Raw genomic sequence first — 115343 nt, forward strand, 5'->3', positions numbered from 1 at the left:
CAGGTTTTCATATAGTCTGGAGAGGCGGGTTTTTTGTGGTGGAAATGATGTGACGAGACATCGGCACCCCTTGCTTGAAATGTCACCTAAAGTGGACTTTACTAGCGCTAACCTATTTTAAGTCCGATATGGGTGACATTTTGCTTCTCGATAACCCAGCAACGTTCGCCGAGCGTATTCGCCAATTGCGCAAAGCCAAGGGCTACAGTCAGGCGCTGCTTGCGCATAGGGCTCACTGCAGCCGCAAAACCATCATCGATCTCGAAGCAGGCGAAAACGTCGCTTTTTATACGGTGTTTAGAGTTATTGCCGCGTTAGGCATGGCGTTGGAGATTGTCGATAACCGAATAGATCTCAAATCACTCGCCGAATTGGTGGAGCATGATGAGTAAGGTGAAACGACTGAATGTCATTACGCCTCAGGGCCATTCGGGCAAGTTGTCCGAAGGTTCGCAGTTTTCTTTCGCTTACCAGTCAGCGTCGCCACTCCGGGAAGTTTCCCTGGTCATGCCCTATGACCCGACACCGTCGGTGAGCAGCGTATTGCAGCCCATCTTCGATATGAATGTGCCTGAAGGATATCTGGCCGACCAAATCAAGCGGCGCATGGCCAAGCATATGCAAGTGGATGAAATGCGCCTGTTGTCCGTGATTGGCGGTAATCAGATCGGTCGCCTCACGTATGAGAATCCGATAGAACCTTCAGGCTCTGTTCGTGCGCAGGTCGGCCTGCGGGAGATTCTGTCGGCGGAGACCTCTCAGCATGTTTTCGGTTTTCTGGTCGAAACCTACTTCGAGTCGGGCATTTCAGGTGTTCAGCCCAAGGTTCTGGTGCCCGATCTGGACAAACTGACTGGTAGTCGAAAAACCATGATCAGCTCCGACCTTATTGTCAAATCAGGAGCGGAAGAGTATGAGCACCTGGCTCAAAACGAGTTTCTTTGTCTGGAAGCAGCGCGGCTGGCTGGACTGGACACGCCGCCTTTCTGGCTTTCCGATAACGGTGAGCTGTTTGTCATGGAGCGTTTTGATCTGACGGCGTCTGATCGCCTTGGCTTTGAAGACATGGCGGTACTGCTGGGGTTAAACAAGGATCCCCACGATAACTATAAATATTCGCAGAGCTACGAAACCCTTGCTGCAGTGATCCGTCAGGTATGCAGGCATGCCGACCCGATACGAGAACTGGAGCGATTTTTTTCATCCGTTTGTCTTTCAGTCATGGTGCGCAACGGCGATGCGCATTTGAAAAACTTCGGAGTGACCTACACGCACCCTGCGGCCACTGAAACGGTGCAGTTGGCGCCGGTATACGATGTCACGACCACCACCGTATACGAGAACTACAACCCCAGGACCGGGCGATCGCTGGTTGACCGTACTCTCGCCATCAAGATGAACAAGGCCAAAGCTTATCCGGATCGTCAGCAATTGATTGAGTTTGGTCGTAAACACTGCGCTGTGGATAAGCCAGCACTGATCGTCGAACGGATAGCCGAGGCAATGAGTCAGGCGCTTTTGATTCACCGACCACGGATAGACGTTGAATTGTTTGCAGGGATGCAACGCGAATGGGACACCGGGCGCATGGTTGCGTTGAATGACTCGGTCGGTTCAGGTTTGAAGCGTCATCCTTTATCAGGCGGCAGAAAAGAAAAGTCTGATAAATGATAAGCGGTGTACCGCTGCCGTGACATTTGCTCCTCAAAGTCGCGTATACGCGACATTTCCCCAAGGCAGCGGCCCGCATGTTTAAAAGCTCGTCCTACAGACGCAGCGTCTGAGGTGGAGATTTCCGACATGTTGCGTCGGTTGTTCGTCGGAAGCGCGGTGGATAGGCTTTGAGTGTCGCTGATGCATCAGCGGCCGGGCCTGGAAAACCCGATTTATACCAACCCTGCCCATGGCATACTGCGGCCGCTTTGCGATTGCTATGTTATGGCGGCTGTGCGCGGGAGGCCTTTGGGCCTGCCGGTTTGGGTTGGTTGACCGGTTTTTCCAGTCCGCGCTCAGCTGCCACCCCTTCGCCTGGAAAACGGAGATGGCAGCGTCACTTCAACCAGCCATCGAGTATGTTTCCCATGATCAAACCCACCCCCAATCCGCCTGAAACCGAAACCTCTCCCTACGAATCCCTCGACTCCAGAAAGCTGCACGACGCCGCCGAACGTGCGCTCGATCATTACCTGAAACCGAACGGCAGCGGGCAAAAGCCGCGCACCCCCAGTGCGATGTTCCAGATCGTCGGTGATATGGACAACGAGAGCCTGCTGGCCCACGCCTGTGAATCCCTTGCATCGGCGAGCGTCATGACCAGTGACATCGCCGCGCATGTCGAGAGCCCGCAGCGCCATACGATTCTGGCGATTGCGCAGATCATCATGTTGGCGGAGCTGGCGGTGAACCGGGTGCTGGATAACGTCGAAGTGGCACAGTCTGCGGCGCCCAGCTGAGTTTGCCGGACTGGGCATGCTGGCGATCGCAGTGAGTCAGTCGGCAAACAGGCTCAATATCCTCCGTCATCGCGAGCGGGCGCACTCCCGTAATGAGTGTGCCCGCAGCAATTCGACCCCCATCACTCGTCAGGTTGCAGAGCCGGATGGCCACGCTTGCGGCAGATTCTGTGTCAGCCCCAGCCGGTTGACGCGCTCTGCCACCGTCGGAACCGCCATCCTGAATTCGCCTTTGGCGTTGACGTACTTCATCCAGGATTGAGCATGGATATTGTTATCGAGTGCGAACTTGACGGTGGCGTATCGGTTCCGGTTTTCCGATTGCAGAGAAAGCTGGTACCAGTCGCGAAAGTGCTGGTCCGTGATGTTCGTGTATTTACCCTCGGGACCTTTTTGCAGCTTTATAGCCCGAATACTACCTGGGACGGTCAGCTCGCCTTTTTTTGTAACGAACTTGCTCCACATCAACGGGTGAAGGCGGTGAGTACTGGCGAACGTCTCCGCAGCCTCCCTGGTGGGTTGATTCATGGAAAGCCATATTTGAAAAAGCTCGTCCGTCAGCCTCTCGTATTGTCCGGGCCTGAGCATCGAGTAGCCGAGCGTATTGATTTCTCCAGTGTTTTTTTTCACGAATTTGTTCCAGCTCCGTGCCGGAATGTTGCGCTCGGTGAAAAAGGGTACGGGGTCGAGAGTATGCAAGGGATTTGCGGATTGAGCATTGGCAGTGATTCGTGCATCCCATTCCCTGAGCGCCTTGACGACCCTGCTATCGGCCTTGGGTGCGCCTCCAGGTAGCCGATTCAACGTATCGAGTGTCCAGAGCTGATTGGTCATCCTGCGTAGCCGAAAAGAGGTGAGGGCTCCACTCGGTGTCAGCACGGGGGCAACCAACCCATTGGGATCATAGAGATTGAATGAGTTCTGAATGCGGAATACCTGATCTTCACCTTTTGCACCGGTGCTGCGTACCAGCAAGGTATTGGATGGGGTGCGATAGATGCCCGAACCTTCGGCCAGAGACGAACCGGCGGGAATACCGCCCGCGACTGCCAGACGGGAGTTTTCCTGGAGAAAGGCTTTCTGGTAGCCCGTCAGGTCCGCCAATGTTGTGCTTTTGGCCGGTCTGATCAGCAACTGCAGCGGTTTGATGCCGATACCTGTGGCGCGAGCAGCGCCGGTGAGCTGAGTGGTGGCCGTTGCGACTTCGATCAATGTTCGATTTGCCGCCCCGCGACGGACAATCAGCCCGGCGACGTTTTGTCCCAGGCTACGCAGGGCGCTGACGGTGCTGCGACCCACTCCGCCCAGCCATTTCATCGCGGATGAAGCCATCGGTCCGCTCCAGGGCAAAGCGCCCAGTACCGTGGTCACCACCTCGATTCCAAACATCACTTGGTTGAACCGGGACTGGTCAAGCAGTTCTTCATTGGTCACGCTTTCAGCGTTTGTCCTGGCTAGCAGGTGAAGATAGTTTTGCCGATAAAGCCCGGCAAACACATCGCCTCTGCAAGCGACAAGGCGGTGATTGAGCAGGCGGGTTTTGGGCGGTAATCGTGCCTGGAGCCAGGTCTGCCAGGCGCCACGCATCAGTCGGGGCAAGTCGGTTTCGCTGGCGAGTTCGCGCAGGTCCATGCCATCAGGCGCGCTCGGGGTATACAGCACTCGCAAGCCGGTGTTGGCTGCGGACAGAATCAACACGCCGTTCACGTTTTGCCCGCCGCGGCCATCCGGAGCATTACCGGTGGGATTGAACACCAGAGCGTTGGCGATGACTGCCTGTCCATCGACCAGGGCGCGTTTATCGGGATCTGGCGAAGACAGAACTGCCGACACCCATGCGGCGGCAGTCTTTTGCGAATTGTCGCTGGGTAGCACCGTGCTGTATGCGTCCGGGCTCAACCGTGCGGACAAGGCTGCGTAGCCAAGTGTTGCTGCCTGAGTTGCGATCCAGGCTTTTTGCAAGGCTTGGCCATCAATGTTGGTGGCTTGCGGAGCGAGATATCTATCGAGCACTTCCTGCGCATACCGATGACCGATGTTCAGTTCCTTGACCCATTGTTCAAGGCATTGTTTGTCCAGAGTGACGGCTTTTCCACCGGAGTCACGCACCCAAAGACCCTTCGATGTGGTCAGTGTGGCCTCCAACAGGTGTTCTTCACTCCAGGAAAGACTCTTCTGCCAGGGTTGGTTATTTTTCAGCAGCAGATTGGTCAGACTCATGCGTGTGCTCGCGACGCTTTCATGCACCGATGCAAATCCTGATTGCATGCCGGCTCCGACGCGGGTTCGCGTAGTGCGGATCACCAGGGTTTGATCCGGATCGATGCCGTCTACAGGATAGGCAGCACGGATCTGGCCATCCGGGTTTTTTTCTGCGAGGAAGGCACGAATTTTCAGCAATACCTGTGCCTTGGCATACTCGGCGATAGTCGGCACAAGCGCCTTCCATTGCTGGCTCAGTTGCAGCTGTTTTTCCTCTGCGTCCCGGGCCAGATTCTGCAGCGCCGTACGATCGGCCTGACTGAGGCGCTTTTCCCAGTCCTCCTGCCAGTGATCCAGCAAGAGGCGGTTACGCGCCATGAACGCTCCGGCCATATCCAGCAGTTCGAGCATCTGCGGGCGGGCGTTGCCTTCGCGGTCCGACTCGCTATGGGCCAGACCCATGAGGGTATCGATGTCGGACTGCTGTTTGTCCAGCAGCGTCTGGATGCCGTCGGCAACAAAGTCGTCCTCTATCGGCGCAAAGGTAGAGCGCAGATCACTGCCCCACAGGCCGCTTTTCATGTGCTGCGCCGCCAGCGGCAAGCCGGCGGCAAATAATTTCCCGACTTCGTCGCCGGCATTGATGCGCGCTACGAGCCTGTCTCGTAATGCTTGCAGATTCGGCAGTTCTTCAAAGCCTTGCTGCGGCGTATACAGCACGACAAGGCTGGCGCCGCTGCTGCCACTCAGGCCTTGCGTGCTCAGGCTCTTGTGGCCATAGGGCCAATGCGGCAAGACCGGGCTGGAGCCGTCGTTCGAGGTCAGGACGAAACTGCCGGCCAGACGCGCGCCTTCGGCGCTGGCGGTATTCACTGTCACTCGATAGACACCGGGGCGCGCGCCAGGCTTGAAGTGCGCCTCCCGGCGACCAAGGGTCGGAAAACGCAGGGCGCGGTCGATCAGCAGTCTGGCCTGGGGGCTCAGCGTCTGGTCGGCTGAGCGCAGGCAAGCCTGGACGTTCAGCGCCTGGCGGTGCAGGTCGATCAGTCGCGCCTGTGGGCACGCCAGCTCTGCCGCTAACGGCGTTTGCCAGTAGTCGCGGACTTGCTCGGTCAAACGGGCTTGCAGAGCGTCAGCCAATTGCGTCAGCGAACCGTTTTGCACAATTTGCTCAGCTTCGTCGCAGACGGTGGAGCTACTGAATACGCCCTCACTCACAGGGTCGGCCTCTGCTTGCGGCCCTGCTTCGCCATCCTCGGCTGGCACCTTGGCATTTTCCCAAAGCAATAAGGTGCGCAAGGCCTCAAGCAAGGGGCGCGACGACTCGAACTGACGAAGCCCGTCTGCGCCGGTGCGATAGCGGGTCACGTACAAAGAGGCTGCTTCGGTATCGGCAGGCAGCTGAGGGAAGGTCTCGTTGAGCAGGGAGGAAAGCGCGTTCTTCAAACAAGGATGTTTCTGCTCTTCAAGTACATCGCCGATTTGCTGATTGAGTGCGTTCCACTGCTGAATCAGGCGCGTCTGCTGTTCAGCGTCGGGCAAAGTGTGGGCGAGAGCGGTGACTTTAGTCGGCTCGGCGCTTACGGGCAGCCGTGCGATCAAGTCAGGACTGCCTTTGAGTGGTAGCGCCAACGCCGTCTGTAAATGCTTGGCCAAGGCGTCGAAGGTGGCAAGAGAACCGCTTAAAGCGTGATCGACTTCGACATCCTGCTGCTGCCGTCGCTTTTTCAGGCAGGTTTTGAATACATCGCCGGTAACCGCGGTGTAGCGCAAACGCTGCCCCTGCTTCATTTCTTCGCCGGCCCGGGTTCGGTTATTGAACGCAACGTTGCCGAGCAGCAACGTTTTTTCCGGATCAGCCACCAGACGCCGCCGCAGAAAACTCTCCATGGCGTTGAAGTGCTCGAAGACTTCGACGCCGAATTGCGGGGAGTACAGCACGGTCGGACGAGTCCCATGCAATCGCTCGGTGATGATGAAGCAGCCGCTCAGCAGTGCCGACCATTCGGGCTCGGCACTGTTGTGGAGAGTAATGCTGACCACCTGCGCGGGCGTGGCGGTTCGCGTGGTCTCGTGGAGTACGAGGTTTTCGATCAGTTGCCTGCCTTCGGTCATCACCTGCAGGTGCGTCCGGATGTTGTCGGCCGTCGTTTGCAGCGACTTGTCTCCAGGCTTTTTCTGCAATGCCTGCTCAGCCTGGATAAGTTGTTGCCGGGCATCGTGCAGTTTGAGATCCGCTTCGAGCCTGAACATCACACGTTGCTTTTGGCTCACGGCCTCAAGGACTGTCAGGGCACCAGTGGTGGCATGTGGCGAAGACCAGAAAACATCGAGCGCGCGCCAGTACAGCATCGGCGTGTCTTCTTGCAAATCGCGGATCAGCGTATTCACGGCTGCGACTTGCAGCGCAGCGATGTCGTTGTCGCGGCCGGTATCGTACGCATGTGGGTAAAAGCCCACGGCCTTGTCGACCTGGCCGGTTGGCGGCTCTTTCTCGAGGGCGGTAGGTATTTTCTGACTGACAATAGCTTCGTGAAGGACCTGTGTCAGGTTGCGCGTTCGCGTCAGACGCCGCACTCGCGCAGCGCCATCTGGAGCATCGGGCGAGGGCGTGTCATAGACATATTCGTTGAGAAAAACCGCGTCAGGGTCCGGCGGGTTTTCAGGCACGAGCGCCGCCAGGCCCTTACGCAAATGAGAGGCCATTACCGTAGCGAGAGTCGGCTGCGCATCCAGAAGATGCTCGATGGCGAGGGTGCAGGGCGCCAACTGACGCAGCGCGTCTTCGGCAGAATCGGGAGGGGAAGCGTTCATCACCCAGGTTCCTTCTAGGTTGGTTGCGGTGCAGCCACCACCACTACGGGCGGCGCCGCACACGAATCGATTGTTCGATTCGCCCTAACCTAAAGACTCCCGGGAACGGACCCGGCATACATAACTACTACGTCGCGCCTGTTGCTGTTGCCGCTTGTGTCGGCACGCTTTGCCGGGTCCGCTGCCTGTCGTGTCACTTGTTGTGATCAATATCCAGCTTCGAAAACATCACCTGTCCACCCTCACTCGTATACCCGGTGTTGTCCTGCACATACACCCCGGCCTTGAAGTACAGTGGCTTGTCACGCCACGTCGCGCTGATCTGGGAATCCCACTGATACCCCGCCGCACTCACGCCCAGCGCACCGCCGGGGCTCAAGTGGATGAGGTAGTTGAATTCGCGATCGAGCTTGATGCCTGTAGCGAGGGTGATGACGCGGCTTTCGGCGTCGTCCGGACGCATGCGCACTTTGATCACCAGATTGCCGGTCTGGGTTTTTTCCTTGTACTGGTATTCGAGCTTGACCATCGGCCGCTGGCTTTCGTACGCGTGGATCTGGCCGATGACGATCTTGCCCGAGCTCGGCACCTTGTTCACCGCGAGGGTGGCGCGCAGCAGGTTGTCGGCGTCCGGGTAATACCAGTTGCGCAGGGTGCCGTTGCTGTAGGTTTCGCGCAGTTCGGTACGCGGGTAGATGGCGTTTTCGGTTTTCGAGCCAGTCACCGGGGACCAGAAGAACAGGGTGCCGGTGTCGGAATGGAAGTACTGATCCTTGAAGCCATCCACCAGTTTTGAGGTTTCGACGGTGTACGGCGGGCTGCCAACAGGAACGCTGAGGTTCCAGGTTGCGAGGTCGATCATGACGGTTCTTCCAATCTATTCATCCGGAACGCCGGTGCCAGAAGCTCTAGCCCGCGCGTTTTCGGGCGTCTTTATAAGCGTAGCGGCATTTTTTGTTAATGCCCGTCCGGCGATTACTTGACGTCAAAGTCCTGTCGAAATGCCATCCCGCCCGGTTTTCGGGGGCTGTAGCGGTGACCGTTAGTCGGCTGGGTTGAGCATTGTCTAAATGATGGCGGGATGACAGCTTCTGCTTTCACCGATCCGCGTCTAGAGTGAAGGCTCAGTACGTCTATGGTTTTGCCGGCAACCGGTCCCGATAAGAGAAGCAGCATGGAATGCGCGCAACCCCAGCCAGGTGAAGGCAGCTCGGTCCTTTTGATCGTCGATGATTACCCCGAAAATCTGATCAGCATGCGCGCGTTGCTGCAGCGTCAGGATTGGCACGTGATGACCGCCGCCTCTGGTTTCGAGGCGCTGAACCTATTGCTCGAACACGACATCGATCTGGTTCTGCTCGATGTGCAGATGCCCGGCATGGACGGTTTCGAAGTCGCACGGCTGATGCGCGGCAGCCAGCGCACGCGGCTGACGCCGATCATTTTCCTTACCGCCAACGAGCAATCTCAGGACGCCGTGATCAAGGGCTATGCCAGCGGCGCGGTGGATTACCTGTTCAAGCCGTTCGATCCGCAAATCCTCAAGCCCAAGGTCCAGGCGCTGCTCGAGCACCAGCGCAATCGTCGTGCCTTGCAACGCCTCAGTCATGACCTGGAAGTGGCGCGCGCCTTCAATGCCTCGGTGCTGGACAACGCAGCCGAAGGCATTCTGGTGCTGAGCGAGGACGGCGTGATTCGCTTTGCCAACCCGGCGATTTCGCGACTGCTCAACGCGCCGGTCAAGGAGCTTGAGGGCAAGGAGTTTCTCGATTTCCTGCAGAAGCCACACATTCCCCTGTGGGCCGATTCCGAGTTCTACGCCGGCTACCAACGCGGTGAAACCCTGCGCCTGCATGATGCGTTGCTGCGCACGGCGCCGGGACAGCAAGTGCCGGTGGCCTTGTCCTGCGCGCCGCTGCCCTCGGAGCAGCATGCGATGGTGGTGACGGTGCTGGACATGTCGGTGGTGCGTCACTTGCACCAGCAACTGGAGTTCCAGGCGGTGACCGATCCGCTGACCGGGCTGCTCAATCGGCGCGGGTTCTACCAGACCGTGGAAAACCTGCTGTTGCGCGGCGAACGCAGCGACAGCAGTTGGGTGTTGCTCTACCTTGATCTTGATGGCTTCAAACGGGTCAACGATTCCCTCGGCCACGATGCCGGCGATCGCGTGTTGCGCTGGGTTTCCGAGCAACTGAAGGCGTGCCTGCGGCCGTTCGATATTCTCGCGCGCATGGGCGGCGATGAATTCACCGCGCTGCTGGATCTGGAGTTTCCCGAGCAAGCGGCGAAGATTGCCGAAAAACTCATCGAACGGGTATCGGTCTGTCAGCAGATCGAAGGTCTGGATATCGTCCTTGGCGCCAGTATCGGCATCGCTACTTATCCAGACTGCGGGCGCAATCTCGACGGTTTGCTGCGCGCTTCGGACATTGCCATGTACGAAGCCAAGCGTGCCGGCCGTCAGCAATATCGCTTCTATGATCATGAAATGAACGGTCGCGCACGCTCGCGTCTGATGCTTGAAGACAGTGTGCGCGAGGCCATCGAGAATCGTGATTTCAATCTGGTCTACCAGCCGCAGGTAGCGATCGGCAGCGGACAGATCCGCGGGTTCGAAGCGTTGCTGCGCTGGCAGCATCCGAGCGTCGGCGATGTGCCGCCGGGGTTGTTTCTGCCATTGCTGGAAGAGGCGCGCTTGATCAGTCGCCTCGGCAGCTGGATCTATCACCGTGGCGCCGGTCAGCGTAAAGCCTGGGAAACCTTGTTCGCTGAAGATCTGGTGCTTGGCGTGAGCCTGAGCAATACCCAGTTCGGCCTGCCGAATCTGGTCACTGAATTGCGTCAAGTCATGGAACGCCATGCGCTGCAACCGCAGCAACTGGAAGTCGAGGTCACCGAAGAAGCGTTGATGCAAAACCCGGACGAAACCCGTAAGCAACTGCGGCTGCTACGTCATCTCGGGGTGCGCGTGGCGCTGGATGATTTTGGTTCGGGGCCGTGCTCGCTGGCACATCTGCGCGATCTGGAACTGGACACACTGAAGCTCGACCGCCACTTGATCGCGCGCCTGCCGGACTCGCCACGTGATGCGGCGCTGGTGCGCATGGTCATCGACCTGTGCAAGCAATACGGTCTGCTGGTGATTGCCGAAGGAGTGGAAACCCTCGAGCAATATCAGTGGCTGCAAGCCCATGGCTGCGAGTATGTGCAGGGCTTCCTCGTCGCGCGGCCATTGATCGCCGAAGACGCGGTCAGCTTCGTCGAACCGTTTGACTGGAGCGCGTTGCCCGGTTGAATTCGCTACACTGGCGGACCTTTTTCGAACCGCGTCGCTCGTCCATGACTGTGTTGAAGTACCTCCAGGCCTACCCCGCGCAATTGCAGGATCAGGTGCGCCAACTGATTGCCGAAGGGCGGCTGGGTGATTACCTCGATCAACGCTATTCGGGGCGGCATGACGTGCAAAGCGACAAGGCCTTGTACAGCTACGCGCTGGATCTCAAGCAGCAGTACATGCGCAATGCGCCGGCCATCGACAAAGTGCTGTTCGACAACCGCCTCGACCTGACCCACCGCGCGCTCGGTCTGCACAGCACGGTGTCGCGGGTGCAGGGCGGCAAGCTCAAGGCCAACAAGGAAATTCGCATCGCCGCGCTGTTCAAGGATGCCGCGCCGGATTTTCTGAAGATGATCGTGGTGCACGAGCTGGCGCACTTCAAGGAATCGGATCACAACAAGGCGTTCTATAAACTGTGCGAGCACATGCTGCCGGGGTATCACCAGATCGAGTTCGATCTGCGTGTGTACCTGACGTGGCGGGATATGCAGGCTTGACCAATCAGGAAGGTGTGGATGGACGTCAGCAAGACCAAGAGCAGTTTCTATCGCCGTTTGTACGTGGCTTATCTGATCGATAGCGGCCTGGCGCCGAGTGTGCCGACGCTGACCGAAGTCACCGGCATGCCGCGACGCACGGCGCAGGACACGATTGCCGCGCTGGCCGATCTGGACATCATCTGCGAGTTCGAACAGGAAGAGGGCGCACGCAATCATGCCGGGCGCTATCGGATTCGTGAATGGGGAGCGATTGATCGCGGCTGGATCGAGCGCAATTTGCGGCAGATAAAAGCGGTGCTGGAATACCCCTGATTCCTGCGCGGACGGTTCTGACGCCTTCGCGAGCAGGCTCGCTCCCACAATGGATATGCATTCCCTGTGGGAGCGAGCCTGCTCGCGAAAGGGCCTTCAGGACCGACGCATGCCGATGTGCGGAATGTCATCCTCCAGATATTCCTCGCCGACTGCGACAAACCCGTACTTGCCGTAATACCCCTGCAGATGTGCCTGCGCCGACAGATAGATCGGTACCTGCGGCCAGTGCTTTTCGGCCTGCTTCAGCGCCTGTTCCATCATCGCGTGGCCCAACCCTTTGCCACGGCCGGCGGGCGCGGTCACCACGCGGCCAATCACCACGTCGCCGCCTTGGGACTCCGGGTCGAGCAGGCGCAGATAAGCCATCAGCTGATCATCCTCCCAGCCCATCAGGTGATGGGTATCGCCCTCCAGATCCTGGCCGTCGAGGTCTGGATAAGCACATTTCTGTTCGACCACGAATACATCAGAGCGCAGCTTCAACAGGGCGTACAACTGCTCTTTGCCCAGATCACGATGATGTTTGCAGATCCACTCGATTGTCATTTTCCGATTCCTTGACCATGTCGCCCGATACTAAGCGCAGCAGCGCCGTATGTCTGTATGGCGCAACAGTCTGTGATAAAGGTCAAAATGCCACTATTCCTTTCTCGCGCTGGCTGCGACTTTGTGTAATCTGCTCAAGAGCACTGTCCACTGGCTCCCATGAGCTAATGTTCAATGCTTGGGTTTTGCCGGTAAGGGGCCTTGGGTTTTGACGTGAAACCACGTCGGGCGGTTGCCCGCTGAGGATGTTCAAGCATGCTGCGATTGCTTCAAGCCGTTGCTTTGATCGGACTGCTGGTGCTCGGCCAGGATGCTGCGGCGCAGAAGCTGCGGCTGGCGTTCGATAACTGGCCGCCGTTTACCGACGATGCACTGGTCAACGGTGGCCTGGCCACCGACATTGTCAGCACCGCACTGGCTCGCGCCGGTTATGCCAGCGGTTACGAGCAAGTGCCATGGGCGCGCGCATTGCTGGGGATCGGCGAGGGGCGTTACGACGTTCTGGTCAACGCCTGGTACAACGACGAGCGCACGCAGATCGGCCAGTTTTCCGGCGAGTACCTGATCAACCGCATCCGCTTCCTCAAGCGTAAAGACGCGCCCATTGAATACAACAGCCTCGAGCAACTGCACACCTATCCGATTGCGGTGGTGCGCGGCTATGCCTATTCCGCCCCGTTCGATGCCGACACGGCGATGCAGAAAGTCCCTGTGCACAACTTCGCCATGGGCGTGCGCATGCTCGCGGCGGATCGGGTCAAGCTGACGCTTGAGGATGAGTACGTAGCGAAGTATTACCTGGCGCGGGAATCGGCCAAGGTGCGCAATTCGGTGGAGTTCCTACCCAAGCCGTTGAGTGAGAACAGCCTGCATATTCTGGTCAGCCTGAAGAATCCGCAGCATGAGCAGATCGTTGCCGGGTTTGACCGGGCGATTGCAGCGATGAAGGCTGACGGGACTTATGAGAAGTTATTGCGGCGGCACGGAATGTAGTTGGGAGCTACAAGCTTCAAGCGGCAAGCTGCAAGTTAGAAGCCGGGTAGCGTTTGGCTTGTAGCTTGTAGCTTGTAGCTTGTAGCTTGCAACTTGCAGCTAGACCTCTTTGATCAGATGCGCCGCCAATGTCCGAAGCGGTCCCAACTGGCGGCAAATCAGCGCCAGCTGCGTTTGCACCAGTCGCTGCCCTTCATCAATCTCCTCCGGCATCTGTTCAAGCTCATTGGCCAGCGCCTCCTCTTCATCACTCTGGATCGCGATCGGCTGCTTGCTCGCGAGGCCTTGGGCGATTTCGTCGATGCTGGTCGCCAGTTTCACCCCGGCGCCTTCGATCAGATGCTCGCGCACATCCGCCGGCAGTTGCGTTTCACGGTGCGCACCGAGCCCGGACAGGTAACTGAGCAACGTGTGCGACAGCACCAGGAAGCGGAAGCCGACATCCGCCTCCTTACGGAAATGCCCCGGCTCCATGAGCATGTTCGCCAGTGTCGTCGACAGCGCCGCGTCGGCGTTGTGCGCGTTGCGGCGCGCCAGGCGATAGGCGAGGTCGTCACTTTTGCCGGCGGCGTATTGCTGCATGATCTGGCGCAGGTAGATGCTGTTGCAGGTCAGGGTGTTCGCCAGCACTTTGTTCAGGCGCCGACCCTGCCAGTCCGGCAGGAACAGGAACACCGCCAGCCCGGCAATCAAACTGCCCAGCAAGGTATCGAACAACCGTGGCAGGAACAGCCCGTAGCCATCGCCGACCTGATTGAAGCAGAACAGCACCATGATCGTGATTGCCGCCGTCGCCAGGGTGTAGCGGGTGGTGCGATTGGTGAAGAACACCACGCCGGCAGCAATGGCGAAGCACGATTGCACTACCGGGTTGGGGAACAGATCGAACAGCGCCCAGGCCACCGTCAGGCCAATGGCCGTGCCGATGATCCGCTGGCCGAGCTTACGCCGGGTGGCGCCGTAGTTCGGCTGGCAGACGAACAGCGTGGTGAGGATGATCCAGTAGCCTTGCGACGGGTGGATCAGGTGCACCATGCCGTAGCCGATGCTCAGTGCCAGCGGCAAGCGCAGGGCATGGCGGAACAGCAGCGAGGTCGGCGTCAGTTGTGTACGCAGGCGAATCCACACGTCCTTGAGATTGCGCGGTGAGCGGTCGAGCAGGCTGCTGTCGGTGGCGTCCGCCAGGGCATCGGGGTTGCTGGCATCGCTGAGCAGGCGGTCGAGGGTGCCGAGGTTGGCCGCCAGGGCGCGTAGCGAGCGCAGCAGGCCGCGCCATGCCGGGTTGCTCTGGATGCGTAAATGTTCGAGGGAGGCATGCAGGTCATTCAGGGCTTCGGCGAAACTGGCGTCGTAGATGAACGGCTGGCGCATCTGGATTGACTCGGCCAAGGCCCGGCAGGCCTTGCCTTGCTGGCGCAGCAGGCGCTGGCAGCGGAACAGCACGTCGCTATGGAAAAACGCCTCGGCCAGCGCGTTGTATGGGTAGTGCGAAGAGCTCGCGCGTTCGTGGATGTCCTGCGCGAGGAAATACAACTTCAGATACCGGCTGACTTTCGAGCCCGGTCGGCCGTTGCCGACACGGTGCAGGATGATTTCCTTGGCAGTGTTCAGTGCGGCGACCACCCGGCCATTCTGCTGCGCCAGTTCGAGGCGGCGGGCTTCGACGTCCATCTGCCGGACCGGCTCGAACAGCGAGGATTTCAGCTTCAGGTACAGGCCCAGTTCACGGAACAGCCGCGCCAGACTCTGCTGCACCGGTTGGTTGGAAAACAGCGCCTGCCACAGCACCGACAGCAGGCCATACCACGCCGCGCCGGCGACCAGCAGCATCGGTTCATGCCAGAAATCGGTAACCGCGCCGCCGCGCTGATCGACGCCGATCATCGTGTACACCGACAGAATCAGCGTCGCCGAGGCGATCGCACCGTAACGCTCGCCCAGCGCGCCGAGCATGGTCAGGCCGAAACTGGCCAGCGCCAGGGCCACGGCGAAAATGATCGGGTAGGGAAAGAGCAACTCCACCGACAGCGCGGCGATGCTGAAACACACCAGCGTCACCGCCAGAGCGTTGAGGCGACCCTGCCAACTGTCGTCGGTTTCGGCCAGGGCGCTGGCAATGATGCCGAGGAACAACGGGATTAGCAGGCCCATTTCATCCTGATACCAGCACAGCGCCATGCTGCCGGTCAGGGCGATGAATACCCGCACGCTGTAGCTGAATTTATCCAGCGCCCACAGGCGCCGCAAAGACTGACGAAACGAGGTCGAGGACATGAAGTGCGAAGGCCTTCCGAGGCGATGCCGCTAAATTGAGCCAGTAATGACGCCGACGCAATGGCGCCGAGCACATCTGACAGCAAAAAGTGTTCCTTTTACTTACACCACAAACCAATGTGGGAGCGAGCCTGCTCGCGAAAGCGGAGTGTCATTCAACATTGATGTCGGCTGGTACACCGCATTCGCGAGCAGGCTCGCTCCCACAGGGTTTTGTATGTGGCCTTGAGTTAAGCGTACTGCGCGGCGGCGTAACCAGAGGCCCAGGCCCACTGGAAATTGAAGCCGCCCAGATGCCCGGTGACGTCGAGGACTTCCCCAATAAAGTACAGGCCCGGGCTTTTCAGCGACTCCATGGTCTTCGACGACACCTCGCGGGTGTCGACGCCACCCAGTGTCACCTCAGCCGTGCGATAGCCTTCAGTTCCCGCCGGCACGACCTTCCAGCTGCCAAGCTTCTCGGCAATCTCCGCCAGTTCAGCGTGGGTGTACTGCTTCATCGGTTTGGAGACAAACCAGTTGTCCGCCAGCAGGTTGGCCATCTTCTTGGTGAAGATCTCGCCAAGCAAAGTTTTCAACTCGCTGTTCGGGCGTTCAGCGAGTTGCTGTTGCAACCAGCTCGCCGCGTCGTGATCCGGCAGCAGGTTGATCTCCACCGTGTCGCCGGGCTCCCAGAACGAACTGATCTGCAAGATCGCCGGGCCACTGAGGCCACGATGGGTGAACAGGATGTTCTCGCGAAAGCTCTGGTCATTGCAGCTGACCAGACAATCCACCGAGGTGCCGGACAGCTCTGTGCACAACTCCTTGAGCTGGTCGGTAATGGTGAACGGCACCAGCCCGGCGCGGGTCGGCAGCAGCTCATGGCCGAACTGTTTGGCGACCTGATAACCAAAACCGGTAGCGCCCAGGGTCGGAATCGATAGCCCGCCGGTGGCGATCACCAGCGATTGGCACTGGACCTGGCCGAGGGTGGTGTCGAGCAGATAACCACTGTCGGTTTTTTCGATGGTCTGGATCGAGGTGTCCAGGTGCAGCTCGACGCCGGCCTGATCGCATTCATCAAGGAGCATGCCGAGAATGTCGCTGGATTTGTTATCGCAGAACAACTGGCCGAGTTTCTTCTCGTGGTACGGCACGCCATGTTTGCCGACCAGGCCGATGAAATCCCACTGGGTGTAACGCGCCAGCGCCGATTTGCAGAAATGCGGGTTCTGCGAAAGGAAATTGCTCGGTTCGGTGTACATGTTGGTGAAATTGCAGCGGCCACCGCCGGACATGAGGATTTTCTTGCCGGCCTTGTTCGCGTGGTCGAGCAGCAACACCTGACGCCCGCGCCCGGCGGCGGTCAGGGCACACATCAAGCCGGCCGCGCCAGCGCCAATGATCACGACTTCGGTAGAGCGCAAAACGGTGTCCTCTTGGTGGGTCGCTACAAAACAAACTGTGGGAGCGAGCCTGCTCGCGAAAGCGTTGTGTCATTCAACAATGATGTCGACTGACAGTTTGCATTCGCGAGCAGGCTCGCTCCCACAGGGGATCTCCTATGGATGGAAGATCGCTTACAGAATACGCACGCGCAACGAGCGGCCCTTGATCTTGCCGTCGTTCAGGCGCTGCAAGGCCTGCATGGCCACGGTGCGTTCAACGGCGACGTAGGCCTGGAAATCGAAGATCGCGATCTTGCCGACCTGCGCACCGGGAATGCCCGCTTCGCCGGTCAGTGCGCCAAGAATGTCGCCCGGGCGCACTTTGTCTTTGCGGCCAGCGCCGATGCACAGGGTGGTCATCGGCGGTTGCAGCGGCGCCAGTCCCTGGGACTTGAGGTTGTCGATCTGATCCCAGTTCAGCGGCGCTTTCTGCAGTTGTTCGATGGCTTGCGCACGATGAGCTTCGGACGGCGCGACCAGGCTGATGGCGATGCCTTTCTCGCCCGCGCGACCGGTACGGCCGACGCGGTGGATGTGGATTTCCGAATCGCGCGCCAGCTCGACGTTGATCACCATGTCCAGCGCATCGATATCCAGACCACGGGCCGCGACGTCGGTGGCAACCAGTACCGAGGTGCTGCGGTTGGCGAACATCGCCAGCACCTGATCGCGGTCACGCTGTTCCAGATCGCCGTGCAGGCCTACAGCGGAAATGCCTTTGGCGGTCAGGTGATCGACGGTTTCCTGAACCTGCTGCTTGGTGAAGCAGAACGCCACACAGGACGCCGGACGGAAGTGGTGCAGGACTTTGGTCACCGCGCTCATGCGCTCTTCCGGGGAAATCTCGTAGAAGCGCTGCTCGATCTGCGTGTCGTCGTGGAAGGCTTCAGCCTTGACGGTCTGCGGATCGCGCATGAATTTCGAAGCCAGTTGCTTGATGCCCACAGGGTAGGTCGCGGAGAACAGCAGAGTCTGCCGGCGCTCCGGGGTCTTGATGATGATGTCTTCGATGGCGTCGTAGAAACCCATGTCGAGCATGCGGTCGGCTTCGTCGAGGATCAGCGTGTTCAGGCCATCGAGCACCAGCGAACCCTTGCGCAAGTGCTGCTGAATGCGCCCCGGGGTGCCGACGATGATGTGCGCGCCGTGTTCCAGCGAAGCGATCTGCGGGCCGAACGACACGCCGCCGCACAGGGTCAGGACCTTGATGTTGTCTTCGGCGCGGGCCAGACGGCGGACTTCCTTGGCCACCTGGTCGGCCAGCTCGCGGGTCGGGCAGATCACCAGCGCCTGGCAACCGAAGTAGCGCGGGTTGATCGGGTTGAGCAGGCCGATGCCGAATGCGGCGGTCTTGCCGCTGCCGGTCTTGGCCTGGGCGATCAGGTCCATCCCCTTGAGGATCACCGGCAAGCTCTGCGCCTGGATCGGCGTCATCTGGGCATAACCGAGTGATTCGAGGTTAGCCAGCATGGCGGCGGACAGCGGCAGAGTATTAAAAGCGGTGGCGATGGTGGTCACGGGACTGGCCTGCAAAACAAAATGTCGCGCAGTGTAGCAGCCCCGTGCCGGTTTCCTCGACAGTTCTGGACGAACAGCGATTGAACCCGAGGCAGGGATTACCTGTGGCGAGGGGATTTATCTGTGGCGAGGGGATTTATCCCCGATGGGGTGCGCAGCACCCCCAATACCTGCCACCTCGATTCATCCGGCTGACCGCATCCAACCGTTTTGGGGCTGCTGCGCACCCCAGCGGGGATAAATCCCCTCGCCACAGAAGTTCTTCAGCAGCCACAGATGTCCTCCAGCACAATCAGTGCTCGATGTGCTCCTGTGGCCGTTTCGCCCGTCGGCCGTCTTCCTTGGACAGCTGCGAGAAGATCGTCGCCGCCAGCATCGCCATCACACCGACCGTGACGAAGGTCAGCTGGAACGCACCGAGTACGGTTTCCACGCCATCGTTGCCGACCTTCGCAGTGAAGCCGCCGAGCAGCGCACCGGCGCAAGCCACGCCGAGGCTCAGCGACAACTGCGCGACCACCGACAGCAGACTGTTGCCGCTGCTGGCACTGGCATCGTCGAGGTCGATCAGCGTCACCGTGTTCATCGCGGTGAATTGCAGCGAGTTGATTGCACCCAGCACGGCTAGCAGGCACAGCAGCAGCCAGTACGGCGTCTGCTCGCTGACCAGACCCATGCTCGCCAGCATGATCCCCAGCGCCAGCGTGTTGCCGGTGAGCACGATGCGATAGCCGAGGCGTTCGATCAGCGGCCGCGCGACCCACTTGGCGATCATCGCCGCAGCGGCCAGCGGCAACATGCTCATCCCGGCTTGCGACGGCGAGTAACCCAAGGCCACTTGCAGCAGTAGCGGCACCAGAAACGGCAAAGCGCCGCTGCCCAGTCGCGCGAACAGGTTGCCGAGAATGCCGACGGCAAACGTGCGGGTCTTGAACAATGACGGCGCGAACAACGGGTTTTCGATGTGCCCGGCGCGCAGCCAATACGCCGCCAGACAGGCCATGCCGGCGAACAGCAGCAACATCACCCGCAGGTGCGGCAGGTGCAGTTCGCCAAGGCCTTCCATGGCGATGGTGATGAGGATCATCGCCGCGCCGAACAGCAGAAAGCCGAGGCTATCGAAGCGCGTGCGCTCCGTGCCGCGCAGGTCGGGAATGAACTTCCACACCGCATAACAGCCGATCACCCCGACCGGCAGATTGATCAGGAAGATCCAATGCCACGTCACGTATTCCACCATCCAGCCGCCCATGGTCGGGCCGATCAGCGGGCCGAGCAGGCCGGGAATGGTGATGAAACCCATGATCCGCACCAGTTCCGAGCGCGGATAGGCGCGCAGCACCACCAGCCGCCCGACCGGCAGCATCAGCGCACCGCCGAGGCCCTGAATCACCCGCGCACCGATGAGCATGCTCAGGCTGCTGGACAAAGCGCAGAGCAGCGAGCCGAAGCTGAACAGCAGAATGGCGCCGAAGAAGATTTTCTTGGTGCCGAAGCGGTCGGCGATCCAGCCGGAGGCCGGGATCAGCAGGGCCACGGTGAGCATGTAGGCGATGATCACACCCTGCATGCGCAACGGGTCTTCGGCCAGATCGCTGGCCATGGCCGGCAGCGCGGTGTTGAGGATGGTCCCGTCGAGGGACTGCATGAAGAAGGCGATGGCGACGACCCACGGCAACCAGCGGGCGGTGATGGCGTCGAGAGGCGGGCGGTTGGGCATGGAACCTCGTGTGGGTGGTTAATCCAGAGTTTTGTTCAAACATGAAACCCTGTGGCGAGGGGATTTATCCCCGCTGGGTCGCGCAGCGGCCCCAAAAAAGCGGGACTGCTGCGCAGTCCATCGGGGATAAATCCCCTCGCCACAGTTTCTATTCCAACAGGTGATCCCCTGTGTGCCGGGGATCTTTGTTTTACAGCGTTAGGGTCAACCGGCTGACCAGTGCCCCCGGCAATAGCGCTGACGAGGTATTGCGCTGGCTGTAGGTACTGGCCGACAGCAGCAATTCGCGTTCGGTGGTCAACGCTTCCAGCTGCGAACCGAGCAGGTTATAGGCGCTGTCGTCGAAACGCATGGTGCTGACCGGCGCCTGGATTTCGCCGTTCTCGACCCAGAAGGTCGCGAAGCGGGTCATGCCGGTCATGCGCGCCGCCGGTTGATCCGAGTAGTTCAGGTACCACAGGTTGCTGATGTACAGGCCGGTGCCCAACTGCTTGAGGATCTCTGCTTGCGACAGATCACCGGCGGCCATGTTCAATGCGCTGGGCATCTCGCCGCCACCCGCACCGTTCGCCGCCAGACCATATTCGGCGGCGCTGCGCGAGCCGACCAGTTGATCGCCGGCCCGGCCTTCGATGATCAGACGCAGATCGCTGCGCGGATAACCCTCGGCGGAAAACGCCGGGCTAAGGGATTCGCTGACTTTCTCATCCAGCGACACCAGCGGACTGAACGCCTGATCGCCGACGTAGAGTTTCTGCAACGGACTGCTCTTGCTGGCGATCGACTGCGCCGAGAACCCGCCCCAACTGAGCATGCCCATGATTTCTTCCAGCGCTGCCGGTGCCAGATAGGCGCGGTACTGTCCCGGTGCCAAAGTGCGTAACGGTCGGCCGAGAAACTCCAGCTGTTCGCGGGCCTGGGCGAAACGCCGGGCAAACCCTTCGTCGCTCCAGTCATGCCCGGCGTAGCTGGCCTTCACCGCTTCGCCGTTTTCATGGAACAGGCTGAAGTCGAAGTTGAAACTGTTGGCTTCATGCCAGCCGAACGCGCCGGCGGAACTGGCGAAACCGCGGCTGATCGGGCCGGCAGCATAGAAGCCGACCAGATCGAGACCTTCAGCGGCAGCGCAGATTTGCCCAACGACATCTTCGGTGTCCGGCAGCGGATGCGCTTGTACGTGCGTGCTCTGCCAGCTGTTGTGATTGAGCAGCAGGTACGGATCCTGCGGCAGCAGCGGCAGGGTTTCGCGCAGTTGTTGCAGGCCCTCGGCGAGGCGTTGCAGATCGGCTTCCTGATCCCCGGACAAGGTGATCTGCAGGTCGGCGTGGCGACCGTCGTTGATCAGTTTCAGGCCGACGTTGGCCTGTTGCACTTGCCCGGCCTGGCGCACCTTGGCGTGATTGAAGCGCACGAACGCCGAGGTTTCGGCGGCGTAGCTGAGCGTGAACTGTTCCGGCTCGCGCACGCTGTCGCGCAGCCAGTTGACCATGACGTTGAAGGCGTCGGACTGACGCTTCGAAATGCTCATCAGGCGTCTCCCCCAAACACATCGATGTTGCTGAATACGCAGGCCGGCGAAGCGTGGCCGACGCGAATCACCTGGTTCGGTTCGCCCTTGCCGCAGTTCGGCGTGCCCAGCACCTTGACGGTGTTGGCATCGCCGACGGCGCGCAGGCTCTTCCAGAAGTGCGCGGAAATGGCCCGGTAGTTGGGATTTTTCACCACGCCTTTAAGTTCACCATGCTCGATCAACTGGCCCCATTCGCAGCCGAACTGGAATTTGTTGCGCGCATCGTCGATCGACCACGAGCGATTGGTGCTCATCAGGATGCCGTGCTCGATACCACCGATCATCTGCTCCAGCGTCTGATCGCCCGGCTCGATGTTGAGGTTGGCCATGCGGTCGATCGGTGGCCGGTTCCAGCCGCAGGCGCGGCTGTTGGCAACGCCTTCGAGGCCGGCACGATACTGCGACAGTGCCCCACCCAATGGCCGCAGCAACAGGCCGTCGCGGATCAGGAATTGTTTGCTCGCCGCAGTGCCGTCGTCGTCATGGCCGTAGCTGGCGAGTTCTTCCGGGATGCCCGGGTCGAAGGTTACGTTGAGCAGGTTGGAGCCGTATTGCAGGCTGCCGAAATCGCTGGTCTTGACGAAACTGGTGCCGGCGTAATTGCGCTCATCGCCGAGGATGCGGTCGAGCTCCAGCGGGTGACCGATGGATTCATGGATCTGCAGCATCATCTGATCAGGCATCAGCAGCAGGTCGCGCGGGCCTTGCGGGGTGTTCGGCGCGAGCAGCAGTTGCAGGGCCTGGTCGGCGACTTGCGGACCTGCACCGACCAGACCGCAGCGGCTGATGACATCGGCGCCACCCTGCTGGCCGAAGTTCTCGCGGCCGAGGCTGCGGGTCTGGCTGTCGTTGCCGTCGTAGGCGGTGACGTCGAGGCTCGGATAAACGAAGCGCTGGGCCTGGCGCAATTCGGCGCCGGCGCTGCTCAGGTAGATCTGCTCGACGTTAGTGATGCCGATGCTCACCTGCCAATTGACCAGGCGCTCATCCTTTGGCACCGAGGCGGATTCCGCACCGAGCAGATCGAAGCATTCGCTCAAGGACGGGAAGGGCTGTTCGAGGTTGGGTGAAAAATAATCAGCGCGGTCACTGGAAAGCGTCTGCTCGCGCAGATCGAGCAAGGCGTGCGGCTTGAGCCGGCGGGCCTGTTGCTCGGCGCGCTCGAGAGCGGCTTGCAGGCCTTGTTGCGAGAGGTCATTGGTCGCCGCGTAGGCTTCGACGCCATTAACGCGCACGGTGAGCATTGCGCCTTCATCGCGGCTCAGGCTCGGCGGTTCGGCGACGTTCTTGCGCACCGACAGAAACTGCCCGGACTCGCGCACATACCGCAGGGAAAAAAATTCAGCGCCCGTGCGCAAGGCAGCAAAGCGCTGCTTGAGCTGGGGGTGGAAATCGAACATTCGAGAACCTCCTTGTAATGGAGTAGCGGCATGGCGACAGCGGGGAGGGGTGAAACGGTTACGCGAGGTCTAGAGTAGGCCTGCGTGGGGGTAGGATCAAGTGAAGAGGGGGTGTAGGGGGATTTACTGTGCAGCGGGGGAATTTGTGCTGAATTTGAGGGCCCCTTCGCGAGCAGGCTCGCTCCCACAGTTGAAATGCATTCCAATGTGGGAGCGAGCCTGCTCGCGAAGGTCGCGCCTCGGTCTTACGACTTACTGCGTAACCGGTGTGATATCCCGCATCGGCTTGCCCTTGACCGGGGCGCCGTTCGCCACGTAATAAGCAGCGTTGCTGCGCGGCAGCGGCTTGCGGCCACGGATCTTGTCGGCGATTTTCTCGGCCATCATGATCGTCGGCGCGTTGAGGTTGCCGGTGGTGATGATCGGCATGATCGAGGCATCGACCACGCGCAGGCTCTGCATGCCGTGCACACGACCTTCGCCATCGACCACGGCCATCTCGTCGGTGCCCATCTTGCACGAGCAGGACGGGTGGAACGCGGTTTCGGCGTGCTCGCGGATGAACTTGTCGAGCTGCTCATCGGTTTGCACGTCGATGCCCGGGCTGATTTCGCGACCACGGAACGCGTCGAGGGCCGGCTGCTGCATGATTTCGCGGGTCAGGCGGATGCCGTCGCGAAATTCCTGCCAGTCCTGCTCGGTGGCCATGTAGTTGAAGAGGATGCTCGGGTGCTGGCGCGGGTCCTTGGATTTGACCTGGATGCGACCACGGCTCGGCGAGCGCATGGAACCCATGTGCGCCTGGAAACCGTGTTCTTTCACACCGTTGCTGCCGTTGTAGTTAATCGCCACCGGCAGGAAGTGGTACTGGATGTTCGGCCATTCGAATTCCGGACGCGAACGAATGAAACCGCCGGCCTCGAACTGGTTGCTGGCGCCGATACCGGTGCCGTTGAACAGCCACTCGGCACCGATCGCCGGCTGGTTGTACCAGAGCAGCGATGGATACAGCGAAACCGGTTGGGTGCAGGCGTATTGCAGGTACAGCTCGAGGTGATCCTGCAGGTTTTCACCGACGCCCGGCAGATCGTGGACCACCGGGATGTCGAGGCTTTCCAGCAGTTTCGCCGGGCCGACACCGGAGCGCTGCAGAATCTGCGGCGAAGCGATGGCGCCGGAGCACAGCAGGACTTCCTTGCGCGCCTTGGCTTCAACGCGTTCTTCAGCGTCGCCGATCAGGTAACGCACGCCGACCGCACGCTTGCCTTCAAAGAGAATCTTGTCGGTCAGGGCGTGGGTGACGATGGTCAGGGTCGAACGCTTCTTGGCGATGTCGAGGTAGCCACGGGCGGTGGAAGCACGGCGGCCGTTCGGCGTCACGGTGCGGTCCATCGGGCCGAAGCCTTCCTGCTGGTAACCGTTCAGGTCTTCGGTGCGCGGGTAACCGGCCTGCACGCCGGCTTCAACCATGGCGTGAAACAGCGGGTTGTTGCCGGCTTTCGGCGTGGTCACGCTGACCGGGCCGTCGCCACCGTGGTAATCGTTCGGGCCGATGTCACGGGTTTCGGCTTTGCGGAAGTACGGCAGGCAATCGAGGTACGACCAGTCTTCCAGGCCCGGCAGTTTCGCCCAGCCGTCATAGTCCATGGCGTTGCCACGGATGTAGCACATGCCGTTGATCAGCGAAGAGCCGCCGAGGCCTTTGCCGCGACCGCATTCCATCCGGCGACCGTCCATGTGTGGCTCTGGATCGGTTTCGTAGGCCCAGTTGTAACGACGACCCTGCAGCGGGAACGCCAGCGCAGCGGGCATCTGGGTACGAAAGTCGAGGCGGTAGTCCGGCCCCCCGGCTTCGAGCAGCAGAACGGTGACGCCTTCGTCTTCAGTCAGACGGGTCGCCAGAGTGTTACCGGCCGAGCCGGCGCCGATGATGATGTAATCGAATTCTTGGGACATTGAATGCACCCTCTTTGAAGTTGGTCAGGTCAACTGTGACCGCGCACCTGTGGCGAGGGGATTTATCCCCGTCCGGCTGCGCAGCAGTCGCAGAGTCAGCGACTGGTTCTGTCTGGAGAATTGCAGTGTCTGGAGGGGGGCCGCTTCGCAGCCCGACGGGGATGAATCCCCTCGCCACAAGGGCCCCACCCGGACTCTGAGTCAGATCAGAACACCGAGACGTAATCGCCCAACTCGACCTGTACCGATTTGATGCGCGTGAAGTTGTTCAGCGAGCTGATACCGTTTTCACGGCCAACACCCGACTGCTTGTAGCCACCGACCGGCATTTTTGCGTCGGACTCGCCCCAGGCGTTGATCCAGCAGATACCGGCTTCCAGTTGATGGATCACGCGGTGTGCGCGGTTCAGGTCTTTGGTGACGATACCGGCGGCCAGGCCGAAGTCGGTGTCGTTGGCGCGGCGGATCACTTCTTCTTCGGTTTCGTAGGAGAGGATCGCCATCACCGGGCCGAAGATTTCTTCGCGCACGATGGTCATGTCGTCGGTGCAGTCGGTGAACACGGTTGGCGCTACGAACGCGCCCTTGGCGAATTCGCCGTCGGTCAGGCGACCGCCACCACACAGCACGCGTGCGCCTTCTTCTTTACCCTTGGCGATGTAAGCCAACACGCTTTCCATGTGCGGGAAGCTGACCAGCGGGCCGAAGTTAGTGTTCTCGTCTTCCGGGTTGCCAACGCGGATGCGGGCAACGCGCTCAACGATCTTGGCTTCAAAAGCGGCTTTCAGATGCGCCGGTACGAACACGCGGGTGCCGTTGGTGCAGACCTGACCGGAGCTGTAGAAGTTGGCCATCATTGCCGTGTCGGCGGCGCGATCGAGGTCGGCGTCGTCGAAGATGATCAGCGGCGACTTGCCGCCCAGTTCCATGGTCACGTCCTTGAGCGACGAAGCCGAAGCGCTGGCCATGACTTTCTTGCCAGTGTCGGTGCCACCGGTGAAGGAGATTTTCTCGATGCGCGGGTGCTCGGTCAGCCAGGTGCCGACTTCGCGGCCGCTGCCGGTCAGGACGTTGAACACGCCGTTCGGCACGCCGGCTTCGGTGTAGATCTCGGCCAGTTTCAGAGTAGTCAGCGAAGTGACTTCACTTGGCTTGAAGATCATCGCGTTACCGGCCGCCAGGGCTGGAGCGGATTTCCACAAAGCGATCTGGATCGGGTAGTTCCACGCGCCGATACCGGCGACCACGCCCAGTGGTTCGCGACGGGTGTAAACGAAAGAGGTGTCACGCAGCGGGATCTGCTCGCCTTCGATGGCGGGCACCAGGCCTGCGTAGTATTCCAGCACGTCAGCGCCGGTGACGATGTCGACATACTTGGTTTCGGAGAAGGATTTGCCGGTGTCCAGGGTTTCCAGCGCGGCCAGCTCATCGTTGCGCTCGCGCAGGATGTCGACGGCGCGGCGCAGGATGCGCGAACGCTCCATGGCGGTCATCGCGGCCCAGATTTTCTGGCCCTTTTCGGCGCTGACCACAGCGCGCTCGACGTCGTCTTTGGTCGCACGTTGCACCAGTGCGAGGACTTCACCGTTCGCCGGGTTGATGGCTTCGAAGGTGGCGTCGCTGCCGGCGTCGGTGTACGCGCCATCGATGTAGAGTTTTTGCAGTTCGAAACGGGCCATAGTGTCCTCGCAAGTGCATTGGTGGTTGGCGTTGACCACCGCGATGACGCTGCGGTGGAGTTCAGGGGCCGAGCATTTTCTGTGTGCTCTAGCTCACCTTCTTGGCCAATTGGAAATCCATGTATTCGTAAGCGATCTGTTGCGCCTGCGCCGTGTCGAAAGCGTCTCCCGACAGCGCGCCGCGCAACCACAAACCGTCGATCAAAGCTGCCAGGCCTCGGGCGGCATTGCGCGCATCTTCGAGCGGCAACACACGGCGGAACTGGCAGCACAGGTTGGAATACAGACGGTGATCGTTGATCCGCTGCAACCTGTGCAAAGACGGCTGGTGCATGCTGGTGGCCCAGAAGGCCAGCCAGGTTTTCATTGCCGGGCCATTGACCTGGCTGGCGTCGAAGTTGCCTTCGATGATCACCTGCAGATGCGCCCGTGGGCTGTCATCTGCCAGCGCCTGACGGCGCGCGGTGACGCTCTCGCTGAGGGCGGTCATCAGGTACCGCATCGTGGCGGCGATCAGGCCGTTCTTGTCCTGAAAGTAATGACTGATGATGCCATTCGAGACACCGGCCAAACGGGCGATCAGCGCAATGCTGGCGTCCCCCATTCCGACCTGATCGACCGCTTGCAAAGTGGCTTCGATCAATTGTTGGCGGCGGATGGGTTGCATACCGACCTTGGGCATCTTGCACATCTCCTTAGGCCTTCCGAGGGGCGAATGACGCCGATCGGATTGAGGGCCAGTCTATTTTGTTTTGATTGAACGTTCAATCAACAAAGAATAAGATCTGCGACAATTCGTCGCTGCCTACAGAAAATTCCTACGCGTAATGACGATAAAAACCGACACCTGAAACGGCTCGAAACCTGCGCGGGGCATGGCGCGGTTCGCGATTCGATGGACGTGTTGAAAGGGCAAGACGCTCGGGGCCAGGTTTCGGATGAACGTCCGTCGCCTCTGGCCACGAAAGCGAATACGCAACGCCATTTCGGCAGGTTCGGGCTTTTTTCGGAGTGTCTTTATATCACCCGCCGGTCGGCTGCCAACTAACCGATTGGTCGGGTTCCGTGATGCCTTGTGTTCTTCTCTCGCACTGCCTGGAGCATTTGTGCCATGAGTTCTGCCTCGCTAATAAAGACCCCGCCCGAGAAGGTGACGGTCAACGGTTGGGTGTTCTACACCTCGACCGCGCTGATTCTGTTGTTGACCGCCATTCTGATCATCGCCCCGCAAGAGGCCGGCAGAATGTTGGGCATGGCCCAGGCCTGGTTGTCGCGCAGCTTCGGCTGGTACTACATGGTGGTGATCGCCGCCTACCTGGTGTTCGTGGTCGGTCTGGCGTTTTCCTCGTACGGCAAACTCAAACTGGGCAGCAAGGACGACACCCCGGATTTCAGTTACGGCGCCTGGGCGGGGATGCTGTTCTCGTCGGGCATCGGCATTTCGCTGTTGTACTTCGGCGCGTCCGAGCCGCTGGATCACTATTTCAATCCGCCGGAAGGCACCTCGGCCACGAATATGGCCGCGCGGCAGGCGGTGCAACTGACTTTCCTGCACTGGGGCCTGCACGGCTGGGCGATCTATGCACTGGTCGGCCTGGCCGTGGCGTATTTCGCCTATCGGCATAACCAGCCGCTGGCGCTGCGTTCGGCGCTGTATCCGCTGGTCGGCGAGCGCTGGGTCAAAGGCGCGGCCGGGCACGCGGTGGACGGCTTCGGCATGTTCGTGACCCTGCTGGGTCTGGTGACCAACCTGGGGATTGGCTCGCTGCAAGTGTCGTCCGGGCTGGAAAACCTGTTCGGCATGGAGCACAGCAACACCAACCTGCTGATCGTCATCATCGTCATGAGCACCGTGGCGACCATCGCTGCCGTGTCGGGCGTGGAAAACGGCATTCGGCGTCTGTCCAACCTGAACATCGTGCTGTTCAGCGGCCTGCTGATTTTCGTCCTGCTGTTCGGCCCGACCCTGCACCTGCTCAACGGCTTCGTGCAGAACATCGGTGACTACCTCAACGGCGTGGTGCTGAAGACCTTCGACCTGTACGTCTATGAAGGCGACAGCGCCAAGTCCGATCGCTGGCTGGGCCTGTGGACGCTGTTCTACTGGGCCTGGTGGATTTCCTGGGCGCCATTCGTGGGCATGTTCATCGCACGGATTTCCCGTGGCCGCAGCGTGCGTGAACTGGTCGCTGGCGTGCTGCTGATTCCGCTGGGCTTCACCTTGGCGTGGCTGTCGATCTTCGGCAACTCGGCGCTGGATCTGGTGATGAATCAGGGCGCGGTGGAGCTGGGCAAGACGGCGCTGGAACAGCCGTCGATGGCGATCTATCAGTTGCTTGAGCATTACCCGGCGTCGAAAGTCGTCATCGGTGTGTCGATCTTCGTCGGCTTCGTGCTGTTCCTGACCCCGGCCGATTCCGGCGCGGTGATGATGGCGAATCTTTCCTGCAAGGGCGGCAACGTCGACGAAGACGCGCCGCACTGGCTGCGGATCTTCTGGTCGGTGGTGATCACCCTGGTGACCATCGGCCTGCTGTTCGCCGGCAACTTCGAAGCCATGCAGACCATGGTCGTGCTGGCCGGCCTGCCGTTCTCGGTGGTGCTGATCTGCTTCATGTTCGGCCTGCACAAGGCGATGCGCCAGGACGTGCAGATCGAACAGGAGCAAGCGCAACTGGCCGAGCGCGGACGCCGTGGTTTCAGCGAGCGCCTGACGCAACTTGATCTGCAGCCGAGCCAATCGGTGGTGCAGCGCTTCATGGACAAGCATGTCACCCCGGCGCTGGAAGATGCAGCGGCGCAATTGCGCAATCAGGGCATTGAAGTGCAAACGCTGCTGGGCAAGGCCAAGCGTTGCATGGGCGTGCGGGTCGAGATGGAAGAGGGCAACCCTTTCGTTTACGAAGTGAGCCTGGACGGTTATCTGGCGACCCCGACCGAATCGGCGCAATCAGATGAAGCGCGTCAGCGTTACTACCGTGCCGAGGTGTATCTGCACAATGGCAGTCAGGACTACGACTTGATGGGCTTCACTCCTGAGCAGATTACGCGGGATGTGCTGGATCAGTTTGAAAGCCATCGGCAGTTGTTGGGGCGGGTTTATAGCTAAAGTCAAAAGCCTGCCCTCACCCCAGCCCTCTCCCGGAGGGAGAGGGAGCTGACCGAGGTGTCTTGCGCTATACGCCGACCTGGAAGACCGAGTCGATTATGGGTTTGGAACCCGACCGGAAGCTTCTCCAAGCCTGAGTTCGACTCGATTTCTCAGGTCGATGTAGCTCGAAAGTTCAACTGGGTCAGTCCCCTCTCCCTCTGGGAGAGGGCTAGGGTGAGGGGCTTTTCCCTGACCCAATAAAAAGGGATCGCTCACCGCGATCCCTTTTTTTATCCCACCTGGCGCATTACCCCAGATTCTTGCCCAACAACGCGTGATACAACTCGCTGTCGCCCAGAATCCCCACCACATGATTGTTATCGTGCAGCACCAGCTTGTTGCCGGTCTGATAACGAATCTGCAGCGCATCACGCATGCCGATGTTCGACTCCACCAGCGTTGGCTTGCGCTCCAGGCCTTCCACTGCTTGCCCCGGTACCCAGTTCTGCAGGTTCAGCACCGAGCCGTTCTGGCGTGCGCCTTTGATGGTGTTGCCTTCGGCCAGGTCCAGCCACGAGTCGCCGCCCGGATCCAGGCACACCGAGCCGTTGATGCGTTTGCACTTGTCCAGCGTGCGCATCAGGCTGCGGCCGCAGAGCACGTTGAGCGGATTGGTGTGGGCGACGAAGGTGCGCACATAGTCGTCCGCCGGGTTGAGGACGATCTCTTCCGGCACGCTGTACTGGATGATCCGACCGTCCTTCATGATCGCGATGCGGCTACCCAGTTTGAGCGCTTCATCGAGGTCGTGGCTGACGAACACGATGGTCTTACTCAGCTTGCGTTGCAGCTCCAGCAGTTCATCCTGCAGGCCTTGGCGGATCAGCGGGTCGAGAGCCGAGAACGGTTCGTCCATCAGCAGAATATCGGCGTCCATGGCCAGCGCGCGGGCGAGGCCGACGCGCTGCTGCATGCCGCCGGAGAGTTCGTCCGGCTTCTTGTTGCGCCACTGGGTCAGGCCGACCAGTTCGAGCTTCTCGTCGACCAGTTTCTTGCGTTCCTTCTCCGGTCGACCCTGCATTTCCAGACCGAAACTGATGTTCTCGCGCACTGTCAGCCAAGGCATCAGGGCGAACTTCTGGAACACCATGGCAATGCGCTTGGTGCGCATCATTTTCAGCTCGGCGGGCGTGCAGGACGCGATGTCGATCTGGCGGTTTTCATGCTCGACAAACAGCTTGCCGCGGCTCACGGTGTTGAGGCCGTTGATGCAGCGCAGCAGGCTCGACTTGCCCGAGCCGGACAGGCCCATCAGCACGCAGATCTCGCCCTTGTTGATGTCCAGCGTGGCTTTTTCCACGCCGACGATCTGACCGGTCTTCTTCAGGATCTCGTTGCGGGTCATGCCCTGATCGAGCAGCTTGAGTGCCTCGCGCGGATCCTTGGAGAAGATTACGTCGACGTCTTCGAAGCGAATTATGCTCATGCGTCACCCCCTACTTTGGCGTCGGGTTGTTTGCAGATACGGTCGAGCATGATCGCCAGCAGTACGATTGCCAGGCCTGCTTCGAAGCCCAGCGCAATATCAGCAGTGTTCAGTGCGTTGACCACCGGTTTGCCGAGTCCGTCGGCGCCGACCAGTGCCGCGATCACCACCATCGACAGCGACAGCATGATGCACTGGGTGATGCCGGCCGCGATGCTCGGCATGGCGTGCGGCAGTTCGATCCTTGAGAGCAATTGGCGACGCGAGCAGCCGAAGGCCTTGCCGGCGTCCATCAGTTCTTGCGGGACATCGCGGATGCCCAGGTAGGTCAGGCGGATCGGCGCCGCGATGGCGAAGACCACCGTGGAGATCAGGCCCGGAACCACACCCAGCCCGAAGAGGGTCAGGGTAGGAATGAGGTAAACGAAGGTCGGTACGGTCTGCATCAGATCGAGCACCGGCCGCATCATGGTGTAGAACATCGGTTTGTGCGCGGCGACGATGCCCAGCGGCACGCCGATCAACACGCAGACCAGGGTGGCGAACAGCACCTGGGCGAGGGTTTCCATGGTTTCCTGCCAGTAACCCAGGTTGAGGATCAGCAGGAACGAGGCGACCACGAACGCGGTCAGGCCCCACTTGCGTTGAATCAGATGAGCGATGATGGCAATCAGGCCAATCAGCACCAACGGGTTGAACCAGGTCAGCGCAAACGTCACGCCGTGGATCATCGTTTCCAGTGTCACGGCGATTGCGTCGAAGGTGTTGGCGCCGTGTTGCGTCAACCATTCGACGAAGCCCGCGATGTACTGGCCTAAAGGTATTTTCTGATCAATCAGCATGGTAGTGAACGTCCGCATGCAAGGAAATTAACAGCCCGGGCAGGCACGCCTGCCCGGCATAAGCGGTGCCTTTCAAATCAAGGCGCGAGCTTGGCTTTCACGGCCTCCAGGCCTGGTTTACCGTCAATGGTGGTCACGCCAGCGAGCCAGGTATCGAGCACCTGTGGATTCTTTTTCAGCCAGGCCTTGGCGGCCGCGTCAGGCTTCATCTTGTCGTCGAGGATGTTGCCCATCAGTTCACTTTCCATGTCGACGGTGAACTCCAGGTTTTTCAACAGCTGACCGACATTGCTGCATTCTTCGGCGTAACCCTTGCGGGTGTTGGTCGCCACGGTGGCTGCGCCGAAATCGGGGCCGAAGAAATCGTCGCCGCCGGTCAGGTATTGAATCTTGAAGCGCTTGTTCATCGGGTGCGGTGCCCAGCCGAGAAAGACCACGGCGGTGTCGCGCTTCTGCGCCCGGTCGACTTGCGAGAGCATGCCGGCCTCGGAGGATTCGACGATCTTGAAGCCAGCGGTTTTCAGGCCGAAGGCATCCTTGTCGATCATGCTCTGGATCAGCCGGTTGCCGTCGTTGCCCGGCTCGATGCCGTAGATCTTGCCGTCGAGCTCTTTCTTGAATTTGGCAATGTCGGCGAAGTCATGCAGGCCTTTGTCATACAGGGCTTGCGGCACGGCGAGGGTGTATTTGGCGCCCTTGAGGTTGGTGCGCACGGTGTCGACGGTGCCGGCATCGCGATACGGCTTGATGTCGTTCTCCATGGTCGGCATCCAGTTACCGAGAAACACGTCCATGTTCTTGCCGTCGGCCAGCGACTTGTAGGTCACGGGCACGGAGATCATGGTGGTCTTGGTCTTGTAGCCGAGGGCGTTGAGAACAACGGAAGTGGTAGCGGTGGTGGCGGTGATGTCGGTCCAGCCGACATCGGAGAAGTTAACGAGGCTGCACTGTGCCGGTTCTGCGGCTTGCGCCAGTAACGGCAGACTCAGCAGGGCGGCCAACAACAACGACGGGGAACCTTTCATGGATGGACTCCTTGGTGTTTTTTTTGGCAGTGTTCCGACTGTGGACCACCGCACTTATGGGTTGCGGTTGGTGGCGTTCTGACGACAGCTCTACCGCAGCGCCTTGCAATCGAGTCATCCCGATCATGTACCAGTGAAAATCTGACGCCTACAGGGAGGGTCGTATCCAGTACAGGGATGGTCGCTTCCAGTGTCGGTGACGTCGCTTACAGCTTTTTTCCGCCCCCGATGACCTGCTCGACGGCATAAAAACGGCGTATTTGCGGGGCGAAAACGTAACGACGCTGCTGGACATGACTGCGTCGGTGTCAGACGCCGAGCGCGCCGACAAAAGCCCGATGATGCCGGCATTCGGCGGATCGCAGCTTGAGCGTAGCAGCTCCGCCAGCGGGCGCTTTTGCCGCCCGGACCGGTATTCTCAGGAGCTTCGCAGCAATGGCTATCAGCGTTTTCGACCTGTTCAAAATCGGCATCGGCCCTTCCAGTTCCCACACCGTCGGGCCAATGCGCGCCGCCGCACTGTTCGTCGAGTCGCTGCGCGGCAAGCATCAGCTGGAACAGGTGCGGCGCATCGAGGTGCAGTTGTTCGGATCGCTTTCCGCCACCGGCATCGGTCACGGCAGCGACAACGCAGTGATCATGGGCCTGATGGGCGAGTGGCCGGACGCAATCGACCCGGCGCAGATCGGCCCGCGCATTCAGGCGCTGCGTGAAACCCATACGCTTTTACTGGATGGTCGCCTGTCGGTGCCGTTTGTGTGGGCGCGGGACATGCGCCTGATCGATGAAAACCTGCCATTCCATCCCAACGCCATGACGCTGGTGGCCGAAGGCGAGTTCGGTGAGCTGCACCGTGACACCTACTATTCGGTCGGCGGCGGATTCGTCGTTGATGAGGCGCAGGCCAGCAGCGGTGTGGTCGATCTGGATCGCACCGAATTACCCTACGATTTCTCCAGTGCGGTCGAGCTGCTGGAGTTGTGCAAAACGCACAACCTGCGTGTTGCCGAACTGATGATGGCCAACGAAAAGGTCTGGCGCAGCGAAGAAGAGATCCGTGCCGGGCTGATGAAACTGTGGCGGGCGATGCAGGATTGCGTCGAGCAAGGCCTCAAGCACGAAGGCATTCTGCCCGGCGGCCTGAACGTGCGGCGGCGTGCGGCGAAGTTGCACCGCAGCCTGCAAGAGCTGAACAAACCGAACGTCATCGGCTCGACCCTGAGCGCCATGGAGTGGGTCAACCTGTTCGCCCTGGCCGTCAATGAAGAGAATGCCGCCGGCGGGCGCATGGTTACCGCGCCGACCAACGGCGCGGCGGGGATCATCCCGGCGGTGCTGCACTACTTCATGAAATTCAGCGAAGCGGTCACCGACGCCAACGTCGTCGACTATTTCCTCGGCGCGGCGGCGGTCGGCATTCTGTGCAAGAAGAACGCTTCGATCTCTGGGGCCGAGGTCGGCTGCCAGGGCGAGGTCGGTTCGGCTTGCGCGATGGCGGCGGCGGGGCTGGCGGAGATTCTCGGCGCCACGCCCGAGCAATTGTGCAACGCGGCGGAAATCGGCCTGGAGCACAATCTGGGCCTGACCTGCGACCCGGTCGGTGGCCTGGTGCAGGTGCCGTGCATCGAGCGCAATGCAATCGCGGCAGTGAAAGCGATCAACGCGGCGCAAATGGCCCTGCGCGGCGACGGGCAGCACTTTATCTCGCTGGACCGGGTGATCCGCACCATGCGCGATACCGGCGCCGATATGCATGACAAATATAAAGAAACTTCGCGCGGTGGCTTGGCGGTCAGTGCGGTTGAATGCTGAGCCAGCCACACCGAGGTGGATTCTTCGCGAGCAGGCTCGCTCCCACAATAGATCTCCAGTGAACACAATATTTGTGAACCCCAGATTCCAGTGTGGGAGCGAGCCTGCTCGCGAAGGCGCCAGACCAGTCAAAACTGCTCGACAAAAGAACACCCCGATCCAGCCACGCCACCTTTTGGCGCGTCGCAATCAGACAAGCCTCACTGGCAGTCGTGACTCTTCAGTCGTTACCTGACCGTCCGTCGTCCGTGCTTGCGGTGACACTCTGTGCAAATCCGCTGCAGGCCAGTTCCCACAAGTGCTACCGATCTGCTCACAGGCTGCGCGGCAGGGCTCTGGCGGCGCTTGATGGCACTTCGAAATGGCGTGTTCCGAGGTCTCGTATAGACGCGTCGCGAGGTCGTTTTCAGGAGTTATTGAATGGCCGTCCAATTTCAGGCACGGCAATTGCTCTGTCATAACAAAGCCTGCTTTCTCCGTGAGACGCGGGCAATAACAAGAGCCTCCGCCTGAGGCCGCCACCCGCTTTGTGTGAGGAGATACCGCGATGACGTCGTTCAACTCCGGGGCCCAACCCCAGAACCGTGCGCCTCAATCCATCGGCTTTCTGCTGCTGGACAATTTCACGCTGATTTCCCTGGCGTCCGCCGTTGAGCCGCTGCGCATGGCCAACCAGTTGTCCGGTCGCGAGCTGTATCGCTGGAGCACCCTCACCGTCGATGGCGGCCAGGTCTGGGCCAGTGACGGTCTGCAGATCACTCCCGACGCCTCCATGCACAAAGCCCCGCCCCTGGACACGGTGATCGTCTGCGGCGGCATCGGCATTCAACGTACCGTAACCCGTGAACACGTCTCGTGGCTGCAAAGCCAGGCGCGCCAGTCCAAGCGCCTGGGCGCGGTGTGCACCGGCAGTTGGGCGCTGGCCTGTGCCGGTCTGCTCGACGGCTTCGATTGCAGCGTGCACTGGGAATGCCTGGCGGCAATGCAGGAAGCCTTCCCGCGGGTGGCCATGAGCACACGCCTGTTCACCCTCGACCGCAACCGCTTCACCAGCTCCGGCGGCACCGCGCCGCTGGACATGATGCTGCACCTGATCAGCCGCGATCACGGTCGTGAACTGTCGGCAGCGATCTCGGAAATGTTCGTCTACGAGCGCATCCGCAACGAACAGGATCACCAACGTGTGCCGCTCAAGCACATGCTCGGCACCAACCAGCCGAAGTTGCAGGAAATCGTCGCGCTGATGGAAGCCAATCTGGAAGAGCCGATCGATCTGGATGAACTGGCGGTGTATGTCGCGGTGTCGCGTCGACAGCTGGAGCGGTTGTTCCAGAAATACCTGCACTGCTCGCCGTCACGCTATTACCTGAAGCTGCGCCTGATCCGCGCCCGGCAACTGCTCAAGCAGACGCCGATGTCGATCATCGAAGTGGCGTCGGTGTGTGGTTTCGTCTCCACGCCGCACTTCTCCAAGTGCTACCGCGAGTACTTCGGCATCCCGCCGCGTGACGAGCGCGTCGGTTCCAACACCACCCAGCAAGTGGCGATGCTGCCACTGCCGCAGGCCATCGTGATGTCACCGCTGTCGGGGCCGATGTCAGCGCTGAGTCAGGCGCGCAATGAGTCGACGTTTGCCAGCGTAAGGCTGTAGACCGAGTCATCGTTTTTCGCGAGCAGGCTCGCTCCCACAGTCGGAATGCATTCCAGGGTGGGAGCGAGCCTGCTCGCGAAGGGGTTTCTCAGGCGCTGTGGGACTGCTGGTAATCCGAGAGGGCCGGCAACAACTGCTTGTCGATCGCCTGGCGCACCGCCGGCTGAATGCTGGCGCCACTGGTGTACATGTCCTTGACCATCTTGCGCAGTTCGAATGCGCGAACATTATCCAGGCCACGCACCGCGCACTCACAGGCCTGCTCGGCGGTGGTACCGCTCGGCACCTGAATACCCAAGGCCTTGAGCTGGCCCAACAGATCTTCCTGGTCAATCAAATCGGCGTACATCATTACGCAAATCCTTCTGTGGCAACGGAGGTCTTGGCTCGATTCTGGTGGCCCCGACCGGACGCGGCAAGGGCGTTTTGTCGCGGTGGCCGGGACGACTATGAACAGGTCGTTTTCGGCTAACCGACTGGATGGGCGACTAGGCACACTGGCCCCAGCTCGCTTCACGAAGGTTTGGTCACCCTCGCCTGGCAGCTCCTCAACAGTACCCTCCTCAGCTCCGATCCTGTCACGGCTTGATCGGAGTTTTTTTTGCTTGTGAATCAGCCAGAGATTTGTTGTTCCCGCTGATGCTTTCGCGAGCAGGCTCGCTCCCACTTTGCAATGCGTACTCCTGTGGGAGCGAGCCTGCTCGCGAAGAACGATGACGCGGTTCAACGTTGCAACACCAGAACCCGCGACAACAACTCATCCCGGTCGACATAGCAGCCCTGAAAATGCCGCGCCCCGGTCGCTGGATCAAAGGCATTGCGCGCATGCAGCGTGCGGCGGTTGTCAAAGCACCACATCTCGCCCGGCTTGAGCCGCTGCATCAGCCGGAATCGCGGCGCGCGGGTCATCGCAATCAAGCGCCGATAGGCGCGATACAGCAACGGCATCTGCGCCACCGACGTATCGAACGCCCCGCGCAAAAAGTTGGCCATGCGAATCTCCGCCACCCGGCCCAGCGCATCCACAGCGATGATCGGCGCCAGGCAGCGGTAATCGCTGTGCCGGTCCTTGTTGCGAAATTCCACGGGGATTTCACACAGGGCCTCAAACAGCTGTGGCTCCTCCTGACGCAAGGCGTCGGCGATCGCAAAACCATCGACGAAAATACTTTCGCCACCCTCGGCATCATTCACCAGGCAATGCAGAAATTGCAGTCCCGGTTGCAGTTCACGAGTCGGTAGATCGGTGTGCAATGGCAGGTTGAAGGCGGTGTAGGCGTTGCTGTCGGCGTCGGCTTTGGATTGCACATTGAACAGCACGCCGAAGTTGCTTTCGCGGATGAAGGAAATCCGCTGCGCGATGAGCTTCAGCGAGCCTGGCTCGGTGGGCACGCCGCGCACTTGGGTCAGGCCGATGTCGCGCACGGCGAGCAACCATTGCAGCAGCGCGGCGTTGTCGTTCATCAGCGCGGTGTAGTCGAACACCGGCAACTGCAGATCGCTGTGCCACAAATGGGGCTGCGGTTTGCCGGCCAGGCGTTCGGCGCGGGATTCATCGTCGTAGGCATGTGCGCGCAACCAGCCCGGGTCGAAGCGGCTGAGGTGACCGTCCTGCCAGTCGATGCGCAGGCAACCATCGGTGTCGATGCGCGTGGCCAGCGCTTGCAAATCCTCGGCGGCATCGACGCTTTCAAAGACTTGCTCGCGAGTGACGCTGTAGACACATTGATCACACGGGCAATTGTCGCGCAGCCATACGTGGTGAAACGGGCTGACACGTCCGTCAGCCCATTCGATGACAACGCGATCCGCCAGACCCTGCACGCCACCGAGCGCGCTGATCAACGGATAAGTACGAAAATCGGCAACAGCGACGGCGGTATTCATGGCGGCTCCTTGGCAGTGGGGGATTTACCGAGCGGGTGGCAGCGCGATCACGCGGCCGATGTAAGCGGGAGCGGGCAGGTCGGTCTGGTCGGCGACGATGGCTTGCAGGCGATGTAACGTATCAGGGCTGAACGGCGCCGAGCGCGGGCCGGCGAGGTCGACGTGCAGGAGCATCTGTTCGTTGCCGGCCAACTCTTGCTCATCGCCGATTTTGTGCAGGCTGTGGTAGAGGTGCAGGCGCTTGCTGTCGTGGCCGATGATTTGCGTGCGCACTTCCACCTCGGTGTCGAGCTTCACTTCGTGCAGATAATTGAGGTGCAGCTCAAGGGTGAACAGCGAGTGGCCGCTGGCCTCGCGGTTGCTGCTGTCCATGCCGAGGCGGTCCATCAGCGCATCGGTGGCGTAGCTGAAGATCAGCAGGTAAAAGGCGTCGCGCAGGTGGCCGTTGTAGTCGACCCAGTCGGGGATGATGGTGGTCTGGTAGGTGGTGAGGTGGGGCATGGTTTCGGTTCCCGCAGTTGATGGGTGAAGATCAAGAGCAACCCCCTCACCCCAGCCCTCTCCCCCAAGGGGGCGAGGGGGAGAGGGAGCCGATTTTCGAGCCTTTCAAGTCCAGAGTTCGACGCAGTGGTCAAGTCGGCGTAGCTTGCAAAAACACCTCGGTCAGTCCCCTCTCCCTCCGGGAGAGGGTTAGGGTGAGGGCAGCGGTGCCATGTCATACGCATTACTCGCTGAAACTCATTCCATGCTTTTCCTTGGTGGTCTTCACCGCTTCAAGCACCGCCAGCAAACAATCATCACGATAGCGCTCCAGCGCGGAAATGCTGTGCCGACCGAGCTGATCGGTGGTGCCATCGACCACATCATCAATCAGCTTGTCTGTCAGCTCCGGTGCCGGCAGATACGTCCACGGCAACTGCAACGCCGGGCCGAATTGCGACATGAAGTGGCGCATGCCGGCATCGCCGCCGGCCAGGGTGTAAGTCAGGAAAGTGCCCATGAACGACCAGCGCAGACCGGCGCCGAAGCGAATCGCATCGTCGATTTCGCCGGTCGTCGCGACACCGTCGTTGACCAGGTGCAACGCCTCGCGCCACAGCGCTTCGAGCAGGCGATCGGCGATGAAACCCGGCACTTCCTTGCGCACATGCAACGGGCGCATGCCGAGGGATTGGTAGACTTGCATCGCCGCTTGCACCGCCTCTGGCGCGGTATTTTTGCCGCCGACGACTTCGACCAGCGGCAACAGATAAACCGGGTTGAACGGATGCCCGACCACGCAGCGTTCAGGGTGCGTCGAACTCTCATAGAACTCGCTGGGCAAAAGGCCTGAAGTGCTGGAGCCGATCAGCGCATCGGGCTTGGCGGCGGCGCTGATCTTGCTGTGCAGATCGAGCTTCAGTTCCAGCCGTTCCGGGGCGCTTTCCTGAATGAAATCGGCGTCACGCACGCACTCCTCGATGGTTGCGACAAAGCGCAGACGATCCTGCGAAGCGCCGGGCGCCAGGCCGTTCTTCTCCAGCGCACCCCAGGCATTGGCCACACGTTGGCGCAGTGCCGCTTCGGCGCCGGGCGCCGGGTCCCAGGCCACTACATCGAGGCCGTGGGCGAGGGCGCGGGCGACCCAGCCACTGCCGATGACACCGCTGCCGAGGGCGGCGAAGGTTTTGATTTCGGTGATAAAGCGCATGACGATTTCCTGAAGAGTTCGAAGAGCCCTGTAGGAGCTGCCGAAGGCTGCGATCTTTTGATCTTGCTTCTAAAAATCAAAGTCAAAAGATCGCAGCCTTCGGCAGCTCCTACAGGTGAAATGGGTGATGGATCAGCCGCGCGGGGTCAGGCCCATTTTCTGGCGGCCTTCCGCCGGCGTGAGCACCCGGGCACCGAGGCGGCTGAGGATTTCCGTGGCGCGTTCAACCAATTGGGCATTGGTCGCCAGCACACCCTTGTCCAGCCACAGGTTGTCTTCCAGCCCGACCCGCACGTTGCCGCCCAGCAGCACCGCTTGCGCCGCCATCGGCATCTGCATGCGGCCGATGCCGAAGCCGGCCCACACCGCGTCGGCGGGCAGGTTGTCGACCATGGCTTTCATCGTGGTGGTGTCGGCCGGTGCGCCCCACGGGATGCCCAGGCACAGCTGGAAGAGCGGGTTGTCGAGCAAGCCTTCCTTGATCATCTGCTTGGCGAACCACAGATGCCCGGTGTCGAAAATCTCCAGTTCGGCCTTCACGCCCAGCTCGGTGATGCGCTTGGCGCCGGCGCGCAGTTGCGCCGGGGTAGAGACGTAAATGGTGTCGCCGTCGCCGAAGTTCAGCGTGCCGCAATCGAGGGTGCAGATTTCCGGCAGCAGTTCTTCAACATGGGCGAGACGGGTCAGCGGACCGACCAGATCGGTGTTCGGGCCGAACTCCATCGGCTTCTCGCCAGCGCCGATTTCCAGGTCGCCGCCCATCCCGGCGGTGAGGTTGACGATGATGTCGACGTCGGCCTCGCGGATGCGCTCCATCACTTCGCGGTACAGCGCCACGTCACGGCTGAACTTGCCGGTCTGCGGGTCGCGCACATGGCAGTGCACGACGGTGGCGCCGGCCTTGGCCGCTTCCACCGCGGCAGCGGCAATCTGTTTCGGGGTGACCGGCACGTGTGGGCTCTTGGCGGTCGTGTCGCCAGCACCGGTGAGTGCGCAGGTGATGATGACGTCGTGGTTCATGGTGCGTTTCCTTCAGGCGTGATGGGTCTGTCCGCAGCCCGTGGCGGGGCTGCGAAGCGTGGTTCAGTTGCCTCTCCCATCTGGAAGAGGGGGTTTCAATAAAGGGTTATTTGCTGGTCAGCTGGAGGTTTTCAGCAGCCGGTTTGCCATCGAAAGTCGTCACACCTTCAAGCCAGCGCTGTTTGTCTTCGGGGTGATCCTTGAGCCACTGCTTCGCCGACTCGAAGGCGTCCTTGTGATCGAGCAGCGGCTGCATCATCCGGCTCTCGGCTTCGGCGGTGAAAGTCAGGTTGGTCAGCAGGCGGCCGATGTTCGGGCATTGCTCGGCGTATTTCGGCGCGGTGACCGTCCACACCGTGGCCATGCCTTCGTTCGGGCCGAGGGCGTCTTCGCTGCCGGTGAGGTAGGTCATCTGAATGTTGACGTTCATCGGGTGCGGCGCCCAGCCGAAGAACACCACGGCTTCCTTGCGGCGCACGGCGCGGTCGACGGCGGCGAGCATGCCAGCCTCGCTCGATTCGACCAGTTGGAATTTGCCCAGGCCAAACTGGTTTTTGGCGATCATCGCTTTGATCTGTGTGTTGGCGCCCGAGCCTGGCTCGATGCCGTAGATCTTGCCGCCCAGTTCCTTCTCGAACTTGGCGATGTCGGCGAAGGTTTTCAGGCCCTTGTCAGCCAGATAGGTCGGCACGGCGAGGGTGGCGCGGGCGTCTTTCAGGCTCGGTGCTTCGAGCACTTTCACCTGATTGGCCTCGACGAATGGCGTGATGGTCTGCGTCATCAGCGGGTTCCAGTAGCCGAGGAACAGGTCCAGGCGCTGATCGCGGATCCCGGCGAAGATGATCTGCTGCGAAGCGCTGGTCTGTTTGGTGCTGTAGCCGAGGCCGTCGAGCAGGACCTGGGTCATGGCACTGGTGGCGATCACGTCAGTCCAGTTGACCACGCCCATGCGGACGTTCTTGCAGGAGGCCGGTTCGGCCGCCATCACGCCGGTGCTGAAGAAAGCGGTACCGCTGAGTGCAAGAACGCAGCTGCTGATCAGTCGTTTCATGTCGGGTTCCTCGGCAGTTCGATTATTGTGGTTCCCGGCGTCTGCGCGCCGGTGAGGCCAAGTTACGCAGCTATGCACCCGTGAAAGCGCACTGCGGCGACTGGCATTTGCACTGTAGCGACCTGCACGCTTGAACGCCGCCGACAATCGGCGTATCAACAAGCCACGCGTCCGCCAACCGAGTGCGCCCATGTCCCAGGATTTCTACTTTTTGCTGATGCCGGGGTTCTCCGCCATCGGCTTTATTTCCGCGATCGAACCGTTGCGCGTGGCCAACCGCTTTCGCGGCGAGTTGTACCGCTGGCATGTGCTCAGCGCCGATGGCGGCGCGGTATTGGCGAGCAACGGCATGTCGGTCAACGCCGATGCGGCACTGGAGCCGCTGAAGAAAGGCGCGACCTTGCTGGTGGTGGCCGGCTTCGAACCGCTGAAGCTCATCACGCCGACACTGGAGCACTGGTTGCGCAGGCTGGACAAGGACGGCGTAACCCTCGGCGCCATCGACACCGGCAGCTTCGTCCTCGCCGAAGCAGGCCTGCTCGATGGCCATCGCCTGACCCTGCACTGGGAGGCGATCGATGCGTTCAAGGAGTCTTATCCACAGCTCAGCGTGACCCAGGAACTGTTTGAGATCGACCGCCGACGGATCACCTCGGCGGGTGGCACGGCCTCGATTGATCTGATGCTTGACCTGATCGCCCAGGCCCACGGCCCGCAACTGGCGATTCAGGTCAGCGAGCAGTTTGTGCTCGGGCGCATCCGCCCGCGCAAGGATCACCAGCGCATGGAAGTCGCCACGCGTTACGGGATCAACAACAAGAAATTGGTGCAGGTGATCGGCGAAATGGAACAGCACAGCGAACCGCCGCTGACCACGCTGCAACTGGCCGAGTCGATCAAGGTGACCCGGCGGCAACTGGAGCGTTTGTTCCGGCTGCATCTGAACGATACGCCGAGCAACTTCTATCTGCGGTTAAGGCTTGAGAAGGCCCGGCAATTGCTGCGCCAGACAGATATGAGCGTGCTCGAAGTGAGCATTGCCTGCGGTTTTGAATCTCCGTCGTATTTCACCCGCAGTTACCGCGCGCGTTTCGCCCGCTGCCCTAGGGAAGACCGGCGTACCGCACAGGCCTGAATGGATGCACACAAAACCAATGTGGGAGCGAGCCTGCTCGCGAAGACGGCGTGTCAGTCAATACAGGATTGACTGATTCACCGCTTTCGCGAGCAGGCTCGCTCCCACATTTGGATCTTCATTGTCTGAAAAAAAACTTACTTCTTCACCAACGCCGAACACGCCGCTTTGTACGCCTCATGCTGATATTTGTTCAGCGTCTCCGGCAGCTCGAAATTGTGCTTCTTGGCCTGCGCATTGATCGTCTGCGGCGACAACAACATCACCTCGCACCCATCAAGCAACTGAAACACGCCTTCGATCTTGAACGTCGTCGGCCCACCGGCGAACTCGCCCTTTTTGCTGCGCTTCTTGATCGCGATCCGGTCCACCGAGTTCTCCCGCACAAACGACGCCACCTGCGCCGCAAACCGACGCACATTCGCCGCCTCGTCATCGTCGTCGAGGGCGATCTTCCTGGTGGCAAGGGGAACGTGGCTCAAAGCTGAGCCGTCGAGCGCAGCCAAGGCGATGATCGCTTCGCTGCCTTTGATTTCAATGCCGCAGATGTTCATGGGCGAGTGACCTTATGAGCGAATTGGATGGCGGTCATGTTGACGCAGTCGGGCGGTCAAGTCACCTCGCGTCGGTGCGGCAGCGGAGCAGACCGCTGGTCGGAAATCGTTGTCGACCTGTAATTTCTGACAGTAGACGCGCTCCCGACTGGCGCCTAGCTTGATTGTCGGGGGATTGGGACGAATGTCGCCCTTTTCCATACCTGACCTCGCTCAAGGGATTGAAGACATGAAGCTGCGCAAGAACATTCGTTCGTTGACCCCAAGTGAAAAAGACAACTTCGTCGATGCCTGCCTCCAGCTCAAACAGGCAGGTCAATACGATGAGTATGTGCACCTGCATCACCAAGTCATGAAGCCCACGGTTTTGCCACATGAACCAAACGATCCAAACTACCGTAATGGCGCTCATAGGGGGCCTTCGTTCCTGCCCTGGCATCGGGCATTTTTGCTGAAGTTCGAAAATGACCTTCAGGCGATCAACCCCTCCATCACGATTCCTTACTGGAACTGGACTGAAGATGCTGCCGATCCGGTCAATTCTCCGGTATGGGCTGAGGATTTTATGGGTGGTAATGGTGTAGAGCACGAAGGCTGGCGTGTAGCAACGGGGCCGTTCGCTTATGAAAAGGGCAAGTGGCCGGTTCCCTCCTATCCGGATGATGATTTGCCAGGTCTTGGTCTGAAGCGCCAGTTCGGGCTGGTCGTGAATTCACTGCCGACACCGCAAGATCTGCAAGTGGCGTTACGCGAAAGCCTCTACGACACCCCGCCTTATGATTCCGGCCCGACTGTGCGCGGCTTCCGAAACCGTCTGGAAGGCTGGATCACCCAGCGCGGTGATCCGCAGGTAACCACTACGGGTTCGCAACTGCATAACCGCGTCCACCTCTGGGTGGGCGGCAATATGCTGTCGATGACCTCTCCAGATGATCCGGTGTTCTTTCTGCATCACTGTTTTGTCGACAAAGTCTGGGCCGACTGGCAGTCACTGATGCTCCAGAGCAACGAACATTGGGTGCCGCATTACGCGCCGCTGGTCAATGGTCCGAAAGGACATAACTACGATGATTTGCTCGAGCCGTTTGCCCAGACTGCTCGGGACGTGAGCGATATCGCTGACCTGGGGTATGAATATGAGGGGCCACGTCTGATCCTCGATCAGGCGAAACCTCGGTCTCCTTTTCACGACTGATGCGGGCAGCGGGTGGCGGTGTGAATGCCTGGCTATTACAGCAGGCAATCACGCCGTTTAGAGCTCAAGCTGCTCTGAGGTGATTCCAAAGGCCGCCGCAATTTTCTCGCGGGTGGCCTTGCGGGGTTTGGCGACTGTTTCCTGCTGGGCAAACGCCGGTTGCGATATACCCATGCGCTTCGCCACTTCTTCCTGCGTCAGGTTGAGATGTTCGCGTCAGGCGCGGATCGGTGTTGCGCCATCAACCATATGGCTGACCACTTCATGAGGAATCATTGATTTATCCTTTGTATGTTTATTCCTGCCCGATCGACTCCAAAAACTCCGACCGCTCATCACTCATCCGCGCCACGCAGTCATTCTGCGCAATCTTGAACGCCTTGCTGCCTTCAGTTGCCGGGAACGCTTCCACTGCGCAATCCGCATCGCGGGTTTTCAGCCACTGCTGCTGGGCGGTTTTCAGTTTGGCGGTGATGTCGGCCAGTTGCGTCGGGTTCTTGCCGTAGGCGGTCTGCATGCGTTCGTTGAGGCTGGCGTAGTTGTCTTTGAGCAGGTCTTCGGCGGTGCTGCGGCTGTAGGCGGAGCATTCCAGGGTCTGGATGTCGTTTTCCACCGCGTCGCACGGGTTGTTCTCGGATTCTTCGGCGGCGTGGGCGCCGGTCGCAATCAGTGCCAGGGCGAGGAAGATCGATTTCATTGGGGTCGCTCTAATCCGTTGGTAGGTGCAGGCTGCGGCAGATTCTGGCGCAAGCGCGCGGGCTTGAACAGCCAGCCGAGGAGGGCGGCCGACGACCCTTTGTCGCGGATTGACGCTTTCGGCAATTCCCCTGTCGTTTTTGCACCCGGTCGCCCCGGCACCGAGGCATATGCTGGCCCCAAAGCGCCGGCAGACGATTCGGCGCATGAATCGCCAATAAGGGGACGCCTGATGAGCCCAGCCGAATTACACGCCGACAGCATCGTTATCGACGGTCTGATCATTGCCAAATGGAACCGCGAGCTGTTCGAAGACATGCGCAAGGGCGGTCTGACGGCGGCCAACTGCACTGTGTCGGTGTGGGAAGGCTTTCAGGCGACCGTGAACAACATTGCTGCCAGCCAGAAACTGATCCGCGAAAACAGCGACCTGGTGATGCCGGTGCGCACCACCGCCGACATCCGTCGGGCCAAGGAGCAGGGCAAGACCGGTATCCTCTTCGGCTTCCAGAATGCCCACGCTTTCGAAGACCAGATCGGCTACGTCGAGGTGTTCAAGCAGCTCGGCGTCGGCATCGTGCAGATGTGCTACAACACCCAGAATCTGGTCGGCACCGGGTGCTACGAGCGTGATGGCGGCCTGTCAGGTTTCGGTCGCGAGATCGTTGCCGAGATGAACCGCGTCGGCGTCATGTGCGACCTGTCCCACGTCGGTTCCAAGACCTCCGAAGAAGTCATTCTCGAATCGAAAAAACCGGTCTGCTACTCGCACTGCCTGCCATCGGGTCTCAAAGAGCATCCGCGCAACAAATCCGATGCAGAGCTGAAGTTCATTGCCGACCACGGCGGTTTTGTCGGCGTGACCATGTTCGCGCCGTTCCTCGCCAAGGGCATCGATTCGACCATCGACGATTACGCCGAAGCCATTGAATACACCATGAACATCGTCGGCGAAGACGCCATCGGTATCGGCACCGATTTCACTCAGGGTCACGGCCAGGACTTCTTCGAATACCTGACCCACGACAAGGGTTACGCCCGCCGCCTGACCAGCTTCGGCAAGATCATCAACCCCCTGGGCATCCGCACCGTCGGCGAATTCCCCAACCTCACCGAAACCCTGCTCAAGCGCGGCCATTCCGAGCGCGTGGTGCGCAAGATCATGGGCGAGAACTGGGTAAGCGTTCTTAAGAACGTCTGGGGCGAATAACGCTTTCTCAAGACCGCCGCCGATCTGCCCCCTCTCCTGCGGGAGAGGGCTGGGGTGAGGGCCGCGGCCAACACTGAACCATCATTTTTCTGGAGTTAAGTTTCCATGGCCAAGATCGCCCCGCAATTGCCTATCGAAGTCGACAGCGAGACCGGTGTCTGGACCTCCGACGCCCTGCCAATGCTGTATGTGCCGCGTCACTTTTTCGTCAACAACCACATGGGCATCGAGGAAGTGCTCGGCGCTGAAGCCTACGCCGAGATCCTCTACAAGGCCGGCTACAAATCTGCCTGGCACTGGTGTGAGAAAGAAGCCAAATGCCACGGCCTGGAAGGCGTCGCGGTGTTCGAACACTACATGAAGCGCCTGTCGCAGCGCGGCTGGGGCCTGTTCAAGATCCAGGACATCGACCTCGACAAAGGCACCGCCAGCGTCAAGCTCGAGCACTCCGCATTCGTCTATGTCTACGGCAAGGTCGGGCGCAAGGTCGATTACATGTTCACCGGCTGGTTCGCCGGCGCCATGGACCAGATTCTCGAAGCCCGTGGCAGCAAGATCCGTACTGTGGCCGAACAAGTCTACGGAGGCTCCGAAGAGGGCCACGATGACGGCTTGTTTATCGTCAAGCCGTTGTAAGCCGAGGACCGTGCCATGGCTTTCGAAGCAATGTTCCAGCCGATCCAGATCGGCAAACTGACCATCCGCAACCGCGTGCTCAGCACCGCGCACGCCGAGGTCTACGCGACTGACGGTGGCATGACCACCGACCGCTACGTCAAATACTACGAAGAGAAAGCCAAGGGCGGTATCGGCCTGGCCATCTGCGGCGGTTCGTCCGTCGTGGCGATCGACAGCCCACAGGAATGGTGGAGTTCGGTCAATCTGTCCACCGACCGGATCATTCCGCACTTCCAGAATCTGGCCGACGCCATGCACAAGCATGGCGCCAAGATCATGATCCAGATTACCCACATGGGTCGTCGCTCGCGCTGGGACGGTTTCAACTGGCCGACCTTGATGTCGCCCTCGGGCATCCGTGAACCGGTGCACCGCGCCACTTGCAAAACCATCGAGCCTGAAGAGATCTGGCGAGTGATCGGCAACTACGCCCAGGCTGCGCGCCGGGCCAAGGCTGGTGGCCTCGATGGCGTCGAACTGTCGGCCGTGCACCAGCACATGATCGACCAGTTCTGGAGCCCGCGCGTCAACAAGCGTACCGATGAATGGGGCGGCACCTTCGAAGGGCGGATGAAGTTCGGCCTGGAAGTCCTGAAAGCCGTGCGCGCCGAGGTCGGTGACGACTTCTGCGTGGGCATGCGCCTGTGTGGTGACGAGTTCCACCCGGACGGCTTGTCCCACGAGGACATGAAGCAGATCGCCAAGTATTACGACGACACCGGCATGCTCGATTTCATCGGCGTGGTCGGCTCGGGTTGCGATACCCACAACACCCTGGCCAACGTTATTCCGAACATGAGTTATCCACCGGAGCCGTTCCTGCATCTGGCTGCCGGGATCAAGGAAGTGGTCAAGGTGCCGGTGCTGCACGCGCAGAACATCAAGGACCCGAACCAGGCCACGCGCATCCTTGAAGGCGGTTACGTCGACATGGTCGGCATGACCCGCGCGCACATCGCCGACCCGCACCTGATCGCCAAGATCAAGATGGGCCAGATCGATCAGATCAAGCAGTGCGTGGGCGCCAACTATTGCATCGACCGCCAGTATCAGGGGCTGGACGTGCTGTGCATCCAGAACGCCGCGACCTCCCGTGAGTACATGGGCGTGCCCCACATCATCGAAAAATCCACCGGGCCGAAACGCAAGGTGGTCATCGTCGGTGCCGGCCCGGCCGGGATGGAAGCCGCACGCGTAGCGGCCGAGCGTGGCCATGACGTCACGCTGTTCGAGAAAAAAGACTTCATCGGCGGGCAGATCACCACCGCATCGAAAGCACCGCAACGTGACCAGATCGCCGGCATCACTCGCTGGTTCCAGCTGGAACTGGCGCGGCTGAAAGTTGATCTGCGCCTGGGCACGGCGGCGGATGCCGACACCATCATGGACCTGCGTCCGGACGTGGTGGTGCTGGCGGTTGGCGGTCATCCGTACCTTGAGCAGAACGAACACTGGGGCGCGGCCGAGGGGCTGGTGGTCAGCAGCTGGGACGTGCTCGACGGCAAGGTTGCGCCGGGCAAGAACGTGCTGGTCTACGACACCATTTGCGAGTTCACCGGCATGTCGGTCGCCGACTTCCTCGCCGACAAGGGCAGCCAGGTCGAGATCGTCACCGACGACATCAAACCGGGCGTGGCCATCGGCGGCACGTCGTTCCCGACCTACTACCGCAGCATGTACCCGAAAGAAGTGATCATGACCGGCGACATGATGCTGGAGAAGGTCTACCGCGAAGGCGACAAGCTGATCGCGGTGCTGGAGAACGAATACACCGGTGCGAAAGAGGAGCGGGTGGTCGATCAGGTGGTCGTCGAAAACGGCGTACGCCCGGACGAGGAAATCTACTACGCCCTCAAGGACGGCTCGCGCAACAAGGGCCAGATCGACGTCGAAGCGCTGTTCGCGATCCAGCCGCAACCTTCGCTGAGCGAAGCGGGCGACGGCTACTTGCTGTTCCGCATCGGCGACTGCGTGGCGCAGCGTAATACCCATGCCGCAATCTATGACGCACTCAGACTGTGTAAAGACTTTTAAGGCTTGCACATAACCCTGTGGGAGCGAGCCTGCTCGCGAATGCAATCTGCCAGTTGGCGCTGATGTCGACTGACCCAACGCTTTCGCGAGCAGGCTCGCTCCCACAGTAAAGCGGATCGTGTTTCTCCAGGCTGTCTGGTGGGAGCTTCACCATGTTGAACACCCTTCTTCCAATCCTGTTGTTCGCAGCCCTGGGCCTTGCGGTCCTCGGCGCGTTGCGGCGGATGAACATGTGGCGCCGAGGACGGGCGGCGAAGGTCGATCTGCTCGGCGGTCTGCTGGCCATGCCCAAGCGCTACATGGTCGACCTGCACCACGTCGTCGCGCGGGACAAATACATTGCCAACACCCACGTCGCCACGGCGGGCGGTGCGGTGGCGTCGATTGTGCTGGCCATTCTGGTGCACGGTTTCGGCCTGCATAACCGCATCCTCGGCTACGCCTTGCTGCTGATGTCGGCGGTGATGTTTGTCGGCGCGATCTTCATGTATCTGCGCCGGGTCAATCCGCCTGCGCGTCTGTCGAAAGGCCCATGGATGCGCCTGCCGAAAAGCCTGCTGGCCTTCTCCGCGTCGTTTTTCCTGGTGACCCTGCCGGTTGCCGGGATCCTGCCGGAAAACTTCGGCGGTTGGGTGCTCGCCGCCATCCTCGGTGTTGGCGTGCTGTGGGGCGTGTCGGAACTGTTCTTCGGCATGACCTGGGGCGGGCCGATGAAACACGCCTTTGCCGGTGCTCTGCACCTGGCCTGGCACCGCCGTCCGGAACGCTTTGGTGGCGGGCGCTCGACCGGTTTGAAGCCGCTGGACCTGAACAATCCCGATGCGCCGCTGGGCGTGGAAAAACCCAAGGATTTCACCTGGAACCAGTTGCTCGGTTTCGACGCCTGCGTGCAGTGCGGCAAGTGCGAAGCAGCGTGCCCGGCCTTCGCCGCCGGCCAGCCGCTCAATCCCAAGAAACTGATCCAGGACATGGTCGTCGGCCTCGCCGGCGGCACTGACGCGAAGTTCGCCGGCAGCCCGTATCCGGGCAAACCAATCGGCGAGCATGGCGGCAATCCGCACCAACCGATCGTCAACGGTCTGGTCGATGCCGAAACCCTGTGGTCGTGCACCACCTGCCGCGCCTGCGTTGAGGAATGCCCGATGATGATCGAGCACGTCGATGCGATCGTCGACATGCGCCGGCATCTGACCCTGGAAAAAGGCGCGACGCCGAACAAGGGTGCCGAAGTCCTTGAAAACCTGATCGCCACCGACAACCCTGGCGGTTTCGCCCCGGGCGGGCGGATGAACTGGGCGGCGGATCTGAACCTTGATCTGCTCAGCGAAAAGAAATCCACCGACGTGCTGTTCTGGGTCGGCGACGGCGCCTTCGACATGCGCAACCAGCGCACCCTGCGCGCGTTCGTCAAAGTGCTGAAAGCGGCGAAAATCGACTTCGCCGTGCTCGGCCTCGAAGAGCGAGACAGTGGTGATGTGGCACGGCGTCTCGGCGACGAAGCGACGTTCCAGTTGCTGGCCAAGCGCAACATCCAGACGTTGGCCAAATACAGCTTCAACCGCATCGTCACCTGCGATCCGCACAGTTTCCATGTGCTGAAAAACGAGTACGGCGCCTTCGATGGCAACTACCTGGTGCAGCACCACAGCACCTACATGGCCGAGATCATTCAGGCCGGCGCGCTCAACCTCGGTCAGCACAAAGGCAACAGCGTGACCTATCACGATCCGTGCTACCTGGGCCGCTACAACGGCGAGTACGAAGCGCCGCGCGAAGTGCTGCGTGCCCTCGGCATCGAAGTCAAAGAGATGCAACGTTCCGGCTTCCGCTCACGCTGCTGCGGCGGTGGTGGCGGCGCGCCGATCACCGACATTCCGGGCAAGCAACGCATCCCCGACATGCGCATGGAAGACATCCGCGAAACCGGCGCCGAGCTGGTGGCGGTGGGTTGTCCACAGTGCACGGCGATGCTCGAAGGCGTGGTCGAGCCGCGTCCGCTGATCAAGGACATCGCCGAACTGGTGGCCGACGCGTTGCTCGAAGAAGCCACGCCAAGCAAGCCGGCCGCGCCGGCCAAACGTGAACCTGCGGAGGTGCACTGATGAGCGACATTATCCGCCGCGACCCGCGCGCCGAATGGATTGCCCGTAACCGTTTGCATCCGCTGCACGCGGCGATGCAACCGGCGCAACACAGCTGGATGGGGCCCAACGGCGTCATCCGCAAGAATCTGCACGGCATGGGTTTTATCGGCCCTAACGGCATCAAACGCATTGACCGCAGCGGTGCGCAGCAGGGCGGGGCAGTCAAACGCTCGGCTGCTGTTGAAGTGCAGTTGCCGCTGCATCAAGTGCCGACCCCGGCGTTCTACATCAGCGTGGTGCCGGACATGGTCGGCGGTCGCTTGAGCAGCCACGATCGCGACTTGCTTGGGCTCGCCCATCAACTCGCTGGCCAGGACGGCGCCGTATTGGCGGTGGTCTTTGGCGAGCACAAGGAAAACGCTTTCGCCACTGCCGGGGTGGATCGCCTGCTGCTGCTCGAGGGCGATGAATTTAGCGGTTATGCACCGGAACAACGCGCGCAGGGTTTGCGCGCTGTGGATAATCAATTCAACCCGCGTCACTGGTTGCTGCCGGACAGCCGCAGCGGTGGCGGCGAACTCGGCCGGCGCTTTGCTGCAGCACTGGGCGAGCGTCCGGCCACGCGGGTCTGGCAGGTCAAGGATCAGGAATGCATCGGCCGCGCCGGGGCCGGATTGCAAGACCTGGCGCGTCCAGTGGCGCGGTTGATTCTCGCCGCTGCCGAATGCGCCGAGCCGGTCAGCGAAACCCGTCACGAAGCGTTGCCAGTGGAGTTATCCACAAGCGTTGCGCGCAGTCTGTCGCGAATCGAGGATCTCGGTGCAGTGGCGGTTGACCCGGCGGCTATCCCGATGGCCGAAGCCGAGTTCATCTTCTCCGGCGGCAACGGGGTCAAGGATTGGCAGCTGTTTCACGAAACAGCTGCGGCCCTCGGCGCCACCGAAGGCGCTTCGCGGGTTGCGGTGGACGACGGCTTCATGGCCCGGGATCGCCAGGTCGGCGCGTCCGGCACTTGGGTCACTGCGCGGGTTTATGTGGCTGTGGGTATCTCTGGCGCGATCCAGCACCTGCAAGGCATTGGCGCCTGCGACAAGGTGGTGGCGATCAACCTCGATCCGGGTTGCGACATGATCAAGCGTGCCGACCTTTCCGTGATCGGCGAAAGCGCAGAGATTCTGCAAGCGTTGATCGAAGCGGTCGCGGCATACCGCAACGAAGCCAAGCGCGATGCGGCTTAAGGAAACCCTATGAACACGAACGTTATCAGTCTGGTTTCAATCGGCGCTCACCCGACTTCGGGTCGGCCACGGCGCGCCGATCAGGATGCGCGCGCGGTGGAACTGGGCCTGCAACTGGCTGGGGATAACCTGCAAGTGCTGCACGCCGGTGATGTTGCCGAACCGGCCCTGCGTGCCTATCTGGGCATGGGCCTGGAACAGCTGCATGTGCTGGAACAACCCGCTGGCGCCGACGCCTTGCCAGCGCTGACCGCGTACCTGCGCGATGCCGGGGCGCAAGTAGTGCTGACCGGCAGTCAGGCGGAAACCGGCGAAGGTTCGGGGATGTTGCCGTTCCTCCTGGCCGAAGGTCTGGGCTGGCCGTTGGTGGTAGGCCTGGCGCAAGTCGAATCAATCAACGAGGGCTCGGCGCTGGTGTTGCAAGCGCTGCCGCGCGGGCAGCGTCGACGCTTGAAGGTGAAGCTGCCGTTTCTGGCGACTGTGGATAACGCCGCGCCGAAGCCTCGGCAAAGTGCGTATGGCCCGGCGCGACGGGGCGAATTGGCCGCCGATGACGTTGAGGTGGTAGAGGACGAATTGTTGGCCGTCGCCACACTGCAACCGGCCAAGCCAAGGCCCAAGCGCTTGAAGGTGATCAAGGCCAAGAGCGGGGCTGACCGGATGAAGGCGGCGACGGCCAAGGCCAGTGGAGGCGGGGGGCAGGTGCTCAAAGGCGTTACTGCCCAAGCCGGGGCTGAAGCGATTCTGAAGCTGCTGATTGAAGAAGGCGTTGTCCGCTGAAAAGCCCCTCACCCTAGCCTCTCCCAGAGGGAGAAGGGACCTACCGCGGTGAATTGGCCAAGTACACCGACCTGCGACATGGCGGTGGCCTTGGTCTGGCCAAGCCTGAGATCAATACAATGTTTCAGGTCGATGTAACCTCACCAGTCGACGCGGTCGGCCCCCTCTCCCTCTGGGAGAGGGTTGGGGTGAGGGGAAGCGGCTTACCCACATTCCCTGTTGGCGAAGCTGTGGATAACATGTTCGCCCTTCCGCGCACCCCACGCCATTCAAGCCTTCCAGCCTTAAGATCAAAAAACGATCAGCATAACTCACGGATTTCTCGGGCTTTTCCCTCGGTATAAATCGAGAAGTTGCCCCCAATCTCTGTTGGCGCTTCTGTGGATAAGATGTTCGCTATCAGCTGTAGGCCATATGGATCAGGGCTTACAGGTGTTTGATCAATTATTGATCAAATGTGACTCACGGGCGCCGAGAGCTGTTAAGACGAAGGGGTTTTCCCCAGTCATAGGTGTTTTCCACAGAAGATTCAAAGTTGTCCCCGATCTCTGTTGGCGCTTCTGTGGATAACATGTTCGCTACCCGCTGGAGGCCTTTGAAACCGTGCTCTGCATAGCGTTGATCAAAAAACGATCAATCGTTTTGAGAAACTGTGATTCAGCATAAGTCACGGTTTTTCTTTGCAAATCAGCAAGATATTTTTTCACTCATCCACAGTTACCCCCATTTGCTGTGGGCGGGTATGTGGATAACTTGTTTGCGGAAGGCTGGAGGGCTTGATGGGTATGGGGGCGAGGGTGGTTGATCGGAAATTGATCAATCAGACTTGTGATGTAGGTCAGGACGCCTTCGCGAGCAGGCTCGCTCCCACAGGGGAATGCATTCCCCCTGTAGAAGCTGCCGCAGGCTGCGATCTTTTGCTCCTGATCAGCCCTGAACCGGTACACCTTTGAGGTAAGGCGCAGGCTCTGCCCCGAGGTTGTTCAACATCCGCTCGCTGTACCAATCGACGAAGTTGACCACGCCGAATTCATAGGTCTTGGAATAAGGCCCCGGTTGGTAAGCGGTGGAGTTGATCCCGCGCTGGTTTTCCTCAGCCAGACGCCGGTCCTGATCGTTGGTCGCGTCCCACACCTGGCGCATGCGCTCGACGTCGTAATCGACACCTTCCACCGCATCCTTGTGCACCAGCCACTTGGTGGTGACCATGGTTTCCTGAGCGCTGATCGGCCACACGGTGAAGACGATGATGTGATCGCCCATGCAGTGGTTCCACGAATGCGGCAGGTGCAGGATGCGCATCGAGCCCAGGTCCGGGTTCTTGATCCGGCCCATCAGTTTCGCGCAGCCTTGCTTGCCGTCGAGGGTCATCGACACGGTGCCCTTGAGCAGCGGCATGCGCACGATACGGTTGCGCAAGCCGAAACTGGCGTGGGCGTAAGGGATCTTTTCCGCTTCCCAGGCAGCGGCGGAGGCGGTGACGTGATCCTTGAAGGCCTGATCGGCGCGCGGGTCGGTGACGTCGTCCCACTCCAGCAGGGTTTTCAACAGTTCCGGGTGCGATGCGTTGCAGTGGTAGCACTCGCGGTTGTTTTCCAGCACCAGTTTCCAGTTGGCCTTTTCCATCAAGGTGGTGGTGATCGCCACCTTGGTGTTCTCCATGTCGTACGGTTCCATGTAATGGTTGAGCGTCGACAGGAAGTCATCGATGGCCGGCGGGTTCTCCGCCAAGCTGATGAAAATGTAGCCGCCAGCGGTTTTCACGTTCACCGGTTTGAGGCCGTATTGCTTCATGTCGAAGTCGGCGCCCATCTCGGTGCCGGCGAACAGCAGGCGACCGTCCAGTTCGTAAGTCCACTGGTGGTAATGGCAGACCAGTTTGGCGACCTTGCCTTTATCACTGGTGCACAGGCGCGAGCCACGGTGACGGCAGACGTTGTGGAACGCGTGCACCACGCCCTCGGCGCCGCGAATGACGATGATCGGGTTCTTGCCGACCTGCAGGGTCAGATAGTTGCCCTTGGCCGGGATCTCGCAGGTCATGCCGGCGATCAACCATTCCTTCTGGAAGATCTCCTGCATATCGATATCGAACAGACGTTCGTCGCTGTAGAACGGCTGTGGCAGCGAAAAAGTGCGCTCGCGCTCCTGGAGCATTTGTGCGGTGGCCTTGCGTGCGGGTTCCAGCGGATCGCCCAGGCTGATTTTTGCGGTGACGTCCATCGATGTAATCCTCATGGCCCTCTGCGTGGCCGGCGAAAGTGGCTGATCAGGTGTGCTGTAAAACGGTTGCTACGCAAGGTGTAAAGAAGTCGTCTTGTGTTGGGGCGAGTGTGGGGCCGGCGCTGGGGGGAACCTTATCCATGCGCGACATGGCGCAATCTGTTCCCGACGCGCAAGGCCCGGTGTTCAAGGGCTGGTCGCGATAAGTATGTCAATGTCGCGGATAGGTAAACGCGCGGTCTGCGCTATACGCAGAATCGCCGACAAGAGGCCGACAGTCGGCCGTGGAGAACAGCATGTCCAACAGCTTCCTGAATCCGGTCACCACCCAGACCTGGGCCAATGGCCGACACATTGTCCGTTGCGTCAAAGTCATCCAGGAAACCTGGGATGTGCGCACCTTCTGCTTTATGGCCGACCAGCCGATCCTGTTCTTCTTCAAGCCGGGGCAGTTCGTCACCCTGGAGCTTGAAATCGAAGGCCAACCGATCATGCGCTCGTACACGATCTCCAGCTCGCCGTCGGTGCCGTACAGCTTTTCGGTGACGATCAAACGCGTGCCGGGCGGCAAGGTCTCGAACTGGTTGCACGACACTTTGCATGAAGGTCAGGAGCTGGCGGTGCACGGCCCGGTCGGGCTGTTCAACGCGATCGACTTCCCGAGCCCGAAGGTTCTGTATTTGAGCGGCGGCGTCGGCATCACCCCGTGCATGTCGATGGCGCGCTGGTTCTACGACACCAACGCCAACGTCGACATGACCTTCGTGCACAGCGCGCGCTCGCCGAAAGACATCATTTACCACCGCGAACTCGAGCACATGGCGTCGCGGATCGACAACTTCAGCCTGCACCTGATCTGCGAAAAGCACGGCCTCGGTGAGCCATGGGCCGGTTATCGCGGTTACCTGAACCACAAGATGCTCGAACTGATGGTCCCGGACTTCCTCGAACGCGAAGTGTTCTGCTGCGGCCCGACGCCGTACATGACCGCGGTCAAACGCCTGCTGGAAGCGGCCGGCTACGACATGTCGCGCTATCACGAAGAATCCTTCGGCGCCACGCCACCCGAGGCCCGCGCCGACGCGGTGGAACAGGCCGAACAAGCCGCCGATGCGCCGGAAATCGACGCCGCGGATCTGCATCAGGTCGAATTCACCGCGTCCGGCAAGAGCATCCGCGTCGGCCCGGGCGAAACCGTCCACGCAGCCGCCGCCAAACTTGGCCTGATGATCCCTAAAGCCTGCGGCATGGGCATTTGCGGGACATGCAAGGTGATGAAACTGGGCGGCGAAGTGGAGATGGAGCACAACGGTGGGATTACCGAGGAAGACGAGGCTGAAGGGTACATCCTGTCGTGCTGCAGCGTGCCGAAGGGGGATGTGCGGATTGAGTTTTAATGAAGAAAAGTAAAGGCAATTCCTAATTGCCATGACGGATAAGTCATGGCAGTTGTTTATCGATGTTGTATCTGTGTGAAGTTCTACCGCTTTTACGCGCCAGAGCTACCGGACGGGGTGTCCAAAAAACGACGCGCTGAAATAAAGCAGTGGAGTTGTGACGAAGCTGAAAATCAAGACGCGATCAAATGGCTTTGAATTGCAATGTTTGCCTTGGTCTCCAATGATGATTGAAAAAGTCATCATCAAAACCGCAAGCATAAACATTGCTGACAAGGGGGCTGCTATTTCCAATCCGTTAAATTCGTACCACTGGGTTTTTCTCTGAATTCTGTAAGGTAATTGAATGCTCTGTTTGTAAATTGCGCGAGCAGCAACGATAAACAAGCATAGGGTCGTCAGGTCGCATATCAGAAGTCCACGCCTTCTCGGTGTAAGGGCAAACCATTTTCTTGGCTGCGGCAGGCGTTTTTCAAACCTGCTGCCACAAACATGACATTTGGAAAGTGTCTTTTTATTTTTGGCGCTGCATGTTTTGCATATTTTTGTTCGTGGTTTCATAAAGAAAAACGCTATTTAGTTCTGCTTGGAGTGTTCGCTGGTTTTGTCCTGGGCAATGTTTGGTCAGGCGACTCATCGAGTATCTTGGTAAATTATCTCAGCAGCATCTTCGCCCAATGTTTCACCTATTATTACCGCTGCAAGAGATCCGACGCCCACCGCTACTGCACCGCAGACCAAGGTGCCAACTCCTCCTGTCGGAACGCCTATTCCCAGACAAATTTTCGCTGCTAGTGGCGCAGTCAAGAGGCGACTGCTAATTGCTCCTCCAACCATGCCACCCATAAAGCTTCCGGTTTCCGTGAATTTCACCTTTTCACACGCCTCGGTATTCCCATGCAGGCACACATCCTGCACCTTCAAGGCCGAGGCGCCACCGCCTACTGCTGTGCCGATCCAGCCACCATATTTGACGTACTGTGACGCTTGGCTGATAGCCCGAATATGCGTGGCATACCCCGGGTTCTGGCCGGCGCCGCCAGCCTTTCTCCAACGGTGCACTAGGTGAGGATGATCGATGCCGAGAGCGGTCTTGAGGCTCGGGTGATCCGGGAGACCAATGCTTTGCCGCGTGAACTGGTTGAGATTGACGTCCAGTTTTTTCAGCAACTGCGCACGTTGTTTTTTGAACTGCTTCGAGTTCAGGCTGCCTTTTACGTCCAGCGTATGAACATGCAACTTCTCAAGATCTGCGAGAACATTTTTTATGCCATCCAGATGATTGGCTGCCATGGCCGTGACGACCCCGATCACTTTTGATTCATAGGCGAGTGCGGTCTGGATCACGCCATAGTGCTGCGCCATGAAATCCGCTTCTTCCACGGTCAGCGGCTCCAGCGTCGCACTGACGAAACGCGCGGTCTGCATCAGCAATGCTTCTTCGTATGTGCATTGCTGATTGTCAGGGTCGCTCAGCACGATCATCGAACCGGCTTTAATCATGTCCGGGGTCGGATTCAAACTTCTGAATCTGGCGATGACATTCGGGTTGGCGGAGGGGAGCAGTTGTGCCTCAAGCTTCTCGGCGACAATGCTTTTCGGCACGATGTAAAAACCCGGCTCCGATGGGGCCGGACGATCTTGCGGCCAGTGCTCGCTGGGGAAGAACTTCAAGTCGTTGACGGGGTGAGGGCTGCGCGCGGTGCTGCTGTTATTAACGCGCGCCACCCTGAGGTTCTGCTGATGAATCGCGCGCAGCAACCTGTCTGGATCGGAGCGCGAGGCAGGCTGCCTGAGCATCGATAACGGGCGTTTTTTCACCCCTTCAGGAACGGCGCCTTTGGTGCCGCGTACCAGAACTCTGGATTGGTTCAGAAGGTGGCGCTGTTCCTGTGCGAGGGCGTCAAGGCCAATGTCCGCTGGAAGGCGGCCGCTGGCGACATCATCGACAATGCCCTTGGCGAAGCGCGCGACCTCCTGATTGAACTGCACGCGCGCACTGCCGAATGCCAGATGACGTGAGCCGACTGTATGTGCCTGTGCGAGCAGCTTGCCGGCAACGTGTCGAACGTAGCTGAGACCATGGCGCCGATCGCTCAACCTTCTTCGCCCCACGAGGCATGGCCGCTGGTCCCGGCGAGGTGATGCACCCAGCTGATGACACGATAACGAATGGCGACCTGCTCCTGAGGTTCCGCGTCGTTGTGCAGAATGACGTGGGGCATATCCAGGTTCAGTTCGGTGAGCACCGCGCCGTCGATCGAGACAGAAAAGTATTTTTCCTGCTGACCCTGAGGGGAGGTTCGGTAGAAGTTGATCTTGCAGTCGATCTGTTCACGGTTGGCCAGTGCCTGGGCGAGCAGCGGTGAAGATTTGTCGACGACTTTGGTGACAATGACCGGCGCGTGGGTGGCTCGGTGAGAGTTGTCGAGGTTGGCGAGGTTGTGGCTGTACGACAGCACCATGATTTCATCGGTGTGTGCCGCCTGATATCTGTTGCCGACCGAATCAGGCGTTGAGCAGCCTGCCGAAATCAGCCCTTGGGTCTTGCCCGTGATCGTCATGTAGCCGGGAATTGCCATCGCGTGCGCTCCTTGAATCGGGAGCGGGCAGTCTATGGCGGGATTTTTGTGCTTTCTGTAGGCCTTGGTGTAGTCCGATTCTGAAAATGCAGGTCTGCGACGCGCAGCCTCTGGGTTGCATTCCCGTGCTGAGCATGGGAATGCAAGCCGGGAGCGGAATCAGGCCGACATGACCTCGCGAATATCGCGCGCCAGTTCGCGTACGCGTTCTTCTTCGGTGTCCCAGGAGCACATGAAGCGTGCGCCGCCCTTGCCGATGAAGGTGTAGAAGCGCCAGTTCTTTGCAGTCAACGCAGCGATGGCCGGCTCGGACAGTTGCAGGAACACGCCGTTGGCCTGCACCGGGAACATCAGTTCGACGCCGGGAATGTCGCTGACCAGTTCTGCCAGCAGTTGCGCGCAGTGGTTGGCGTGGCGGGCGTATTTGAGCCAGGCGTCGTTTTCCAGAATGCCGACCCACGGTGCCGACAAAAAGCGCATTTTCGACGCCAGTTGCCCGGCCTGCTTGCAGCGGTAATCAAAGTCTTCGGCCAGTTTGTGGTTGAAGAACAGGATCGCTTCACCCACCGCCATGCCGTTTTTCGTGCCGCCGAAGCACAGCACGTCGACGCCGGCTTTCCAGGTCAGGTCGGCGGGCGAGCAGCCGAGGAATGCGCAGGCGTTGGAGAACCGCGCGCCGTCCATGTGCAGGTGCAGGCCCAGTTCCTTGCAGGTGGCGCTGATGGCGCGGACTTCTTCCGGGGTGTAGACACTGCCGACTTCGGTGGCTTGAGTCAGGGTCACCACGCGCGGTTTCGGGTAGTGGATGTCTTGGCGCTTGAGTGCGACTTCGCGGATCGATTGCGGGGTGATCTTGCCGTTTTCAGTGCCGGCGATCAGCAGCTTCGAGCCGTTGGAGAAGAATTCCGGAGCGCCGCATTCGTCGGTTTCGACGTGGGCGGTTTCCGAGCAGATCACGCTGTGGTAACTCTGGCACAGCGACGACAGGGCCAGCGAGTTGGCGGCGGTGCCGTTGAAGGCGAAGAACACTTCGCAGTCGGTTTCGAACAGTTTGCGGAAATGATCGGCCGCGCGGGCGGTCCATTCATCGTCGCCATAAGCGCGCTGGTGGCCGTGGTTGGCCTGTTCCATGGCAGCCCAGGCTTCCGGGCAGATACCGGAATAGTTGTCGCTGGCGAATTGTTGGCTCTTGTCGGTCATGGCCGGCTTCCGTAATCGAGACTCTTGTGAAGGCTCGTGGTCAATGAGGATGCGCACTTTACCGAAGATCTTCCGGGGAGCACATGCGATGTCGGGTGGGGAAAATTACCAGTTTATGGGCCGATTATGCACCTGAGCCAACGCGACGGCGCCCTGGATCTGCTCAAATGGCTGGCGTTGCTGAGCATGTTGCTCGATCACCTGCGATATGTCGGCTTCTCCGCCGATTGGTTGTATGTGCCCGGGCGATTGGCGTTTCCATGGTTTTGCCTGGCGATGGCGGCGAATCTGGCTCGGGAGGGTTCGCGCAAGATGGAATGGCGCTATCTGGGCTGGCTGTTGCTGTTCAGTGCAATCAGCGAAGTCCCTTATCGCTTTTATATCCCCGACCCTGACACGTTCAACGTGATGCCGACGCTGGCGCTGGGCTTGCTGGTGGCGCGCGGCTGGCAGGACTCAGCGTCGGTGCCACGGTTGCTCGCGCTGGCCGCGCTGGTGGTTGCGGCGGTTTTTTCAGAACGACTGATGTTCGGTTTCTTCGGCGTATTGTTGCCATTGGCGATGCTGCTGGTGTTCCGCCGACCCTGCTATTTCAGCCTGTTGCCGGGGCTGGTGTGTCTGGCGGCGAACCAATGGCAGGTGCTGCTCGAATCGGCGCGCTTCGGCAACAGCGTGGCGATTCTAGGGCTGACGACTTGTCTGTTTGCGCCGATGCTCGGAATGTTCTTGTTGCGACATGGGCGACATGTCCGGCCACCACCGATGCGGCGCTGGGCGTATGCGCTGTATCCCGCGCATTTCCTCCTGCTGCTTGCCATCCGCCAAATCATCGCCTGACCCCTGTGAGAGCGAGCCGGCTCCGGGCGGCGTTCCGACGAAAGCGGTCTGCCAGCCAACTTCTATGTCGGATGTGCCGGCCTCTTCGCGAGCAGGCTCGCTCCCACACGGGATCTGCGGCGTTTCGAAGAGAGCATTTCCAGCCATGTCGTAAACGCACCTTTGCGTGGCGTCCGCAGGCATTTGAGCTGTCTGTGCCGGTCATACCATCGCATCAAAGGGCACTGCCATCATTGCCAGTGCCTTACCGAGACGAATGGCGCACAGATGCCGCTGGGAGAGACGCGATGTTCAGCAAGCAAGACCAGATCCAGGGTTACGACGATGCACTGCTGGCGGCGATGAATGCCGAGGAGCAACGTCAGGAAGATCACATCGAGCTGATCGCGTCGGAGAACTACACCAGCAAGCGCGTCATGCAGGCGCAAGGCAGCGGCCTGACCAACAAATACGCCGAGGGCTATCCGGGCAAGCGCTACTACGGCGGCTGCGAGCATGTGGACAAAGTCGAAGCGCTGGCCATCGAACGCGCCAAGCAACTGTTCGGTGCCGACTATGCCAACGTCCAGCCGCACTCCGGCTCCTCGGCCAACAGCGCCGTGTACCTGGCGCTGATCCAGCCGGGTGACACCATCCTCGGCATGAGCCTGGCCCACGGCGGTCACCTGACCCACGGCGCGAAAGTGTCGTCCTCGGGCAAGCTCTACAACGCCGTGCAGTACGGCATCAACACCGACACCGGGCTGATCGACTACGACGAAGTCGAGCGTCTGGCGGTCGAGTGCAAACCGAAAATGATCGTTGCCGGTTTCTCGGCTTACTCGAAAACTCTGGACTTCCCGCGCTTCCGTCAGATCGCCGACAAGGTCGGCGCGCTGCTGTTCGTCGACATGGCTCACGTCGCCGGTCTGGTCGCTGCTGGCCTGTATCCGAACCCGCTGCCGTACGCCGATGTGGTCACCACTACTACGCACAAAACCCTGCGCGGTCCGCGTGGCGGGCTGATCCTGGCCAAGTCCAACGAAGAGATCGAAAAGAAGCTCAACGCCGCCGTTTTCCCCGGTGCTCAGGGCGGCCCGCTTATGCACGTCATCGCCGGTAAGGCGGTGTGCTTCAAGGAAGCGCTGGAGCCTGGCTTCAAGGCTTATCAGCAACAAGTGATCGACAACGCCCAGGCGATGGCGAGCGTGTTCATCAAGCGTGGCTACGATGTGGTCTCCGGCGGCACCGACAACCATCTGTTCCTGGTCAGCCTGATTCGTCAGGGCCTGACCGGCAAGGACGCCGACGCCGCGCTGGGCCGTGCCCACATCACCGTGAACAAGAACGCCGTGCCGAACGATCCGCAGTCGCCGTTCGTGACCTCGGGCCTGCGCATCGGCACCCCGGCGGTGACCACGCGCGGCTTCAAGGTCAGCCAGTGCGAAACTCTCGCCGGCTGGATCTGCGACATCCTCGACAACCTCGGCGACGCCGATGTCGAGGCCAATGTCGCCCAGCAGGTCTCGGCCCTGTGCGCAGACTTCCCGGTTTATCGCTGAGTCGGTTTTGGAGTAATGACTATGCAACGCTATTCCGGCTTCGGCCTGTTCAAACACTCGCTCAGCCACCACGAAAACTGGCAGCGCATGTGGCGCACGCCCACCCCGAAAAAAGTCTACGACGTGGTCATCGTCGGCGGCGGCGGGCACGGCCTGGCGACGGCCTACTATCTGGCCAAGGAGCACGGCATCACCAATGTCGCCGTGGTCGAGAAAGGCTGGCTGGGCGGCGGTAACACCGCGCGCAACACCACCATCGTGCGTTCCAACTACCTGTGGGACGAGTCGGCGCACCTCTACGAACACGCGATGAAATTGTGGGAAGGCCTGTCGCAGGATCTCAACTACAACGTGATGTTCTCCCAGCGCGGCGTCTACAACCTGTGCCACACCCTGCAGGACATCCGTGATTCCGAGCGTCGGGTCAGTGCCAACCGCCTCAACGGCGTCGACGGTGAATTGCTCGACGCCAAGCAGGTTGCGGACGAGATTCCGTACCTGGACTGCTCGAAAAACACCCGCTACCCGATCATGGGCGCGACCGTGCAGCGTCGCGGCGGCGTCGCCCGTCACGATGCCGTGGCCTGGGGCTTTGCCCGTGCCGCCGATGCCTTGGGCGTGGACTTGATCCAGCAGACCGAAGTGATCGGTTTCCGCAAGGAAAACGGTGTGTGCATCGGCGTCGAAACCAACAAGGGTTTCATCGGCGCCAAGCGCGTCGGCGTGGTCACTGCCGGTAACTCCGGGCACATGGCCAAGCTTGCCGGTTTCCGCCTGCCGATCGAATCCCACCCGCTGCAAGCGCTGGTGTCCGAGCCGATCAAACCGATTATCGACAGTGTGATCATGTCCAACGCCGTACACGGTTACATCAGCCAGTCCGACAAGGGCGACCTGGTGATCGGCGCCGGTATCGACGGCTACAACGGCTACGGCCAGCGTGGTTCGTACCCGGTAATCGAACACACCATCCAGGCCATCGTCGAGATGTTCCCGGTGTTGTCCCGCGTACGCATGAACCGCCAGTGGGGCGGCATCGTCGACACCACCCCGGACGCTTGCCCGATCATCTCGAAAACGCCGGTACCAAACATGTTCTTCAACTGCGGTTGGGGCACCGGTGGCTTCAAGGCCACACCGGGTTCGGGCAACGTGTTTGCCGCGAGTCTGGCCAAGGGTGAAATGCACCCATTGGCTGCACCTTTCTCCATCGACCGTTTCCACAACGGTGCGTTGATCGATGAACACGGCGCTGCTGCGGTTGCCCACTAACAGGAGAAATCCCCATGTTGCATATCTTCTGTCCTCACTGCGGCGAACTGCGCTCTGAAGAGGAATTCCACGCATCCGGTCAGGCGCACATCCCGCGTCCGCTGGATCCGAACGCCTGCACCGATGAAGAGTGGGGCGACTACATGTTCTTTCGCGATAACCCGCGCGGTCTGCACCACGAGTTGTGGGACCACGTTGCCGGTTGCCGCCAGTACTTCAACGTCACTCGCGATACGGTGACCTACGAGATTCTCGAGAGCTACAAGATCGGCGAGAAGCCGCAATTCACCGACAAGGCTGGCACTGCGAAAACAGCCACGACGGCGCTGGGAGAGAAGGTATGAGCCAGACCAATCGCCTGTCCAACGGTGGACGGATCGACCGCAACAAAGTGCTGAGCTTCACCTTCAACGGCCAGACCTACAAAGGCTACGAAGGCGACTCGCTGGCCGCCGCACTGATCGCCAACGGCGTCGACATCATCGGCCGCAGCTTCAAGTATTCGCGCCCTCGCGGCATCTTCGCCGCCGGTTCCGAAGAGCCGAACGCCGTGCTGCAGATCGGTGCCACCGAAGCCACGCAGATTCCCAACGTGCGCGCCACGCAACAGGCGTTGTATCAGGGCCTGGTCGCCACCAGCACCAATGGCTGGCCGAGCGTCAACAACGACATGATGGGGATTCTCGGCAAGGTCGGCGGCAAGCTGATGCCGCCGGGTTTCTACTACAAAACCTTCATGTACCCGCAATCGTTCTGGATGACTTACGAGAAGTACATCCGCAAGGCTGCCGGCCTCGGCCGTTCGCCGACCGAGAACGATCCGGACACCTACGACTACATGAACCAGCACTGCGACGTGCTGATCGTCGGCGCTGGCCCGGCCGGTCTCGCTGCTGCCCTGGCTGCTGCGCGCAGCGGTGCCCGCGTGATTCTGGCCGATGAGCAGGAAGAGTTCGGCGGCAGCCTGCTTGATTCCCGCGAAAGCCTCGACGGCAAACCGGCGATGGAATGGGTTGCCAGCGTCATCGCTGAATTGAAGAACACCCCGGACGTGCTGCTGTTGCCGCGCGCCACGGTCAACGGCTACCACGACCACAACTTCCTGACCATTCACGAACGCCTCACCGATCACCTCGGTGACCGCGCGCCGATCGGTCAGGTGCGTCAGCGCATCCACCGTGTCCGCGCCAAGCGCGTGGTGCTGGCGACCGGCGCCCACGAGCGTCCGCTGGTCTACGGCAATAACGACGTGCCGGGCAACATGCTCGCTGGTGCGGTGTCGACCTACGTGCGTCGCTATGGCGTGGCGCCAGGCAAAAAACTGGTGCTGTCGACCAACAACGATCACGCCTATCGTGTCGCTCTCGATTGGCTCGATGCCAGTCTGCAAGTCGTCGCCATCGCTGACGCCCGCAGCAATCCGCGCGGTGCATTGGTCGAAGAAGCGCGCGCCAAAGGCATTCGCATCCTCACCGGCAGCGCCGTCATCGAGGTGCGTGGCAGCAAGCGTGTGACCGCTGCGCGCGTCGCCGCGATTGACGTAAAGGCCCACGCCGTGACCAGTCCGGGCGAATGGCTCGACTGCGATCTGGTTGCCAGCTCCGGCGGTTACAGCCCGGTGGTTCACCTGGCTTCGCATCTCGGCGGCAAACCGGTCTGGCGTGAAGACATTCTCGGTTTCGTACCGGGCGAAGCACCGCAAAAGCGCGTGTGCGTCGGTGGCATCAATGGCGTCTACGCGCTGGGCGATTCGCTGGCCGACGGTTTCGAAGGTGGCGTTCGCGCTGCTGCCGAAGCCGGTTTCCAGACCGTTGAAGGCGTGTTGCCGAAAGCCTTGAGCCGTCTCGAAGAGCCGACCCTGGCGCTGTTCCAGGTGCCGCACGAGAAGAACTCGGCGCGTGCACCGAAGCAATTCGTCGACTTCCAGAACGACGTCACCGCCGGTGGCATCGAACTGGCGACCCGCGAAGGTTTCGAGTCGGTCGAGCACGTCAAACGCTATACCGCGCTGGGCTTCGGCACCGATCAGGGCAAGCTCGGCAACGTCAACGGTCTGGCCATTGCCGCCCGTTCGCTGAACGTGACCATCCCGCAGATGGGCACCACCATGTTCCGTCCGAACTACACGCCGGTGACCTTCGGCGCCGTGGCCGGTCGGCACTGCGGGCACATCTTCGAACCGGTGCGCTACACCGCGCTGCATGCCTGGCACGTGAAGAACGGCGCCGAGTTTGAAGACGTCGGTCAGTGGAAGCGTCCCTGGTACTTCCCGAAAAACGGTGAAGACCTGCACGCGGCGGTCAAGCGCGAATGCAAAGCCGTGCGCGACAGCGTCGGCCTGCTCGATGCTTCGACCCTCGGCAAGATCGACATCCAAGGCCCGGATGCCCGCGAGTTCCTCAACCGCGTGTACACCAACGCCTGGACCAAGCTCGACGTGGGCAAAGCTCGCTACGGTCTGATGTGCAAGGAAGACGGCATGGTCTTCGACGACGGTGTGACCGCGTGTCTGGCCGACAACCATTTCGTCATGACCACCACCACCGGTGGCGCCGCGCGCGTACTGCAGTGGCTGGAGCTGTACCACCAGACCGAATGGCCGGACCTGAAGGTGTACTTCACGTCGGTCACCGACCACTGGGCGACCATGACCCTGTCCGGGCCGAACAGCCGCAAGCTGCTCAGCGCCGTGACCGACATCGATCTGAGCAACGAAGCGTTCCCGTTCATGACCTGGAAAGAAGGTCTGGTCGGCGATGTGCCGGCGCGGGTGTTCCGTATCTCGTTCACCGGTGAGCTGTCGTACGAAGTCAACGTGCAGGCCGATTATGCGATGGGCGTGCTGGAAAAAATCGTCGAGGCCGGCAAGCAGTACAACCTGACGCCGTACGGCACCGAAACCATGCACGTGCTGCGGGCCGAGAAGGGCTTCATCATCGTCGGCCAGGACACCGACGGCTCGATGACCCCGGACGACCTGAACATGGGCTGGTGTGTGGGTCGCACCAAACCGTTCTCGTGGATCGGCCAGCGCGGCATGAACCGGGAAGATTGCGTGAAAGACCAGCGCAAACAACTGGTGGGCCTCAAGCCGATCGATCCGACCAAATGGCTGCCGGAAGGTGCCCAGCTGGTGTTCAACACCAAACAGGCGATCCCGATGACCATGGTCGGCCACGTGACCTCCAGCTACGCGCACAACTCTCTCGGTTATTCGTTTGCCATGGGCGTGGTCAAGGGCGGTCTCAAGCGCATGGGCGAGCGGGTGTTCGCACCGCTGGCCGATGGCAGCGTGATCGAGGCGGAAATCGTGTCTTCGGTGTTCTTCGATCCGAAGGGTGAGCGGCAGAACATCTGACAACCTCGGGAGCGGTGGGCGGGCGGCTATTCGCGAGCAGGCTCGCTCCCACATTCGATCGCGTTCCCCTGTGGGAGCGAGCCTGCTCGCGAAGGCGGCGGCACAGCTACCACAGGAACCAACAGAATTCAGAAGGTGCTTTATGACCACAGCCAATGTTTACCAGCAACGCCCGACCACCGGTGCCCGTGCCGAGTCGTCGCTGCACCATGCCGACCTCGCCAGCCTGGTCGGCAAGGGCCGCAAGAACGCCGGCGTGATCGTGCGTGAGAAAAAACTCCTCGGCCACTTGACCATTCGTGGCGATGGCCACGATGCCGCGTTCGCGGCCGGTGTGCACAAGGCGCTTGGCATTGAATTGCCCGGCGCCCTCAGCGTGATCGTCAAAGGCGAAACCAGCCTGCAATGGATGGGCCCGGACGAGTGGCTGCTGATCGTGCCAAGCGGCGAAGAATTCGCCGCCGAGCAGAAACTGCGTGAAGCGCTGGGCGATCTGCACATTGCCATCGTCAACGTCAGCGGCGGCCAGCAGATCCTCGAACTGAGCGGGCCGAACGTGCGCCAGGTGCTGATGAAATCCACCAGCTATGACGTGCACCCGAACAACTTCCCGGTCGGCAAAGCGGTGGGCACGGTGTTCGCCAAATCGCAACTGATGATTCGTCATACCGCCGAAGACACCTGGGAACTGCTGATCCGTCGCAGCTTCTCGGATTACTGGTGGTTGTGGTTGCAGGATGCTTCGGCCGAGTACGGGTTGAGCGTACAAGCCTAAAAGCTTACCCCCTCACCCCAGCCCTCTCCCCCCAAGGGGGAGAGGGGGAAAGGGAGCCGATCTCGGGTGTTTTTGCGATCTGCATTCACATTCGGTATTTCAGGTCGGCGTAGCTCGAAAGAACACCTCGGTCAGCCCCCTCTCCCTCTGGGAGAGGGCTAGGGTGAGGGAAAAACCTGACACCCCGCACAACGAACAGGAGTCACCGCACCATGAGCCGCGCCCCAGACACATGGATTCTGACCGCCGACTGCCCCAGCGTCCTCGGCACGGTGGACGCGGTCACGCGTTTTCTGTTCGAGCAGGGCTGTTATGTCACCGAGCACCACTCGTTCGATGACCGCCTCTCGGGGCGCTTCTTCATTCGCGTGGAATTCCGTCAGCCCGACGGTTTCGACGAACAATCTTTCCGCGCAGGTTTGGCCGAGCGCGGACAGGCGTTCGGCATGCTCTTCGAGCTGACCGCGCCGAACTACCGGCCGAAAGTGGTGATCATGGTGTCCAAGGCCGATCACTGCCTCAACGACTTGCTCTACCGCCAGCGCATCGGCCAGTTGTCGATGGACGTGGCGGCGGTGGTGTCCAACCATCCGGATCTCAAGCCGTTGGCCGACTGGCACCAGATTCCCTACTACCATTTCCCTCTCGACCCCAACGACAAACCGGCGCAGGAGCGTCAGGTCTGGCAGGTGATCGAAGAGGCCGGTGCCGAACTGGTGATCCTCGCCCGCTACATGCAGGTGCTGTCGCCGGAGCTGTGCCGCAAGCTCGACGGCAAGGCGATCAACATTCATCACTCCCTGCTGCCGGGCTTCAAGGGCGCCAAACCGTATCACCAGGCTTACAACAAGGGCGTGAAACTGGTGGGCGCGACGGCGCATTACATCAACAACGATCTCGATGAAGGGCCGATCATCGCCCAGGGCGTCGAGGCGGTGGATCACAGTCATTACCCCGAAGACCTGATTGCCAAGGGCCGGGATATCGAAGGCCTGACCTTGGCGCGGGCGGTCGGGTATCACATCGAAAGAAGGGTGTTCCTGAACGCCAACAGAACTGTCGTTCTTTAGCGCAAGCTCCAAGCTCCAAGCCGCAAGAACAAGCGGTCAGCACACTTCTTGCGGCTTGTAGCTTGCCGCTTGAAGCTCAATCAACTCTCTACCCAACAACAAATATAGAGGTGATGGCATGTCTGGCAATCGTGGTGTGGTGTATCTCGGCGCTGGCAAGGTCGAAGTACAGAAAATCGACTATCCGAAAATGCAGGACCCGCGCGGTCGCAAGATCGAACACGGGGTCATCCTCAAAGTGGTCTCCACCAACATCTGCGGCTCCGACCAGCACATGGTGCGCGGCCGAACCACGGCGCAGACCGGTCTGGTGCTGGGTCACGAAATCACCGGCGAGGTGATCGAAAAGGGCTCTGACGTCGAAAACCTGAAGATCGGCGATCTGGTCTCCGTTCCGTTCAACGTAGCTTGCGGGCGCTGCCGTTCCTGCAAAGAGCAACACACCGGCGTCTGCCTGACCGTCAACCCGGCTCGTGCCGGCGGCGCATACGGTTACGTCGACATGGGCGACTGGACCGGTGGCCAGGCCGAATACGTGCTGGTGCCGTACGCCGACTTCAACCTGCTGAAACTGCCGGATCGCGACAAGGCCATGGAGAAAATCCGCGACCTGACCTGCCTCTCCGACATCCTCCCGACCGGTTACCACGGCGCCGTCACTGCCGGCGTTGGCCCGGGCAGCTCCGTGTACATCGCTGGCGCCGGTCCGGTCGGCCTCGCCGCTGCCGCTTCCGCACGTTTGCTCGGTGCGGCGGTGGTGATCGTCGGCGACGTCAACACCATCCGCCTGGCCCACGCCAAGGCCCAAGGCTTTGAAGTCGTCGACCTGTCCAAGGACACCCCGCTGCACGAACAGATCGCCGCACTGCTGGGCGAGCCGGAAGTCGACTGCGCAGTGGACTGCGTTGGCTTCGAAGCACGCGGCCACGGCCACGACGGCGTCAAGGCCGAAGCCCCGGCCACGGTGCTCAACTCACTGATGGGTGTAGTGCGCGTTGCCGGCAAGATCGGTATCCCGGGCCTGTACGTCACCGAAGATCCGGGCGCCGTCGACGCCGCGGCAAAAATGGGCAGCCTGAGCATCCGCTTCGGCCTGGGCTGGGCCAAATCCCACAGCTTCCACACCGGCCAGACTCCAGTCATGAAGTACAACCGCCAGTTGATGCAGGCGATCATGTGGGATCGCATCAACATCGCTGAAGTGGTCGGCGTGCAAGTCATCAGCCTCGATCAGGCGCCGGAAGGTTACGGCGAGTTCGACGCCGGCGTGCCGAAGAAGTTTGTGATTGATCCGCACAAGTTGTTCAGTGCGGCGTAAGGTTTTACGCGGTACAAAAACGGCGCCATTCAGGCGCCGTTTTTAATGGTTTTTCTTATACAACCTGAACTTCTTCTGCTTGCATTCCCTTCTGTCCTCTCGCTGCAACGTAGGTCACAGTCTGTCCTTCCTTCAAGCTTTTGAATCCATCCGATTGGATGGCTTTGAAGTGAACGAAAAGATCATCACCGCCATTTTTGGGCGTGATGAAGCCAAAGCCTTTTTCATCGTTAAACCATTTAACCGTACCGGTTTCTCTGCCTGACATATCCGTGCTTCCTGTTTGCTTTGTGTATCGATTTCAGTTCGGCGGGGGCACGACCAGGATTTACCTGTTCCTTCTGTCGCTAACCAATCGAACGTTGATAGCGTATTGCTGCCCTGTATCGCTTTTTGTCACTTCATAACTGACCCTTCGTCCGGCCTTGATTTCTCCAATGATGGGATCGTTCGGATCAACGCAAAAGATGATTGCTGTGGGTTGAGCAATCACTTCCTTTGCAGCGCCTTTGGACGGTCCCTTCACTGGCGCGATGATCGAGTCGTCGCGGTCTGACAATCGCTTCTCCATCGCAGCACCTCCCTCAGAATGATCCGCGGCAAACTTGTCTCGAATTCAAATCTAAACAACTTGAATTCAGCAGGTAACTGTCAGGTTTGACAGATTTTAGAATCGTTTTGGAATAGCCTGAATCTCGATTTGGAATGACCGGAACATGCCGCCGGATCCCCGGTCAAACCGGCAGTTTCGTCGCCGTTGTCCGGTGGCAGCTTTTTCCCAAGAGGATGTCTGAATGAAGATTTCACGCGGTTTTGCCCTGGCATCGCTCCTGACTCTGACCGCCGGGCCGGTGTTTGCCGGGTTCAGTTTGAACGACGTGGCCGGTGCGGTAGCGGGGATGCAGGGTGGCGACAAGGCGGCGGCTGCGGCGCCGACCTCGGAGACCGCTGGTTTGTTGAGTGCGCTGAGTGCGCTGGACGTCACGCCGGAGCAGGCCGTTGGCGGTACCAGTGCGATGCTCGGGCTGGCGAAGAATCAGTTGAGCAGCACCGACTATTCGCAACTGGCCAAGGAGGTGCCGGGTATCGACAAACTGTCCGGTGGCAGCGGCAATCTGGCGGCGCTCGGGGCTTTGCTCGGTTCGTCCGGCAAGTCGGCGGGCCTTGAGAATGCGCTGGGTAATGTCAAAGACAGCAACGACCTGAACAACGCGTTCAGCGCGCTGGGCATGGACAGCGGCATGATCGGCCAGTTTGCCCCGGTGCTCCTGCAATACCTCGGTCAGCAGGGCGTCGGCGGTTCGCTGTTGAGCAGCCTGGGCAGCATCTGGGGCACCGGCACCGGCACCGGCACTTGAGTCAGCGGCGCTCGTTGCGCAGCTCGACGATGCGTTGATCCTTCTCGGTCCAGAGCTGGTTGACCCAGTTCTGGACGTGTTGGCGAAAGGCCGGATCTTTCTCGTAATCGCCCTGCCACAGCGTCGGGTCGAGTTCGCGGGTCCTGATGTCGATGATCACTCGCGGCACGTTGCCGCTGATCAGGTCCCAGAAGCCCGGGATTTTTTCCTGCGGATACACCACCGTCACATCAAGCATCGCGTCGAGCTGTTCACCCATCGCTGCCAGCACGAACGCCACGCCGCCGGCCTTGGGTTTGAGCAAGTGGTTGAACGGCGATTCCTGCTGGGTGCTTTTCGCCAGGGTGTAGCGCGTGCCTTCCAGATAATTCACCACCGTCACCGGCTGGCGCTTGAACAGCTCGCACGCCGCTTTGGTGATTTCCAGATCCTTGCCCGCCAGCTCGGGGTTCTTTGCCAGAAAGGCTTTGGTGTAGCGCTTCATGAACGGGTAATCCAGCGCCCACCACGCCAAGCCGAGGAACGGCACCCAGATCAGCTCTTTCTTCAGAAAGAACTTGAAGAACGGCGTGCGCCGGTTGAGGGTCTGGATCAGTGCCGGAATGTCGACCCACGATTGATGGTTGCTGACCACCAGATAGGACGTGTCGCGGCGCAGATCGTCGCCGCCGCGAATGTCCCACTGCGTCGGGATGCACAGCTGGAAGATCAGTTTGTCGATTTCGGCCCAGGTCTCGGCGATCCACATCACCGCCCCCGATGCGTAATCCCGCCAGCGCCCGGGTGCGACCAGTTTGAGCAGGGCAAACACCATCAATGGCCCGATCAGGATCAGGGTGTTGAGCAACAGCAGCAGGGTGACGAAACAGCCGGTGAGCAGGCGGCGCATAAGCAACTCTATGAAGTGGCAGGGGCGAGCCATGATAAGCAGCTTCGCGCGACAGGCCAAATCGGCGCTGACGAATGTTTCACTTCAGTCCCGTTAACCTGATCGTTCCCACGCTCTGCGTGGTAACGCCGTCCGGGACGCTCCGCGTCCCCTGTGACGCAGAGCGTCACTGGATGCATTCCCACGCAGAGCGTGGGAACGATCAACCGCGCGACGGTCTAAAATGCCGTTGCCCAACCTCCCAAGGAAACCCCTTACGTGAAATCCCTCCTTGCTCTGTTTGCCCTCGTTGCGCTGCCGGTCATGGCCGCCGAGCCGACGCTGTACGGTCGCTACGAATACATCGCGCTGCCGGAAATCGGTGGCGAAGTGCTCAAGGCCAAGATGGACACCGGCGCGCTGACCGCCTCGCTGTCGGCCAAGGACATCGAGACCTTCACCCGCGACGGCGAAGACTGGGTACGTTTCCGCCTCGCCACCAAGGACGCCAGCAACAAGGTCTTCGAGCATAAGGTCGCGCGCATCAGCAAGATCAAAAGCCGTTCCGACGAGGACGATGAAGAGCGCGACAGCAGCGATGTCGCCAAGCGTCCGGTGGTCGATCTGGAACTGTGCCTGGGCAACGTCAAACGCACCGTCGAGGTCAACCTGACCGACCGCAGCCACTTCAACTATCCGCTGCTGATCGGCGCCAAGGCTTTGCGTGAGTTCGGCGCGGCGGTCAATCCGGCGCGGCGTTACACCGCCGACAAGCCTGACTGCTAAGTGGTCTGATTGACGTAACCCCGGGCTTGGGGCACCGTTCGCGCACTAACTGCCACGGGCTCGGACGCCATGCCGCACATCCTGATTGTCGAAGACGAAGCGGCAATAGCCGACACACTGATTTTTGCCTTGCAGGGCGAGGGGTTCAGCACCACGTGGCTGAACCTCGGCGCGGCGGCGCTGGAGCATCAGCGGCAGACGCCGGCCGACCTGATCATTCTCGATATCGGTTTGCCGGACATCAGCGGCTTCGAGACTTGCAAGCAACTGCGGCGCTTCACGGAAGTGCCGGTGCTGTTTCTCAGCGCCCGCGACGCCGAGATCGATCGCGTGGTGGGCCTGGAGATCGGTGCCGACGATTACGTGGTCAAGCCGTTCAGCCCGCGTGAAGTGGCGGCGCGGGTCAAAGCCATCCTCAAGCGCATGGCGCCGCGCCCGACCCTGGAAGCAGGCTCAACGCTGTTTCGCATCGATGCCGAACGCGTGCAGATCAGCTATCGCGGCCAGCCGCTGAGCCTGACCCGCCATGAATTCCGCTTGTTGCAATGCCTGCTCGAACAACCTGAGCGGGTGTTCAGCCGCGAGCAATTGCTTGATGCGCTGGGCGTTGCCGCTGATGCCGGTTACGAGCGCAGCATCGACAGCCACATCAAAAGCCTGCGCGCCAAGTTGCGCCTGGTGCGCGCCGAGGCCGAGCCGATCCAGACCCATCGCGGCCTCGGTTACAGCTATAGCCCGGGGCACAGCTGATGTCGCTGGGGCTGCGGATCTTTCTGGTGTACGTGCTGTTTGTCGGCCTGACCGGTTATTTCGTCCTCAACACGGTGATGGAGGAAATCCGCCCCGGCGTGCGTCAGTCCACCGAAGAGACGCTGGTCGACACCGCCAACCTGTTGGCAGAAATCCTGCGCGACGATTTCAAGGCCGGCACCCTCAGCGAGAACCGCTGGCCGCAATTGCTCCGCGCCTATGGCGAGCGGCAGCCGCAAGCGACCATCTGGGGCTTGCCGAAAAACCAGGTCAACCACCGCATCTACGTCACCGACGCTAAGGGCGTCGTTGTGCTCGACTCCAGCGGCGTCGCGATCGGCCAGGATTATTCGCGCTGGAACGACGTCTACCTGACCCTGCGCGGCGAGTACGGCGCGCGCTCCAGCCGTAGCGATCCTGACGATCCGAGCTCTTCAGTGATGCACGTCGGCGCGCCGATCCGCGACAACGACAGGATCATCGGCGTGGTCACCGTGGCCAAGCCCAACAGTTCGCTGCAACCCTACGTCGATCGCACCGAGCGGCGCTTGCTGTTTTACGGCGCCGGACTGATCGGCCTCGGTTTGCTCTTCGGTGCTTTGCTCTCATGGTGGCTGAGCCGCGCGCTGCACCGTTTGACCGGTTATGCCCAAGCGGTCAGCGAAGGCCGGCGCGTGGAAGTGCCGCATTATCGCGGCGGCGAGCTGGAGCAACTGGCCACAGCGGTCGAGCAGATGCGCACGCAGCTCGAAGGCAAGGCCTACGTCGAGCGCTACGTGCACACCCTGACCCATGAATTGAAAAGTCCGCTGGCGGCGATTCGGGGCGCGGCGGAGTTGCTGCAAAGCGAGATGCCGGCCGTCCAGCGTTTGCGCTTTGTCAGCAACATCGACAGCGAAAGCGCGCGGATGCAGCAGTTGATCGAGCGCCTGCTTAATCTGGCGCAGGTGGAACAGCGCCAAGGTTTGGAAGAAAGGGTGGCAGTGCCGCTGGCGCTGTTGGTCGCAGAACTGCTCAAGGCGCAGGCCGCGCGGATCGAGGGCAGACAACTGCGTATCGAGCAAGCGATCGGCGAGGATCTGCTGTTGATTGGCGAGCCGTTTCTGCTGCACCAGGCGTTGGGCAATCTGCTGGAAAACGCACTCGATTTCACCCCGACGTCGGGGCTGTTGCGCTTGAGCGCCAAGCGGGTTGGCGAGCAGATCGAGTTTCGCCTGTTCAACCAGACCACGGCGATTCCCGATTACGCCTTGCCACGCCTGACCGAACGCTTCTACTCGTTGCCGCGCCCGGATAGCGGACGCAAGAGCACCGGGCTGGGGCTGAACTTCGTTGAAGAAGTGGTCAAGTTGCATGGCGGGGTGATGCGCATTGGCAATGTCGAGGGCGGGGTTGAGGTGGTATTGCGCTTGCCTTGAAACCGAGTCGCGACCTTCGCGAGCAGGCTCGCTCCCACAGGGGAATGCATTCTCCACACAATCTCCATATTCCCCCCACACTCCCACCACACCGCATCAGCAGACTCCTCCCATCCAAACAGGGAGAGTCCCATGAACAAGAATCTGACCATCAAACTCGGCGCGATTGCCTTATTGATCCTGCTGTTGCTGATCCCGTTGCTGATGATCGACGGCATCATCGATGAGCGTCAGCAACTGCGCGACGGTGTGCTCGAAGACATCGCGCGCAGTTCCAGTTACAGCCAGCAACTGACCGGGCCGGTGATGGTGGTGCCGTACCGCAAGGTGGTGCGCACCTGGAAGACCAACGACAAAACCAACAAGCGCTACGAGGAGATCGGCGAGGCGCGGGGGCGCTTGTACTTTCTGCCGGAGCGTTTTGAACTCGACGGCCAGGTGCAAACCGAACTGCGCAAACGCGGTATTTACGAGGCGCGACTGTTCCACGCCGACAACCGCATCGATGGGCATTTTTCCCTGCCGGCGCAGTTGGGCATCAAGGAAAATTTTGCCGATTACCAATTCGACGCGCCGTTCCTGGCTGTGGGTATCAGCGATATTCGCGGCATCGAAAACGCGCTGAAACTTGAACTCGGCGGCCAGCAACTGGACTTCGTGCCCGGCAGCGAAGTGGCCTGGATCGGCGAGGGCGTGCACGTCACCCTGCCGGCACTGGACGCCAGCAAAGCCACGCAGTTGACCTTCGGATTCGACCTGCGCCTGCAAGGCACCGGCTCGCTGCGGGTGGTGCCGGTGGGCAAGACCAGCAGCGTCAGCCTCGCCGCCAATTGGCCGCACCCCAGCTTCGTCGGCAACTTCCTGCCGGCCAAGCGCGAGATCAACGATCAGGGTTTCAGCGCCGACTGGCAGACCTCGTTTTTCTCCACCAACCTGCAAGAGGCGATGGAGCGCTGCGTCGCTGGCGACTGTGATGCACTCAACGGCCGCAGCTTCGGCGTCAGCTTCATCGACCCGGTGGATCAGTACCTGAAGAGCGACCGGGCGATCAAATACGCGCTGCTGTTCATCGTCCTGACCTTCGCCGGTTTCTTCCTCTTCGAAGTGCTCAAGAGCCTGGCGGTGCACCCGGTGCAATATGCTTTGGTCGGTGTCGCGCTGGCGTTCTTTTACCTGCTGCTGTTGTCGCTGTCGGAACACATCGGTTTTGCGCTAGCGTATCTGTTGTCGGCGAGTGGCTGTGTGTTGCTGATCGGTTTCTATGTCAGCCACGTCTTGCGCAGCGCGCGGCATGGCTTGAGTTTCTCGGCCGGGTTGGCGGCGCTGTATGGCCTGCTGTACGGCTTGCTCAGCGCCGAGGATTACGCGCTGTTGATGGGCTCGTTGATGTTGTTCGGTCTGCTCGGGGTGTTCATGGTGCTGACGCGTAAATTGGACTGGTACGGGATTGGTTTGAAGTCCGCCAAGCCGCTGGAGTTTGACGTGGAGGCGATGCAATGAGCGGGTTGAGGGCTGAGCGCAGGGAAGTGGCGGTTCTGCTGACGCTGATTGTTGCAGCGCTGCCGCCAGAACCGAAGTGGTGCATTCGCGAGCAGGCTCGCTCCCACAAGGGATCCGGTAATGGCAGCAACCCTGTGGGAGCGAGCCTGCTCGCGAAGAGGCCGGAACAGGCAGCCCAGATCTAAGGCTTGGGCATCGTCGCCACCATGGACGGTCGCTGACTCACCTCGAAATACCAGTTGGCCAGTTGCGGATTGGCCGCGCGCCAGTCCATGTCCGGGAAGCGCAGGTCCAGATAGCCCAGCGCGCAGGCCACGCTGATCGCCGCGACATCGAAGTGGCTGGTCAGCTCGGCAATCGCTTCGCTCTCCAGCACGGCGAGGGCGCGGCGGATCTTGTCGCGCTGAGCGTCGAGCCATTCGCCCCAGTGTTTTTCCACCGGGCGCAGCACGGTTTCATAACGCACCATCACCGAGGCATCCATGATCCCGTCAGCCATCGACGCCAGCGTCAGGCGCCGCCAGCGCGCCGCACCTTCACGGGGGATCAGCGGATTGCCGACGTGCTGCTGGTCGAGGTACTCGAGGATGACGCGGCTGTCATGGATGACATTGCCGTCGGCCAGGCGCAGGGCGGGGATCTTGCTCAACGGGTTGTCGGCGATCAGCTCCGGGTTCGGGCTGACCGGGCTGAGCACACAGTCCTGCAGCGCGACACGATCCTGCTGACCGGTTTCGTGCAGCAGCACCATGACCTTGCGGACAAAGGGCGACAGGGTGTTGTGGTACAGGGTCATGCTGGGGGCGGACATGGCAAGGTCTCGATCAGGACAATGATCGGGCAGCATAGCCTGCTCGCGTCCGGCGCAGAACCCATGTGGGAGCGAGCCTGCTCGCGAAGGCGTCGTGACAGTCGACTTTGATGTTGAGTGTCCGGGCGCTTTCGCGAGCAGGCTCGCTCCCACAAGGGATTCTCAGCTTCGCGGCAGAAAACCTCTTATCGCCAGAAATGCCGGCACGCCAAGCCCGACCCAGCTCAAGGCATCCCAGATCCCATCCCCCAGCAACGCCGCAAACAGCCCCGCCGCGCTGAGCAGGGCGATCACGATCGGTGTGCTGAAGACCTTCCAGAAACTCGACTGACGCGGCTTCATGCCGAGGCCTCCGCGGTTTCCAATACAGGCTTTGCCGCCTTGCGCCGCACCACCCACAAATAGACACCACTGGCCAACACGATGATCGTCAGCACATCCAGCGTCGCCCAGAGAATCTTCATCGGCATGCCGCCGTAGTCACCAAAGTGCAGCGGCTGCGACATGCCCATGGCGTCCATGTACCAGGGCCGTTCCGCCACGGCGGTGACTTGCAGCGTCGTGGCGTCGATCAGCACCGGCGTCAGCAGGTGCGAAGTCAGGTGCGTGCCGCCCTTCATGAACACCGAATAATGATGCTCGCTGGAAAAGCGTGTGCCGGGGAAGGCGATGAAATCCGGCTTCATCCCCGGTGCGACTTCCTCGGCGATGTCGAGCAGCCGCGTAGCCGGGGCCAGTTGGGTCAGGGGCGGCGCATCGCGATACGGCGCGATCAGCGTGGTCAACGCGTCGTTGCGCCAAGCAGCGATGAGCAGGTCGGCGCAGGCGCTGATCACCCCGGTCACGCCCACCACCAGGCACCAGGTCAGGGTGACGACGCCAATCAAATTGTGCAGATCGAGCCAGCGCAGCCGCGTGGATTTGTCCTGACGCACGGTGCCGAATTTCAAGCGGCGCATGAATGGCAGGTACAGCACCGTGCCGGAGATGATCGCCACGACAAACAACAGACCCATGAACGCCAGCAGCAGCTTGCCCGGCAGCCCGGCGAACATGTCGACGTGCAGGCGCAGGATGAACAGCATCAAGCCACCGTTGGCCGAAGGGGTTTCCAGCGCTTCGCCAGTGCGCGCATCGAGCATGAAGGTGTGCGAAGAGTTCGGCTCGGTGTCGGCCGTCCTGGCCATGATCGCGAATGCCGCGTTCGGCTCTTCGTCGTCATAACCGAAGTACTGCATGACTTCGCCCGGGCGATGTTTCTGCGCGGCATCGACCAGTTGCTGCAGGTTGAGTTGCGGCGTGTCGGCCGGCATCTCGCGCAGTTCCGGGGCGTTGCCCAGCGCGTGATCAATCTCGTGGCTGAAAATCAGCGGCAGACCGGTCAGCGCCAGCATCAGCAGAAACACCGTGCAGATCAGGCTGGTCCAGGTGTGGATGAATGACCAGCGGCGGATGGTTTTACTTTTCATTGCATGACCTTCAAAAACACCAAAGCCGCCCGGTGCGGACGGCCTGGGAACAGGGCCTGTTTCAGCTCACTGGCTTACCACTTGTAAGTGGCGCTGGCGACGACACTGCGCTGGTCGCCGTAGTAGCAGTAGAAGCTGTCGCAGGTGGAAATGTAGTCCTTGTCGAACAGGTTGGTCGCATTCACCGCCAGCGACGCACCTTTGAGGCTGTTGTCCAGACGGCCGAGATCATAATGCACGCTGGCGTCGAACACGGTGTAGGCGTCAGCCTTGCCCAGCCAGGTGTTGGCCTTGTCGCCGTAGGTGTTGCCGGTGTAGCGCACGCCGGCACCGATACCGAAACCGTCGAGCACGCCGGCGTGCCAGGTGTAGTCGGTCCACAGCGAGGCTTGTTGGTTGGGCATCAGTTGCAGACGGTTGCCCTTGTCGATGCCTTTCTGCACTTCGGACTTGGCCAGAGTGTAGGCGGCGATGACTTTGAGGTTATCGGTCACATCCGACACGGCCTCGAGTTCCAGGCCTTTGACCTTCACTTCGCCGGTCTGGCTGGTCACTGAAACGTTGTTGACGAAGGTGTTCACCGCGACGTTCTTTTGGGTCAGGTCATACACGGCGGCGGTCAGCAGGGTCTTGCTCCCCGGAGGCTGGTATTTGATGCCCAGTTCCCACTGCTTGCCTTCGGTTGGCTTGAGCGAGCCGGTCGAGGTGGCATCGGCGCCCGTGGTCGGCTGGAAGGATTCGGCGTAGGACAGGTACGGCACGAAACCGTTATCGAAGACGTAGCTGAGCGCCGCGTTGCCGCTGAATTTCTTGTCACGCTGGGTGTTGGTCGCATCGCCCTTGTTGAAGAACTCGGTGCTGGTGTGCACCCAGTCTTCACGGCCGCCGAGGGTCAGGCGCCACTGGTCGAGGGCCATTTGGTCCTGCACGTAGAGGCCGGTCTGGTAGGTCTTCTGGTTATAGTCGTAAAACGCCGTGGAGCGCGCCGGACGTACGATCGGCTGGCCGTAGATCGGGTTGATGACGTTGGTTTGCAGACCATCGCCAAAGATCGAGGTGTAGTTGGTGTTGCTGCGCTGGTGATCCAGACCCAGCAGCAAGGTGTGGCGAATGTCGCCCGTGGCGAAGTCGGCCTGGAAGTTGTTGTCCACGGCAAACTGGCTGATGTCTTCGTCGACGCTGGTGCTGGTGCGGCCGACGTTGCCCTCTGCATCCACGGTGGTAAACGGGTAGGAACCGGGTGTCAGCGACTGGAACGACAGGTCCGACTTGGTGTAGCGCAGGTTCTGTTTGAACTGCCAGACATCGTTCAACCGATGTTCGAAGGCATAACCCAACGCGTAGTAGGTGCGGTCGTAGTATTCCCAATCCGGATCGCCGAGATTCTTGTGATGGGAAATATCACCGAGCGGCGATTTGATCTTCGTGCCCTGGATCGGCAGAAACTGGCTGGTGATGCCGGTGTCGTCGCGGGTGAACTGGCTCAGCAGAGTGATTTTTGTATCGTCGTCGATGTTCCAGGTCAGGCTCGGCGCGATGTTGTAGCGCTTGTTGTCGACGTGATCGACCTGGGTGCCGCTGTCGCGCACCACGCCGCTGAGGCCATAGAGAAACTGCCCGGCGTCATCGATCTTGCCGGTACTGGCGAAGTTGATCTGGCGGTGATTGTCGCTGCCGTATTGCAGCTGGATTTCGCTGCTGGCCTCGGCGCTCGGACGGCGGCTGACCATGTCGAGCAAACCGCCCGGCGGGGTCTGGCCGTACACCGACGAGGCCGGGCCACGCAGCAGGGCGAGGCGGTCGAGGTTCCAGGTTTCCTGTTTCGGGTTGGCGTAAACGCCTTTGGGCAGCGGCAGGCCATCGAGGAACTGGGTCGGTTCGAAACCGCGCACGCGCAGCCAGTCGGCGCGGGTGTCGCTGCCGTAGCTGCTGGCGGTGATGCCCGGCATGTAGCGCACGGCATCATCGAGGCTGTGCACGCTGCGGTCGTCCATTTGCTGACGGGTTGCCACCGAAATCGAACGCGGTGCTTCGACCAGCGCGGTGTCGGTCTTGGTGCCGGCGGCGGTGCGGGTCGCGGTGTAGCCTTCGACCGGGCCCCAGGCGCTTTCGAAGTTTTCCACGCCGATGACCGAAGTTTCCGGCAGGGCCAGCGTGCCTTCCGGCACGGCCACCAGGGTGTAAGTGCCGGCGCTGCTCTGTTCCAGTTGCAGACCGGTGCCGCGCAAAGCCGCGCGCAGGGCTCCGGCGGCGTCGTACTGGCCGTTGACCGGCGCCGAGGTTTTGCCGGCGGCCAGCGCAGGATTGAGCGACAGGGCGAGGCCGCCCTGGCTGGCGATCTGGTTCAGGGCGGTCGACAGCGGCGCCGCCGGCAGGTTGTAGGCGCGCACGCTGGACGCTTGCTCAGCGGCGAGCAACGGACTGCTGATCAGCGGCGTGCCGAAAGCGATGGCAAAAGCCAGCAGACTGGGGCGCAACAAGGTGTCTGGCGAACGGGACATACGGCGGCTCCTGAATGGAAATATTTCTCAATTGCCTGTGTGCCGGACGAGATTGGAAAAGTGATAGGGCTGGGTGGAAATTCTTTTTTTGTTGGAAATGGTTGTGCGGCTGATGGCGCCTTCGCGAGCAGGCTCGCTCCCACAGGTGATCGCATTCCAATGTGGGAGCGAGCCTGCTCGCGAAGGCGGTTTGCCTGCCGGCGCATTACTCAGGCTTGATATCAGCCTTCGCCACGGTGACCCAATACGGCGTATGCCGCTCGATCTGCACCGGCAAGGTCGGCAGCAAAGCGCTCAGGGCCTTGTCGATGTCATGCAACGGAAAGCTGCCGGTAATGCGCAGATCGGCCACTTCCGGCGCCACGCCCAGATGCCCGCGACGATAGCGCCCCAACTCGTGCACCAGATCGCCCAGCCGGGCGTTGTCCACCACCAGCATGCCGCGCGTCCAGGCATCGGCGCCGGGGGCGAGGGCGGCAATCGAGCCCAACCCGTCACTGCGCAACAGCACCTGCTGGCCTTCGCGCAGAATCTGTTCTTGCGGGTTGGCCTGGGCATGGGCCGCCACCGCCGACTGCAATACGCTCAGGCGTGTGCCGTCGTCCTCGCGCTTGACCAGAAACCGCGTGCCCAGCGCACGCATGCTGCCTTCGCGGGTTTCGACGATAAACGGCCGCGCATCGCCATGCCCGGTCTCGACGAGAATTTCGCCTTCCTGCAACACGATCAAGCGGCGCTCGTCATCGAAGCGTACGTCGACCGCGCTGTGGGTATTGAGATTGAGCAGGGTGCCGTCGGACAGGCGCACGGTGCGCTGTTCGCCGGTGGCGGTGCGTTGATCGGCGAGCCAGTAATCCAGCGGCAGATAGCGCTCGCTGACAAACAGCCCGAGCCCGATGATCACCACGACACTGGCCAGCCCACTGCCGAGTTTGCGCACGCGCCGGCGAATGCCTTCGCGCGATTGCAGCAACGCACTTCGGGCCGGGCCTTTGGCGACGCTGAAGCGCTGATCGAGCATGCCCAACTGGCGCCAGGCGCGGGCGTGTTCTTCATGGGCCGCGTGCCATTTGGCGAATTCCTCGCGCTCCAGTGCGGTGCTCGAATCGAGGGTCAATTGCCAGGCAATCGCCGCGTCCAGCACATGCGCCGGCACCGGCCGCGAACTGGCCGCGGTCATGTCGGTTCACCGTAAAGGGCGATGTAGCACTGGCGCAGGCCTTGGGCCAGGTACTGCCGCACGCGCGGCACCGAGACGCCGAGTTTGCCGGCGATCTCGGCGTGGCTGAGGCCGTCGAGGCGGTTGTACAGGAAGGCCGCACGAGCCTTGGTCGACAGTTTGCCGAGCAGGCGATCGATGGCTTTGAGGTCGTCGAGGATCATTTGCTGTTCTTCCACCGACGGTTGTTCGTCTTCGGGAATCAGCATCAGTTCGGTGAGGTAGGCCTGTTCCAGCGCGGCGCGGCGGAAGTAGTCGAACAACAGGCCTTTGGCGATTGCCACCAGAAACGCCCGAGGTTCGCGCGGTGTCAGCAGCTCGTCGCGGTTGAGCAGGCGTACGAAGGTGTCCTGGCTCAGGTCTTCGGCACGCTGCGGACACGCCACATTGCGCCGCAACCACGCCAGCAGCCAACCGCGATGGTCGCGATACATCGCACCGACGAGCTCACTGTGGGGGTTGCGCACTGACGACACCGGACATCACCGATTGGGAAATGTTAACTAACGAGAATAGTTCGCGATTCTGGCAGAGGTGGGAATGGTTAGCAATTGGCCACTGGTCAGGTGATGAATCAAGGGCAGCCCCTCACCCTAGCCCTCTCCCGGGGGGAGAGGGGACCGACCGCATTGAATACTGAAGATGCGCCGACTTGAGATATCGGAGTCGAACTCGGATTTGAAAAGCATGAAGATCTGCTCCCTTTCCCCCTCGCCCCCTTGGGGGAGAGGGCTGGGGTGAGGGGGATGGATTTTGAATCTGACACAGTTCAAAAGGACGGCGCCTGCTGCCGCCGCTTCCACTGACTCAACCGCTGCTGCAAATTCAGCGGGCTATGAATCTGCTGCGCCCGCGCCCGGCTGAACAGGATCAATGCCAACTCCGCCGTGGCCAGCGCATCGGCACTCGCGTTATGCCGCTCGAACACTTCGAGCCGGAACCAATCGATCCACTCATCCAGCCCCGCCTCGCGAATCTGCGCCTGCGGACATAACAGCGGCGCAATGTCCGCCACATCCAGAAACACACGCTGCAGCTTATGCCCCAGATGTTCTTTCACTGCGCGCCCGAGCATGTGCTGATCGAACGGCGCATGAAACGCCAGCACCGGGCTGTCGCCGATGAACTCCAGCAACTCCAGCAACGCTTCCGCCGGGTCGCTGCCTGCGGCAATCGCATTCGGCCCCAAGCCATGAATCAGCACGCTGGGGCTGAGCTTCAATTCGCGGCATTGCAAGGTGCGTTCGAACTGCTGGCTGAAATCGATCGCGCCGTCTTCGATCACCACCGCGCCGATCGACAGGACCCGGTCCTTGCTCATATTCAGGCCGGTTGTCTCCAGGTCCAGCACCACCCAGCGCTGCTCGCGCAGGCTGCATTCGCTCAGCTCGGCAAGCGCCGGCAGCTTCGCCAGCCGCTGCTGCAAGTCCGCCGACACCACGGGGCTGGCCGGGCGTAGCCAGGAGAACAGGCTCATAGCTGATACCGCAAGCTCAGGCTGCTTTGCAGGCGCTGCGCCTGGCGCAGGGATTCGCGCAGGATGCGCCGGTCGAGATGATTGAGGCTGTCGGGATCGACGCGGTTGGAGTACGGCTGGTTCTCCCGGGTCTGGAGCTGATGCTGCTGCATGCGCGTTTGCTGAATGAAGTGATAGGCCTCTTCATACGCCGCGCCGTCGAGCGGCTCGATGACCTCTTTATCGACCAATTGGCGGAAGCGTTCGAGGGTGTTGTTGGCGTCAATGCCGTTGGCCAGCGCCAGCAAACGGGCGCCGTCCACGAACGGCGTCAGGCCCTGGATTTTCAGATCCAGCGTGGCCTTCTCGCCATTCTTGCGGGCCAGCACGAATTCACGGAAGCGCCCAACGGGAGGGCGATTGCGCAGGGCGTTCTCGGCGAGCATGCGCTGGAACAAACGGTTGTCGGCGACCTGATCGAGAATGCCCCGGCGCAATTGCTCGCAGCCTTGCTCATCGCCCCAGACCACGCGCAGGTCGAAATAGATGCTCGACCCCAGCAGGTTCTCCGGCGTGGCTTCGCGGATGAACGCGGCAAAGCGCCGCGCCCATTCGGCCCGCGACAGACACAGCTCGGGATTGCCGGCCATGATGTTGCCCTTGCACAGGGTGAAGCCGCACTGCGCCAGGCTCTGGTTGATCTGCTGGGCAATCGGCAGCAGCTTGCCGCGGATCTCCGCTGCGTGCGCGGCATCGCGGGCATCGAACAGGATGCCGTTGTCCTGATCGGTGTGCAGCGTCTGCTCGCGCCGGCCCTCGCTGCCGAAACACAGCCAGCTGAACGGCACGCCCGGGTCGCCTTTTTCCGCAAGGGTCAGTTCGATCACCCGGCACACCGTGTGATCGTTGAGCAGGGTGATGATGTGGGTTATCTGCGTCGACGACGCGCCGTGGGCGAGCATGCGCTCGACCAGTTGGCCGATCTCGCCGCGCAAGGTCACCAGTTGCTCGATCCGTTGCGCGCTGCGGATGGTCCGGGCGAGGTGGACCAGATCGACCCGTTGCAGGGAGAACAGGTCACGCTCGGACACCACACCGCACAGGCGTTGATCCTTGACCAGACAGACGTGAGCGATGTGCCGCTCGGTCATGGCGATCGCCGCATCGAATGCGCTGTGATCCGGCGACAGATAAAACGGTGAACGGGTCATGTGCTGTTCGATGGCGTCGCTGAAATCACCGACACCTTCGGCGACCACATGGCGCAAATCGCGCAGGGTGAAAATCCCCAGCGGCGCCTTGTGCTCATCCACTGCGACGATGCTGCCGACCTGTTGCTCGTGCATCAGCTTCACCGCTTCACGCAACGGCGTCTCGGCGCTGCAAGTCACCGGATGGCGCATCGCAAGTTCACCGAGACGGGTGTTCAGCGAGTATTGGGTGCCGAGGGTCTCCACGGCTTTTTGCTGGACTTGCTGGTTGACCTGATCGAGCAGGCTGCTCACCCCACGCAAGGCGAAATCGCGGAAGGCGCTGGAAAGGGCGAACAGTTTGATGAACGCCAGTTTGTTCAGTTGCAGGCAGAAGGTGTCTTCGCCCGCCAGATGTTCGGTGCGAGTGGCGCGTTCACCGAGCAGCGCCGCCAGCGGAAAGCATTCGCCGGTGGTGATTTCGAACGTGGTTTCGGTGCCGGGTTTGGTGATGTGCTGACGTTCGCCGACCACCCGACCCTGTTTGACGATATAAAAGTGCTCCACCGGGCCGTCGGCCGGTTTGATGATGCTCTCGCCCTGGGCAAAAAAACGCAGCTGACATTGCTCCACCAGATAGGCGAGGTGGGCGTGTTCCATCTGATTGAAGGGCGGGAAGCGCTGGAGGAATTGCAGGGTGCCCTGAATGTTCTGCAACACCGCGGTTTTCCCTGCCTGGGTGAAGGCGTCCGCTTTGCTCATAACCATTACCGCAGTCTTTTTCGAATTGTTGTTGTCGGATCGTTGCCACCATGGTCGACCCCGGCGGGCAGGGTGCCCATTGGACGTAAGTCTAGGTTTTGCCACCATTGGCCGATTTTCGGAAATAACCTACGCAAAAGCTCGGAAAAGCTTGCGCTAGCCACTTGGAAAAAATTCCGACGAAGTGCACATTGAAGCGCTGTCCGGTGATGTCTGACGACTTGCCAGGGATTGTTTGAACATTTAGAGAGCGCCATGTCCGACCACGATATTTTGAGCGACGCCGAGCGGGAAGCGCTCAGCGCAGTGATGCTCGAACCCGATCTGCCGCCGCAGCGTGTCCTGATCGTCGACGACGACAAGGACGCCCGCGAGCTGTTGTCGGAGATTCTCGCGCTGGACGGCATTCGCTGCATGACCGCAGCCAGCGGTGAAACCGCGCTGAAAATGCTCGATGAAAAGCCTTCGATTGGCCTGGTTATTACCGACCTGCGCATGGGCAATGTCGACGGCCTCGAGCTGATTCGCCAGGTGCGTGAATCGGTACGGGCAGCGATGCCGATCATCATCGTCTCCGGCGATGCCGACGTGAAAGACGCGATCGAAGCGATGCATTTGAGCGTGGTGGATTTTCTGCTCAAGCCGATTGATACGAGAAAGTTGCTTGAGCTGGTGAAACACGAATTGGGCATAGAACCCTAGAGGCCCCTCACCCTAACCCTCTCTCGGAGGGAGAGGGGACTGACCGCGGTGTATATTCGTGGTACACCGACCTGAGACTCCTCAGTCGAACTCCGGTTCTGAAAACACAAAGATCGGCTCCCTTTCCCCCTCGCCCCCTTGGGGGAGAGGGTTGGGGTGAGGGGGTTGGATCTGCGCCGCTCCGCTAACCCGCCTCCGAACACATAAACAAAAAAGGCCCTGATCTCTCGATCAGGGCCTTTTTCATTTCCAGCGTCAGCGCAAATTACAGACCATTCGCAGCCTTGAACTCGCGACGACGACGGTGCAGCACCGGCTCGGTGTAGCCATTCGGCTGCCTGGTGCCTTCGATCACCAGTTCGACCGCCGCCTGGAAGGCGATGTTGCTGTCGAAGTCCGGTGCCAGCGGGCGATACAGCGGGTCGTTAGCGTTCTGGCGGTCAACCACTGGCGCCATGCGCTTGAGGCTTTCCATCACTTGCTCTTGGCTGACGATACCGTGGCGCAGCCAGTTGGCGATGTGCTGGCTGGAGATACGCAGCGTCGCACGGTCTTCCATCAGGCCGATGTCGTTGATGTCCGGCACTTTCGAGCAACCGACACCCTGGTCGATCCAGCGCACCACGTAACCGAGAATGCCCTGGGCGTTGTTGTCCAGTTCGTTCTTGATCTGCTCTGGTGTCCAGTTCGGGTTGACCGCCAGCGGGATGGTCAGGATGTCATCCACCGAGGCGCGCGCACGTTTGGCCAGTTCGGCCTGACGCGCAAACACGTCAACCTTGTGGTAGTGCAGCGCGTGCAGCGCAGCGGCGGTCGGCGATGGCACCCAGGCAGTGTTGGCGCCGGCGAGGGGGTGAGCGATTTTCTGCTCGAGCATCGCTGCCATCAGATCCGGCATCGCCCACATGCCTTTACCGATTTGCGCACGACCTTGCAGGCCGGTGCTCAGACCGATGTCGACGTTCCAGTTCTCGTAGGCGCCGATCCACTTCTCGGCCTTCATGTCAGCCTTGCGCACCACTGGGCCGGCCTCCATGGAGGTGTGGATTTCGTCGCCGGTGCGGTCGAGGAAACCGGTGTTGATGAACACCACGCGCTCGCTGGCGGCCTTGATGCAAGCCTTGAGGTTGACCGTGGTGCGGCGCTCCTCGTCCATGATCCCGACTTTCAGGGTGTTGCGCGGCAAGCGCAGGACATCTTCGATGCGCCCGAACAGCTCGTTGGTGAATGCCGCCTCTTCCGGGCCGTGCATTTTCGGTTTGACGATGTACACCGAACCGGTGCGGGTGTTGCGCCGCGAGGTGTTGCCGTTGAGGTTGTGCATTGCGGCCAGGCAAGTCACCAGACCGTCGAGGATACCTTCCGGTACTTCGTTGCCTTGGCTGTCGAGGATCGCATCGATGGTCATCAGATGGCCGACATTGCGCACGAACAACAGCGAACGACCGTGCAGGGTCACTTCTCCGCCATTGGGCGCGGTGTAGGTGCGATCCGGGTTCATGGTGCGGGTGAAGGTCTGGCCGCCCTTGGACACGGATTCCGCGAGGTCGCCCTTCATCAGGCCGAGCCAGTTGCGGTAGATCACCACTTTGTCGTCGGCATCGACGGCGGCCACGGAATCTTCGCAGTCCATGATCGTGGTCAGCGCCGATTCCATGAGAATGTCTTTGACCCCGGCGGCATCGGTCTGGCCGACCGGAGTGCTGGCATCGATCTGGATTTCGAAGTGCAGGCCGTTGTGCTTGAGCAGCACCGCGATCGGTGCGTTGGCGTCGCCCTGGAAGCCGATCAACTGAGCGTCATCGCGCAGGCCGCTGTTGCTGCCGCCCTTGAGCGTCACGACCAGTTTGCCGTCAGCGATTTTGTAGCCGGTCGACTCGACGTGGGAGCCAGCGGCCAGAGGCGCCGCTTCGTCGAGGAAGGCGCGGGCGAAGGCGATGACTTTGTCGCCACGCACTTTGTTGTAGCCTTTGCCTTTTTCCGCGCCGCTGTCCTCGCTGATCGCGTCGGTGCCGTAGAGGGCGTCGTACAGCGAACCCCAGCGGGCGTTCGAGGCGTTGAGCGCAAAGCGCGCATTCATTACTGGCACGACCAGTTGCGGGCCGGCGGTGCGGGCGATTTCATCGTCGACATTTTGCGTCGTCGCCTGGAAATCAGCCGCTTCTGGCAGCAGATAACCGATCTCTTGCAGGAAAGCTTTGTAGGCCACGGCGTCGTGCGCCTGGCCGGCATGCTGCTGATGCCAGGCATCGATGCGCGCCTGGAAGTCATCGCGTTTGGCGAGTAGGGCTTTGTTCTTCGGCGCCAGGTCGTGAATGACCTTGTCGGCACCTTCCCAGAATTTTTCGGCGGTGAGGCCGGTACCGGGAATGGCTTCGTTGTTCACGAAGTCGAACAGGACTTTGGCGACCTGCAGGCCACCGACTTGAACGTGTTCAGTCATTGCTTGCCTCACTCTGCTCAGCTATTTCGCTTTTCAGCTCGTCAATTTAACAATGAAGCTTCCGGCCATTTAAACCACAAACCTGCGGACCAGTACATGCCATTGCTGGCGGCTGGGCTAGGACCAATCAACGGCTTGGAGGCCTTGCTGACGGGGCTTTCAGGGTTGCGAAGGGCCTTGGGCAGACATCGATCCAGCGTTATGTAGTGCGCGCTGCGGCATACTACATGATGAGTTGCGCTTGTGAAAATCAGACTAATTACGTCGTTCTGCGACCTCATGACGCATTGCGGTCACGTCGCGGAACAGGATGTTCTCAAAAAAGCATTGGATTGTTCCAGTTAAATATCGAAAGTTGTACACATAATTACTGTGGGCCTGCTAAGGAGCAATTTGGGTGTAACGATTTGTGGCGAGGGGATTTATCCCCGTTGGGTGGCGAAGCCGCCCCCTGCGGTCCGGCTGGCAGACCCAATTGGCAGGGCTCACGACTGCTGCGCAGCCGGACGGGGATAAATCCCCTCGCCACAGGTCATCATCTGCCAGCACTGGGTCAGGCTGAATCAATCCGCTTGCCTATACTTGCCCTTCGATAACAAAAGTCATGACAAGAGGGCTGCGCCATGGACCATCTCGTACTCACCGTTTTCGCCCCGGACAAGCCCGGGCAGGTCGAGCGCATCGCCCAATGCATCGCCGAGCACGGCGGCAACTGGCTGGAAAGCCGCATGTCACGCATGGCCGGGCAGTTCGCCGGGATTCTGCGCGTGGGCGTACCGGCGGAGGCTTACGACGAACTGGTCGATGCCCTGCAAGCGCTGTCGGCCCATGGCATTCGGGTACTGATTGCCGAAAGCGGAGTGGAGCAGTCCTGCACGTGGAAACCGATCGCCATGGAACTGGTCGGCAATGACCGGCCGGGTATCGTCCGCGATATCACTCGGCTGTTGAGCGAGCAGGGTGTGAACCTGGAGCGGCTGGTAACTGAGGTGCGCCCGGCGCCGATGAGCAGCGAGCCGCTGTTCCACGCCGAGGCGATTCTCGCGGTACCACTGACGCTGTCGCTGGATGTGTTGCAGGCGCGCCTGGAAACCCTGGCCGATGATCTGATGGTCGAATTGGTGTTACGCACAGAGGTTTAAACGTTCACAGGGTTATTCAGGTTTAACGTGCACCTGCCTGTGGATAACCTGTAGAGACAGACCGCCACGCCACGCCGGCCGTGGCTTTGCGCCCTTTGATCAAAAAATCGCCAACATTCAGTGACTTGCGCACAAACGGCGGGGATCACGCTGTGGATAAGCTTGGGAAGGAACGATGCAGGCCACGAGGACCGTGGCCTGTAGAGGTTTGTGCGTTTTTTGATCAGGCGCGCCGGCGCAAACTTATCCACGCATCGACGCTATAGACCGCCAGACCGGCCCAGATAAACATGAACGCAACCAGCGTGCTGGACGACAAATGCTCGCCAAACAGCAGCACGGCTTGCAGCAACACCAGCGTCGGCGCAATGTATTGCAGGAAACCGATGGTGGTATAGGGCAAGTGGCGGGTGGCGGCGTTGAAACACACCAGCGGCACCAGCGTCACAGGGCCGGCGGCCACCAGCCACCAGGCTTCGGAGGTGGTCCAGAAGGCCGGCTGCACACTCGTTGCAGTCTGATTGAACAGCAACCATGCGATCGCAATCGGCACCAGCATCCAGGTTTCCACTACCAGCCCCGGCAGCGCTTTGACCGGCGCCTGCTTGCGGATCAGGCCGTAGAAACCGAAGGTCAATGCCAGCGCCAGCGACACCCACGGCAGACTGCCGACCTGCCACACCTGCTGCGCCACGCCGATGGCAGCCAGCCCGACCGCCACCCACTGCATGCGCCGCAGCCGCTCGCCGAGAAGCACCATGCCCAACAGCACGTTGACCAGCGGATTGATGTAGTAACCCAGACTCGCCTCGAGCATGCGGCCGTTGTTCACCGACCACACGTAGGTCAGCCAGTTGGCCGCGATCAGCGTGCCGCTCAGCGCCAGAATCGCCAGGCGCTTGGGATTGTCGAGCAGCTCGCGCAGCCAGCCCGGGTGCTTCCACACCATCAGCAGCAACGCACCGAACAGCGCCGACCACAGCACCCGGTGGATGATGATCTCGACGGCCGGGACTTCGGCGATGGCTTTGAAATAGATCGGGAACAGGCCCCAGATGATGTAGGCGCTCAGGCCCAGAATGTACCCGCGACGCGGGTTGGCGGCTTGCATGCAGAATCCTTGCTCAGGCAGCTGACAAAGGAGGGATTGTAAGGAGATTTGTCCGCGAATGTCGTAGACCAATGTTCAAAGAATTGTGAACACCGATCCTGTGGGAGCGAGCCTGCTCGCGAAGGCAGTCTGACATTCAACATCGATGTTGCCTGAAATGACGCCTTCGCGAGCAGGCTCGCTCCCACAGGGTTCAGTGTGAATCAGAAGAGTTTCAGCGGTTCTTCATTCAGTGCCGCCAACTGCTCACGCAACGCCAGCACCTGGTCGCCCCAATACCGCTCCGTGCCAAACCACGGAAAGCTGTGCGGGAACGCCGGGTCGTCCCAGCGCCGCGCCAGCCAGGCGCTGTAGTGCATCAGGCGCAGGGCGCGCAACGGTTCGATCAGCGCCAGCTCGCGCGGGTCGAAATCATGGAATTCGTTGTAGCCGTCCATCAATTCCGATAGCTGCCCCAGGCACTCCTGGCGATCGCCGGCGAGCATCATCCAGATGTCCTGCACCGCCGGGCCCATGCGGCAGTCGTCGAGGTCGACGATGTGGAACATCTCGTCGCGGCACATCATGTTGCCGGGGTGGCAGTCGCCGTGCATGCGGATGTTCTGGTGCGGCGTGGCAGCGTAGACATCTTCGACGCGTTTGAGCAGGTCGCGGGCAACCGACTCGTAAGCCGGCAGCAGGCTCTTGGGAATGAAATTGCCCTCAAGCAGGGTGTTCAGCGAAGCATGGCCGAAGTTCTGCACGGCGAGGGCTTCGCGGTGTTCGAACGGCTTGGTGCCGCCCACCGCATGCATGCGCCCGAGCAACTGGCCGAGGCGATACAGCTGATCAAGATTGCCCGGCTCCGGCGCCCGGCCACCACGACGCGGGAACAGGGTGAAGCGGAAGCCGGCGTGCTCATGCAGGGTTTCGCCGTTGTGGATCAGCGGCGCTACCACCGGGATGTCGATGTCGGCCAGTTCGAAGGTGAACTGGTGCTCTTCGAGAATGGCCTCGTTGGTCCAGCGCTGCGGACGATAGAACTTGGCAATCAGCGGCTCGGAGTCTTCGATACCGACCTGATACACACGGTTTTCGTAGCTGTTGAGCGCCAGAATGCGCGCGTCGCTGAGGAAACCGATGCTTTCAACGGCATCCAGGACGAGATCGGGGGTGAGGGTTTCAAACGGGTGGGCCATGCTGACTCCTGCGCGCAGCAGGCTGCTGCGTCCGGCTCGGCATGGTAGCGCAGATGGCGGCGCGAAGGGTGTTGGTGTCTGCCCGGGCCTCTTCGCGAGCAGGCTCGCTCCCACCTTGGAATACGATTCCCTGTGGGAGCGAGCCTGCTCGCGAAAGCGGTTTATCAGGCGCCGACAACCCCGCCGTCTTCGCGGGTAATCGCCATCACCGAAGACCTCGGCTTGCCATTGGGCAGATGCTCGGGGAAGGTCGAACCGCCGTTCTCGCCTGGATGCTGAATCCCGACAAACAGGGTTTTCTGATCCGGCGAGAAGCTGATCCCGGTCACTTCGCAACCCACCGGCCCGACCATGAAACGGCGAATTTCACCGGTCGCAGGATCGGCGCAGAGCATCTGGTTGTTGCCCATCCCGGCGAAGTCGCCAGCGTTGCTCGAGTCGCCGTCGGTGAGAATCCACAGGCGTCCGGCCTTGTCGAAACCCAGACCGTCGGGGCTGTTGAACATATTCTGCGGCGTGATGTTGGATGAGCCACCCTTCGGCGTGCCGGCATGTACGCTCGGATTGCCCGCGACCACGAACAGATCCCAGGCAAACGTCTTCGAAGCGTGATCGTTGCGGTCGGTGCGCCAGCGCAGAATCTGCCCGTAAACGTTCTTCTCGCGCGGGTTTGGACCGCCCACCGGTTGCCCGTCTTCACCGCGCTTGGCGTTGTTGGTCAGGGTGCAATAAACCTGGCCGTCCTTGGGACTGACGACGATCCACTCCGGGCGGTCCATGCGCGTTGCGCCAACCACGCTGGCGGCAAGGCGCGCGTGGATCAGCACTTCTGCCTGATCGGCAAACCCGCTGCTGGCGTCGATGCCGTTCTTGCCGTGGGTCAGTTCGATCCACTGGCCCTGGCCTTTCGGGTGATCAGGGTTGCCGTCGCCGGCATCGAATTTGGCCACATACAACGTGCCGTGATCGAGGATGTCGCGGTTGGCTTTCTGATTGCGATGGTTGATGCGATCACGGCTGACGAATTTGTAAATGAACTCGCCACGCTCGTCGTCGCCCATGTACACCACAGCGCGACCATCGTCGGTCTCGGCCAGCGCGGCGTTTTCATGTTTGAAGCGGCCCAGCGCGGTGCGTTTGACCGGGGTCGATTGCGGATCGAACGGATCGATCTCGACCACCCAGCCGTGACGGTTGAGCTCGTTGGGGTTCTTGGCCATGTCGAAGCGTGGATCGTGCGGGTGCCAGTTGATGTCTTTGCTGCTGGCGACAACGCCGTAGCGCTTTTGCGCGGCATCGAACTGCTGCTGGGCGTTGCTGCTGCCGAAGCAGTCGGTGAAGTTTTCTTCGCAGGTCAGGTAGGTGCCCCACGGCGTCTTGCCGTTGGCGCAGTTCTGGAAGGTGCCGAGGACTTTCTTACCGTGCTTGTCGGCAGCGGTTTTCATCAAGTCGTGGCCGCGGGCCGGACCGCTGATGCGCAGCGGCGAGTTACCGTGAATCCGACGGTTGTAGCGCGAGCCCTGGACGAACTGCCACTGGCCGTTCCTGCGCTGCACTTCGATCACCGACACGCCTTCACAGGCCAGCGCCTTGCGCACGTCTTCGGCCGACTGCGGCATGCCGCCGTGGGGATACAGATAGCGGTAGTTGGTGTATTCGTTGTTGATCGCCATCAACGCGCGATTCTTGTCGTCGGGGAAGGCGAACAGGCTCATGCCGTCGTTGTTGTCGCCGAACTGCACTTCCTGTGCGGCGGCGGTGCCATTGCCGCTCGGATCGAAGGCCGGACCGTTCTTGTGCAGCGGCTGGCCCCAACTGATCAGCACCGAAGACTTGTAGCCCTTGGGCAGGCTGATGGCGTCGGTGGTCGCCGCCGGAATGCTCTCGAAACCGAGCAGGCGGCTGTTGCCGGCGCTGACGCTGGCGGCCATGACGCTGCGGCTCAGCAGGTTGCCGCCGAGGAACATCGCCGCGCCGCACAAGGCACCGGCGCTGATGAAACCGCGACGGCTGAGGCCGACCATTTTTTCCAGATCAGTGGATTGGTTTTCTTCTAATAGGCTCACATCAGGCTCCCTGCTTGGTTATGGGCAACACCTTAATGCGGGTCGATGACGCTTTTGTGGCAAGGACAAATCAGAGCGGCGTGCCGATCAGCACGTTGGACGGCGCGCATTGCACCCTCACCGCAGACCCCACGGCGAGTTGCTGGTTGCGCAAGTGCAGCGGTTCGGCCAAGGCGCAAAGTGTCTGGCCGTTGGGCAGGGAAATGCGCACCTCGCTGGGACCGTCCTCGGCATCGAGGATGGCTTCGATGGTGCCGCGCAGGACATTGTGTCCGGGCGTGGCCGGCTGATCGGCGCCGAGCAATTCAAGCCAACCAGCCTTGATCAGCGCCATCACGTCGCTGCCGGTGTGCAATTCCAGATGCAGCGTGCTGTCGTGGGTGATCTGCGCCTCCAGGCCAATGCCTTCGGCCAGTTCGAGGCGGATCAGATCGTTGCGCCCCTGCGCCTGAATCGCTGCCACCGTGCCATGCAACTGATTGCGCGCGCTGGTCCTGAGCATCAGCCGCCCGAGCAGGTCGAGATCGCTGGCGTCTTCCGCCGCTTCCAGCACCTGCGCCTGCAACGCCTGCAATTTCTGATACAGACGCAGCACCCGCTCGCCCTCGCTGGACAGTCTGGCGCCGCCGCCACCCTTGCCGCCCACCACGCGCTCGACCAAGGGTTTCTGCGCCAGATTGTTCAATTCATCAATCGCATCCCATGCCGCCTTGTAACTGAGCCCCGCGCTTTTCGCCGCACGGGTGATCGAGCCCTGCTCGGCGATGTGTTGCAGCAGGGCAATGCGCTGCGGGCGGCGGACGATGTGCTGGGAGAGCAGGGTGGGCAGGGACATGGCAGAACGCTTCTGGCTCGGGCGATGAGAGGGACGTTGGCCACTTGCAACGCGCGAGTCAAGCCTGACGCCGAGCCCCTGTGGGAGCGAGCCTGCTCGCGAAAGCGGTTTGACCAACCACAGCTTTGTTGAATGTGACGCCCATTCGCGAGCAGGCTCGCTCCCACATGAGATCTGTATTCGCTTCAGGTACCGGGCTTCGGCGTCCGGGCCAGGCAATACACATCAACCCGCGCTGCACCCGCACTCATTAACAACCGCGCCAGCGCCTGAGCGGTCGCGCCGGTGGTCAAGACGTCGTCAACCAGCGCGAAATGGCGGCCGCTTAGCTCTGCATCAGGCGCCAGCGCAAAGGCATTACGCAAATTGCGCTTGCGCGCCTTGGCATCGAGATCCTGTTCAGCATCGGTGTCGATGACTCGCCGCAGCAGCTGTTCTTCGCACGGCAAACCCAGCGAAACACTCAACCAGCGCGCGAGCATCGCCGCCTGATTGAATCCTCGCCGACGCAGTCGTTTATTCGCCAACGGCACCGGTAGCAACACATCAGGTCGCGGTAAGTCCTCGGCGAAGCGATGCTGCAGGTATTGGCCGAGAACGTCGGCGAGCAGGTGACCAAACGGCCATTTCGCGTTGTGTTTAAAGCGTGTAATCAGACTGTCCACGGGGAAGCCATAAACCCAGGGCACGGCGACCTGTTCGAAGGCCGGAGGCTCTAGCAGGCATTCGCCGCAAGTCAGGCCATCCGCCGCCAGTGGCAAAGCGCAGCTCTGACAATGGCTGCCGAGCCAGGGCAGCTCGGTTTCACAGGCCTCGCACATTGGCATTTGTGCTTCTGCGGGCTCATCGCACAGCAAACAGGTCTGTACGTTTTTTAAACAGATGTAAACCTGCCCCTTGTATTGCGGTTGACAGCGCATCGCTCTTCCTTAAATATGCCGAACATCCGTGTAGCGCCTGTGGGTATTCCGTTTCCCCCAGCGCCAGCCAAGCATAACCAAGGAATTGCCCATGAGCGCGAGCACCACCGCCATCCTGCGTCACGATTGGTCTCTGGCCGAAGTCAAAGCACTCTTCGTACAGCCATTCAACGACTTGCTGTTCCAGGCGCAAACGGTGCACCGCGCACATTTCAACGCCAACCGCGTGCAGGTCTCGACACTGTTGTCGATCAAGACCGGTGCCTGCCCGGAAGACTGCAAGTACTGCCCGCAGTCCGGGCACTACAACACCGGGCTGGAAAAAGAAAAACTGATGGAAGTGCAGAAGGTCCTCGAAGAGGCGGCCCGCGCGAAAGCCATTGGTTCGACGCGGTTCTGCATGGGCGCAGCGTGGAAACATCCGTCGGCCAAAGACATGCCGTATGTGTTGAAGATGGTTGAAGGGGTGAAAGCCCTCGGCCTGGAAACCTGCATGACCCTCGGCCGTCTCGATCAGGAGCAGACCGAAGCGCTGGCCAAGGCCGGTCTCGATTACTACAACCACAACCTCGACACTTCGCCGGAGTTCTACGGCAGCATCATCACCACCCGCACTTACAGCGAGCGCCTGCAGACGCTGGCCTATGTGCGTGAGTCGGGGATGAAAATCTGCTCCGGCGGCATTCTCGGCATGGGCGAATCGCTGGACGATCGCGCCAATCTGCTGATCCAGCTGGCCAACCTGCCGGAGCACCCGGAATCGGTGCCGATCAACATGCTGGTGAAAGTCGCCGGCACGCCGCTGGAAAACGCCGAAGACATCGACCCGTTCGACTTCATCCGCATGCTCGCCGTGGCGCGCATCCTCATGCCGCAATCTCACGTACGTCTGTCCGCCGGTCGCGAAGCGATGAACGAGCAGATGCAGGCCCTGGCATTTTTCGCCGGCGCCAACTCGATTTTCTACGGCGACAAATTGCTCACCACCGCCAACCCGCAGGCGGACAAGGACATGCAGCTGTTCGCGCGCCTCGGTATCCAGCCGGAAGCTCGCGAAGAGCATTCCGATGAGGTTCATCAAGCTGCGATCGAGCAGGCACTGGTGGAGCAGAAGAGTAGCGAGCAGTTCTACAACGCTGCGGTGTAATAAACCGCGCGGATTGCCCTGAAGGAATGCAAAACCCATGTGGGAGCGAGCCTGCTCGCGAAAGCGGTTTGGCCGCCAACATCCCTGTTGGATGTGGCGCCCATTCGCGAGCAGGCTCGCCCCCACAGGGGATCTGTGTCATTTGAAAATCGAGGCCTGCATGTCTTTCGATCTCGCCGCACGCCTTGCTGCCCGCCGTGCCGACAACCTCTACCGGCAGCGTCCGCTGCTCGAATCGCCGCAAGGGCCGGAAGTGGTGGTGGACGGCCAACCGTTGCTCGCTTTCTGCAACAACGACTATCTGGGCCTGGCGAATCATCCGCAGGTGATCGAAGCCTGGCGCGCCGGTGCCGAGCGCTGGGGTGTCGGCGGTGGCGCGTCGCATCTGGTAATCGGCCACAGCAGCCCGCATCACGCGCTGGAAGAAGCACTCGCCGAACTGACCGGCCGCCCACGTGCGCTGCTGTTCACCACTGGCTACATGGCCAACCTCGGCGCGGTCACCGCGCTGGTCGGGCAGGGCGATACGGTGCTCGAAGACCGGCTCAATCACGCCTCGTTGCTGGACGCGGGCCTGTTGTCCGGCGCGCGTTTCAGTCGCTATCTGCACAACGACGCCGAAAGCCTGGGCAAACGCCTGGAGAAAGCCACCGGCAACACGCTGGTGGTCACCGATGGCGTGTTCAGCATGGACGGCGACCTTGCCGATCTGCCGGCACTGGCGCGTGAGGCCAAGGCCAAAGGCGCGTGGCTGATGGTCGACGATGCCCACGGCTTCGGCCCGTTGGGCGCCAACGGTGGCGGCATCGTCGAGCATTTCGGCTTGAGCCAGGACGATGTGCCGGTGTTGGTCGGGACCCTCGGCAAAGCCTTTGGCACCGCCGGGGCCTTTGTCGCCGGCAGCGAAGAGTTGATCGAAAGCCTGATCCAGTTCGCCCGCCCGTACATCTACACCACCAGCCAACCGCCGGCGCTGGCCTGCGCGACGCTGAAAAGCCTCGAGCTGCTGCGCAGCGAACACTGGCGCCGTGAACACTTGCAGACGCTGATTCGCCAGTTCCGCCACGGCGCCGAGCAGATCGGGCTGAAGCTGATGGACAGCTTTACGCCGATCCAGCCGATCATGATCGGCGATGCCGGCCGCGCCGTGCGGCTCTCGCAAATGCTCCGCGAGCGCGGGCTGATGGTCACTGCGATTCGCCCACCGACCGTGCCGGCCGGCAGCGCGCGCCTTCGCGTGACGCTGACCGCCGCCCACAGCGAGGCGCAGGTGCAACTGTTGCTGGAAGGGTTGGCAGATTGCTTCGCTCGATTGTCATTGGAGCCAGGCCATGCGTAATCGTCTGATCCTGCTGCCCGGCTGGGGCCTCGGCGTGTCGCCGCTGGAACCGCTGGCCGCAGCATTGCGTGGCCTCGACGAACATCTGCAAGTCGAGATCGAACCGCTGCCGGAGCTGGATTCCGCTGATCTTGAAGACTGGCTCGACGAACTCGATGCGCGCATTCCGCAGGAAGTCTGGCTCGGTGGCTGGTCGCTGGGCGGCATGCTCGCCAGCGAACTGGCGGCACGACGCGGCGAGGCGTGCTGCGGGCTGCTGACGCTGGCGAGCAACCCTGCGTTTGTCGCCCATGAGCAGTGGCCGAACGCGATGCCTGGCGAGACCTTCGATGCGTTTCTTGCCGGTTGTCAGGCCGACCCGCGTACCACGCTCAAGCGCTTCTCTCTTTTATGTGCGCAAGGTTCGCCAGATCCGCGTGGCTTGTCGCGCTTGCTGCTCGCTGGCGCGCCGGCAACCGCGCCGGCCGCGCTGATGGCAGGGCTGGAGCTGCTTGCGCAACTGGACACACGCCAAGCGTTGCTGGGGTTTCGCGGCCCGCAGTTTCATCTGTTCGGCGGACAGGATGCGCTGGTCCCGGCGGAAGCGGCCGGCGCATTGTTCGCGCTGTTGCCGGATATCGAAATTGGTCTGATCGAACAGGCCAGCCATGCTTTTCTGCTGGAAGACCCGCACGGAGTCGCGGGCGCGATCCAGGCTTTTCTTCATGAGTGCGCTGATGACTGATCTGTCCCTTGTGCTGCCTGGGGGCTTGCCCGACAAGCGTCAGGTTGCGGCGTCTTTTTCCCGTGCTGCGGCCAGTTACGACAGCGTCGCCGAGTTTCAGCGTGACGTCGGCACGCGGCTGCTTGAGCGTTTGCCTGGGAGTTTCATGCCGTCGCGGTGGCTCGATCTCGGTTGCGGCACCGGCTATTTCACCCGCGCGCTGGCCTCGCGTTTCACCCAGGGCATCGGTGTCGCGCTGGACATTGCCGAGGGCATGCTCAATCACGCACGGCCGTTGGGTGGCGCTGAGCATTTCATTGCTGGCGATGCCGAACGGCTGCCGTTGCAGGAAGCGAGCTTCGATCTGATTTTCTCCAGTCTCGCGGTGCAGTGGTGCGCCGACTTCGAGGCGGTGCTCAGCGAAGCCTTGCGCGTGCTTAAACCGGGCGGGATTTTTGCCTTTGCTAGTCTGTGTACAGGGACGCTGTACGAATTGCGGGAGAGTTGGCAGCAGGTCGACGGGCTGGTGCACGTCAATCGCTTCCGCGCCTTCGCCCGCTATGAACAGTTATGTGCCGGCAGTGGCATGCGCATTTTGGCGCTGGAGAATCAGCCGCACGTGTTGCATTACCCGGATGTGCGCAGCCTGACTCACGAGCTGAAGGCGCTGGGCGCGCATAATCTGAATCCCGGGCGGCCGGGCGGTTTGACAGGACGGGCGCGGATTCTCGGGCTGATCGACGCGTATGAGCGCTTCCGTCAGGTGTCGGGGCTGCCGGCAACGTATCAGGTGGTGTACGCCGTGTTGGAGAAACCTCTATGAGCGCAGCCTATTTCATCACCGGTACCGACACCGATGTCGGCAAGACCACGGTTGCTGCCGGATTGCTCCATGCGGCGCGGTCGGCAGGCTTGAGCACGGCGGCGGGCAAACCGGTGGCTTCCGGGTGCGACGTCACGCCCAAAGGCTTGCGTAATTCCGATGCCTTGGCGCTGCTGGCCGAATGTTCGTTGCCGCTGACTTATCAACAGGTCAACCCGGTGGCGTTCGAGCCAGCGATCGCTCCGCATCTGGCGGCGCGCGAAGCGGGAGTGGCGCTGACGGTGCAATCGCTGCTGGCGCCGATGCGCGGGATTCTGGCGATGAACGCCGATTTCACCCTGATCGAAGGCGCGGGCGGCTGGCGGGTGCCGTTGGCGGATCAGGACAATCTCTCGGACCTGGCGATTGCGCTGCAGCTGCCGGTGATTCTGGTGGTGGGCGTGAGGCTGGGGTGCATCAGTCATGCGTTGCTAACCGCCGAGGCGATTGCCCGAGATGGCCTGCAATTGGCGGGGTGGGTGGCCAATATTATCGATCCGAAAACTTCGCGGCTGGAGGAAAATCTGGCAACGTTGGCCGAGCGCATTCCCGCGCCGTGCCTGGGCCGGGTGCCGAAACTCAAGGCGTTGAGCGCCGAAGCGGTGGCCGAGCATTTGCAACTGGATTTGCTCGATTAAGTTTCTCGCTATGAACAGGCACTGTGCCATTAGTGTTTTTGACGGGTGTTTTGCCGGCGCGTCTGCTTCAATGGCGAGCATTGATCCTTTGCAGGGATGAGAGTGACTATGGAAATCTCCGGCAACACAGCTTTTTATGCGGGGCTGAGCTCGATTCAGTCCGGTCAGAACCGCGTCGATCAGGCCGCCAGCCAGATCGCCAACAACACTATCGAACGTTCGGTGACCAGCCAGTCGTCCGAAGTGCAGGTCAATCGCCTGCGCGGCGTGGATCGCGCACAAGAATCGGATCTGGCGAGCAATATCGTCGAGCTGTCGCAGGGCAAGATCCAGGCAGAGCTGGGTGTGAAGGTGGCCAAGGCTTCCGACGAAGTGCTCGGGACGATCATCGATACCTTCGCCTGATCGAATTTGTTGTAGACCCCGAAACGCCGCGCCTTGTCGCGGCGTTTTTCGTTTAAGTCCTTCTTGCTCAACTAATCTTTTCTTCAACGCCCGTGACTTGCGTGAAGTCGCGGCGATTTTTCGTTTCCGGCGTTTGGAAAAGCTGATGACGAACGGCAAAAGATCGATGCTTGACAAGATTTCGGCGTAAACGTATGTTTCAAACAACTGTTTGACCGTCACAACAACTCAACACGGTCGTTCATTCCCGGTTACATCAGCAGAGGTTTATCGCTATGCCTGACTACAAGGCCCCCTTGCGTGATATTCGCTTCGTACGTGACGAACTGCTCGGCTACGAAGCGCACTATCAGAGCCTGCCAGCGTGCGCCGACGCCACGCCGGACATGGTTGACGCCATCCTCGAGGAAGGCGCCAAGTTTTGTGAGCAGGTACTGGCGCCGCTGAACCGCGTGGGCGACATCGAAGGTTGCACCTGGAGCGAGTCCGGCGTGAAAACCCCGACTGGCTTCAAAGAGGCGTACAAGCAATTCGTCGAAGGTGGCTGGCCAAGCCTGGCCCACGACGTTGAGCACGGCGGCCAAGGTCTGCCTGAGTCGCTGGGCCTGGCAGTGAGCGAAATGGTCGGCGAAGCCAACTGGTCGTGGGGCATGTACCCAGGCCTGTCGCACGGTGCGATGAACACCATCTCCGAGCACGGCACCCCTGAGCAGCAGGAAGCCTATCTGACCAAACTGGTCTCCGGCGAATGGACCGGCACCATGTGCCTGACCGAACCGCACTGCGGCACCGACCTGGGCATGCTGCGCACCAAGGCCGAGCCTCAGGCCGACGGTTCCTACAAAGTCTCCGGCACCAAGATCTTCATCTCGGCCGGCGAACACGACATGGCCGATAACATCGTCCACATCGTACTGGCGCGTCTGCCCGATGCACCGGCTGGCACCAAAGGCATCTCGCTGTTCATCGTTCCAAAGTTCCTGCCAAACGCCGATGGCACCATTGGCGCGCGCAACGCAGTGAGCTGCGGTTCGCTGGAACACAAGATGGGCATCCACGGCAACGCCACTTGCGTGATGAACTTCGACGGCGCCACCGGTTACCTGATCGGCCCGGCGAACAAAGGTCTGAACTGCATGTTCACCTTTATGAACACCGCTCGCCTCGGTACCGCACTGCAAGGTCTGGCTCACGCCGAAATCGGCTTCCAGGGCGGTCTGAAATACGCTCGTGATCGCCTGCAAATGCGCTCGCTGACTGGCCCGAAAGCGCCGGACAAAGCCGCTGACCCGATCATCGTCCACCCGGACGTGCGCCGCATGCTGTTGACCATGAAGGCGTTCGCCGAAGGCAACCGCGCGATGGTCTACTTCACTGCGAAGCAGGTCGACATCGTCAAATACGGCGTCGATGAAGAAGAGAAGAAAAAGGCCGACGCGCTGCTGGCGTTCATGACCCCGATCGCCAAAGCGTTCATGACCGAAGTCGGGTTCGAAGCCGCCAACCACGGCGTGCAGATCTACGGCGGCCACGGCTTCATCGCCGAGTGGGGCATGGAGCAGAACGTTCGCGACAGCCGCATTTCGATGCTGTACGAAGGCACCACCGGCATCCAGGCCCTCGACCTGCTCGGCCGTAAAGTGCTGATGACTCAAGGCGAAGCTTTGAAAGGCTTCACCAAGATCGTCCACAAGTTCTGCCAGACCAACGAAGGCAACGAAGCCGTCCAGGAATTCGTCGCGCCGCTGGCTGCACTGAACAAGGAATGGGGCGAGCTGACCATGAAGGTCGGTATGGCCGCCATGAAAGACCGCGAAGAAGTCGGCGCGGCCTCCGTGGACTACCTGATGTACTCCGGTTATGCCTGCTTGGCCTACTTCTGGGCGGACATGGCGCGTCTGGCTGCGGAAAAACTGGCCGCCGGCACCAGCGACGAGGCCTTCTACACCGCCAAGCTGCAAACCGCGCGCTTCTACTTCCAGCGCATCCTGCCGCGTACCCGTACGCACGTGGCCACTATGCTGTCGGGTGCTGGCAACCTGATGGACATGAAAGAAGAAGACTTCGCGCTGGGCTATTAAGCCTTAACGCAGTCTGACGAAAACCGCTGCTCCCGTTAGGGGGCAGCGGTTTTTTTATTGGCGGATCGCTCAGATAGTCGAGCTTCCGGCCGTTATAAAGACCGTGTGTGATCTGGATCACATTGTGTGGGCTTGGCCGCACTTTGCAGGCACAATGCCATCTCTTTGCTATGACGGGTCGGAGCTTACCCTTGCCGCGTTCTTCCGCTGTACGTTTCAGCCATTTCCTGCCATCACTGCTGTTGTTGCTTGCGGGGTTGGCGGCTGCGTACGTCAAAGACCTCAGCGTGTTTTTCACGTCGCTGTTCAACGTCCTGCCGACATTGGTTCTGCTCCTCGGTGGCGCTTATTGCGCGGTGTATCGACGTCAGCGCGAACTGTTTCTGATGCTGACGGTGTACATCGCCTACTTTTTGCTCGATACCCAGACCGATTTCTACCGCGACAACGGCAAGGTTCGCGAAGATGCTGCAGTGGTGTTTCATCTGGTCTGCCTGTTGTTGCCGCTGTTGTTCGGATTATTCGCCGCATGGCAGGAACGTACTCATCTTTTTCAGGACATGGTTGCCCGGTTCGCTGTGCTGCTAGCGTTTGGCAGCGTGGCGCTAGGCCTGGAGCAAAGTTACCCACAGGCGCTACTGCTGTGGCTCTCGGAGATCCGCTGGCCGGCGCTGCACGGCGCGTGGATGAGTCTGATCCAGTTGTCCTATCCAGTGTTCATCTCGGCCTTCCTGCTCCTGGCCTGGCAATACTGGCGCAACCCGCGTCCGTTGCACGCGGCGCAACTGGTCGGCTTGCTCGGTGTGTTCTGGATGTTGCCGAAGACCTTCATTCTGCCGTTCACCCTGAACATCATGTGCAGCCAGGTGATGCTGATGATCGCCGCCGCCGTTGCGCATGAGGCCTATCAAATGGCCTTCCGCGACGAGCTCACCGGCCTGCCGGGACGACGTGCGCTCAACGAACGCATGCAGAGACTGGGGCGCAACTATGTCCTGGCGATGAGCGACGTCGATCACTTCAAGAAATTCAACGACACCCACGGCCACGATGTCGGTGATCAGGTGCTGCGGCTGGTCGCCAGCAAACTGTCGAAAATCAGCGGTGGCGGTAGGGCGTATCGCTACGGCGGTGAGGAATTTGCCTTGGTGTTCGCAGGCAAGACCCTTGAGGAGTGCATGCCGCACCTGGAAGTGATCCGTGAATCGATTGCGTCTTACAGCATTCAGTTACGCAACCAGGAAAACCGCCCGCAGGATGATCAGCAAGGGCGCCAGCGCCGCAGCGGTGCCGGGGCTTCGGCAGTGTCGGTGACGGTGAGTATCGGCGTCGCCGAACGTGTCGAGCAGCGCACCCCGGAAGAAGTGCTCAAGTCCGCCGACCAGGCGTTGTACAGCGCCAAGGGTGCCGGGCGTAACTGCGTCATGGCATTCGGGCAGAACCGCCGTGGCGCGGTGCGCATGGACGCTGCTGCGGGTTGAGTGATGACGGCGCATTCAGCGCCTGCACAGTGATTGTCGCACGTGGTGGCCAGCAGTAGGTTGGAGGAATCTGCTGACGGAGAAGCCACCATGCCCGAGTACAAAGCTCCCCTGCGCGACATGCGCTTTCTGATCGATCACGTCTTCGACTTCCACTCCAGCTACGCCAGTCTCGGCGCGCATGACGCCAGCCCGGACATGATCAGCGCGATCCTTGAAGAAGGCGCGAAGTTCTGCGAGAACGTGCTGGCCCCGCTTAATCGCAGCGGCGATGAAGAGGGCTGCCATTTCGACAACGGCGTGGTGACAACGCCTACAGGCTTCAAGCAGGCCTTCGCACAATATGTCGAGGGCGGCTGGCACGGTTTGGCGGCTGATCCCGCTTATGGTGGCCAAGGGTTGCCGAGTTCGCTGGGACTGGTGATCAGCGAAATGGTCGGCTCCAGCAACACGTCCTGGGGCATGTACCCCGGCCTGACCCACGGCGCGATGTCGGCGATCCACGCCCACGGTACCGCCGAGCAGAAAGACACCTACCTGAGCAAACTCACCACTGGCCAGTGGACCGGCACCATGTGCCTGACCGAAGCCCACTGCGGCACCGATCTGGGCATCATCAAGACCCGCGCGGTGCCCCGGGCCGACGGCAGCTACGCGATCACCGGCAGCAAGATTTTCATTTCCGCCGGCGAGCATGACCTGAGCGACAACATCATCCATCTGGTCCTGGCCAAGCTGCCGGACGCACCGGCCGGAACCAAGGGCATTTCCCTGTTTATCGTGCCCAAGTTCCTGCCCGATGCAGCAGGCGAAGCGGGAGAGCGCAATGGCGTTTCCTGCGGCTCGATCGAGCACAAGATGGGCATCAAGGCTTCAGCCACCTGCGTGTTGAACTTCGATGCCGCCACCGGTTACCTGATCGGCGAGCCGAACAAGGGGCTCAACTGCATGTTCACCATGATGAACCACGCGCGGCTCGGCACCGGCATGCAGGGGCTGTGTCTGGGCGAGGCGAGTTTTCAGGGGGCGATCAAGTACGCCAACGACCGTCTGCAGATGCGCGCGCTGACCGGCGCCAAGGCCCCGGAAAAACCTGCCGATCCGATCATCGTCCACCCCGATGTGCGGCGCATGTTGCTGACCATGAAAGCCTTCAACGAAGGCAACCGCGCGCTGACCTATTTCACCGCGCAGATGCTCGATGTCGCGCACCTGAGCAGCGACGCCGAGGCGCGTCAGGAGGCCGAAGGCCTGTTGGCGTTCCTCACGCCGATCTGTAAGGCCTTCATGACCGACACCGGGCTGGAAGTGACCAACCACGGCATGCAGGTGTTCGGCGGCCACGGTTTCATTCGTGAGTGGGGCATGGAGCAACTGGTGCGCGATTGCCGGATTGCGCCGATCTATGAAGGCACCAATGGCATTCAGGCGCTGGACCTGCTCGGGCGCAAGGTGCTGGGCAGTCAGGGCAAGCTGCTGCGTGGCTTTACCAAAATCGTCCACAAATTCTGCGCAGCGAACGCCGACCATCCCCAGTTGGGCAGCTTCGTCGCGCAACTCAACGGGCTCAATCAACAGTGGGGCGACCTGACCATGAAGGTCGGCATGGCCGCCATGAAGAACCCGGACGAAGTCGGCGCCGCATCGGTGGATTACCTGATGTACAGCGGCTACATCATCCTGGGCTACCTGTGGCTGCGCATGGCGTTGGTTGCGCAGGCACAGCTGGAGGCGGGCGAGGGTGAGGCTGATTTCCTCAAGGGCAAACTGGCGACGTGCGAGTTCTACTTCAAGCGTTTGTTGCCGCGTACGGCTGCGCATCAGGCAGCGATCGAGGCGGGCAGTGATTGTTTGATGAATTTGCCGGCGGAGGCGTTTGCTTTGTAGGGCAGATCGAAAGATCGCGGCGATCTTTTTCAGGTGACTAAAAATAACAAATCAGTCACCGGTTGACCCTATGTGTCGCAAAAGTTGTTGAGGTACACTCGGGCTCAGAAAATATCATTCCACGAACCACCTGTTTAGATCTTGCGAGGTTTGCCATGGCTGACTACAAAGCGCCGCTGCGCGATATGCGCTTCGTCCTCAATGAAGTGTTCGAAGTCGCCAAACTCTGGGCCGAGCTGCCGGCGCTGGCCGAGACCGTCGACGCCGAAACCGTTGAAGCGATTCTCGAAGAGGCCGGCAAGGTCACCAGCAAAAGCATCGCGCCGCTGAGCCGTGCCGCTGACGAGGAAGGTTGCCATTGGGCGGACGGTGCCGTCACCACCCCGGCCGGTTTCCCACAGGCCTATCAGACTTATGCCGAAGGCGGCTGGGTCGGCGTCGGCGGTGATCCGGCCTACGGCGGCATGGGCATGCCCAAAGCCGTGTCGGCGCAAGTCGAAGAAATGGTCAACTCCGCCAGCCTGGCGTTCGGTCTGTATCCGATGCTGACCGCTGGCGCCTGCCTGTCGATCAATGCGCATGCCAGCGAAGAACTCAAAGCTGCGTACCTGCCGAACATGTACGCCGGCGTCTGGGCCGGTTCCATGTGCCTGACCGAGCCGCATGCCGGCACGGATCTGGGGATCATCCGCACCAAGGCCGAACCTCAGGCCGACGGTTCCTACAAGGTCAGCGGCACCAAGATCTTCATCACCGGCGGCGAGCACGACCTCACCGAGAACATCATTCATCTGGTACTGGCCAAGCTGCCTGATGCCCCGGCCGGTCCAAAAGGCATTTCGCTGTTCCTGGTACCGAAGTTCATGGTCAATGCCGACGGCAGCCTCGGCGCGCGCAACCCGGCCAACTGTGGTTCGATCGAGCACAAGATGGGCATCCAGGCTTCGGCGACCTGCGTGATGAACTTCGACGAAGCCGTCGGCTATCTGGTCGGCGAGCCGAACAAAGGCCTGGCCGCGATGTTCACCATGATGAACTACGAGCGCCTGGGTGTTGGTATTCAAGGCCTGGCCACCGGCGAGCGCTCTTATCAGAACGCTGTTGAATATGCGCGCGATCGTCTGCAGAGCCGTTCGCCGACCGGCGCGCAGAACAAGGACAAAGTCGCTGACCCGATCATCGTCCACCCGGACGTGCGACGCATGCTGCTGACCATGAAAGCCTCGAACGAAGGCGGCCGTGCGTTCTCCACGTATGTGGCGATGCAACTGGACACCGCCAAGTTCAGCGAAGACGCGACTACCCGCAAACGCGCGGAAGATCTGGTGGCGTTGCTGACGCCGGTGGCGAAAGCCTTCCTGACCGACCTGGGTCTGGAAACCACCGTCCACGGCCAGCAGATTTTCGGCGGCCACGGCTACATCCGCGAGTGGGGTCAGGAGCAATTGGTGCGTGACGTGCGCATCACCCAGATCTACGAAGGCACCAACGGTATTCAGGCGCTTGACCTGGTCGGGCGCAAGATCGTTGGCAGTGGCGGCGCGTTCTACCAGCTGTTCGCTGACGAGATCCGCCATTTCACCGCAACCGCCAGTGCCGATCTGGGCGAGTTCACCAAGCCGCTGAACGATGCCGTCGACACCCTCGACGAGCTGACCGCGTGGCTGCTGGACCGGGCGAAAAACAATCCGAACGAAATCGGCGCGGCCTCGGTCGAATATTTGCAAGCGTTCGGATACACCGCTTACGCCTACATGTGGGCGTTGATGGCCAAAGCCGCGCTGGGCAAGGAAGCGCAAGATGATTTCTATGCCAGCAAGCTGGGCACCGCACGTTTCTATTTCGCCCGCTTGCTGCCGCGTATCCACTCGTTGAGCGCGACGGTCAAGGCCGGTAGCGAGTCGCTGTTCCTGCTGGATGCGGCACAATTTTGATCCTGTAGACGTCATGTAAGCATTTGCTTACGTGACGTGCTGCTGTTCTCCCATATCCGTACATTGGATCCACGGCTAATCTACATTTCATGGACGTCGCGCAGGAAGCGCAAAGTAAACAACACGGACACGTAGGATTCTGCCAGGGTGGCGGAGTGAAATGGATGTCAGGGAAACAGTCTGCAAAGCCCCGCTTCGGCGGGGTTTTCTTTTGCCTGAAGAAAAGTTTCAGGCAAGCGGATCGAGAGGCGGCTTCATTTCGCGATCGATCACCTCTTCAAGCAATGTCCGCAGCAATGCCAACGAGGCCTGCTGGCGTTGCACATCACGGCACACCAGGCCAACTTGCAACGGCACCCGTGGCTCGCTCAGCGGTTTCCACAGCAGATCTTCGTCGTCGTAGTCCTTTTGCGAACGTCCCGGCAGCACCGTCGCCAGCCGGGTGTGCGGCAGGCTATCGAGAATCCCCAGCATAGTGTTCAGCTCGGCCTGCACCTGCGGGCGTCGTCCGAGGCTGGTCAGTTGTGCCTGCCAGATCTGCCGGATCTGGAACTCTTCGCCGAGCAGCAGCATTGGCAGCTCAGCAGCCTGGCGCATCGAGACTTTCTTGAACTCGCGCAATGGATGGTCTGCCGGGATCACCAACGTCAGTTCATCTTCGTACAGCAATACGCCGTGCAGACCGGGTTGGCGCGGTGGCAGATAGCTGATGCCGATGTCTAGCGAACCATTGAGCAGACGCCGTTCGATTTCCAGGCCCGTAAGTTCATAGATCTGCACCACCAGATGCGGCTGCGCCTTGCGCACACGCTCGAGCATTTGCGGCACGAGGCTGGTGTGCACCGTTTGCAACACACCGATCGCCAGGGTGCGCAACGCCTGCCCCTTGAAATTGCCCAACGCCTCGCGCGCCCGCTGCAAGCCATCGAGCAGCGGCAACGCGTGGTTGTACAGCGTGTGCGCAGCGAGGGTCGGCAGCAGGCGTTTACTGCTGCGTTCGAACAGGGTGACGTCGAGATTCTGCTCCAGCTGACGGATCTGTTGCGACAGCGCTGGTTGCGAGATCGAGAGGCGCTCAGCCGCACGGCCGACATGGCCTTCTTCGTAGACCGCGACGAAATAACGCAGTTGTTTGAAATCCATAAGTCGCGCTTATCGAAATGGCTGGGAAATCGAAATGGCCTGAACCCGTTTGCGCGCCTAGTCTAACCGCATTCACAAGGCTTGCAGGGCCAGAAAGCGTGACGAATTCCATTTGCTTCGTTCGTGATTACATAGGCAGTTCAAAAAACCTCAAGCGAGGTTTTTCCGCATGAATCTGTTCAGTTTGCGGCGCCAGACGCCGAGTCTGGATGACCTCTGCTTCGAGGCGGGGCCATCCGCTATGACCGACCATCTCAATGCCCAACGCCTGATGCCCAGCGTCGATCGGCCGCAACAAGTGTTCGTTCGCGGCCAGGGTTCATGGCTGTGGGACAGCAATGATCGCGCCTACCTCGACTTTTCCCAGGCCGGCGGCGCCAACAGCCTTGGCCACAGCCCCACGGCGCTGGTCAAAGCCATCGCCAATCAGGCCCAGGCGCTGATCAATCCCGGCTGCAATCTGCATATTCGCGGCATGCTCAGCCTCGCCGAACGTTTGTGCGCCAGCACGTCCAGCGATCAGGCCTACCTGCTCAACAGTGGCGCCGAGGCTTGTGAGGCGGCAATCAAACTGGCGCGCAAATGGGGGCAGCTGCATCGCGGCGGCGCCTCGCGGATCATCATGGCTGAGCAGGGTTGTCATGGCCGCAGTCTGGCGACGATTGATCGAGTGCCATTCAACGACCTGCCGGCGCTGCATGCGGCGGTGGACGCGCAGACCGTGGCGATCATGCTGGAGCCGATCCAGAGCGATGCCGGGGTCATTCCCGCGACCGAGCATTACCTCAAAGGGGTCGAACGACTGTGCCGTGAACTGGGCATTCTGCTGATCCTCGACGAAGTGCAGACTAGCATCGGCCGCTGCGGCAGCTTGCTCGCCGAACAGTCCTACGGGATTCGCGCCGATATCGTCGTGCTCGGCAAAGGCCTTGGCGGCGGCTTGCCGCTGGCGGCCTTGCTGGCGCGAGGCAAGGCCTGCTGCTTCGCCACCGGCGAGCTGAGCGGCACCCATCACGGCAACGCCTTGATGACTGCGGCCGGTCTGGTGGTTCTCGACAGCGTGCACGACCGCAGCTTCCTCCAGCAGGTCAACGACCACGGCCAGCATTTACGCGAAGGTCTCGCGCGACTGGCGCACCGCTACGGCCACGGCGAGTCGCGCGGCCAAGGCCTGTTCCATGGGCTGACGCTGTCCGACGAATGCGCCGACGCCGTCGTTCACGCTGCACTGCACGAAGGCCTGATATTGAACGCCGCGCAGCCTGACTGCCTGCGCTTCACCCCGGCACTCACTGTCAGCAAAGCCAACATCGACGAAATGCTCCTGCGCCTGGGCCGCGCCTTCTCGCGAGTGCGCACCGCCCAGTTGCAATGCCGCAAGGGCATTGCCGTCTGAGCTGAGTTACTCCAACCGATTACCTGAACCGTCTCGCGGTATAACGCACGCCCCACGCCTGATTCTTTTGGCGTGGGGCGTTTTTTTGTGGCCGGGTTTTGCAGCAGCCATTTAGAGCTTGAGAGATCGAACTGCGGGTGGTTTTTTAGAGAGCGCCGGCAAAGGATGCGGGTGCGGGCTGCTGACATCAGCGAAAAGCTGAAATATCACGCCAACAGAGTTAAAGGATTTACGTAAATTGGCAAAGGTTTATGCGCAACTGACCGAAGAGCAGATCAGCGACTTGTTGGCGATGAAGGAGTTTGTGGAGATATGTCATGAGTAAGAAATTCAAAAGTGAAGTCTTTGAATCGATACACGAATCAGCCGGGGCGTTGCTTGCTGTCGGAGCAATCAACAAAGCAACGATGCGAGAATTCGATGACTCCTGTCTGGCATCGGTTCCCTTAGCGATCCCGGCTGAGGAGATCAAGGCGCTACGCGAGCGTAACAAGGTCAGCCAGCCGGTGTTTGCACGCTATCTCAACACCAGTGCATCCACGGTCAAGCAATGGGAATCGGGTGACAAACATCCCAGCGGTATGGCGCTCAAACTACTGAGCATCGTACAAAAACATGGGTTGAAAATTCTCGCTTGAGCCTGACGCAGCTATTGCACTGAACCCTGACGAACGGCGCAGGTCGATTAGCTTGTATGGCTCAAGTGAGCCAACCCCCATTCAGGAGCTGCCCCATGGATTTCATTCGTATCATCATCGCTATTCTGTTGCCGCCACTGGGCGTGTTTCTGCAGGTCGGGTTTGGCGGGGCGTTCTGGCTGAACATTCTGCTGACGTTGTGCGGCTACATTCCGGGTATCGTGCATGCGGTGTATATCATCGCCAAGCGTTGAGTCCGCTAGCGCAACTTAGATAGCTTTCGCGAGCAGGCTCGCTCCCACACTGGATCTGTGTTGTACACAATGCCTCTGTGGGAGCGAGCCTGCTCGCGAATGGGACGACACGGTTTTCAGTCAACCAGCCCCATCTCCCGCCGATAAAACGTCCACTCCTGCTCCAGTGCATGCGCCTGGTTGGCCGCGCGACGAAAGCCGTGGCGTTCGTCAGGGTAGTAATGCGCTTCGACCGGGATGCCGTTGTGCTCCAGCGCCGCGACCATGTCGCGGGTCTGTTGCGGCACGACCACCGCGTCCAGTTCACCCTGGAAGAAAATCACCGGCACGCGAATATTGTCTGCGTGCAGCAATGGCGTGCGGGCGGCATAGCGTTCTGCATCTCGCTCGGGATCGCCGATCAGCCAGTCCAGATAATCGCCCTCGAACTTGTGCGTAGCCCGTGCCAGCGCGACCGGATCGCTGACGCCATAGAGGCTGGCGCCTGCGCGGAAAACCTGCCTGAACGCCAGTGCGCACAATGTGGTGTAACCACCTGCACTGCCACCGCGAATGAACGCGCGGTCACCATCGATCAAACCTTGGTCCGCGAGATAGCTGACCACCGCGCAGGCATCCTCGACATCCACCTCGCCCCAGCGCAGATGCAGCGCTTGCCGATATTCGCGACCATAGCCACTGCTGCCGCGATAGTTGAGGTCGGCGACAGCAAAGCCGCGCTGCGTCCAGTACTGGATACGCGGATCGAGGATCGGATAGCACGCCGAGGTCGGGCCGCCGTGGATGAACACCACCAGCGGCGGTTTTGCTTCACCGCTCATGGCCGGGTAGAAGAAGCCGTGCGCCTCGCCGGAGCCGCTCGGATAACGCAAGGTCTGCGGACGGCTGATGCGTTCGGCAGGCAATGGAACCACGCCGCCAGCGAGGATTTTCACGGCATGCGAGACACGATCAATGGCGATCACTGCCGACGGGCTGGTCGGCGATGCAGCGATGCAATAGATGAATTGTTGATCCATCGCCATGTGGCGGAAGCGGCTGTAGTCACCGCTGAAATCTTCATTTCCCAGGGCCAGGCGCCCGAAACCATCCTCGCTCCAGCTGGCTAAAAATTGATCACCGACAGGCAGCCAAGTGCAGCCGCCCAGTTGCCAGGGCGCGGGCGCGTGATCGGCCTCGGCACTCGGAAGCGCGTGCAAGCCATCAGACGTTTCGCCCCACGGCTGCCAGTAGCCGCCACGATCAGTCAGGCAGTAGAGCCGGCCGTCCGCGTCGAAGCGCGGCTGTTGGATCGACTCCTCAATCTGCTCGCCGGCAATACAACGAGGTGCGGAAAAATCACCTTCCGCAATCATCAACCGCGTCGAGGTCCACGGCTGATGCGGTCGGCTCCACTCGATCCATGCCAACCGCTGGCCGTCCGGGCTCAGCGTTGGCGACGCGTAGAAATCAGCACCTTCGGCCAGCACCTGTCGCGTTCCGGTGTTCAGATCAATCGCCACCAGGCG

Annotated in this window: 93 protein-coding genes and 1 pseudogene (1 of these 94 running past the window's edge); 47 read left to right on the top strand and 47 right to left on the bottom strand. The window is 60.7% G+C overall.

The annotated features are described in order from the left end of the window. Positions 1–128: 128 nt before the first annotated feature. From KVG85_RS21795 to KVG85_RS21805, 3 genes are all read left to right on the top strand, one after another. A complete protein-coding gene (locus tag KVG85_RS21795; RefSeq protein ID WP_225926886.1) occupies positions 129–392 on the top strand; it encodes a helix-turn-helix transcriptional regulator in 264 nt (87 codons plus the stop codon). Beyond that, a complete protein-coding gene (locus KVG85_RS21800) occupies positions 385–1671 on the top strand; it encodes a type II toxin-antitoxin system HipA family toxin (RefSeq protein WP_217865016.1) in 1287 nt (428 codons plus the stop codon). The genes KVG85_RS21795 and KVG85_RS21800 overlap by 8 nt, the downstream gene beginning before the upstream one ends. 410 nt (positions 1672–2081) lie before the next feature. Next, positions 2082–2453, top strand: coding sequence for a DUF6124 family protein (locus KVG85_RS21805; protein WP_186568943.1), 372 nt, complete (start codon positions 2082–2084; stop codon positions 2451–2453). Between the two features lie 129 nt (positions 2454–2582). Here the strand turns inward: KVG85_RS21805 and KVG85_RS21810 are convergent, their stop codons facing one another. Both KVG85_RS21810 and KVG85_RS21815 read right to left on the bottom strand, forming a co-directional pair. Then, positions 2583–7469, bottom strand: coding sequence for a dermonecrotic toxin domain-containing protein (locus tag KVG85_RS21810; protein WP_217865017.1), 4887 nt, complete (start codon positions 7467–7469; stop codon positions 2583–2585). A 193-nt stretch (positions 7470–7662) separates the two neighbouring features. Then, positions 7663–8331, bottom strand: a complete 669-nt coding sequence (locus tag KVG85_RS21815; RefSeq protein ID WP_217865018.1) for a polysaccharide lyase family 7 protein — start codon at positions 8329–8331, stop codon at positions 7663–7665. A 312-nt stretch (positions 8332–8643) separates the two neighbouring features. Between KVG85_RS21815 and KVG85_RS21820 the strand changes: the two genes are divergently transcribed. The 3 genes from KVG85_RS21820 to KVG85_RS21830 are packed head-to-tail and all read left to right on the top strand — an operon-like array spanning position 8644 to position 11621. Continuing rightward, positions 8644–10767, top strand: coding sequence for a putative bifunctional diguanylate cyclase/phosphodiesterase (locus KVG85_RS21820; RefSeq protein ID WP_217865019.1), 2124 nt, complete (start codon positions 8644–8646; stop codon positions 10765–10767). 44 nt (positions 10768–10811) lie between these two features. Then, positions 10812–11306, top strand: coding sequence for a M48 metallopeptidase family protein (locus KVG85_RS21825; RefSeq protein ID WP_137214278.1), 495 nt, complete (start codon positions 10812–10814; stop codon positions 11304–11306). Between the two features lie 18 nt (positions 11307–11324). Further along, complete coding sequence (locus tag KVG85_RS21830) at positions 11325–11621, top strand: winged helix-turn-helix domain-containing protein (protein ID WP_016772794.1); 297 nt, start codon at positions 11325–11327, stop codon at positions 11619–11621. A 96-nt stretch (positions 11622–11717) separates the two neighbouring features. Here the strand turns inward: KVG85_RS21830 and KVG85_RS21835 are convergent, their stop codons facing one another. Beyond that, positions 11718–12170, bottom strand: coding sequence for a GNAT family N-acetyltransferase (locus KVG85_RS21835; protein ID WP_056786498.1), 453 nt, complete (start codon positions 12168–12170; stop codon positions 11718–11720). 255 nt (positions 12171–12425) lie between these two features. Between KVG85_RS21835 and KVG85_RS21840 the strand changes: the two genes are divergently transcribed. Continuing rightward, the gene (locus KVG85_RS21840) at positions 12426–13163 is read left to right on the top strand and encodes a substrate-binding periplasmic protein (RefSeq protein ID WP_071173870.1); all 738 of its coding nucleotides are present in this window, start codon (positions 12426–12428) and stop codon (positions 13161–13163) included. A 99-nt stretch (positions 13164–13262) separates the two neighbouring features. Here the strand turns inward: KVG85_RS21840 and yccS are convergent, their stop codons facing one another. From yccS to betI, 9 genes are all read right to left on the bottom strand, one after another. Continuing rightward, entirely contained in the window at positions 13263–15437 is a 2175-nt protein-coding gene (yccS, locus tag KVG85_RS21845; RefSeq protein WP_217865020.1) for a YccS family putative transporter, read from the bottom strand. A 230-nt stretch (positions 15438–15667) separates the two neighbouring features. After that, positions 15668–16846: a BaiN/RdsA family NAD(P)/FAD-dependent oxidoreductase gene (locus KVG85_RS21850; RefSeq protein ID WP_217865021.1), complete on the bottom strand. Its 1179-nt coding sequence runs from the start codon at positions 16844–16846 to the stop codon at positions 15668–15670. A gap of 153 nt (positions 16847–16999) precedes the next feature. Continuing rightward, the gene (gene dbpA / locus KVG85_RS21855; protein WP_024014613.1) at positions 17000–18385 is read right to left on the bottom strand and encodes an ATP-dependent RNA helicase DbpA; all 1386 of its coding nucleotides are present in this window, start codon (positions 18383–18385) and stop codon (positions 17000–17002) included. Positions 18386–18677: 292 nt separating this feature from the next. Further along, positions 18678–20105: a multidrug transporter subunit MdtD gene (gene mdtD, locus KVG85_RS21860; protein WP_042606617.1), complete on the bottom strand. Its 1428-nt coding sequence runs from the start codon at positions 20103–20105 to the stop codon at positions 18678–18680. A 190-nt stretch (positions 20106–20295) separates the two neighbouring features. Further along, a complete protein-coding gene (locus KVG85_RS21865) occupies positions 20296–21633 on the bottom strand; it encodes a TldD/PmbA family protein (protein ID WP_217865022.1) in 1338 nt (445 codons plus the stop codon). Next, complete coding sequence (locus KVG85_RS21870) at positions 21633–23075, bottom strand: TldD/PmbA family protein (RefSeq protein ID WP_071173866.1); 1443 nt, start codon at positions 23073–23075, stop codon at positions 21633–21635. The genes KVG85_RS21865 and KVG85_RS21870 overlap by 1 nt, the downstream gene beginning before the upstream one ends. 252 nt (positions 23076–23327) lie before the next feature. Then, positions 23328–25031: a choline dehydrogenase gene (gene betA, locus KVG85_RS21875; RefSeq protein WP_016772801.1), complete on the bottom strand. Its 1704-nt coding sequence runs from the start codon at positions 25029–25031 to the stop codon at positions 23328–23330. A gap of 206 nt (positions 25032–25237) precedes the next feature. Then, a complete protein-coding gene (gene betB, locus KVG85_RS21880; protein ID WP_217865023.1) occupies positions 25238–26710 on the bottom strand; it encodes a betaine-aldehyde dehydrogenase in 1473 nt (490 codons plus the stop codon). An 88-nt stretch (positions 26711–26798) separates the two neighbouring features. Beyond that, the gene (gene betI / locus KVG85_RS21885; RefSeq protein WP_024014607.1) at positions 26799–27392 is read right to left on the bottom strand and encodes a transcriptional regulator BetI; all 594 of its coding nucleotides are present in this window, start codon (positions 27390–27392) and stop codon (positions 26799–26801) included. Between the two features lie 486 nt (positions 27393–27878). On the opposite strand from betI, the gene KVG85_RS21890 reads away from it, so the two are divergent. Continuing rightward, on the top strand, positions 27879–29819 hold the full coding sequence (locus KVG85_RS21890) for a BCCT family transporter (RefSeq protein ID WP_223630511.1): 1941 nt from the start codon (positions 27879–27881) through the stop codon (positions 29817–29819). Positions 29820–30108: 289 nt separating this feature from the next. On the opposite strand, the gene choV is transcribed toward KVG85_RS21890, so the two are convergent. The 3 genes from choV to KVG85_RS21905 all read right to left on the bottom strand — a co-directional run bounded on the left by choV (position 30109) and on the right by KVG85_RS21905 (position 33154). After that, the gene (gene choV / locus KVG85_RS21895) at positions 30109–31287 is read right to left on the bottom strand and encodes a choline ABC transporter ATP-binding protein (RefSeq protein WP_217865024.1); all 1179 of its coding nucleotides are present in this window, start codon (positions 31285–31287) and stop codon (positions 30109–30111) included. Further along, complete coding sequence (gene choW / locus KVG85_RS21900; RefSeq protein WP_016772805.1) at positions 31284–32129, bottom strand: choline ABC transporter permease subunit; 846 nt, start codon at positions 32127–32129, stop codon at positions 31284–31286. Before choW ends, choV begins: the two co-directional genes overlap by 4 nt. Before the next feature lie 77 nt (positions 32130–32206). Further along, positions 32207–33154, bottom strand: coding sequence for a choline ABC transporter substrate-binding protein (locus KVG85_RS21905; protein WP_016772806.1), 948 nt, complete (start codon positions 33152–33154; stop codon positions 32207–32209). 435 nt (positions 33155–33589) lie between these two features. Here KVG85_RS21905 and KVG85_RS21910 point away from each other — a divergent pair, with 435 nt between their 5' ends. Beyond that, the gene (locus KVG85_RS21910; protein ID WP_122506100.1) at positions 33590–34966 is read left to right on the top strand and encodes an L-serine ammonia-lyase; all 1377 of its coding nucleotides are present in this window, start codon (positions 33590–33592) and stop codon (positions 34964–34966) included. A gap of 547 nt (positions 34967–35513) precedes the next feature. Continuing rightward, positions 35514–36617, top strand: coding sequence for a choline metabolism transcriptional regulator GbdR (gene gbdR, locus KVG85_RS21915; protein ID WP_007949927.1), 1104 nt, complete (start codon positions 35514–35516; stop codon positions 36615–36617). Between the two features lie 88 nt (positions 36618–36705). Here the strand turns inward: gbdR and KVG85_RS21920 are convergent, their stop codons facing one another. From KVG85_RS21920 to KVG85_RS21945, 6 genes are all read right to left on the bottom strand, one after another. Next, entirely contained in the window at positions 36706–36969 is a 264-nt protein-coding gene (locus KVG85_RS21920; RefSeq protein ID WP_016772808.1) for a hypothetical protein, read from the bottom strand. Between the two features lie 371 nt (positions 36970–37340). Next, positions 37341–38504 (bottom strand): gamma-butyrobetaine dioxygenase, encoded by a 1164-nt coding sequence (locus KVG85_RS21925; RefSeq protein WP_217865025.1) that lies wholly within the window; start codon positions 38502–38504, stop codon positions 37341–37343. Between the two features lie 24 nt (positions 38505–38528). Beyond that, positions 38529–39005, bottom strand: coding sequence for a thioesterase family protein (locus tag KVG85_RS21930; protein ID WP_125916607.1), 477 nt, complete (start codon positions 39003–39005; stop codon positions 38529–38531). Between the two features lie 223 nt (positions 39006–39228). Continuing rightward, complete coding sequence (locus KVG85_RS21935) at positions 39229–40194, bottom strand: L-carnitine dehydrogenase (RefSeq protein ID WP_056786523.1); 966 nt, start codon at positions 40192–40194, stop codon at positions 39229–39231. Positions 40195–40326: 132 nt separating this feature from the next. Further along, the gene (gene cdhC / locus KVG85_RS21940) at positions 40327–41214 is read right to left on the bottom strand and encodes a 3-dehydrocarnitine:acetyl-CoA trimethylamine transferase CdhC (protein WP_217865026.1); all 888 of its coding nucleotides are present in this window, start codon (positions 41212–41214) and stop codon (positions 40327–40329) included. A 106-nt stretch (positions 41215–41320) separates the two neighbouring features. Further along, positions 41321–42265, bottom strand: coding sequence for a choline ABC transporter substrate-binding protein (locus KVG85_RS21945; protein ID WP_217865027.1), 945 nt, complete (start codon positions 42263–42265; stop codon positions 41321–41323). 190 nt (positions 42266–42455) lie between these two features. Between KVG85_RS21945 and KVG85_RS21950 the strand changes: the two genes are divergently transcribed. Beyond that, a complete protein-coding gene (locus KVG85_RS21950) occupies positions 42456–43400 on the top strand; it encodes a GlxA family transcriptional regulator (RefSeq protein WP_217865028.1) in 945 nt (314 codons plus the stop codon). A 137-nt stretch (positions 43401–43537) separates the two neighbouring features. Here the strand turns inward: KVG85_RS21950 and KVG85_RS21955 are convergent, their stop codons facing one another. Then, positions 43538–43954: a DUF3010 family protein gene (locus tag KVG85_RS21955; protein WP_217865029.1), complete on the bottom strand. Its 417-nt coding sequence runs from the start codon at positions 43952–43954 to the stop codon at positions 43538–43540. A gap of 229 nt (positions 43955–44183) precedes the next feature. On the opposite strand from KVG85_RS21955, the gene KVG85_RS21960 reads away from it, so the two are divergent. Beyond that, positions 44184–45149, top strand: coding sequence for a tyrosinase family protein (locus KVG85_RS21960; protein ID WP_217865030.1), 966 nt, complete (start codon positions 44184–44186; stop codon positions 45147–45149). A gap of 57 nt (positions 45150–45206) precedes the next feature. Here KVG85_RS21960 and KVG85_RS21965 read toward each other — a convergent pair. Further along, positions 45207–45434, bottom strand: a pseudogene (locus KVG85_RS21965) (helix-turn-helix domain-containing protein); the annotation flags it as partial. A 10-nt stretch (positions 45435–45444) separates the two neighbouring features. Then, positions 45445–45846, bottom strand: a complete 402-nt coding sequence (locus KVG85_RS21970; protein ID WP_217865031.1) for a lysozyme inhibitor LprI family protein — start codon at positions 45844–45846, stop codon at positions 45445–45447. Between the two features lie 231 nt (positions 45847–46077). Between KVG85_RS21970 and KVG85_RS21975 the strand changes: the two genes are divergently transcribed. The 6 genes from KVG85_RS21975 to etfB all read left to right on the top strand — a co-directional run bounded on the left by KVG85_RS21975 (position 46078) and on the right by etfB (position 53869). Then, positions 46078–47055 (top strand): dipeptidase, encoded by a 978-nt coding sequence (locus tag KVG85_RS21975; protein WP_024014597.1) that lies wholly within the window; start codon positions 46078–46080, stop codon positions 47053–47055. Positions 47056–47160: 105 nt separating this feature from the next. Next, complete coding sequence (locus tag KVG85_RS21980; RefSeq protein WP_217865032.1) at positions 47161–47691, top strand: 4-vinyl reductase; 531 nt, start codon at positions 47161–47163, stop codon at positions 47689–47691. A 15-nt stretch (positions 47692–47706) separates the two neighbouring features. Continuing rightward, positions 47707–49767 (top strand): dimethylglycine demethylation protein DgcA, encoded by a 2061-nt coding sequence (gene dgcA, locus KVG85_RS21985; protein WP_024014595.1) that lies wholly within the window; start codon positions 47707–47709, stop codon positions 49765–49767. Positions 49768–49919: 152 nt separating this feature from the next. Further along, entirely contained in the window at positions 49920–51869 is a 1950-nt protein-coding gene (gene dgcB / locus KVG85_RS21990) for a dimethylglycine demethylation protein DgcB (protein WP_217865033.1), read from the top strand. Next, positions 51869–53089 carry an electron transfer flavoprotein subunit alpha gene (gene etfA / locus KVG85_RS21995; RefSeq protein WP_217865034.1) on the top strand — a complete coding sequence of 407 codons (1221 nt, stop codon included), beginning with the start codon at positions 51869–51871 and terminating at the stop codon, positions 53087–53089. The genes dgcB and etfA overlap by 1 nt, the downstream gene beginning before the upstream one ends. A gap of 9 nt (positions 53090–53098) precedes the next feature. Continuing rightward, a complete protein-coding gene (etfB, locus tag KVG85_RS22000; protein WP_217865035.1) occupies positions 53099–53869 on the top strand; it encodes an electron transfer flavoprotein subunit beta in 771 nt (256 codons plus the stop codon). Positions 53870–54796: 927 nt separating this feature from the next. Here etfB and gbca read toward each other — a convergent pair. After that, on the bottom strand, positions 54797–56092 hold the full coding sequence (gbca, locus tag KVG85_RS22005) for a glycine betaine monooxygenase oxygenase subunit (RefSeq protein ID WP_217865036.1): 1296 nt from the start codon (positions 56090–56092) through the stop codon (positions 54797–54799). Between the two features lie 296 nt (positions 56093–56388). Between gbca and gbcB the strand changes: the two genes are divergently transcribed. After that, complete coding sequence (gbcB, locus tag KVG85_RS22010; RefSeq protein ID WP_217865037.1) at positions 56389–57489, top strand: glycine betaine monooxygenase reductase subunit; 1101 nt, start codon at positions 56389–56391, stop codon at positions 57487–57489. 633 nt (positions 57490–58122) lie between these two features. On the opposite strand, the gene KVG85_RS22015 is transcribed toward gbcB, so the two are convergent. The 3 genes from KVG85_RS22015 to KVG85_RS22025 form a co-directional block, all read right to left on the bottom strand. Then, the gene (locus tag KVG85_RS22015; protein ID WP_367615321.1) at positions 58123–59481 is read right to left on the bottom strand and encodes a hypothetical protein; all 1359 of its coding nucleotides are present in this window, start codon (positions 59479–59481) and stop codon (positions 58123–58125) included. Between the two features lie 104 nt (positions 59482–59585). After that, positions 59586–60071: an Hcp family type VI secretion system effector gene (locus KVG85_RS22020; RefSeq protein WP_217865039.1), complete on the bottom strand. Its 486-nt coding sequence runs from the start codon at positions 60069–60071 to the stop codon at positions 59586–59588. A gap of 159 nt (positions 60072–60230) precedes the next feature. Then, complete coding sequence (locus KVG85_RS22025; protein WP_016772826.1) at positions 60231–61271, bottom strand: threonine aldolase family protein; 1041 nt, start codon at positions 61269–61271, stop codon at positions 60231–60233. 126 nt (positions 61272–61397) lie between these two features. Between KVG85_RS22025 and KVG85_RS22030 the strand changes: the two genes are divergently transcribed. The 8 genes from KVG85_RS22030 (at position 61398) to fdhA (ending at position 71442) form a co-directional block, all read left to right on the top strand. Next, complete coding sequence (locus KVG85_RS22030) at positions 61398–62108, top strand: TraX family protein (protein WP_217865040.1); 711 nt, start codon at positions 61398–61400, stop codon at positions 62106–62108. Between the two features lie 287 nt (positions 62109–62395). Next, entirely contained in the window at positions 62396–63649 is a 1254-nt protein-coding gene (glyA, locus tag KVG85_RS22035; protein ID WP_024014589.1) for a serine hydroxymethyltransferase, read from the top strand. A 21-nt stretch (positions 63650–63670) separates the two neighbouring features. Beyond that, the gene (locus tag KVG85_RS22040; RefSeq protein ID WP_016772829.1) at positions 63671–64921 is read left to right on the top strand and encodes a sarcosine oxidase subunit beta; all 1251 of its coding nucleotides are present in this window, start codon (positions 63671–63673) and stop codon (positions 64919–64921) included. A gap of 14 nt (positions 64922–64935) precedes the next feature. Further along, positions 64936–65265 (top strand): sarcosine oxidase subunit delta, encoded by a 330-nt coding sequence (locus tag KVG85_RS22045; RefSeq protein ID WP_016772830.1) that lies wholly within the window; start codon positions 64936–64938, stop codon positions 65263–65265. Then, on the top strand, positions 65262–68279 hold the full coding sequence (locus KVG85_RS22050) for a sarcosine oxidase subunit alpha (RefSeq protein WP_073476480.1): 3018 nt from the start codon (positions 65262–65264) through the stop codon (positions 68277–68279). Before KVG85_RS22045 ends, KVG85_RS22050 begins: the two co-directional genes overlap by 4 nt. Positions 68280–68421: 142 nt before the next feature. Further along, positions 68422–69054, top strand: a complete 633-nt coding sequence (locus KVG85_RS22055; protein WP_016772832.1) for a sarcosine oxidase subunit gamma — start codon at positions 68422–68424, stop codon at positions 69052–69054. A 212-nt stretch (positions 69055–69266) separates the two neighbouring features. Next, positions 69267–70124: a formyltetrahydrofolate deformylase gene (gene purU / locus KVG85_RS22060; RefSeq protein WP_039757644.1), complete on the top strand. Its 858-nt coding sequence runs from the start codon at positions 69267–69269 to the stop codon at positions 70122–70124. A gap of 118 nt (positions 70125–70242) precedes the next feature. After that, complete coding sequence (gene fdhA, locus KVG85_RS22065) at positions 70243–71442, top strand: formaldehyde dehydrogenase, glutathione-independent (RefSeq protein ID WP_016772834.1); 1200 nt, start codon at positions 70243–70245, stop codon at positions 71440–71442. Between the two features lie 55 nt (positions 71443–71497). On the opposite strand, the gene KVG85_RS22070 is transcribed toward fdhA, so the two are convergent. Both KVG85_RS22070 and KVG85_RS22075 read right to left on the bottom strand, forming a co-directional pair. After that, on the bottom strand, positions 71498–71710 hold the full coding sequence (locus KVG85_RS22070) for a cold-shock protein (protein WP_016772835.1): 213 nt from the start codon (positions 71708–71710) through the stop codon (positions 71498–71500). A 60-nt stretch (positions 71711–71770) separates the two neighbouring features. Next, positions 71771–72013, bottom strand: coding sequence for a hypothetical protein (locus tag KVG85_RS22075; RefSeq protein ID WP_225926887.1), 243 nt, complete (start codon positions 72011–72013; stop codon positions 71771–71773). 223 nt (positions 72014–72236) lie between these two features. On the opposite strand from KVG85_RS22075, the gene KVG85_RS22080 reads away from it, so the two are divergent. Next, the gene (locus KVG85_RS22080; protein ID WP_217865041.1) at positions 72237–72800 is read left to right on the top strand and encodes a DUF2780 domain-containing protein; all 564 of its coding nucleotides are present in this window, start codon (positions 72237–72239) and stop codon (positions 72798–72800) included. Position 72801: 1 nt separating this feature from the next. Here the strand turns inward: KVG85_RS22080 and yihG are convergent, their stop codons facing one another. Continuing rightward, on the bottom strand, positions 72802–73689 hold the full coding sequence (gene yihG / locus KVG85_RS22085) for a 1-acylglycerol-3-phosphate O-acyltransferase, YihG family (RefSeq protein ID WP_041476744.1): 888 nt from the start codon (positions 73687–73689) through the stop codon (positions 72802–72804). Positions 73690–73947: 258 nt separating this feature from the next. Here yihG and rloA2 point away from each other — a divergent pair, with 258 nt between their 5' ends. The 4 genes from rloA2 to creD all read left to right on the top strand — a co-directional run bounded on the left by rloA2 (position 73948) and on the right by creD (position 78122). Continuing rightward, entirely contained in the window at positions 73948–74454 is a 507-nt protein-coding gene (gene rloA2 / locus KVG85_RS22090; protein WP_016772839.1) for a retropepsin-like aspartic peptidase RloA2, read from the top strand. 69 nt (positions 74455–74523) lie between these two features. Next, positions 74524–75204: a two-component system response regulator CreB gene (gene creB / locus KVG85_RS22095; RefSeq protein WP_016772840.1), complete on the top strand. Its 681-nt coding sequence runs from the start codon at positions 74524–74526 to the stop codon at positions 75202–75204. Further along, positions 75204–76622: a two-component system sensor histidine kinase CreC gene (gene creC, locus KVG85_RS22100; RefSeq protein ID WP_217865042.1), complete on the top strand. Its 1419-nt coding sequence runs from the start codon at positions 75204–75206 to the stop codon at positions 76620–76622. The genes creB and creC overlap by 1 nt, the downstream gene beginning before the upstream one ends. A 132-nt stretch (positions 76623–76754) precedes the next feature. Continuing rightward, positions 76755–78122: a cell envelope integrity protein CreD gene (creD, locus tag KVG85_RS22105; protein WP_217865043.1), complete on the top strand. Its 1368-nt coding sequence runs from the start codon at positions 76755–76757 to the stop codon at positions 78120–78122. A gap of 181 nt (positions 78123–78303) precedes the next feature. Here the strand turns inward: creD and KVG85_RS22110 are convergent, their stop codons facing one another. The 8 genes from KVG85_RS22110 to KVG85_RS22145 form a co-directional block, all read right to left on the bottom strand. Continuing rightward, positions 78304–78933, bottom strand: a complete 630-nt coding sequence (locus KVG85_RS22110; RefSeq protein ID WP_217865044.1) for a glutathione S-transferase — start codon at positions 78931–78933, stop codon at positions 78304–78306. Positions 78934–79095: 162 nt separating this feature from the next. Beyond that, positions 79096–79275, bottom strand: a complete 180-nt coding sequence (locus KVG85_RS22115) for a hypothetical protein (RefSeq protein ID WP_016772844.1) — start codon at positions 79273–79275, stop codon at positions 79096–79098. Next, positions 79272–80402: a PepSY-associated TM helix domain-containing protein gene (locus KVG85_RS22120; RefSeq protein ID WP_217865045.1), complete on the bottom strand. Its 1131-nt coding sequence runs from the start codon at positions 80400–80402 to the stop codon at positions 79272–79274. The genes KVG85_RS22115 and KVG85_RS22120 overlap by 4 nt, the downstream gene beginning before the upstream one ends. Before the next feature lie 74 nt (positions 80403–80476). Beyond that, positions 80477–82903 carry a TonB-dependent siderophore receptor gene (locus KVG85_RS22125; RefSeq protein ID WP_217865046.1) on the bottom strand — a complete coding sequence of 809 codons (2427 nt, stop codon included), beginning with the start codon at positions 82901–82903 and terminating at the stop codon, positions 80477–80479. A 205-nt stretch (positions 82904–83108) separates the two neighbouring features. Continuing rightward, positions 83109–84083 carry a FecR domain-containing protein gene (locus KVG85_RS22130; RefSeq protein ID WP_217865047.1) on the bottom strand — a complete coding sequence of 325 codons (975 nt, stop codon included), beginning with the start codon at positions 84081–84083 and terminating at the stop codon, positions 83109–83111. Continuing rightward, complete coding sequence (locus KVG85_RS22135) at positions 84080–84556, bottom strand: RNA polymerase sigma factor (RefSeq protein WP_166554767.1); 477 nt, start codon at positions 84554–84556, stop codon at positions 84080–84082. The genes KVG85_RS22130 and KVG85_RS22135 overlap by 4 nt, the downstream gene beginning before the upstream one ends. Positions 84557–84891: 335 nt before the next feature. Next, complete coding sequence (locus tag KVG85_RS22140; RefSeq protein WP_217865049.1) at positions 84892–85599, bottom strand: 3'-5' exonuclease; 708 nt, start codon at positions 85597–85599, stop codon at positions 84892–84894. Then, the gene (locus tag KVG85_RS22145) at positions 85596–87530 is read right to left on the bottom strand and encodes a putative nucleotidyltransferase substrate binding domain-containing protein (protein WP_302471562.1); all 1935 of its coding nucleotides are present in this window, start codon (positions 87528–87530) and stop codon (positions 85596–85598) included. The genes KVG85_RS22140 and KVG85_RS22145 overlap by 4 nt, the downstream gene beginning before the upstream one ends. Before the next feature lie 255 nt (positions 87531–87785). Here KVG85_RS22145 and KVG85_RS22150 point away from each other — a divergent pair, with 255 nt between their 5' ends. Beyond that, on the top strand, positions 87786–88232 hold the full coding sequence (locus tag KVG85_RS22150) for a response regulator (protein WP_110603523.1): 447 nt from the start codon (positions 87786–87788) through the stop codon (positions 88230–88232). 265 nt (positions 88233–88497) lie between these two features. Here KVG85_RS22150 and KVG85_RS22155 read toward each other — a convergent pair whose 3' ends face one another. Beyond that, a complete protein-coding gene (locus tag KVG85_RS22155; protein WP_217865051.1) occupies positions 88498–90675 on the bottom strand; it encodes a malate synthase G in 2178 nt (725 codons plus the stop codon). A gap of 623 nt (positions 90676–91298) precedes the next feature. On the opposite strand from KVG85_RS22155, the gene KVG85_RS22160 reads away from it, so the two are divergent. Continuing rightward, a complete protein-coding gene (locus KVG85_RS22160) occupies positions 91299–91817 on the top strand; it encodes a glycine cleavage system transcriptional repressor (RefSeq protein WP_016772854.1) in 519 nt (172 codons plus the stop codon). A 223-nt stretch (positions 91818–92040) separates the two neighbouring features. Here the strand turns inward: KVG85_RS22160 and rarD are convergent, their stop codons facing one another. The 5 genes from rarD to KVG85_RS22185 form a co-directional block, all read right to left on the bottom strand. Next, on the bottom strand, positions 92041–92928 hold the full coding sequence (gene rarD / locus KVG85_RS22165) for an EamA family transporter RarD (protein WP_016772855.1): 888 nt from the start codon (positions 92926–92928) through the stop codon (positions 92041–92043). Positions 92929–93131: 203 nt separating this feature from the next. Next, entirely contained in the window at positions 93132–94106 is a 975-nt protein-coding gene (locus KVG85_RS22170) for a serine/threonine protein kinase (RefSeq protein WP_039757662.1), read from the bottom strand. 164 nt (positions 94107–94270) lie between these two features. Next, complete coding sequence (locus KVG85_RS22175; RefSeq protein WP_217865052.1) at positions 94271–96172, bottom strand: PhoX family protein; 1902 nt, start codon at positions 96170–96172, stop codon at positions 94271–94273. 70 nt (positions 96173–96242) lie between these two features. Next, on the bottom strand, positions 96243–97007 hold the full coding sequence (locus KVG85_RS22180) for a TOBE domain-containing protein (protein ID WP_217865053.1): 765 nt from the start codon (positions 97005–97007) through the stop codon (positions 96243–96245). A 185-nt stretch (positions 97008–97192) separates the two neighbouring features. Further along, positions 97193–97927 carry a ComFC family protein gene (locus KVG85_RS22185; protein ID WP_217865054.1) on the bottom strand — a complete coding sequence of 245 codons (735 nt, stop codon included), beginning with the start codon at positions 97925–97927 and terminating at the stop codon, positions 97193–97195. A 91-nt stretch (positions 97928–98018) separates the two neighbouring features. On the opposite strand from KVG85_RS22185, the gene bioB reads away from it, so the two are divergent. The 10 genes from bioB (at position 98019) to KVG85_RS22235 (ending at position 110404) form a co-directional block, all read left to right on the top strand. Continuing rightward, positions 98019–99074, top strand: coding sequence for a biotin synthase BioB (gene bioB, locus KVG85_RS22190; RefSeq protein ID WP_217865055.1), 1056 nt, complete (start codon positions 98019–98021; stop codon positions 99072–99074). Between the two features lie 160 nt (positions 99075–99234). Further along, complete coding sequence (gene bioF, locus KVG85_RS22195) at positions 99235–100413, top strand: 8-amino-7-oxononanoate synthase (protein WP_217865056.1); 1179 nt, start codon at positions 99235–99237, stop codon at positions 100411–100413. Continuing rightward, complete coding sequence (locus tag KVG85_RS22200; RefSeq protein ID WP_217865057.1) at positions 100406–101137, top strand: alpha/beta fold hydrolase; 732 nt, start codon at positions 100406–100408, stop codon at positions 101135–101137. The genes bioF and KVG85_RS22200 overlap by 8 nt, the downstream gene beginning before the upstream one ends. After that, positions 101130–101939: a malonyl-ACP O-methyltransferase BioC gene (bioC, locus tag KVG85_RS22205; RefSeq protein WP_217865058.1), complete on the top strand. Its 810-nt coding sequence runs from the start codon at positions 101130–101132 to the stop codon at positions 101937–101939. The genes KVG85_RS22200 and bioC overlap by 8 nt, the downstream gene beginning before the upstream one ends. Next, positions 101936–102616 carry a dethiobiotin synthase gene (gene bioD, locus KVG85_RS22210; protein ID WP_122506069.1) on the top strand — a complete coding sequence of 227 codons (681 nt, stop codon included), beginning with the start codon at positions 101936–101938 and terminating at the stop codon, positions 102614–102616. Before bioC ends, bioD begins: the two co-directional genes overlap by 4 nt. Before the next feature lie 108 nt (positions 102617–102724). Next, positions 102725–103021, top strand: a complete 297-nt coding sequence (locus KVG85_RS22215; protein ID WP_016772865.1) for a hypothetical protein — start codon at positions 102725–102727, stop codon at positions 103019–103021. Between the two features lie 275 nt (positions 103022–103296). Next, on the top strand, positions 103297–105102 hold the full coding sequence (locus KVG85_RS22220) for a phenylacyl-CoA dehydrogenase (protein WP_024014564.1): 1806 nt from the start codon (positions 103297–103299) through the stop codon (positions 105100–105102). Between the two features lie 191 nt (positions 105103–105293). Next, complete coding sequence (locus KVG85_RS22225) at positions 105294–106583, top strand: GGDEF domain-containing protein (RefSeq protein ID WP_024014563.1); 1290 nt, start codon at positions 105294–105296, stop codon at positions 106581–106583. A 90-nt stretch (positions 106584–106673) separates the two neighbouring features. Further along, entirely contained in the window at positions 106674–108470 is a 1797-nt protein-coding gene (locus KVG85_RS22230; protein ID WP_217865059.1) for an acyl-CoA dehydrogenase C-terminal domain-containing protein, read from the top strand. A 155-nt stretch (positions 108471–108625) separates the two neighbouring features. Continuing rightward, complete coding sequence (locus KVG85_RS22235) at positions 108626–110404, top strand: acyl-CoA dehydrogenase C-terminal domain-containing protein (protein ID WP_217865060.1); 1779 nt, start codon at positions 108626–108628, stop codon at positions 110402–110404. A 228-nt stretch (positions 110405–110632) separates the two neighbouring features. Here the strand turns inward: KVG85_RS22235 and KVG85_RS22240 are convergent, their stop codons facing one another. Beyond that, positions 110633–111547, bottom strand: coding sequence for a LysR family transcriptional regulator (locus KVG85_RS22240; RefSeq protein WP_217865061.1), 915 nt, complete (start codon positions 111545–111547; stop codon positions 110633–110635). Positions 111548–111716: 169 nt separating this feature from the next. On the opposite strand from KVG85_RS22240, the gene KVG85_RS22245 reads away from it, so the two are divergent. The 3 genes from KVG85_RS22245 to KVG85_RS22255 all read left to right on the top strand — a co-directional run bounded on the left by KVG85_RS22245 (position 111717) and on the right by KVG85_RS22255 (position 113835). Next, positions 111717–112943 (top strand): aspartate aminotransferase family protein, encoded by a 1227-nt coding sequence (locus tag KVG85_RS22245; RefSeq protein ID WP_217865062.1) that lies wholly within the window; start codon positions 111717–111719, stop codon positions 112941–112943. Positions 112944–113260: 317 nt separating this feature from the next. Then, positions 113261–113581 (top strand): helix-turn-helix domain-containing protein, encoded by a 321-nt coding sequence (locus KVG85_RS22250; RefSeq protein ID WP_039757682.1) that lies wholly within the window; start codon positions 113261–113263, stop codon positions 113579–113581. Positions 113582–113676: 95 nt separating this feature from the next. Continuing rightward, positions 113677–113835 carry a YqaE/Pmp3 family membrane protein gene (locus KVG85_RS22255; RefSeq protein ID WP_003228885.1) on the top strand — a complete coding sequence of 53 codons (159 nt, stop codon included), beginning with the start codon at positions 113677–113679 and terminating at the stop codon, positions 113833–113835. A 116-nt stretch (positions 113836–113951) separates the two neighbouring features. Here KVG85_RS22255 and KVG85_RS22260 read toward each other — a convergent pair whose 3' ends face one another. Next, positions 113952–115343 carry the 3' portion of a S9 family peptidase gene (locus tag KVG85_RS22260; RefSeq protein ID WP_217865063.1) on the bottom strand. 408 nt of this gene lie beyond the right edge of the window, so the window shows 1392 of its 1800 coding nt (coding positions 409–1800); the start codon falls outside the window, past its right edge — the gene reads right to left on this strand; the stop codon is at positions 113952–113954.

The sequence above is a fragment of the Pseudomonas triticicola genome, from assembly GCF_019145375.1.
Lineage (GTDB): Bacteria > Pseudomonadota > Gammaproteobacteria > Pseudomonadales > Pseudomonadaceae > Aquipseudomonas > Aquipseudomonas triticicola.

Coding starts and splice junctions, on each gene's coding strand:
- KVG85_RS21795 (WP_225926886.1), top strand. CDS start 129: ATGGGTGACATTTTGCTTCTCGATAACCCAGCAACGTTCGCCGAGCGT.
- KVG85_RS21800 (WP_217865016.1), top strand. CDS start 385: ATGAGTAAGGTGAAACGACTGAATGTCATTACGCCTCAGGGCCATTCG.
- KVG85_RS21805 (WP_186568943.1), top strand. CDS start 2,082: ATGATCAAACCCACCCCCAATCCGCCTGAAACCGAAACCTCTCCCTAC.
- KVG85_RS21810 (WP_217865017.1), bottom strand. CDS start 7,469: ATGAACGCTTCCCCTCCCGATTCTGCCGAAGACGCGCTGCGTCAGTTG.
- KVG85_RS21815 (WP_217865018.1), bottom strand. CDS start 8,331: ATGATCGACCTCGCAACCTGGAACCTCAGCGTTCCTGTTGGCAGCCCG.
- KVG85_RS21820 (WP_217865019.1), top strand. CDS start 8,644: ATGGAATGCGCGCAACCCCAGCCAGGTGAAGGCAGCTCGGTCCTTTTG.
- KVG85_RS21825 (WP_137214278.1), top strand. CDS start 10,812: ATGACTGTGTTGAAGTACCTCCAGGCCTACCCCGCGCAATTGCAGGAT.
- KVG85_RS21830 (WP_016772794.1), top strand. CDS start 11,325: ATGGACGTCAGCAAGACCAAGAGCAGTTTCTATCGCCGTTTGTACGTG.
- KVG85_RS21835 (WP_056786498.1), bottom strand. CDS start 12,170: ATGACAATCGAGTGGATCTGCAAACATCATCGTGATCTGGGCAAAGAG.
- KVG85_RS21840 (WP_071173870.1), top strand. CDS start 12,426: ATGCTGCGATTGCTTCAAGCCGTTGCTTTGATCGGACTGCTGGTGCTC.
- yccS (WP_217865020.1), bottom strand. CDS start 15,437: ATGTCCTCGACCTCGTTTCGTCAGTCTTTGCGGCGCCTGTGGGCGCTG.
- mdtD (WP_042606617.1), bottom strand. CDS start 20,105: ATGCCCAACCGCCCGCCTCTCGACGCCATCACCGCCCGCTGGTTGCCG.
- KVG85_RS21865 (WP_217865022.1), bottom strand. CDS start 21,633: ATGAGCATTTCGAAGCGTCAGTCCGACGCCTTCAACGTCATGGTCAAC.
- KVG85_RS21870 (WP_071173866.1), bottom strand. CDS start 23,075: ATGTTCGATTTCCACCCCCAGCTCAAGCAGCGCTTTGCTGCCTTGCGC.
- betA (WP_016772801.1), bottom strand. CDS start 25,031: ATGTCCCAAGAATTCGATTACATCATCATCGGCGCCGGCTCGGCCGGT.
- betB (WP_217865023.1), bottom strand. CDS start 26,710: ATGGCCCGTTTCGAACTGCAAAAACTCTACATCGATGGCGCGTACACC.
- betI (WP_024014607.1), bottom strand. CDS start 27,392: ATGCCCAAGGTCGGTATGCAACCCATCCGCCGCCAACAATTGATCGAA.
- choV (WP_217865024.1), bottom strand. CDS start 31,287: ATGAGCATAATTCGCTTCGAAGACGTCGACGTAATCTTCTCCAAGGAT.
- choW (WP_016772805.1), bottom strand. CDS start 32,129: ATGCTGATTGATCAGAAAATACCTTTAGGCCAGTACATCGCGGGCTTC.
- KVG85_RS21905 (WP_016772806.1), bottom strand. CDS start 33,154: ATGAAAGGTTCCCCGTCGTTGTTGTTGGCCGCCCTGCTGAGTCTGCCG.
- KVG85_RS21910 (WP_122506100.1), top strand. CDS start 33,590: ATGGCTATCAGCGTTTTCGACCTGTTCAAAATCGGCATCGGCCCTTCC.
- gbdR (WP_007949927.1), top strand. CDS start 35,514: ATGACGTCGTTCAACTCCGGGGCCCAACCCCAGAACCGTGCGCCTCAA.
- KVG85_RS21920 (WP_016772808.1), bottom strand. CDS start 36,969: ATGATGTACGCCGATTTGATTGACCAGGAAGATCTGTTGGGCCAGCTC.
- KVG85_RS21925 (WP_217865025.1), bottom strand. CDS start 38,504: ATGAATACCGCCGTCGCTGTTGCCGATTTTCGTACTTATCCGTTGATC.
- KVG85_RS21930 (WP_125916607.1), bottom strand. CDS start 39,005: ATGCCCCACCTCACCACCTACCAGACCACCATCATCCCCGACTGGGTC.
- KVG85_RS21935 (WP_056786523.1), bottom strand. CDS start 40,194: ATGCGCTTTATCACCGAAATCAAAACCTTCGCCGCCCTCGGCAGCGGT.
- cdhC (WP_217865026.1), bottom strand. CDS start 41,214: ATGAACCACGACGTCATCATCACCTGCGCACTCACCGGTGCTGGCGAC.
- KVG85_RS21945 (WP_217865027.1), bottom strand. CDS start 42,265: ATGAAACGACTGATCAGCAGCTGCGTTCTTGCACTCAGCGGTACCGCT.
- KVG85_RS21950 (WP_217865028.1), top strand. CDS start 42,456: ATGTCCCAGGATTTCTACTTTTTGCTGATGCCGGGGTTCTCCGCCATC.
- KVG85_RS21955 (WP_217865029.1), bottom strand. CDS start 43,954: ATGAACATCTGCGGCATTGAAATCAAAGGCAGCGAAGCGATCATCGCC.
- KVG85_RS21960 (WP_217865030.1), top strand. CDS start 44,184: ATGAAGCTGCGCAAGAACATTCGTTCGTTGACCCCAAGTGAAAAAGAC.
- KVG85_RS21970 (WP_217865031.1), bottom strand. CDS start 45,846: ATGAAATCGATCTTCCTCGCCCTGGCACTGATTGCGACCGGCGCCCAC.
- KVG85_RS21975 (WP_024014597.1), top strand. CDS start 46,078: ATGAGCCCAGCCGAATTACACGCCGACAGCATCGTTATCGACGGTCTG.
- KVG85_RS21980 (WP_217865032.1), top strand. CDS start 47,161: ATGGCCAAGATCGCCCCGCAATTGCCTATCGAAGTCGACAGCGAGACC.
- dgcA (WP_024014595.1), top strand. CDS start 47,707: ATGGCTTTCGAAGCAATGTTCCAGCCGATCCAGATCGGCAAACTGACC.
- dgcB (WP_217865033.1), top strand. CDS start 49,920: ATGTTGAACACCCTTCTTCCAATCCTGTTGTTCGCAGCCCTGGGCCTT.
- etfA (WP_217865034.1), top strand. CDS start 51,869: ATGAGCGACATTATCCGCCGCGACCCGCGCGCCGAATGGATTGCCCGT.
- etfB (WP_217865035.1), top strand. CDS start 53,099: ATGAACACGAACGTTATCAGTCTGGTTTCAATCGGCGCTCACCCGACT.
- gbca (WP_217865036.1), bottom strand. CDS start 56,092: ATGGACGTCACCGCAAAAATCAGCCTGGGCGATCCGCTGGAACCCGCA.
- gbcB (WP_217865037.1), top strand. CDS start 56,389: ATGTCCAACAGCTTCCTGAATCCGGTCACCACCCAGACCTGGGCCAAT.
- KVG85_RS22020 (WP_217865039.1), bottom strand. CDS start 60,071: ATGGCAATTCCCGGCTACATGACGATCACGGGCAAGACCCAAGGGCTG.
- KVG85_RS22025 (WP_016772826.1), bottom strand. CDS start 61,271: ATGACCGACAAGAGCCAACAATTCGCCAGCGACAACTATTCCGGTATC.
- KVG85_RS22030 (WP_217865040.1), top strand. CDS start 61,398: ATGCACCTGAGCCAACGCGACGGCGCCCTGGATCTGCTCAAATGGCTG.
- glyA (WP_024014589.1), top strand. CDS start 62,396: ATGTTCAGCAAGCAAGACCAGATCCAGGGTTACGACGATGCACTGCTG.
- KVG85_RS22040 (WP_016772829.1), top strand. CDS start 63,671: ATGCAACGCTATTCCGGCTTCGGCCTGTTCAAACACTCGCTCAGCCAC.
- KVG85_RS22045 (WP_016772830.1), top strand. CDS start 64,936: ATGTTGCATATCTTCTGTCCTCACTGCGGCGAACTGCGCTCTGAAGAG.
- KVG85_RS22050 (WP_073476480.1), top strand. CDS start 65,262: ATGAGCCAGACCAATCGCCTGTCCAACGGTGGACGGATCGACCGCAAC.
- KVG85_RS22055 (WP_016772832.1), top strand. CDS start 68,422: ATGACCACAGCCAATGTTTACCAGCAACGCCCGACCACCGGTGCCCGT.
- purU (WP_039757644.1), top strand. CDS start 69,267: ATGAGCCGCGCCCCAGACACATGGATTCTGACCGCCGACTGCCCCAGC.
- fdhA (WP_016772834.1), top strand. CDS start 70,243: ATGTCTGGCAATCGTGGTGTGGTGTATCTCGGCGCTGGCAAGGTCGAA.
- KVG85_RS22070 (WP_016772835.1), bottom strand. CDS start 71,710: ATGTCAGGCAGAGAAACCGGTACGGTTAAATGGTTTAACGATGAAAAA.
- KVG85_RS22075 (WP_225926887.1), bottom strand. CDS start 72,013: ATGGAGAAGCGATTGTCAGACCGCGACGACTCGATCATCGCGCCAGTG.
- KVG85_RS22080 (WP_217865041.1), top strand. CDS start 72,237: ATGAAGATTTCACGCGGTTTTGCCCTGGCATCGCTCCTGACTCTGACC.
- yihG (WP_041476744.1), bottom strand. CDS start 73,689: ATGCGCCGCCTGCTCACCGGCTGTTTCGTCACCCTGCTGCTGTTGCTC.
- creB (WP_016772840.1), top strand. CDS start 74,524: ATGCCGCACATCCTGATTGTCGAAGACGAAGCGGCAATAGCCGACACA.
- creC (WP_217865042.1), top strand. CDS start 75,204: ATGTCGCTGGGGCTGCGGATCTTTCTGGTGTACGTGCTGTTTGTCGGC.
- creD (WP_217865043.1), top strand. CDS start 76,755: ATGAACAAGAATCTGACCATCAAACTCGGCGCGATTGCCTTATTGATC.
- KVG85_RS22110 (WP_217865044.1), bottom strand. CDS start 78,933: ATGTCCGCCCCCAGCATGACCCTGTACCACAACACCCTGTCGCCCTTT.
- KVG85_RS22115 (WP_016772844.1), bottom strand. CDS start 79,275: ATGAAGCCGCGTCAGTCGAGTTTCTGGAAGGTCTTCAGCACACCGATC.
- KVG85_RS22120 (WP_217865045.1), bottom strand. CDS start 80,402: ATGAAAAGTAAAACCATCCGCCGCTGGTCATTCATCCACACCTGGACC.
- KVG85_RS22125 (WP_217865046.1), bottom strand. CDS start 82,903: ATGTCCCGTTCGCCAGACACCTTGTTGCGCCCCAGTCTGCTGGCTTTT.
- KVG85_RS22130 (WP_217865047.1), bottom strand. CDS start 84,083: ATGACCGCGGCCAGTTCGCGGCCGGTGCCGGCGCATGTGCTGGACGCG.
- KVG85_RS22135 (WP_166554767.1), bottom strand. CDS start 84,556: ATGTATCGCGACCATCGCGGTTGGCTGCTGGCGTGGTTGCGGCGCAAT.
- KVG85_RS22140 (WP_217865049.1), bottom strand. CDS start 85,599: ATGAGCCTGTTCTCCTGGCTACGCCCGGCCAGCCCCGTGGTGTCGGCG.
- KVG85_RS22145 (WP_302471562.1), bottom strand. CDS start 87,530: ATGAGCAAAGCGGACGCCTTCACCCAGGCAGGGAAAACCGCGGTGTTG.
- KVG85_RS22150 (WP_110603523.1), top strand. CDS start 87,786: ATGTCCGACCACGATATTTTGAGCGACGCCGAGCGGGAAGCGCTCAGC.
- KVG85_RS22155 (WP_217865051.1), bottom strand. CDS start 90,675: ATGACTGAACACGTTCAAGTCGGTGGCCTGCAGGTCGCCAAAGTCCTG.
- KVG85_RS22160 (WP_016772854.1), top strand. CDS start 91,299: ATGGACCATCTCGTACTCACCGTTTTCGCCCCGGACAAGCCCGGGCAG.
- rarD (WP_016772855.1), bottom strand. CDS start 92,928: ATGCAAGCCGCCAACCCGCGTCGCGGGTACATTCTGGGCCTGAGCGCC.
- KVG85_RS22170 (WP_039757662.1), bottom strand. CDS start 94,106: ATGGCCCACCCGTTTGAAACCCTCACCCCCGATCTCGTCCTGGATGCC.
- KVG85_RS22180 (WP_217865053.1), bottom strand. CDS start 97,007: ATGTCCCTGCCCACCCTGCTCTCCCAGCACATCGTCCGCCGCCCGCAG.
- KVG85_RS22185 (WP_217865054.1), bottom strand. CDS start 97,927: ATGCGCTGTCAACCGCAATACAAGGGGCAGGTTTACATCTGTTTAAAA.
- bioB (WP_217865055.1), top strand. CDS start 98,019: ATGAGCGCGAGCACCACCGCCATCCTGCGTCACGATTGGTCTCTGGCC.
- bioF (WP_217865056.1), top strand. CDS start 99,235: ATGTCTTTCGATCTCGCCGCACGCCTTGCTGCCCGCCGTGCCGACAAC.
- KVG85_RS22200 (WP_217865057.1), top strand. CDS start 100,406: ATGCGTAATCGTCTGATCCTGCTGCCCGGCTGGGGCCTCGGCGTGTCG.
- bioC (WP_217865058.1), top strand. CDS start 101,130: ATGACTGATCTGTCCCTTGTGCTGCCTGGGGGCTTGCCCGACAAGCGT.
- bioD (WP_122506069.1), top strand. CDS start 101,936: ATGAGCGCAGCCTATTTCATCACCGGTACCGACACCGATGTCGGCAAG.
- KVG85_RS22215 (WP_016772865.1), top strand. CDS start 102,725: ATGGAAATCTCCGGCAACACAGCTTTTTATGCGGGGCTGAGCTCGATT.
- KVG85_RS22220 (WP_024014564.1), top strand. CDS start 103,297: ATGCCTGACTACAAGGCCCCCTTGCGTGATATTCGCTTCGTACGTGAC.
- KVG85_RS22230 (WP_217865059.1), top strand. CDS start 106,674: ATGCCCGAGTACAAAGCTCCCCTGCGCGACATGCGCTTTCTGATCGAT.
- KVG85_RS22235 (WP_217865060.1), top strand. CDS start 108,626: ATGGCTGACTACAAAGCGCCGCTGCGCGATATGCGCTTCGTCCTCAAT.
- KVG85_RS22240 (WP_217865061.1), bottom strand. CDS start 111,547: ATGGATTTCAAACAACTGCGTTATTTCGTCGCGGTCTACGAAGAAGGC.
- KVG85_RS22245 (WP_217865062.1), top strand. CDS start 111,717: ATGAATCTGTTCAGTTTGCGGCGCCAGACGCCGAGTCTGGATGACCTC.
- KVG85_RS22250 (WP_039757682.1), top strand. CDS start 113,261: ATGAGTAAGAAATTCAAAAGTGAAGTCTTTGAATCGATACACGAATCA.
- KVG85_RS22255 (WP_003228885.1), top strand. CDS start 113,677: ATGGATTTCATTCGTATCATCATCGCTATTCTGTTGCCGCCACTGGGC.